This is a genomic window from Sporolactobacillus sp. CQH2019 (genome assembly GCF_028765345.1).
In the GTDB taxonomy this organism is placed as follows: domain Bacteria; phylum Bacillota; class Bacilli; order Bacillales; family Sporolactobacillaceae; genus Sporolactobacillus.
In genome coordinates this window covers 171,855-287,197 of sequence record NZ_JARAJZ010000005.1, presented here as the reverse complement: position 1 = coordinate 287,197, position 115,343 = coordinate 171,855, and the positions used below count along the sequence as shown (strand labels likewise).

Below are 115,343 nucleotides of genomic sequence, written 5' to 3'. Positions count from 1 at the left end.
AAATGATGATGAATCATGACCGAAGCGGCTGAACGACGAATGCTAAAAAACAAAGGGTGCTGACTGCAATAGAAAAAAACAGCTGTATTTATGTGGCAGGGCATACCGGACTGGTCGGCTCTGCCTTAGTTAGAAGTCTGAATCGGAAGGGCTATAAAAATATCATCGGCAGGACCCATGGAGCACTCGATTTAACGAATCAGGCAGCAGTTGAAGACTTCTTCGCAAAAGAAAAAATTGACTATGTGTTTCTGGCGGCGGCCAAGGTCGGAGGAATCGGAGCCAACCGCACTTACCCGGCAGACTTCATTATGGATAATTTACTCATGGAATGCAACGTCATTAAAAGCGCGTTTCGCCATAAAGTCAAGAAGCTTCTTTTTCTAGGCAGCTCCTGTATTTATCCCAAACTGTGCCCTCAGCCGATAAAGGAAGAATACTTGCTGACAGGTCCTCTGGAACCGACAAATGAAGCTTACGCTCTGGCGAAAATATCGGGGCTTAAGATGTGCAGCTACTATAAAGAACAGTACGGCGCGAATTTCATCAGCGCAATGCCCACAAATCTGTACGGCCTGAATGATAAGTTCGGCTCGAACGGTTCTCACGTTATTCCGGCTATTCTATCAAAAATGGAGGCTGCGAAACGACTCGATCAACCGGCCGTGAAATTGTGGGGCACCGGAACGCCTCTCAGAGAATTCTTATTTGCGGATGATATGGCAGACGCGTGCGTCCATCTGATGGAAACTTACAACGGCCGCAGCCATATCAATATCGGCACGGGTCGGGAGTTAAGTATTCGCGATCTGGCGGAATTAATTAAAAAAACAGTGGATTACAAAGGCGACATCGTTTTTGATCCGGGCATGCCGGATGGAACGCCGAGAAAATTGTTGGATTCGTCCAGAATAGAAAAATTAGGATGGAAAGCGAAAATCGGTCTGGAGGAAGGGCTCAGGCTGACTTATGATTCGTATATCCGCAGCCTGAGAGCGTAGGCTTTTTGCAGTTCCGTATGTTTTATTATCAATCAACAGGAGTGCGTTATGTTATATGGAAAATTATGCCGTTATTATGGCCGGAGGTTCCGGAACAAGGCTGTGGCCTCTTTCCAGAGAAAAGAAACCGAAACAGTTTATATCTATTGACGGCGGCAAACCGTTCCTTGTTCAGACGATTGAACGTATATGTGAAGTGATTCCGGCAGAAAGATGCTTTGTGATCACCAACAAAGATTATCTTAATATGACAGAAGAGGCCGTTAAGGACTTCATTCCGCTTTCAAATATCATCACGGATCCCTTAAAAAAAAATACAGCAGCATGCATCGCTTACGCAACTTTATATTTAGAAAAAATGTTCGGCCGAGGCTCGGTATGTTTTATTCCGGCCGATAGCTACGTTAAGAATAAAGCCGGCTATCTGAACGCTGTCCGGAAGGCCTGTCAGGCGGCCGAAGACAGCGGCGACATTATGGTTGTCGGCGTTAAGCCGTCTTATCCGTCCACGGCGTTCGGCTATATACGAATCGGCGCCGAGAGTCGGGAAGGAATATATAAAGTCGTCCAATTTAAAGAGAAGCCTGATCCTGAAACGGCCGAAAAATATATCAAAACAGAAAAATATCTATGGAACAGCGGTATTGTTGCGGGGCAGCTGCAGGCACTGGCAGCCGGAATCCGGCATCACATGCCCGAGCATTATAAGAGACTGTCCGAAGCTTTGAAGTATCAAGGTACTTCCCGTTTTTCCCCGATGATTGAAGCCGCCTACAGCGGCCTGGATGACATCTCCTTCGACTATGCGTTTCTTGAGAAAAGCCGCAGCCTGCATGCGGTGAAAGGCGATTTTGACTGGTACGATATCGGGAGCCTGGAGGCCATTTCCATCCTGATCGGAAAAGACGACCATAATAATTCCGTCGTTGGAAAACATTTAGGCATTGATACCGAGAATTCTACGATTTACAGCCTCGATAGCCTCATAACCACGATCGGACTCAGCGACATGATTGTCATGGAAATCGGCGGTACGATTATTGTTTGTCCGAAGTCCAGGGCGCAGGACGTAAAAGCTTTAGTCGAAATGCTTAAGAAAAACGGGTATGAAAAATATTTATAGGCATGCCGCTTTTCGATTTTTCGCAATAAATACAGACGGCGGCCGTTGAATTAAGATTCAGCATATTTTTATTTTTGCTTTTGAGAGAAAAAATATTTCAGGAGGAGTGTCTGATGCATTCGGCGAATCATGATTTGAGCATTTTTCAAAAACACGAAAATTTCAAAATCAGAATTATCCGGGAAGAACCATTAACTGTCGGCAAGACTGGACAGACGGATCAAAACAGCGGGGCGAGCAAATGCCGTGTGCCGGAGAAAAATGAAAACACAAAGGATATTTTAGTAGCGACTTCCATTAAACCGGATGATATTAAGTTGCAAACAGAAGCGATTGATACATGGCTGAAAACGGGTTTTAAAGTAGTTGCTCTGAACACCCGGGAAGAGGCCGAGCGGTTGAAGCCTTATTTTCCCAATATCCACTTCCATATCATTGAAAGAAGCGCTAAAAAACGATACGGGCGGTCCTATATCTATATCTACGATATCATGCGCTATTTGAGCGGCACGGATTACGATATTGTCGGGATCGTCAATTCCGATATCTATTTTAAAGGCGTCCGCCGCAATTTTGTTGATTTTATCCGGCGGGAGGCGGCCGGCAGTCTTGTATACGGACACAGGCTCGATGTGAGCAATCTTAGTGATAACTATGGGACTCTCAGGAACGGAGTCGACTATTTCTTCTTCGATAAAAACCTGATTCCGATTTACAAGGACGACGGAATGTGCCTGGGACAGCCCGCCTGGGACTGGTGGATGGTCTGCGTTGCCGCTGCGGCTCATAAACCGACCAAACGGTTATTAAGTAAAATTGCCTTCCATCAGATCCACCCCAAGGAGTGGTATGAATCGCTGAACCAGTATCTCATCGAAAGTGTCGTTTTCAGAAATTATCTGCAAAAATTGTATCCCGGCGCAGCAAAACGTGAACTGAACAGTAAAATGTGGGATATTGTGATTTCCAAAAACGGCATTGAATATGAAGCGGAAGATACGGCTTCTCCACTGGAATCTCCTGCTGCAGAAGTGCCGGAGACGGAACCCGAAGAAAAGCAAATTCCGGCCGCTTCACCAAACAGTATCAAATATGAGGCGGAAGATACGGTTTCATCACCGGAGCCCCCTCTCGCAGAAGTGCCGGAGACGAAACCTGAGAAACTGCAAATTCCGGCCGTTTCACCCAACGGTATTAACTATGAGAAGAAAGCCGCGGCTCCTTTGCCTGAGCTTCCTGCTCTCAAGACGCCGAAAAAAAGGCTCGAAGGGACGGAAATTCCGGCCGCTTCACCAAACAGTATCAAATATGAGGCGGAAGATACGGTTTCATCACCGGAGCCCCCTCTCGCAGAAGTGCCGGAGACGAAGCCTGAAAAGCTGCAAATTCCGGCTGTTTCACCCAACGGCATTAACTATGAGAAGAAAGCCGCGGCTCCTTTTCTTGAGCTTCCTGCTTCCAAGACACCGGAAAAAAGGCTTGAAGGGACGGAAATTCCGGCTGTTTCAAATAGAAAAGCGCTCAAGCTCAAGCCCATCTTAGTGGCGACTTCCGTCAGTCCCGACAGAATAGAGGCACAAAAAAGGGCCATAAAATCATGGCTGGATGCGGGTTTTGATGTCGTTTCTCTGAATACGGAAGAAGAAGCAGATACGCTTAAGGCCCATTTTCCGGACATTAAGTTTCACATCGTGAAAAGAAGCGCCAAAGAAAAATACGGCAAACCCTATATTTATATCTATGATTTTATGAGTTATCTCAACAGTACGGATTATAAAGTTGTCGGAATCGTCAATTCTGACGTCCAGTTCAGGAATATAAGGCCCGATTTTATAAACGTTATTTACAGTGAGGCGCTGAACAGCCTGGTTTACGGACACAGAATGGATGTCACCCATATAAGTGATTCCTCGGGTACGCTCAGCAACGGCGTCGACTATTTCTTTTTCGACAGAGACTTGATATCTGTTTATCAGGACGATGGACTCTGCATGGGACAGCCCGCCTGGGACTGGTGGATGGTCTGCGTCCCCGCATCAAAAAATAAAATAACGAAACGGATATTGAATCCGATTGGATACCATGAAATCCATCCGCAGCAGTGGGATCAGGAACTGAATAAACATCTGATTGACACCATTGTTATGGAAAAGTATGTAAAGAAATTATACCCGGATGTTGCCGATTATTATGAATTGGATCGCAAGATGTGGGGTATCGTGATTACGAAAAACGGTATCGCAATTTAGTGAAAGGAAAAACAACAAACGGCAGTCCGCTTCAAACACCCGTCTTGCTCCCTTTCTTCCGCCTTCTTTTCATTCATATCCGGCAGGATAAATGCCTTTCTTGCGGAGGCAAGAGAGTTTTTGCAAAGAGAAAAAAAGTGCTCGATCACTCCTATAGTTTCTTTAGAAACCGATCGGCCGTTCACTTAGGCGGGCGGTTTTTATTTTAATGGGTATCCCCTCAACTCATGTATCAGTCGGGCCCCAGCGTGAAAATGCCATCGATTCTTCCGGAATGCTCATGAGAACGGCGGTTTATTTCGCTGAAAAAGAGGGCTGTCCGGCGCAGACAGGCGCTGCCTGCGGAGATGCCCGATCTTTTTCTTCGGCTGCCGCGATTGATGAAAATGCCGGCTATCAACTTTAAATGGCTGCTTATCAGCGGTTGCTTTCGGTTTAAACTCCTGATGGGCCGATATTTCGCCGGAATAGGGCGAATCGAGGCCCTTTTAGGGCGATCGTCTGCTGCTTTGGGGGCAATTAGCCAATTTTTTCGGGGATGAGGATTCTCGGACCGATACTGGCCGGCGGCCTGGCTGTATGGATCGGATTTTAGTCCATTATTGAGCTGTTTACCGATTATTACCGCGGTTTTATCGGCCGTCGCCGGCGATTAATCGGTCGTCAGCAGGTACACCCGGTTTATCAACCGTGACAGGAGTTTATCGGCTGTTGCAGAAGTCCGTTATTCACGGAAGCGCTCTCCGTCTTTCGAGAGATTGATGTCTCAGGAAAGGCCGGTCATCATCTGAAGGCTCAGCAGGAAAATGAACGAAAGAAATACTCATATTTTTTTCCCCGAAACCTCATACCATTCGTTTTTGCCGTATTCTTAGGGTAAGATAAAGAAGAAGAGCTGATAAAGAAAGAAGGTGGTTCCATGCCGATCAATAAGAAACCCAATCGATTAATCGCTGAAAAGTCTCCGTATCTGCTTCAGCATGCACACAACCCGGTTGACTGGTATCCATGGGGAGCCGATGCATTCGACAAAGCGAAACGCGAAAATAAACTTATTTTCGTATCGATTGGGTATTCCTGAGCTGGCGTGATAAAGCTACATGTCACTGGTGCCATGTGATGGCACGCGAATCATTTGAAGATGAAGAAACGGCAGGGCTGCTGAATCAATATTATGTGTCCATCAAGGTGGACCGTGAGGAACGTCCGGACATTGATGCGGTGTACATGAAAGTATGTCAGGCCCTCAGCGGACAAGGCGGATGGCCTCTGAACGTGTTTCTGACGCCGGACCGGAATCCGTTCTATGCAGGCACCTATTTCCCGAAAACAAGCGTGTACGGCCATCCGTGTTTTAAGGATGTTTTGTTGTCTCTGAAAAAGCAATATGATGACAATCCTTCCGAGATTGAAAGCCTGGCAGACCGGATTGTCAGAACGCTGTCGGAAGAATCGAGACGGAATGTCTCCCTGCCCGAAGACGTTCTCGATGAAGTTTTTAATCACCTTCTGCAAAATTTTGATCCGCAGTACGGCGGGTTCGGAGCGGCTCCGAAATTTCCGGCGCCTCATCAGCTCCTGTTTCTGCTGCGTTACGCGCGCTGGAGAAAAAACGGACGGGCCGTCGGGATGGTCCGAAAAACGCTTGTGTCGATCGCCAGGGGCGGCATTCACGATCATATCGGGGGCGGATTTTCGCGTTATGCAACGGATAGGAAATGGCTGGTTCCGCATTTTGAGAAAATGCTTTACGACCAGGCCATGCTTGCGATCGCCTATACGGAAGCCTACCAGGCAACCGCCGATCCGCTTTTTGAGCGTGTGATCGATGATATTTTTGAATACTGCGGCAGGGAACTCCGCAGTCCGTCCGGCGGTTTTTATTGTGCGGAAGATGCGGACTCGGAAGGGATCGAAGGGAAATACTATGTCTGGTCGCGGGAAGAAGTCTGCGAAATTCTCGGAAAAGAGCAGGCAAGGCTGTTCTGCACCGCGTATCATATCGCCCGCGAAGGAAATTTCAACGGGAAGAACATACCGAACCTGATTGGGACCGATCCGGCCGATCTGGCCCAAAGATTTTCTGTCGGCGCAGCAGAACTTGCGGACCGATTGCATGAAGCCGGAAAGAAGCTGCTTGAAGCACGGAACGGCCGTGTGCATCCGCGCAAAGATGATAAAATTCTGACCTCCTGGAACGGACTGATGATCACGGCTCTGGCTAAGGCAGGCTCTGTTCTACATAAAAAAGATTATGTAAACTTAGCAGAAAGTGCGTGGCAATTCGTCGAAAAGCATCTGATACAAAACGGAAGATTAATGGCCCGCTTTCGCGACGGCGAAACAAGATATGACGCCTATCTGGATGATTACGCATTCTTATCACTCGCTTGTGAAGCTCTGTACGAAGCAACCTTTCATCCGATTTACCTGAAAAAAATGAAGCACCTTGCCGATGAGATGATCGCCCGGTTCTGGGATGAGGCGGGCGGCGGATTCAGGCTCTGTGCCGCTCGTGACAAACAGTTGGTTCTTAAGACGAAAGACGCCTATGACCATGCGATTCCGTCCGGAAACAGTGCGGCAGCTTTTGTTCTGCTGCGCCTTGCGCAGCGGACCGGAGAGAGCGGCTATGCCCGTTATGCGGAAAAAGTATTTTCCGCTTTTGCCGAAGATATTCGTACTTATCCGCCCGGTTACACCTTTATGCTGACGGCTCTGCTCTTTCGGGCATCCATTCCGAAAGAACTCATCGTCCTGAAAGGCGGGAAGGGAGACTCTTTCAATGATGCCATCAGGCGGCTGCAATCACTTTTTCTTCCTGAAGTGACTCTTTTTGCGGGGGACGAAGATACGCTGGGAAAGCTGAATCCGCACTTGAACGTGTATTCGGCCATCGGCGGCCGGACAACCTATTTTCTCTGTGAGGATTTTATCTGCCATCTTCCCGTCGTTCACCTCGGCCAGCTGCTCAGGCAGCTTGGTGAAACAGATTCCTAATTGTGCCTTAACTTCTCTTTTACAAAGCCTTTTGCTCATTATGGTATGATGGAGAAACAGGAGATCAGATGGGGAGGAAGAAAATGAACGTCAATACGGTATTGTTTGATTTCGACGGCACGCTCGCCAATACGTTGCCGCTGGCGATATACGGCATGAAGCAGGTCTTCGAAAAGTTCGACGGACGCTCTTTTGATGAAAATGGAATCGTTTCGATGTTCGGTCCGACGGAAGACAGTATGATCGCCAGGAACTTCCGGCATAAAGAGAAGATTCAGGAAGCTATTGACTCTTATTATCAGATCTATGAAGACCGGCATCACGATTATGTTGAGGACAATTCGGATATTGTAAATCTGCTTCAGGAGCTGAAAGAGCTCCGGATGAAAATCGGTGTGATCACCGGAAAGAGCCGGCGCGCTTACCGCCTGTCTGAAAAAGCGCTCGGTTTTAAAGGCTTTTTTGAAAGTGTGATCACAGGCGACGATGTCAGCAGGCCCAAGCCGGATCCGGAGGGGATCAAAAAGACGCTTAATAAATTTGCGGCCTTGCCGGAAACAGCCATCTACATCGGGGACAGCAATACGGATATTCTGGCAGGAAAAGCCGCGGGTATCAGAACGGCGGCCGTGCAGTGGCTTCCGGTCACCCAGTCGAGCTCTTTTCCCGCACGACCGGACTATCATTGGTCGAAAGTCAGTCAATTGATCGATTGGCTGAAGGGCGAAAGGGCACTTTAAAAAAAATCCGGGCAATCCCGGAAGAACATCTCCGAATAATCGGATCAGCTCAGCGTGTCCGGATCAAAGTGGTTGAAATCTGCCTTGATAAAAGTGTCGATGCTGTCCATCTGCACGGCCGGACGGTCATTGACGAGCAAGGTGGGAATCCCGTTCATGGCCGCATAGACGGGAAGCAGGTTGGCTGGCGTCACGGTCAGCGACGTGCCTAAAATGAGCAGACGGTCGGCGGTTCGAACCGCATTTTCCGCCTGCTCAAAACCACGGACAGCTTCACCGAAAAGCACAATATCCGGTTTCAGGACAGTTCCGCAAATACCGCCTTTAGAATCTTCGGCCGTACAGCGCGGAACTTTTTCATGACGGACAGAATCGGTCGGGTAGACAGCCCCGCATTTCGGGCATACAGTGCGGTCGAAAGCGCCGTGTACCTCGATGACATGACGGCTTCCTGCTTTTGAATGGAGGCCGTCGATATTTTGTGTCATAACGGTCACTTCTCTGTCTTTTTCAAGGCTGCTCAGCCAAAGATGGACCGGATTGGGTTTTGCGCCGAGCAGCAGGTCCGCGTCAAACAGGGACCAGTAGAACGCCCAGAATGATTCGGGCCGGCTCTCGAAATAGTTCATTGAAAGATAACGTCCGACATCGGCATGCTGATAGAGCCCGTTGCTTCCGCGGAAGGGTGGGATTCCGGAGGGGACGCTGACGCCGGCACCTGTCAGAACAGCAATCCGCTTATCCCCGGCAACGATCTGGTTCAAAGTCTTCATAAAAACAACCTCCTCGTTTCATTGATTCGATGCGGTGAATCTCATCTTTATAGTAGAATAAATCATACACTTTATATAGCGAACATTTATTCGTTATGCTATAATTAAAGGCAAAAGTTAGTCAGTAGTTGACCGAGCTTTATAAAAAAGGATAAGGAAGGTGTCCCGGATGAAAGTGCGTCAATCGATGGCGGATCTGCTGGCGATGCTGAAAAAGGATCCGAATATTGTACATTGGCACACCATTCCTGGCAGAAAGGCAATGATGGCTCCTTTTCCGGAAAATCTGGATGGGCGTTTGAAGCGGGCGCTTGTTGCGCGCGGCATCGGATCGCTTTATGTCCATCAGGCGGAAGCCTTTGAGACCGTTCTGGCCGGAAAAGATCTCGTTCTTGTGACGCCGACAGCGTCCGGCAAGACGCTTTGTTATAATCTCCCGGTACTGCAGACCGTTCTTTCCGATCCGTCGTCCCGGGCGCTTTATCTTTTTCCGACCAAAGCGCTCGCGCAGGATCAGAAAAATGAAATGGGAGAACTGATCGACGCGATCGGAGTCCCTCTGAAAAGTTATACATACGACGGCGACACATCGGGAGAAATCAGGCAGAAAATACGGCAGGCGGGGCAGATCGTCATGACGAATCCGGATATGCTTCACTCATCCATTCTGCCTCACCATACAAAATGGGTGTCGCTGTTTGAAAATCTGAAATACATTGTCATTGATGAACTGCATACGTACCGGGGAGTTTTCGGAAGCCATGTGGCCAATGTTCTGCGCCGGCTGGCCCGGATCTGCAGCTATTACGGCAGCCGTCCCCAGTTTATCTGTACGTCGGCGACGATTGCCAACCCGAAAGAGCATGCGGAGGCGCTGACCGGGCGGAAGATGGCTTTGATCGACCGCAACGGCGCGCCGAGCGTACGAAAGCATTTCCTGTTCTATAATCCGCCGGTTGTTAATAAACAATTGAATGTACGTGAGGACGACATGCTTGCCGTAAAGGATCTGGCGGCGCGGTTTATCAAAAACGGCATACAGACGATTGTTTTCGCGAGGAGCCGCCTGAAAGTGGAGCTTCTCGTCAGCCATCTTCAGAAAATGAACAGCGGCCGGGAAGCACGTGCGAAAATCTGTGCGTATCGGGGCGGTTACCTTCCGCTGGAAAGAAGAAAAATTGAGAAGGGGCTGAGAGACGGCGAGATTATGGGCGTGGTCAGCACGAATGCCCTTGAACTCGGCGTGGACATCGGCCGGCTGCAAGTCTGCATTATGACCGGCTATCCCGGCAACATGGCCAGTGTCTGGCAGCAGGCAGGCCGTACCGGCAGACGGAGCGAGGATGCCGTGATTATCATGGTTGCTTCCTCTAATCCGCTTGACCAGTACATGACCGGCAATCCGGATTATTTTTTCTCGAGAAAACCGGAAGAGGCGCGGATCAATCCCGATAACCTGATGATTCTCGTCGATCATGTCAAATGTTCCGCTTATGAGCTGCCGTTTAAAAAGGGCGATACGTTCGGCGGCCAGCAAGCGGACGAACTGTGCGAATTTTTATCGGATGAAGATGTCCTGCATTATCAGGCGGGCAAGTGGTACTGGATGAGCGATGCTTTTCCGGCCAATGAGATCAGTCTTCGTTCCGCTGTTCAGGATTCATTTGCCATCGTAGATATAACAGACCGGGGACACGTGAAGGTGATCGGGGAGATGGACCGCTTCGGAGCGATGACGATGCTCTATGAAGATGCGATCTATATCCATCAGGGCCGGCAGTATCATGTGGACGAACTGGATCTGAAAGAGCGGAAGGCGTATATCCGGCGCGTGGACGTCAACTATTACACGGATTCGGATCTGGCCGTTCAGCTCGATGTCCTGGAAACGGATGAGCGCGGCTTTCTTCCTTCGGCCGATGCCGAAAAGGGCTATGGCGATGTTTCTGTACGCGCGCTGCCGACTGTTTTTAAGAAAATACGATTTGAAACGCTTGAAAATATCGGCTGGGGACGGATTCACCTGCCCGAACTGGAAATGCATACCAATGCGGCATGGATCAGCTTTCCCAGTGACTGGGTAGACCGGTTCGGAAAAGATATCTTCCAGGGGGCACTGGTCGGGCTGAGCCATCTGCTGCGTCACGCCGCTCCGCTGTACGTGATGTGCGATCAGGCGGACCTTTCCGTTGTCCCGAAAATCAAGGCGCCGCACACGGAACGGCCGACCGTCTTTATTTATGACAAGTACCCGGGCGGAATCGGCCTCAGCAGAAAGCTCTATGAAGCGATGCCCGAGTTGCTTGAAAAAGCAAAGGAGATGGCCGAGCGGTGCGGCTGCGAGTCCGGCTGCCCGTCCTGCATCGGTTTCGTCAACGAAGGAAAGGCGGCCAAACAGGCTCTGATTCGCCTTTTAAAGGATCGATCAATGTGTCGCTAAAACGAAAGCTTCAGCTTTATAAAAAACAGCTCCACCAGGCTCAGAAAGCAGAAAATCAGGAACACAAAGAGAAAAAAGTAAGCACCGATTCCGACACCTATGAACGGGAGATCAGGCAGGCGGCACGGGATATGGATGCGGAGATCCGTCATTTTGATAATCAGTACGTTTTGGTCCATACTGAAAGACTGAAGCCGGAGACAGCGATCGGCCCTTATTCGGCAGGCGCTCTTTTTAAGACGGTTTCAGACTGGCAGAAGGGATCTTCCGTGCATCCGCTTTCCGCATACGGATTGGCGGCGGAAGATCTGCTCTTTTTTGATACGGAGACGACCGGACTGGCTTCCGGAACCGGGCAGATGATTTTTCTGATCGGCCTGGCCCGTGTGACTCCGGCCGGTGTGATCATGAGACAGTATTTCCTCCCCGGGCCCGGACATGAGGCGGCCTTTTTCAATGCTTTTCTGAGAGACAGTCATTCTCTGAAGAATCTGGTGACGTTTAACGGCAAAGCATTTGATTGGCCGCGAGTGAAGACGCGCCACCGCTTTGTCCGTGATCAGGTGCCGCGCCTTCCGGCTTTCGGCCATTTCGATCTGCTGCATGCTTCACGCCGCCTGTGGAAGAACCGTCTGGATTCTGTCCGCCTGCAGACGGTGGAAAAGGAAATTCTCGGCCTGGAACGTGAAGAAGACGTTCCGGGTAAGATGGCTCCCTTCCTCTACTTTCAATTTTTAAAGCGGCCGGAAGCGGACCTTGTTAAGGGAATTATTGAACACAATCGGACCGATGTGCTGTCTCTGATCGCTTTATATATCCATCTATCAAACAAAATTCTCGGGAATATGCCGTGCGATGAGCATGAGCGTTATGAGATCGCCAGGTGGTACCGTCAAATCGGCGACAGTGAAAGAGCCCTTCCGCTGTTCAGAAAGCTGGCGGCTCACGATTCGGCGATAGGCGCCCGCTCCAGGGCTCAGGTGGCTGCTCTATACAAACGGGAAGGATATTACGGACAGGCCTTAACAATGCTGCAGTCGGTCATTGGCGACGACAACAGGGCGGATGATCATATTTATATCGAAGCCGCAAAACTGATGGAGCATCAGTTTCAAAACTATGAAGGCGCCATTAGTTATACGGAACGTGCGCTCAGATCGCTGCAGGAGAAGCAGAAAACATTGCCGGATGAGATAATCGAAAGAAAAACGTCGGCCTATATAAAGCGGATCAATCGCCTGGATGAAAAGTGGCTGAGAAAAAAAGAACGAGGATAAAATCGCAGATAATGAAAATAGGGCAGCATTTTTATTGCCCGGGTAAGCGCAAATAGCGCCCGCAATCGGCAATTATCGAACATTTATCAATATTTTTTTCGGCCGATTCGACATCATTCGCCGTTTAAAACCTTGATGTCATGAACCCCGCGCTGTTTAATTCCCTTTGGCGGGAAATAAAGGACGGCGAAACAAGCAGAGGGTGAAAATCATGGATCATTCGGAAGTCGTTCTTGTCACAGGATACAAACCTTACGAACTGGGCATATTTACAGCCGATCATCAGGGAATACCCGTCATCCGTTATTGTCTGAAGAAGCAAATCAGGAGACTTGCCGACGAGGGGACGACGTGGTTTGTGATCAGCGGCCAGGCGGGCGTCGAACTCTGGGCGGGCGACGCCTGTCTTGAAGTGAAAAAAGAAGACGGCCTTGATATTAAACTCGCTGTGCTGGTTCCCTTCCTTAATCAGGAAGTACGCTATAAGGACTGGCTTAAGGAGCAATATTATCGAATTATCGAGGCGGCGGATTTTACGGGAGCGATCAGTCGGCGTCCGTATGAGAGCCCGGTGCAGCTCAGGCAGAAAAACGATTATCTGGTTGCGAAAACCGATGGAGCACTGGTCCTTTATGATGAAGAGACCCCGGGGTCGCCGAAATACTGTCTGGCCGCGGCAAAACGGAAAGCCGGGAATGAGGACTATCCGATCCGGATGATCGACCGTTACGATCTCTCATCTGCGGCGGAAGAGCTTCAGCAGCAAAATCCGGATTATTGGTCGCAGATGTAATTGACATTGCCGGGCAAATTTGAAAAAATATAATGTAATTAGATTCGAACTTTGGGGTGATGGTTCAGAATGGCAGATCAAAAAACGGTCAAACTGACGAAAAATGAAATTCTGCATAAAGAATTCAAAACAGTTTTTCACGGATATCAGGCAGATGAGGTTGATCAATTCCTGGATGCGGTAATCAGTGACTACGATATATTTAATGGGGAAATTTCGCGCCTCCGCGAAGAAAACAAACGACTGAAAAGCGAGCTTCTTTCGCGTGGAGAATCACAGAGAGAGCAGCCGGTTCCTCCGGAAAACCAGGGACAGACGAATTACGATATTCTGAAACGGCTTTCTAATCTTGAAAAGCACGTTTTTGGCAACCGTCTCGATGAATAAAAGAGACGATTGTTGAACAAGGGTTGATTCTTTTATAAAAATGGATTATAATGTACATCTGTGACATTGTTTGTGTTCGGGTGATCGCTGTATTCCTTGAGAATATAGAGGAAAGTCCATGCTCGCACGATCTGTGATGATCGTAGTGTTCGTGCCTGGCGAAGTCATAAGCCAGGGTAGTCCGGAACTGTCCGGGCTAACGGCAGATGAACGGCCTGTGTCCCTTCCGGGGGATATGGTTCAGTAATCTTGAAAGTGCCATAGTGACGATCTCTTTCGGAAACGAAAGAAGTGGAACGCGGTAAACCCCTCGAGCGGGAAACTCAAACTTGGTAGAGGAACCCTTTGGAAGGAATCGAACGGAAAAAGGGACAGATGATTCTGTAGATAGATGATTGCCGCTTTTGTACGAGGAGCGACCGCTCCGTTTGAGTGCGAAAGTACAGAACATGGCTTACAGAACATGAATAATGCATTTTTTAAAAGAAAAGCCCTTTACGGGCTTTTTTTATTGCCGATAAAAAGTTGGGGGCCGGGAAAGGCGCTGAACTTTTTTAGAACGAAGAGGCTGCTTGGGAGGGCGAAGCAATGGCAAAAAGTCTGTCTCTGATCGCCACGGCGGCAATGGGTCTTGAATCCGTCGCTGCCGATGAGCTCAGAAAACTTGGCTATGCGGATCTGACGGTTGAGAACGGCAGGATTACATTTGCTGCAGATCCGGTTGATATTTGCAGGACAAACCTTTGGCTGAGGACGGCCGATCGGGTGAGAGTGAAAGTAGGAGCGTTTGAAGCGCTGACTTTCGATAGTCTCTTTGAACAGACGAAAGCCCTGCCGTGGGCGGATTTTCTTCCGGAAAACGCTGCTTTCCCGGTCACAGGGAAATCGCATAAATCCCGGCTGCACAGTGTCCCCGATTGCCAGGCGATCGTGAAGAAAGCGGTCGCTGAGAACATGAAGACCCGTTATCACAGGGAATGGTTTACGGAAGACGGCCCTCTTTTCAAAATACAGGTTGCCATTGACAAGGATCAGGTCATTCTGTCCATTGACACAAGCGGTGAAGGGCTTCACAAGCGAGGCTATCGCCGGCTGCACAGCGCCGCCCCTTTAAAAGAAACGCTGGCGAGTGCGCTGATTTATTTAAGCCGCTGGACGCCCGACCGCCCGTTTGCCGATCCTTTTTGCGGTTCCGGGACCCTTCCGATCGAGGCGGCGATGATCGGGCAGAACATTGCGCCCGGGTTTAACCGCTCGTTTGCCTCGGAGAACTGGCCGATGTTCCGGAACAACGAGTGGAAGGCTGCCCGTGAAGAGGCCGAAGATCAGGCGAACTACGATCGACAGCTCAATATATTGGGGAGCGATATTGACCATAATATGGTCGAGCTTTCGGAACATAATGCTCTGGAAGCGGGCCTGGGCGGTTTGATCACTTTTAAACAGATGCAGGTGGCCGACTTTACGGCAAAACAGGATTACGGATGCCTGATCGGCAATCCTCCTTACGGGGAACGGATGGGCGAGCGGGAACAGATTGAACAAATCTGCCGCGATCTCGGACAGCTTTTCCGGAAAAATGAGACCTGGTCTTTTTACTTCATTTCATCGTTTGAAGCTTTTGAAACGTTTTTCGGCAGAAAAGCGACAAAGAAACGGAAACTGTATAATGGCCGTATCCGTACGGATTATTATCAGTACTTCGGGCGTAAAAGGCCGAGAGAAGCAGAACCGTCACGATAATGACTGAATTCTGATGGACGCCCCGCTTCCAAAAAAAGCTTTCGATTGTTTTAGAAAGGCCGGCCGATAAAAACGGATATTGCACTATAAAGAACTTTGACGATTTTGTTGCAAGCAGGACATTATCTTTTGAAAAGAGAAATAGACTACAGATTCTTCTTAACAAAAAAGAGAAAGGTCGGGGGTCATGATGCCGATTGAAGAAACAGTGAAAGCTTATTATCGATACGTTAAAAAAATTATGGATTTTAATGAAGCGATTGCCTTGGCAGAATGGGATATGCGCACGGGCGCTCCGAAAAAAGGAATTGCACAGCGTTCGGAGGTTGTCGGAACGCTGGCGGATGAAGTGTTCAAACGGTCTGTTTCTGCGGAAATGAAACAGTACATCGATGCCCTGACGGATCCGGCGGTACAGAATAAGCTGAGTCAGGCAACCCGGAGAATGATTGAAAAATCAAAAAAAACATACGATCATTATGTAAAGATACCGGCGGAAGAAAATCAGGCGTATACCGTTCTGCAGTCGCAGGCACAGAGTGTCTGGGAAGATGCCAAGGCAAAGGGCGATTTTTCGCTGCTTCGTCCTTATCTTGAAAAAATGGTAGATTTTAAGCGGCATTTTATCCAGTATTGGGGCGTCGAGACAAATAAGTATGACGCGCTTCTCGACCTCTATGAACCGGGACTGACCGCCGACACGATCGACCGGATATTTGATCAGCTGCGCCGGGGGATTGTTCCGCTTGTCCAGGCCATTGCTTCCTCAGGCAATCGGCCGGAGAGCGGTTTTCTAGCCGTCCGCTTTCCTGCCGAAAAACAAAAGGCATTCTGCCTGCACATTCTGCGTGAAAACGGCTACGATTTTGCGGCGGGCCGGCTTGACGAGACGGAGCATCCGTTTGAAACAACCCTGAATCCCGGCGATGTGCGCGTCACGACCCATTATCGGGAAAACGATTTTATCGCGGCCGTGCTCGGAACGATTCACGAAGGCGGGCACGCGATCTATGAGCAGCATATTTCCCGCGATCTGGTCGGAACGCCGCTCTGCGAGGGCACGTCGATGGGCATCCATGAATCGCAGTCGCTGTTCTTCGAGAATTTTATCGGCCGCAGCAAGGCTTTCTGGGAATATCATTATGAAGAACTGAAGCGTTATGCAAGCGGACAGTTTGACAATGTTTCGCTTGATAATTTTTACAGGGCCATTAATCAGTCTCATCCTTCTTTTATCCGGACACAGGCGGACGAACTGACCTACCCGCTGCACATCATGGTGCGCTATGATATTGAGAAGGCGCTGTTCGACGGAGATCTGGAAGTCGCGGACCTTCCGGGGGTATGGAATGAGAAAATGAAGGAATATCTCGGCATCGAGCCGAAAAATGACCGTGAAGGCGTGCTTCAGGATATCCACTGGCCAAGCGGAGATTTCGGCTATTTTCCGTCCTACGCGCTTGGGTATGTGTATGCGGCTCAGTTCAAACATGCCATGCTTCGTGAACTTCCGGATTTTGACGAGCACGTCCGCCGCGGAGACATTGCGGCCATTACGAACTGGCTGAGCCTGCACATTCATCGGTTCGGCAGCCTCAAGAAACCGCTTGAGATTCTGAACGATGCGACGGACGAGGGTCCCAATCCCGACTATCTGATCCGTTATCTGACGGAGAAGTACAGCGATATTTACAGACTGAATCATTAATACGGGAAATACGTTTATTAAAGGATATTGCTCTCTTTTTTCATAAAGACAGAATGATGCCGCCTGAAACGGAAAACAGCCGTCAATCAGGCGGCGAAAGGGGTTTTTTATTTGGCAAGACAGGTACCGGCCTATGACGATGACACAATTCAAATTCTGGAAGGCCTCGAAGCGGTCAGAAAACGTCCCGGCATGTATATTGGATCGACGGATTCGCGGGGGCTGCATCATCTCGTCTATGAGATTGTCGATAATGCCGTTGATGAAGCTCTGGCGGGCTTTGGCAACGAGATCCTTGTCAGAATCCATAAGGACGGCAGCATCAGTGTCCGCGATTTCGGACGGGGCATGCCGACGGGAATTCACCGGACGGGCAAGCCGACGGTCGAAGTCATATTTACCGTGCTTCATGCCGGCGGAAAATTCGGACAGAGCGGCGGCTACACAACGAGCGGCGGTCTTCACGGCGTCGGATCGTCTGTTGTCAACGCTCTGTCCGAATGGCTTGAAGTGACGATCTGGCGGGACGGTTCTATTTTCAGGCAGCGTTTTGAAGGCGGCGGCCATCCGGTCTCGACTCTTGAAAAAATCGGAACGTCCAGGGAAAGCGGTTCGTTGGTCCATTTTAAACCGGACCCTTCTATTTTCAGCACGACAGCGTTTCAATTCGATGTTCTGAGCGAGCGGCTGCGCGAATCGGCATTCCTGAAGAAAGGGATGAAGATCGTCCTGACCGATGAACGCGCCGGAAAAGAGGAAACGTATCAGTATGAGGAGGGCCTGAAAGCGTTCGTTGCTTATCTGAATGAAGATAAGGATACCCTGCATCCGGTCGTTTCATTTGAAGGGAAGGCAAACGATATGGAAGTCGACGTTGCCTTTCAGTTTAACGACGGCTATTCGGAAAATCTGATCTCGTTTGTCAACAACGTCCGGACAAAGGACGGCGGAACACATGAGTCCGGATTCCGCACGGCTTTGACACGCGTTTTCAATGATTACGCCAGAAAGTCGGGACTGCTGAAAGAAAAAGATAAGAATCTCGACGGCAGCGATATCCGCGAAGGCTTCATGGGCATCGTCTCGGTCCGGATACCGGAACAGCTGCTTCAGTTTGAGGGCCAGACAAAGGAAAAACTGGGGACGAACGAGGCCCGTTCGGCCGTCGATACTGTCGTTTCCGAGCAGCTGTCCTATTATCTTGAAGAAAATCCGCAAACGAGTGAAATGCTGATCAGAAAGGCCGTCCGGGCCCAGCAGGCGCGTTTTGCTGCCCGCAAAGCGCGCGAGGAAGCGAGAAACGGCAAAAAAACGCGGCGGAAGGAGTCTCTTCTGAGCGGGAAGCTGACACCGGCTTCTTCAAAAAATGCAGACCGCAACGAGCTCTATCTGGTGGAAGGCGATTCGGCCGGCGGTTCCGCCAAACAGGGACGGGACCGTAAGTTCCAGGCTGTCCTTCCTTTGCGCGGAAAAGTGATCAACACACAAAAAGCGCGGCTTGAAGATATTTTGAAAAATGAAGAGATCAGTACGATGATCTATGCAATCGGAGCGGGCGTTGGGGCTGATTTCTCAATCAAAGACAGCAATTACGATAAAATCGTGATCATGACCGATGCGGATAATGACGGAGCCCACATCCAGGTACTGCTGCTGACCTTTTTCTATCGGTATATGCGGCCGCTGTTCGATGCGGGAAAGGTCTATATTGCCCTGCCGCCTCTTTACAAGGTAAGCCGGGGAACAGGGAAAAAGGAAGTGCTTGAGTACGCCTGGGATGATCAGGGCCTCAAAGAAGCGATCCAAAAGATCGGAAAGGGATACACCATCCAACGTTACAAAGGCCTGGGTGAGATGAATGCGGATCAGCTCTGGGAGACGACGATGAATCCGGATTCGCGGACGCTGATCCGTGTGAAGATTGATGATCAGGCCTATGCCGAGCGGAGGGTGACCACTTTGATGGGCGATAAGGTCGAGCCGCGCCGCAAATGGATTGAATCGCATGTTGCGTTCGGCCTTGACGAAGAGACGAACATCCTGGAAAATGAGAACCTGACAGTCGTGAAAGGTGCTGAGTAAAGATGGCAAAACGCGAAAAACTGCTCGATCTGCCGCTGGAAGAAGTCATCGGCGACCGCTTCGGCATATACAGTAAATACATTATTCAGGAACGCGCGCTTCCGGATGTCCGGGATGGTCTGAAGCCGGTACAGCGCCGTATTTTATTTGCGATGCTGCGCGATGGGAATACGAGCGACAAACCGTTCCGCAAATCGGCAAAGACCGTCGGCAATGTCATCGGCAACTATCATCCGCACGGCGACGCGCCGGTCTACGAAGCAATGGTCCGGATGAGCCAGGATTGGAAGGTGCGGATGCCTCTGATCGAAATGCACGGGAACAACGGCAGCCTGGACGGCGATCCGCCGGCAGCGATGCGTTACACAGAGGCCCGGCTGTCCCGCATTTCCGAGGAACTGCTGCGCGATATCGATGCCAAAACGGTCGATTTTGTGCCGAATTTTGATGATACACTGGAGGAACCGATTGTTTTCCCTTCGAAGTTCCCGAACCTGCTCGTTAATGGATCGACTGGGATTTCGGCCGGTTACGCAACAGAGATTCCTCCTCATTCTCTTGCTGAAATTATCGATGCGGCTGTCATGCTGATGGAGAAACCAGACAGCACGGTCGACGATCTGATGACTGTCGTAAAGGGGCCGGATTTCCCGAGCGGCGGCATTGTCCAGGGGATTGAAGGGATTAAAAAGGCCTATCGGACCGGAAAGGGCAAGATCGTGATCCGTGCCCGTACAAAAATCGAAGTTCTGCGTACGGGCAGACAGCAGGTTGTCATTACTGAACTCCCTTATGAAGTCAATAAAGCACAGCTTGTCAAAAAGATGGATGAACTGCGGCTCGACCACAAAGTAGAAGGCGTTGCGGAAGTCCGCGATGAGACGGACCGAAGCGGAATGCGCATCCTGATTGAATTGAAAAAAGATGCCGATGCCCAGGGCATTCTGAATTACTTTTTTAAAAATACCGATCTTCAGATTGCCTATAATTTCAATATGGTCGCTATCGATCATAAGGCTCCGCGCCAGCTCGGCCTTAAGGAGATCCTTGAGGCGTACGTTGAGCATCAGAAAGAAGTGGTCCGGCGCCGGTCGCAGTATGAGCTGGATAAAAGCAAAGAGCGCCAGCATATCGTTCAGGGCCTGATCAAAGCCGTTTCCATCCTTGACGACGTGATCCGCGTGATCCGCGCGTCCAAAGACAAAAAGAATGCCAAATTGAATCTGTCCGAAGCGTTTGGCTTCAGTGAGGCGCAGGCCGAAGCGATTGTCAATCTTCAGCTGTACCGTCTGACCAATACCGATATCGTAACGCTGCAGAAAGAGGAAGCCGAACTCGCAAAGACCATTGAACGGCTGGAAGGCATTCTCGCTTCTGAAAAGAAATTGATCGCCATCATCAAAAAAGAGTTGACTGCGATCAGAAAAAAGTACGCCGATGCGAGGCGGACAACCATTGAAAATGAAATCGAGGAAATAAAAATCGATCTGGAGGTCATGGTCGCCGCCGAGGATGTCGTTGTTTCACTGACCAAACACGGATATATTAAGCGTTCCAGCCTGCGCTCTTATTCTGCCAGCAGTGAAGATGCCGTTGCCATGAAAGAAACGGACCGGGTACTCTTTCAGCATGAGATGAATACGACCGATACGCTGCTCGTCTTTACAAACAGGGGGCACTATCTTTACATCCCGGTCCACGAAATTCCGGACAAACGCTGGAAGGAATTAGGCCAGCATGTGGCCAGCCTGGTAGCCGTCGAGGCGGATGAACAGGTTGTTGCGGCAGTTCCTGTAACGGATTTTCATACGGAAAACTGTTATATGACTTTTATTACGAAGCTTGGTACGGTGAAGCGTACAGAATTGGCTGAGTATAAAGCCCAGCGCTATTCAAAGCCGCTGACCGCACTGAAACTGAAAAAGGATGATGAATGTCTTCAGGCATTTCTGACGAACGGAAAGGCGGAGATCGTTGTCGCCACCCGGCTCGGCTATGGTCTGCGTTTTTCTGAAGATGACGCCGGCACTGTCGGCCTGAGAGCTGCCGGCGTCAAGGCGATCCAACTGAAGGCAGAAGACAGAGTCGCCGGCAGCGCCGTATTTTCAACGAATACGTCTCCCGGTTTGTTTATTGCCACAGATCGGGGAGCCGTTAAGAAAATGCCGCTGGACGGGCAGCTGGAAAAAAGTTCGCGCGCACGGCGCGGCCTCATGCTGCTTCGTGAATTGAAAACGAGGCCGCATCGTATTGCCGGCATTGAACTCGTGTCTTCCGAAGACTCTGTTCAGCTCTTAACTGAAAAGGGCAAAATCGTGGCCGTCGATGTTGCCGGAATGCGCCTGTCCGACCGGTACAATAACGGTTCCTTTGTTGTCGATCAGGATGAGGATGGCGATGTTATTGAAATCTGGAAAAATGTTTCGAATCATAGCCAGGATCGGATCGTTTAACTCCGGTCTGTTTGCAGCTGCTGCCGGGAGCGATCTGGCCGAGGGACGGATCCGGCTTCTGCTTTCTTCACGCTGACGGGTTGATTTTCCGGGCAGGAGCAAATTTTATGTAAGTTTCATCTGTTTACCTCCCTTGTCAGAATGGTTTATTATTATTTAGAGTGGGCTGTATGAGAGAGAACCATCCAATTTTGATAAAAATGCCTTCAGTCTTTCAGATTTTTTTCAGCGAGCAATGATATTTTATTTTTTAAGAGGTGAGGACTTGCAGATGAAGCGGTTTTATGCTGAAGAGCCGGCTCACCGGACGGTCCTGCCGCAAGGTCGGCCATCCGTTCTCTTGAGAGGGCAGATAAGACGGTGCGATCTTTTCTGAATCCGGCGGAAACCGTGTTTTTCTTTTTTTGATTGAGGCGAAATATGGAGCAGTTCATTTCTAAAATAAATTCTGGAGGGGTTATTTTGACTGAAGATCAGGCTCTGTATGATGTAACGATTATCGGCGGAGGTCCGACGGGTCTTTTTACCGCTTTTTATGCCGGACTGCGCCAGATGAAGGTAAAAATAATTGAAAATCTTCCGCAGCTGGGCGGTCAGTTGGGGACGCTTTATCCGGAAAAAGATATTTTTGATGTTGCCGGGTTTCCGAGAGTCAAGGCAAAAGATCTGGTAAAGCGTCTCATCGGTCAGGCCGGACAGTTCCATCCGACGATGATACTTGGCGAGAATGTCAATGCACTGCATAAAATGGATGACGGCACGATCGTTCTTGAGAGCGAATCGGGAGCCAGTCACCGGACAAAAACGGTTATCATTGCTGCGGGCGTCGGAGCCTTTTCACCGAGGCCGCTGAAGGTGGAAGGCGCCGAGAAGTATGAGCAGACGAACCTTCACTACTACGTTAATGACGTTCAGAAATTCAAGAACAAAAAAGTTGTCATATTGGGCGGCGGAGACTCGGCCGTTGACTGGGCCAATACGCTGGAAGCGATAGCGGACGAAGTAACGATCGTTCATCGGCGCAATGCATTCCGCGCTCATGAAACAACCGTTCAGCGGATGAAGGACTCTTCGATTAAGGTATTGACCCCGTTTACGGCGAAAGCCATTGAGGGAGCGGACGGAGTCATTAAACGGCTGATCGTTTCTGAAGTCAAAGGGACCCGCGAAGAAAATCTTCCGCTTGATGATCTAATCGTTAATTACGGCTTTGTTTCCGCACTGGGGCCGATTAAGGACTGGGGCCTGGAATTAGATAAAAATTCGATTGTGGTCAATTCCAAAATGGAGACCAATATTCCAGGCGTATATGCTGCCGGCGATGTAGCTGCCTATCCCGGAAAAGTAAAACTGATTGCGAGCGGGTTTGGCGAAGCCCCGACGGCTGTCAACAACGCGAAGCACTATATTGATCCGGATTCACGGACACAGCCGATGCACAGTTCAAGTGCCGAAGAGCTTTTTTCAAAGTAAAAAATAGCGATCGGATTTTTTACTGCTGATTTGAGGAAAATAGATCAATAATTGGATGGCAAACCAGTCACTCGATGGAGAGCAGTGGCTGGTTTTATGATGCACTTCAGTAACTGAACGTTATCCCGCGCCATCTGACTTATAATCGTAAGGTGTGTGATCGGGGCGGAGAGACGGTGCGAAGCTTGCTGCCCCGAGAAGAATTTTTGATCCGTGACCGGCACCGGCTGAAGCACCAAAGCACGGCTGAACAATAAGATTAGGAGACCTATGAATGAACGAACATACATTACAGGAAGATTGGATAAACGCCGTCACGACTGCAGTCAGTCTGATCGAACAGGCGGGCGTACCCTATACGCTGGAAGGGATCGGAGCACTTGTTGTTCAGGGCGTCATGGCCCGGCCCCGGGAAAAATCGGAGACGCGGCTGTCCGTACAGTGGGATGCAATGACTGAGATTCAGCGGCTTTTTCATAGCTATGGAGCGGGCGCCGTTGAAAAAAGAGGAAGGGAGACTTCATTTCTGTTCAAAATCGACTGTTTTTCTTTCAGAATCGTCTGCAGGCACGGCGAAGTGATCCGGACAGATCCCGAACGTCTCAGGATATTTTTCAGCGGTTTTGCTCTTTTTGTCAAATCTGTCGATTCCTTTTTATATGTTCTGAAGAAAGACGATCCCGTTTATCTTGAAATAAAAAAATATCTTCACAGGCTGCAGGAGTCTGCTGCCGGTCAAAATGGCCGGGCATGGAACGACGAAGCGTACAAAGCGTGGGTCGAGCGCTTTGGCCCGCCGGAGCAGGCCGCTGAAAAAATCAGGCGTGATCCGGAAGGCAGACTGGCGCAGCTGGCTGCCTATATCGGCGATCCAAGAGGGAAAAAAATCATCAATCTGCTTGGCTCACACGGCGGTAAAGCACTGGCGCTCGAAATACTGGGCGCGAGCGTCACGGTGGCGGATATATCGGAGGAAAATGCGGCCTATGCCAGACAAACGGCCGCTGCACTCCATGTCGACCTGAACTATATCGTCTCTGATGTTTTAAATCTCCCGGATAAAATCCAAAAACCGGAGAATGATCTGGTCCTTATGGAACTGGGTGTGCTGCACTATTTCGTCGATCTTGAACCGCTTGCTTCTCTGATCTACCGGCTGTTGAAACCGGGCGGAAAGCTGGTACTCCAGGAATTTCATCCGGTGTCGATGAAGCTGGTGACGACCCGCGGAAAGAAACAGGTCGTCTTTGGCAATTATTTTGACAAGAAGCCCCGGGAACGGGCGGTGGCCTTCAGCAAACATCTGGCGTCGGCGGAGGAACTGCAGAATAAGGTTTATCTCCGGGAATGGACGCTTGGCGAAATTGTCACGGCATTTGCACAGGCCGGTCTGCGTGTCGAACGGCTGGATGAAGCACCCAATATGAAAATCAGCGACATCGGCATTCCTAAAATATTTACCCTTGTCTGTTCCAAATGAACGCCGTGATGAATTTTAAGCAAAAGCCGATCTTCTATTAATCCATTAAGTGAAATAGAAAGATATTTTCTATAAAATAAAGTTGAGCGACGGGGCAGCGCCGGCGGCGAAGCGTTTTGAAAAGGATTTGTTTTTCGGCCTTTTCTTTTGTCCAGCAATGCTGACCATGGAAGCCGGGCAAATGATTTGATCAAATAATAGGTTTACATATAAACTGATGTTAATCAAAGCGTTCGTTAGAAATCGAAATGAGCAGGGCGGAGGAGGGAGCAACCGGTGCAGGAAGAAGAGGAACATTTTTCAGTGAAAGAAAAACGGCTGGGTGTACGGCTTTGGTCTAATCTGTCCAGGTCATACATCAGCCGCTTCCGGCGGTCTAATGAATTTCTAAGAGAGTGGCATCTGAGCAGTGCTCAGTTTGATGTCCTGACTCTGATCGGTTCCCATGCCCGCCTTTCTCAGAAAGAACTGGCTGAGAAACTGATGGTAACAAAAGGGAATATTACACAGATCCTGCGAAAGATGGAAGATGCCGGATATATTATCAGGGAACAGGAATGGAAGACAAAGTATCTGTCGCTTACCGAAAAGGGGACAGTCCTGTTCAATGAAATTCTGCCCATGCAAGAAGCGTTCCAGGCCTCATTGTTTCAGACACTGACAAAAAAGGAACGAAAACAATTATTGAAACTGCTGAAAAAAGTGAATCGTGAATAAGGAATAGGCAGATGGAAAAGCCGATTTGCCCAATAATATCGATTAGAGGATCTGCACTGTTTTAATTAAACGTTTGTTTAATTTGTGTATTCGCTTATTCGGCGATTCAAAACGGGGCCCAGGCATCATTTTGTGTTCGGCCGGCATTGAGGCACACGGGCTCAATCCAAATGCTGTAGAGGCAATGAAAGAAGCAGGTATTGATATCTCGCAGCAAACATCCAAGCTGATCGACAGGAACCTGCTCAATCAGGCTTATCGGGTCGTCACTTTGTGCGGCGATACAGAAGAAAACGGTGACCGATGACCTCTCACAGGTCAGGCGGGAACACTGGGGCTTCGAGGATCCGGCAAAGGCACAGGGCACAGAGGCAGAAAAGCAGGCCGTATTTCAGCGTGTCCGGGATGGCATTGAAAAACGGATCAAACAGTTTGCGGAGGAAGAAAAATCATTAAACCCTTGAACGGAAATAAGCCGGACAAAAATATCCGGAAAGAAGACCGGTCATTGACGGGGCCGGGATCTTCCGGCTGCTGTTAAATACAGGGCAGCAATGCTTTAACTAAGGGTGTGCTTTCCATTTAAAAAACAGCTGCATAGTTTACATAATTATTTTATGATCGACAAATTGCTCCAATCCGATCTTCCCACATCTCCGCTCTTTTTTTTAACGTAACATGCTTCGAATTCAAAATAGAAATTCTGAAGAATGGATCGTAAACGAATCAATGGATTGGAAGATGGATCAGGAGACTTTGTCCGTCATGTCGGCAATCATCCGGCCGGTCTTTGCGTCAATAAATAATCTCGGCATATCGGCTTATACATATAAATTGCGCATACATATGCAGACAATGTACATATGTTCTCCTTCCATTATACGTATATATCGTGTATATTTATAAATATAATCTGAATAGTTTAGATCCAAATCCCAAATGAGAGGAAGTTGCCCATGCCGAATAAAACGATTTATGTTCCGGATGCCGATCTGCAGGTTTTTGATCAAGCTCAGAAAGTTTCGGGAAATAATTTGTCGGCTACCATTGTTCAGGCGCTGCGTTACTTTGTCAAAATTGGCGAGGGAAAGGGATTTGAGCAGGTGGATGTATTAGAAGGAGAAAACGGTTTTTATAAAAGGAAACGATTTATCGGCCGGGAATTGGCATCCGCCAGTGTTTATGACGATGCCGACGAACGGATGACGAATTATATTGTTTATGAAACGGTGCACGGGCGTTACGCCGTTCTAATCACCGAGGAGAAAAAAATTCCTTTGGAGCAATCAATTGAACGGGAGCTTGAGAAAAGGATTATGGAGAGGCTCGCGGGAGAAAATAAAAAGAGCATTCAGATCTCTAAAGAAGAGGATGTTCCGGATATCCGCCGGCTGGAAGTTTATGATTCGATCGACATGCTTGCCGGGCATGTGCCCGGCGATCTTTACCGTGCCCTTCATGAGATCAGGGACGGCGAGTTTCTTGATATATGACAGTCCGCAGCGCGATTCTGTCTGTGGCCGTCTGCCGATATTTTTTATAGGAAAATGCCTGATATACGCTCATTATTCAGACACCGTTTTCGATTAAATGAATGCAGACAAACAATGGCATAAGCTTTTGTAAAAAGACAAAAAAAGGCTTTTCATCGTTTGCGGAAAGGCGTTATTATAAGAATATAAGGCCATGAAAAGTGATCTGTCATTTTTGATTTTGCCTTTCAGAAATAAAAAATGAGATCAACTGAATCGGAGGGTAATTGGATGTCCATTTTTAAGAGATTGCGCGATTTAGCCGTTTCCAATGTGTATGCTTTGATTGAAAAAGCGGAAGATCCGATCAAAATGACGGATCAGTACTTGCGTGATATGCAGGAAGACGTACTGGATGCTGAAAAAAGCGTTGCGGCGCAAATTGCTCTTGAGAAAAAATTCAAGGCTCTTTATGAAGAACAGTCCGAACTGGTCGCAAAACGTGAGAAACAGGCCCATATTGCCGTTGAGGAGGGCAATCTTGATCTTGCGAGAAGAGTCATTGAAGATAAACAGCATGCCGAACAGAAAGTGAATGAATATAAGGAACGTTATGAGCAAAACAAGGCGGCTTCGGAAAATCTCCGCGAGAAGCTTGACGAGATGCGCAAACAAGTCGCTGCACTCAAAGACAAGCGGGAAACGCTTGTTGCCAGGGTCAATGCGGCAAGGGCGCAGAAAAATATTAACGAGACTATGTCAGGCTTTGATTCAAACACAGCAATGGCCGGTCTGAAACGCATGGAAGAGAAGACATTGCAGATGGAAGCCGAGGCGGAAGCAAGCGGCGAAGTCTACAAAAAAGACAAGTCCATAGATGAAGAGTTTGAGAACCTGGGCAAGGATAAAAAAGTGGAAGATGAGCTTGCCCGGCTGATCGAGCAGCACAAAAAGTAAAAGGGCCCAAAGGCAACAAGAAATAAGCGAGCGGAGAGCCGGCATGCCGAACAGATTTTTAATAGACGGCTGCCGGCTTTATTTTTACCATCAAACAAACGGCCAAACGGCAAGCCAGTTTGAGCGGCCGAACATAAGCGCCGCGTCCGGCATGAAACTGTTCCGGCTGTCACGCCGTCACAAGAAGGCTTCGTTATGGGTACGAGGCCAAAATTTTTAAGGCAGTTTAAGGCAGATTGAGAGGAGAAAATAATGTCAGTTTTTCGCCGAATCATCAACTTAGTCAAAAAAACGGAACCGGCAATCGTCGAAAAGACGCCCTACACGTTGTCGGTAGGCGATATTGTCGATATCTCATTTTCAAGTTATACGGTGGCCGGCAGAACGTTTTTCCCGCAGCGCCAGGAGGTTTTTTTAACTTTAAAGGACGGAAGCACGGTCAAATATATGCAGGTAGCCAAGCGGGAAACATTGGATCTGGCACTCTTTGAAGCTATCGATGGCCGCCTCGAAGATATCAGTGAAGTTCCAACGACGATTGAAATGGACGGGACTCTGTATCATATGGGAGATCAGGCAGTCGGCGCGGCTCATGCGTCAGGGGATACCTCTTTTCCGTCTTCGGATGAACGGTATCTCTGGGATTTTGAATCTGACGATCGCAAGCTGCTGCGTATTGAATGGCAGGCAGGCCGGATTATGTTATATGAAGGGGAAACTGTGCTGCCGATGGAAGTCAAAATCATTCAATCATGAAGTCATGAGCAGAAAGAAGCGTTGAGCATGTTCAGACAATTGTCAAACGCCTTAAAAATCGTCCTGGTTCTGGTACTTGGGGCTTCCATACTAGCCGGATGTTCCGGGCAGTCCGCTGTCGGCGGCTATCCGCTGCTCTCCGTCTCTAAAAACGGCAATCAGGAGTCGTACATCTATCAGGCCGATAACCAGACCGTTCCGGAAGTGGCCAAAAAATTAAGCGGTCAAAGGAAACCGGAACAGATGTCTAAGACGGACAGTCAGCAAATGTTCCTGGTTTATTCCAATGAGCTTTATGATATTCAAAAAGACAAGAAGAACCCGAACAATACCGTGATTGAGGTCAGCAACAAAGCATTCGTAGACAATAACTACAGTTCATCTTTTCTGAAGGGATATCTGTCGGCGGTTCTGCTTGATCAGATCTTTCAACTGGGTCAGAACGCTGTAGGAAATTATCGGGGCTATACAAACAGCAAAACCTATCCGTCCGCATCGAAATACCGCCGGCCGACGGTACAGGAGAAAAAGGTGATTCCTCCGATAACGAAGCAGACGACGGGATCGATCATCCGGCGCAGCAATTCCGGCAGCAATTCAAATACCGTTTCAAGTACACTGTCGAAAATAGGAACGAGCGTTTCAAAAGATATGGGGCAGGCTGTCCGTTCTGTTGAAAAGAGTACAGGGAAAATTTTTAAAGCAAACAGCGGCTCCGGTTCCAATAAAGTTGCACCCAAGAGTTCAACTATTTCAATACCGAAAAACAATTCTCCTCCCAAAATAAAAACCGGCGGCTTTGGGAAGATCATAAAACGGAGCAGATAAACAGTTCTGCCGACATAAATAAAAGATATAAAAGATATATAAGAACAAGCCGCTCAATGGAGGAGGGGGTTCATCATGGATTATGTTCAGGAACTGCGGGAGCTGATCGGACATCGTCCGCTAATTATCGCAGGGGCAACCATCCTGGTTTTCAATGATAAGAGAGAAATATTGCTTCAATTACGGTCGGATACAAAAGAGTGGGGGCTGCCGGGAGGTGCCATGGAACTCGGTGAGTCGTTTGAACAGACCGCCAGGCGCGAGTTATTTGAAGAAACCGGATTGACCACAGAAGAGCTGGTATTTGTTGCCGTTTTTTCAGGCCGGGAATTTTATTTTAAATATCCGAATGATGATGAAGTCTTTAATGTAATCGTTGCCTATGAAACGAACAGGGCGACGGGGGAACTGGCGATGAATGACGGTGAGAGCCTGGAGCTGAAATTTTTTGATTTTCGGCATTTACCGGAAGAGCTTGACGAGCGGACGAAGATTATTTTGGCACGCGGCGGCATTCAGAAAACGGTTAATTAAAGAGTACATAAATTATATTATGTAAACTGGACTGAGAAAAAGAGGGAAGGGAATCCGTCTCCCGTTAATCCGATTGCTTTTCTTCGGGAAACGGTTCCTGATTGTCGAAGTGATCGTCCATATGATCCACGGCTTTTTTCAGTTCATCGTTAGACAAATGTGTATAGATCATCGTCGTCTGAACGGACGAATGCCCCAGTTGACGGCGCAGCTTCGGAATATCGTTATTCTCGGCCTGATAGCGTGTCGCAAAAGAATGCCGCAATTTATGTACCGACAGCGACGGTTTGCCGAAAGCCGTTGCGTATTTTTTTACCAGATTTTCAATGGCCCGCGGGCTGAGCCGCCGTGTTGTATCCTTTGGACCCATGGGTGCAGAAACAAATAAGGCTTTATTGGATGACGGCAGATGGTATTTTTTAGCGCGGACATTCAGATAATCCTCAAGATCGAGGCTGGCCTGTTCACTGAAAAAGACGTACTGCTCCTTGTTTCCCTTGCGAATGACACGGACCATTCGTTTTTTGAAGTCAACATCGCTGACATCCAGGCCGACGACTTCGGAAAGGCGGAGTCCCGACCCTAATATGAGGGAAACGATCGCTGTGTCGCGTTCAGCGTTTTGGCTGTGGAAATGAAGCAGCTTCCGGTTATCTTTTACTACATCGCGGTAGTCGCGGGCGACAAAACAGCGAAATTGTTCGTATTCATCATTCCAAAGAATTTTTCCGGCCATTTTCTGGGCGATTGTTTCCTGGTCTTCTTTTATTTTGTTAAAAGCAATTTTAGCCATGACATTGCGCAGCAGATAGGGCTTGAGATCGGGTGTTTCAGCGACGTTCTGCAGATAGTTGAATAGTGATTTCAGTGCGGAAAGCTTGCGGTTGATTGTGAATTTGTCATTATGCAGCCGAAATTGCAAATAGGAAAGAAAATTTTCCACAGACTGCGGGGTCAGCGACTCCAGACAATCCAGCGGAATTTCTGTGCGCTTGCCGGTGAAAAAACCTTCAGCGAGCAGCCAGTCAAAGAAGATTAAATAATCATGGCAGTAATTAAGCAGTGATCTCGGCGACATCGTCCGCATTTTCTTGTCGACGTACTCTCGGACATACCACGGCAATTCAGCCGTTTTTTCATCAATACGGTCGTAAAGTCGGCGGTTGCGTTCATCGGCCATTGAAAACACCTCCATAAAAATAAAAATGCATTAACTAGGGAGAAATCAGTTTTTATTTTAACACGAGGATATTACTTCGTCAAAATTATATTTTACGCAGTAATCTAGGGCAGTGAAAATGCTCCTCTTTCTATCAATGATTCTCGTGTCACAAATCTGCAGATCATATTTTCTTTTGCACTTTCTTCATCCTTTTAAATATCCTTTTAAATATCAGATTCAAACTCATTAAATATCAGATTCAAACTCAAAGATTTTTACATTTTCTATCGATGGTTCCCACGCCGCCGATTCATTTCATTTCATTAAAATCTGAAATGTAGATCTGTCAAAAACAACATAATCTGAAACGATATCGCTAAAATAAATCACTTTAAATTTTAACAGTCTTTCTGACTGACTTTACTTACCCATTATTTCATTCATTTGCTTTATCTCTTTTCCTGACAAGCAGGCAATTATTCCTGGATCCGTACCACCGCATCGACTTGCCTGAGAAAAAATCATGATGTCATGCACTGTCCTCGCTTTTTACCTACCTGCTCGCCGTCCTCCTTCCTTTCGGCTTAGCTTTTAATTTATCTGAATTTTTAATCTACCGCGGTAAATTTGACGGATCAATGAGTACTGCCTATGATAGTTACGCTGCAAAAGATTTTTTGATCCTGCTCCCCTTTTGGACTGGCCAAGATCGGTTGCTTGCAAAATATATAAGCGTATTTTAATATAAAGATATCGAAATATAGTTGATGAACAATATGCCGACGGTGATGATTAATGCCCTCTCGATCGATGCCACTCCGATGACGGGTTTGATGCGCCGGGCACTGGTTTATGCGAACGGGGTCGGTGCCGATCTGGGTCCGAAAATGACGCCGATTGGCTCACTGGCCACCCTGCTGTGGCTGCATGTGCTGTCCGAAAAGGGCGTCAAAATCAGGTGGGGACAGTATTTTAAAATCGGTGTTGTTATTACCCTGCCTGTTCTGTTGCTCACCTTGATCGGTGTTTATCTTTCTGTACTGCTGTTTGCTTGAATCGGATCAAAAACTTTTTAATAAAAACGGCCGGCTCATCGCAAGTCGGCCATTTTTTACTCATTTTGTTTATATCCCGATAATCGGGCTTCTGCGCTCCATCAGAATCACATCGTGCCATGAGCCGTCGGGCATTTGAGCAATTCTTTCCCGAAACCCGATTTCCCTGAACCCACACTTTGCATGCAACGCTAAACTTGTCTTGTTTTCTCGGGTGATGGCAGATTGCAAAGTCCAAAAGCCATTGTCCTCCGCATCATGAATCAAGTATTTTAAAAGCGCTGTTCCCACCCCCTGCCCTTTGCGTGTATCGCTTATATAAATACTGATCTCGCCGATTCCTTTATAGCAGCAACGGCTCGAGGTCGGACTTAATGCAGCCCATCCCAATATTGAGCCTTCTGAACGTGCGACAATCCGGCATGTCTTCACATGGCTTTGATCCCATTCGCTCCATTCCGGGGCCCCGGTTTGAAAGGTTGCTAACCCTGTTTTTATACCGTCGAGATAAATTTGTCGGATCTGATCCCAGTCGGATGGGTTCATGCCATCAATATGGTAGTTCGTCTGATTGATTTCCATTTGGTCTCGCTTCTTCCAGTAGGAAAATAAAGGTTGAATGCATGGAGGACTCTTCCACGCATTCGCTTTATGCTTATTTTACACCTTCTTTTCCATCGGAATAACAGCTAATTTTGTTTAACCAGTATGGAATATAACCGCATCACTTTGGCTTCTACGAATTTACTTTAGCAGTTGGAATTGTGATCTTGGGACCTTATTGTCTTATGTTTTTACATCACCGGTCTCAAATCACTCAGCCCTATGGTGGCTGGCATGCTGGAAACTTTAGATCCTTTCACAGCTTACAGTTTTTAGATATCATTTTAACAATTCTGACTATTATTTTTAATTTACCGGCCAATAAAGTTAGCATCTAAATAGAAAAGAGAGAATAGATCGTGAGTATTACATCCTTAATTGCGATTTTTAAATGACTTTCCAAAAATGAATACCATGATAATGGTTACTGAAAGAGACGGACAAATTGTCAAACTGCGGTTTAATTTAAATAACGATTTATAAACATAAATTCAGTGAGAAATTAATCTCATTTGTTTTTCTCTCAACTCAATTCCATTCCATTCTACTCTACAAGTGCTAACCGTTTAGAGTTTAGAACACAGTGATCCAAGTTCTACAGGGTTCCGCAGCTTGAAATCGATAACAGTTTACTGTGTTCACAGAAGGGATAAAGGCCTCCTAAAAATGAAGAACCGAAGTGGAATTCGCACAGAAATTTCACTCCGGTTCTTTTTGTTAGTGCGTTCGGCTTTTCTCCTTAACGATAGGTTCCATCCTCCACCCTTTTTATGTTACATTATAATTACCGAAAGAGTTACTGACACCATTGGAGATTAAACCAGGAGGAAAATCGGGTACATGCGCATCTTAGAAATTAAGAAAAAAGCCAGAAAATCATTGAAAGATTATTGGGCGGTTGCTGCGCTGCTCACTTTTTTAATGGCACTTATCGTTATCGGCGCCCCCTATTTTTTCGAAATTGCACTTTGCGGCGGAGTGAGCAATTGGATAAATAATTGGGCAATGACGAACCAGACACCCGCATCCGTACAGCTCATTGAATTGGTTTATTCCCTCGTGCTTACGCCCTTCACATTCAGCGTCTGCTGGTTCTACCTCTCGCTTGTCAGGTCTGAGCATCCGCAATTATACGGCGTGTTTTCGGTTTATACCGATACAAATAGATCACTGAGACTCATCTGGGCTTCAGTCGTCATGGAAGTATATGTCATTCTGTGGTCCCTGTTGTTTATTATTCCCGGTATCATCAAAGGTTTATCCTATTCTCAAACCGTTTTCATCCTGAGAGACCATCCTGAATATTCCGTTTCAGAAGCGATTACGGAAAGCAGAAGGATGATGGACGGCCATAAATGGGAGCTTTTTTTATTAAATTTAAGTTTTATCGGCTGGATGATTCTTTCCGTGTTCCTGACGGCGTTTATCGGCTTGTTGTGGGTTATTCCCTATGTTCTCGCTTCCGTTGCCGAATTTTACGATGAACTGAGGTCGGAAGAAAGATAACGTCCCGACTCCTGAACCGGATGTTCGTCATGAGGAGATTGATCGCAAAAAATAACCGCCCGGCCTGCCTTTCTCTGCCGGGCGGTTATTTCTGTCGGCTTACGTTCACCGTTCCGCGAGCTGGGGTTAAAGTGTTTTTCGTCTGACACGCTGGATGACCATTCTGTCCTCAGGCAAAGCAGGAATGCGCGACAGATTGATACTCAGGTCCTGGACAGGCACTTCATAATCGATCTCATTCGTCAGAAAATGCAGACCGGCCTCCATGACGCGAACAGTCAGTGCCTCTCCGGCACACCGATGGCCGAGGCTGTTGTCTCCGCCTCCCTGCGGAATAAAGTCAAAAGGGCTGCCCTGCCAATGGTCAAAGCGCTCGGGGCGGAACTCGTCGGGCTGATTCCAAATACGGGGATCGTGGTTCATTCCATAGACATCAAGCAGTACCAAGGTTCCCTCTTCAAATTGATAGTTTTTCCATGTAAAATTGCGGCGCACCCGTGCTCCGACAAAAGGAGTAAACGGGTAGAAACGCCGGACTTCTTGGACAAATTGCTGAACATATGGCCCTTTCCCGGATTGCATTTTCTTCCGGCATTCGGGATGTTCATAAAGAGCATGGACGCCGAAAGTGATGTACGTCGCGATCGCGACGATAGGCCTCAGGATATTAAGCAGCTCCACCGCAGCGATTTTGCTTTCCAGCGGCTTGTCGTTTAGCCCACGGTGCCGGGCGATGGCATCGGCGGCAGTGCCCTTCGGAGGATTCAGCTCCCCATCCCGGATTTGTTCAATCATTGTTTCGATCCATTGCTCGGATCTTTTGCGGGCTTCCTTCCCCTGCCAGTGTCTCGGCCCTACCGCTCCAAAACCGTCCACCATTTTGCCGAGATCGTCGGCTCTTTTGCCGGCTTCGGCTTCTTTCAATGGGACACCTGCCCATTCGCAGGCAACCCGGCACAGGATTTCCTGAACATCGTCAAAGAGAATGATCCGATCCCTGCTTTCCCATTTTTGAATCGTTTTCCGCCATTGCGTATAGGTCAGATCGACGATGTCGTTAAGCCGCCCAGGGGTCATCAAAGACATGAAAAGGAGTTTGCGGTGCCTGTGCGCCGCTCCGTCAAGGCCTTGAACACCGTTCTCCCCGAACAGTGTTTTTTGAATCCTTTTCGGCGCTGCTCCTTTTCGTATAAACCGTTCTTCATCATAAAAAAGCTGAGCCGCCTCGGCTCCGGTCATGCAGATTACATTTTGGGCGAGCAAACGTGTCTGAAAGACGTCAGTCTGCAGATACCGGCATCGGTTGCGAATAAACAAATAACCTTCGGACAGCAGCTCGAGACTGTTATCCAGGCCTTCAGAACGGGGAATGTGCACGTTCATGTTCATAGAAACCTGCTCCTTTATCGGATTATAAGACACTATCTGTTTTGACCTGCTTCAGAAAATCTATGCATAAAAAGATTTCTAAAAAACAATATTGTCTGGGACAATGCACGGGGACCTATAAGTGAGCAACGGCCGAACATTAAAAAAGATAGGCTGCCAACAGATGGGATGACAAAAACGGATGACGCAGCCGCTCATCCGTTTTTCTATATCGGGGGTCGGCTGCGGACCGACCTGTACCGGAACCCGAAATGATTAACCGCCTATTGCCCCTATTTGTATACAATTATGGCTGTGCCGCATGTATAAACGGCAGGAAAATGTCATCGGCAATTTCCTCAATGGTTTTGCCAGATATCGGTTCCCGTCTCATGATCAGCTCGCGGCGCAGTAAATCCAGCGGCAATGAAATGATCCGGGGTGTTTCCTCAGGTTGGATTTCTCCGCGAAGCGCCCCGTTTTTCAGAATCGTCGTCATGGCTGCCGTCAGCTTACTCTTCGGTCTCGGCTGGTGATCCGGGGCATGGACGCGATTATCGTGCGTTCCATCATCATAAGGCTTCTGATCGTCCGCGCTCCGACTAATTTGAACGGCCTCATATAAGCCTATGCAAGATGTGAGGGATTTTTAACACTTTAGCCTTCCGGAAACCAGCGGTAGAAGTGATGCGTCGGTCCGTGGCCGTGTCCGAGTGACAGGCTGTGCTCAATCGCTCCCTGAATATAGGTCTTGGCCTCGCGGATGGCGTCTGTAAGAGACCGTCCTCCGGCAAGATAAGCCGCAATCGCCGACGATAGGGTGCATCCGGTGCCGTGCGTATTTTTTGTATCTATCCGCTTGCCTGTAAACGGATAAAAGCGGGTGCCGTCATAAAAAATATCGGTCGGATCTTCCGACAGATGGCCGCCTTTGACGAGGACGCTTTCAGGCCCCATCCGGAAGATCTCTTTTGCGGCCTGCTGCATGTCCTCAATCGTTTCCACCTTGTAGCCGACCAGCCGCTCCGTTTCGAAAAGATTCGGAGTCACAACCGTTGCAAGCGGCAAAAGCCTTTGAATCAGCGTTTCTCTCGCCTCCGGTTTCAATAGATCAAATCCGCTTTTAGATACCATGACGGGATCCAGCACACTGTATTTCGGACCGTATTCCTTCAGCTTGTCTGCAATGGTGCATATCGCGGCGCTGTTGGAGACCATGCCGATTTTAACGGCATCGACCGGAATATCACGGAAGACGGCATCTATCTGCCCGCCGATTATTGCGGGCGAAAGATCCTCGACGTCATTTACACCCAGCGTATTCTGCGCCGTTACGCTGACAATAGCGCTCATACCGTACACACCGAGTGCGGAAAAGGTTTTCAGATCGGCCTGAATGCCTGCCCCTCCGCTTGAATCCGATCCGGCAATCGTCAAAGCCGTTTTCATTTTCCGTCACCTCGCATATATCGGGTAAATTCCGGATGAACGGCCATTATTTTCAGCAGGATGTAAGCGATAAGACTGCCGAAAGTTGTTGCGAGCAGAAAAGGTGCAACAAAAAAAGTAGCCGCTACGTTCTGTCCGAGAATAAATCTGGCAATCGGAAACGAGACAAGCGAACCGATCAATCCTGTTCCGATGACTTCGCCAATGGCGGCAAAAACAGGTTTTTTAAGCCAAAGATAGAAAAGTCCTGCCAGGCAGGCGCCGATCATGCTTCCCGGAAAGGCAAAAACAGAGCCTGTTCCAAGCAGGTTGCGCAGCAGTGAGATGGCGAAAGCCGTGCCGACAGCGTAAACGGGGCCGAAAAGAACGGCCGACAGAACATTAATGATATGCTGAACGGGGAAAATTTTGGCCACGCCTATGGGAATATACAGCAAATTGCCGGCAATGACGCCTATCGCGACGAGAAGAGCAGAAAATGTAAGCCTGTACAGCGGTTTCAAAATTCATTCCTCCTTAAAAAAATAAAATAGACCGGAACATCTTTTTTACCTGATCGGGAGGAAACAGAAAAATGCGGGTTATCGGTTTCCGCTGCGCACAGATGTTTGTCTTTTCTTCCCTGTTAAATAAATTAAAAAGCGCGGGCCTTAAAAACGCCCGCGCTTGAAGATAGTCTTCCTTTAGGTGCAACTTCCCTCCGCTGGCATCGTCCAGATCAGGTAAAAGGGGTCAAAGACCGTAAGTCTTACTCTCAGCCGGCCGCTCCGGCTCCCCCAGTGCTTAAATGAAATTGTCCTCTCCTGCTGTCATTATAAACTACCACAAGGATGACCGCAATTCAATCGATTTTGCCTTAGAAAAAACGGCGGAAGGAGACAGACCTTGTTTTGTACCTCCCTTTTACTTCTCTGATCTGTATCATTTATTTTTCAGCCCAAGCACGATACGGATATTTGACGGATCGCTGACCATGACCCGGCCGTTTTCTTCCGTTACTGGCGCTCCCATCGCTTTCAGCCGTTCAATGGCAGCGTCCCTTGCCTCAGAACTTGTAAACGCAAGTGTGAAATCTCTCATGCCTATCTTTTCGCTTTCCGTTGCCGGAATACCTTTGCTTCTCCATGTATTGAGACCAATATGGTGATGGTAGCCCCCTGTAGAAATAAAATCTGCCTGATCGCCAAAGTTTGCGACCAGATCGAAACCCAGCCCCTGACAGTAAAAACGTTCGGATGCCTTCAGATCGGCGACTTGCAGATGAATATGGCCGATGATGGTTTGCTCGGGCATCCCTTCCCACTCTTTGCCGCCCGATTCATTAAGGATCTGTTCATCGAGTGCCTCGGTGGTCATAAAAACTTTGCCGTCGTTCCATTTCCATTGTGCGGCCGGACGATCATGATAAAGTTCGATCCCGTTCCCGTCCGGATCTGCCAGATAAACGGCTTCACTGACCGCGTGATCGGCTCCTCCCTGAAGCGGATAGCCTTCCTTGAGCAGATGGGCCAGAATGAGCGCCAGATCCGCCCGGGAAGGCAGCAAAAGGGCCACATGATAGAGCCCTGCTTTTCTTGGGTTTCCCGGGATCACCGGAATCGGCTGTTCAACGGTGACGAGCGGATCTGTGCCGTTTGCGGTAAAGACAGCCCTTCGCTGTTCCTTTTTGAGTACGCGGAGCCCGAGTATCTTTTGGTAAAATTCAAGTGAACGTCCCAGATTGTTGACGAATAAATAAACTTCGCTTGCGAATGTATTCGGATAATTGTGAAATGCCATCAAAGCGCGCCCCTTTTTCTAAATAAAATTCATCTTATTACATTATGTAAGTAAAGGATCCCGCTGTCTACAAATTGTTCCTCATGACTTGTACAAAGCCGTGCCGCCGGCCCGTTCGCCGGTGCCGGAGCCCGTTCCGTTCATTTTGCTGCCATACCGGCTTTGCATGCACAGATGGTGTATGGCAACGGATATCTGCCGTCCGACGTTCTGGTTATTGATTCAAAAAGGTCCGCCGCGGGGACCTATCAAAAAAGGACATCTCCCGGTCAAAAAGCTGACCTGAAATGTCCTTGCAGATTCGGGGCCGATCTGTCTGTCCGCGCCGGAAGCGGCCGTTTGCCGCCGTTTAAATTTTAAAGCGTTTAATCAGTTTATCGAGCTGCTGTGCGGCCTCGCCCATCGTTTCCGCGTCCTTGCGGAAGCTTGTCATCGTTTCGTTAACCCCGTCCATTGACAGAGAAACTTCGCCGACACTGGCTGCCGATTCCTCGGAAACGGCGGCGATCGCTTCAATGGATTGCCTCATATTCACGCCGATCTCGCTGACCTTCCGCAGGCGTGTAGACATGATCTGCATTTTTTTGCCGATTGTCTGCATCTGCTCGTCAATCCGGGTGAACTGCCGGCCGGTCGTATCGATCTGTTCCGAGCCCCTTTCCACTTTTTCATAACTCATATTAAGGGCCTCATTGACTTCTGAGGAATCCGTCCGAATGCCGTTCATCATACCTGAGATTTCCTTGGCCGACGCGGAAGTCTGATTGGAAAGCCTGCGGATCGATTCGGCAATCACCGAAAAGCCCTTTCCGTCTTTCCCTGCCCTGGCCGATTCAATCGAAGCGTTAAGGGCGAGAAGATTGGTCTGTCCTGCGATCTCTTCAATTAAACCGATCAATTTGGAGATATTTTTCATCCGTTCTTCAAGGTGATTCATTTTGGCTAAACAGTTTTGGACACTGCCGTCTATGCTATTCATATTTTTGATTGATTCGTCGATCGATGTTTTTCCTTTTTTCGTCACTTCTACGGCCGAAAGAGACAGATCATATATGGACACTGCCCGTGATACTTCGGCCGCCAGATCTTTCATAAAATCGCGCGTCATGTCCGAAATCCGGGAAGTGTTCTCAGCCTGGCCCTCTATGCCTGAGGACAGCTCCGACATCGTATGCTTGACATCCTTGCTGCTCTGTGACACTTTATAAGCCGAATGGATCAGTCGATTGCTGTTATTCTTCGTCGTTTCAGAGAGATGGGCTATTGACTCGGTCATCGTCAGCAGATTCGCTTTCATTTTCGCGATGGATCCGGCAATTAAGCCGAGTTCGTCTTTTCCGGAAACGTTTTTATCGGATTCTCTTAAGTCGCCCGCAGCAATCCGATCGGTCATGTTCACCACATGATCGAACGATTGTCTGAGCCTGCGCTCAATAATCAAAGTAACCGCTCCGCCGATCAGGATCGAAAGAGCGAGACTTGAGACAAGAAATCCGATGGCCCATTTGATCTGTGTCTGGGCGTTAGCTACTGCGGACTGCTGCTGCTTGACAAGGGAAGCGCGCAGCTGCTGAAGCAGATTCAATGTATTGTCCTGGATCTTGTTTTGCTCGCTGCGCAACTGCTTCGCTTTATTCATATCCTGCATCAGTACGGCAGGGACAAACTCATTTTGAAAATTGTTGTAGGTCATTGAGTCATTTCTCATGATTTGTGAGAAAATTTTCACTTGCTCCGGTGTCTTCATATAAGGCTCAATCTTTTTTTCCGCCTGCGTCAGCTTCATCTGGTCCTTAGAATAGGCATTGACCGCCGCATCGCCGGGATTCAGAAGATAATCGACCACCCGGGTGTCTTTCGAAAGAAATAACGAGCCGATCTCCGTAATCTGCACGACGCGATTCCCCTCCGCCCCGGCGCTGTCGACCTTGTCAAGCGAAAAGATGAGCAGTGCCGCCGAGAGCACAACCGCAGCAAACGTCAAAATCAAGATAACACCAAGATTCACAAGGTACTTCTGGCCGATCCTTAGATTACTCCATCGCAAGTTTTTCAATCGTTCGTGATCCATGTCGATCCCCCTACAATCCTGACAAATGTACAAAAAAATACATTAACAAGTATCAGACGAAACAGACATTCGATCAAGGGCATTTATGTAAATTTATTGTAAATTATTCTTCATTAACTGTCCCGTGAATGATTTTCACTTCACGGATGCGCTTCTGCCGCGGTTTCCCGTTGATGTTTCAAAGAGCAAAAATAGCAAATGAAGTCTATCTTTCTGCTTCCCGATCATAGAGTGTAAGAGACAGCACACGCACACCTGATGATTGGGAGGGACAAGCTTGAAACAAATCACGCAGCAAAAACATCGATCACTCTTTCACGGACTCTTCTCTCGTTATCTTCTTCTTCTTGTCCTGGTCTATGGGCTGACAGTTTTGATGATCGCCGGGCAGGTAAAAATCGCTTTCATCGATGACGCCCTGCAAAATATTGATTTGCCGGCGGAAATTCTGCTTCCGGAAACATTCGGCAATGAGAACGCTTTATTCAGCCATGCCATCCCGGCCAACGATCGTCCGAGGAGTATTTATCCCCTCATACTGGAAGCGATGACGACGCTTCGTTTCGACGATATTCGCAGCCTGTTCGGTTCGGAGCTTCCGGGATTTACGACTTATAATACAAAGATATTCAGCGCCGGGAAAGGACTCAATTATACGAATCTGCCCCAGGACTCGCCTCCCCCTCCGCAGATGAATCTGCCGGCTCCGAAAACGTCTGTGCCGGCGAAGAAGCAGACGGAACAGCAGCCTAAGGCCAATCAGATAAAAAAAACGGTTTATCTCTACCATTCACACAGCTGGGAATCCTACAAACCGGCGCTTACCGGCCAGAGCAATGCTTCGAGTGCCGTCAGCGCCGATCCGAGTCTGGACGTCATCCATGACGGTACGGTGATCGATCAGGAGTTAGCCGCGAACGGGATCGGCTCTGTCCATGATACGAGCAACAAAAATGTCATGCTCCGGCAGCGGGGCTGGAATTATAATGAGGCTTACCAATACTCGAGAATCATTGCCGAGGCCGCTATGAAGCAGAATCCGGGCATGACCTATCTGATCGATATTCATCGAGATTCATCCGCCGGATCAATCACAACGATGACGCTGAATCACGTTTCCTACGCGCGCATCAGTTTCATAATCGGTGAAGACAATCCGAACTACTCGGCCAATCTTTATCTGGCCAGGCAGATCAAAAATCTGCTGGATCAACATTATCCGGGACTCGTGCTCGGCATCATCGGCAAGACCAAATATTCCGGGGACGGGGTGTACAATCAGGATCTGTCGAAAAACGCTCTGCTCATCGAAGTGGGCGGCGTCGATAATACGCTTGCGGAAGTAGACCGCAGTTCAAAAGCATTTGCCGACGCATTGAGTACCTATATCAAAAAATTAAAAAATTAAATTATAAAAAAGAGTTGCATTTTTTAGCACCTGGTATTAACATTTGGTTGTATAAGTTATATAAAGTGATCTTCGCTCTTCAACCGGATTCATCCGTTTGATAAAATGACCGTTGATTAAAGGAGAGGTGTGCCGTATCTATGGAACTGAATGATTTGATTGCTCCGGAAGTTTATAATCTGACAAGTGAGATTGATCGTTATGATTCGGATAAAATTGCTCTGCGCTGGGAAGGTGAAACAGGCGAGAAAAGATCGGTAACGTATCATGAACTGATTGAAAAAGGGAAACGCTTTGCCAATGTTTTGACCGGCCTGGGGATTAAAAAGGGAGACCGGGTCATGATGATGGTTCCCAAAATTATTGACACCTATGTCATCTATCTGGGTGCGCTCCGCGCCGGAATCGCCGTTATTCCCGGTTCGGAAATGCTGCACGCGGGAGATATTGCCTTCCGCATCAATCAGGGAGGAGCGAAAGCAATCATTGCCTATCGCGACTACATCGATCAGATTGAACAGGTCAAGGAACCCATGCCGTCCCTGCAGTATAAAATTTCCGTCGAAAGCACGGCCGACGGCTGGCTGTCGATGGATAAACTGATGGCCGGTGCCTCCGCAGATTTTACAACGGTCGCCACGCGCAGAGACGACATCGCTTTTCTGACCTATACATCCGGAACGGCGGGCACCCCTAAAGGTGTTGTGCATGATCATGGCTGGGCATATGCCCATTTAAGAATCGCACCACGCCGCTGGCTCAATATTCACGAAGATGATATCGTCTGGGCAACGGCAGGGCCCGGATGGCAGATGTGGATCTGGAGCCCCTTCCTTTCTGTCCTCGGGATGGGCGTTACCGGAATCGTTTATGAAGGACGCTTCCATCCCGCGAAACAGCTTGAACTGCTTCAGGACTATAAAGTCAATGTACTCCTCTGCACGCCGACGGAATACCGCCTGATGGCCAAAGTGGATCATCTCGGCAGCTACGATCTTTCTCATCTGCACACCGCTTGTTCGGCAGGCGAAGCGCTGAACAGCGGAGCCATCGATACGTTTAAAAAGACGTTCGGGCTTGAGTTGAAAGACGGTTACGGACAGACAGAGAGCACGCTTCTGATCGGGACGACGGTCGATACCGAACTTCGCCTCGGCTCCATGGGTCAGCCGCTTTTCGATGATGTTATCACGATTGTCGATGAGGACGGCCATCCGGTTCCCGACGGGGTTATCGGGAACATTGCCGTCCGCCGTGATTTTCCCGCTTTGCTGAAGACTTACTATCATCAGCCGGATCGCTATCAGGCTGCCGTGATCGGCGACTATTTTCTGACCGGCGACCGGGCTTCCAGAGATAAAGACAACTACTTCTGGTTTCACGGCCGGCGCGACGATGTTATTATCAGTTCCGGATTTACGATCGGTCCGGCCGAAGTTGAAGACGCGCTGCTGAAGCATCCTGCAGTTAAGGATTGTGCCGTGGTTGCGAGTCCTCACCCGGTCCGCGGAAATATTGTCAAAGCGTTTGTCGTTTTGAAAGAAAGTTACGCCGGAAGCAACTCTCTGGCAAGAAAGCTGAAAGTATTTGTCAAGAATGAGACGTCTCCGTACAAATATCCGCGGGAAATTGAATTCGTCGCCGATCTGCCGAAAAGTGTATCCGGTAAAATAAAGCGGGCCGATCTCAGAGATCTTGAGATCAGCAGGGCGCGTAAAAAGGGCATCAAAGTCTGAACCTTTGAGCAGACTATGAACTATTAAGCCGCTTCTTCATTCATCGAAGAAGCGGCTTTCCTGTGTCTTAAGGCCGAAAAAGATTTTTAGGCCCCCCTCATTTTTCTCCCATCACATACTTGGCCGCCTTTGCCGTCCAGCTGATCGGCAAAAGTTTGGCCGCGATCGTACCCGCCCGGTTCATTCCTCCGGCAACGACGGCGCGTTTTCCGTTCATCAGGGCCTCGTAACCGAGACGGGCGACGCGCTCCGGTGCCATGGTCCGGCTGAACATTCTTGTCCCCTCTGCCCCGGCAACCGTTCCGAAACGGGTTTGGGTCGGTCCCGGGCAAAGTACCGTAACGGTTGCTTCAGAACTCTTCAGTTCTTCGGCAAGCGCTTCTGAAAAAGAAAGAACATAAGCCTTGGTGGCAAAATAAACAGCCATATACGGACCGGGCTGAAAAGCGGCCGTGCTGGACACATTCAGAATCCGGCCGCCTTTTTCCTTCATTCCCGGAAGCACGTAATAGCTCAGTTCTGTCAGTGCGGCGATGTTTAACTGAACCATCTGCAGCTGCTCCTGGATGTCCAGCCCATCGAATGCACCCAGCAGGCCGAATCCGGCATTATTGACGAGTATATCGATCGGGATGTCTGCCTGCTCGATTTCCTTAAAAATCTCTTTCGCTGCCCCCGGAACACTGAGATCCTTGACAATATAATGCACTTTTGTACTTGTAAACGTTTCTTTTATTTTCTCCAGTTTCTTCGCCGTCCTTGCAACAAGGACAAGGTCGTAGCCGTCTTTTGCGAACAGTTTGACGAACTCATAGCCTAAACCGCTTGTCGCGCCGGTAATCAGTGCCGTTTTTGCCATCTGCAGCCCCGCTTTTCAATGAATGTTTAAACCTATCATAATGAAGGCTTTATCCTCTGTCAATTTTAATCGTCGGTTGTCCCGGGGGCGGCAATGAAAGGATAAGCTGCGTTCCGCTTTATGAAACAGGGCGCCTCATCGTCAGACGTTTGACGGATGGGGCGCCCTCTTGAGGCGGATACGGTTTATCCTGTTCATGCATTTGGAAATAAAGCATTTTAATTATCAATCACATCTGTGAACGGAGTCAGCGGCATCCAGTGAGAAAGCAGAAAACCGAGGGCGACCGTGCAAAGGATGACAACCAGAAAATACAGGTCATAACGGCTCCAGCCGATTTCGTAGTAGTAAGTCCGCGCTTCCGTCATCGAGAAGCGTTTGGCTTCCATGGCTACAGCCGTGCGCTGGGCGCGGCGTATCGACTGGGCAAGCATGGCCAGCGCATAGTGTTTCATCCTCTCATAGGCAGCCCGTGCCCCTTTCTTTTGCATCATGCCGCGGACGATCATTGCCTGGCGGATGTGAACGAACTCTTCGGCCATCATCGGCAGCATCCGGAAAGCCGCCAGACAGCCGTATGCATAACGGACGGGCACCTTAAGCTGCTGCATCAGCGAATAGAAAAACGGCACCGGCATCGTCGTCGAAGCCAGAATCATGCCGATCATTGTGAAGATAAAAGTTCTCAGGCCGATTAAAACGCCGCGGGCCAGACTCTCCTCGGAGATCATGATCAGATACCAGTGAAACAGGACGTGCGTGCCCTTGCCGAACAGAATCATGGCGGCCGTGCCCAAAAAAGAGACAATAAAGGTCAGAATGATCATCCAGAATGAAAATTTTGCCGGGAAGCCGTTAACCAGGAAATAAAGAATAAGAAAAAGGACGGTCGCCCAAATCATCGTGTTCAGATTGCGGACACAAAGATAGACAATAAAGAGAGCGGCGATGATCAGAAATTTAAATGAAGGATTGATCTTGAAAAACGGCTTGTCCGTGTTTGTCCAAAAATCCCCCATCTTCTTCCCCCTCCCTGCTTTCCTCTGCCGTCCGCCGTGAATCCGCGGCGAGATGCCCCTCTTTTATTTTCAGCACTCTCGTCGCAAAATAACGGACGATTTCCATTTCATGGGTGACCATAATCACGGTAGTCCCGCCTTGCTTCAGCCGCTGGAACAACTGCAGCAGCGCGAATGTGTTGCGGGCGTCCTGTCCGAATGTCGGTTCATCAAGGATGACTGCTTTCGGGTGATTAATCAGTGCCGATGCCACACTCAGCCTCCGCTTCTGACCGACTGAAAGCTGGAACGGATGCTGCAGCCGCTGATCTGCCAACGAAAATTGATCAAGCGCCTCGTTGACCCGGGTGTCGATTTCCCGGCTGTCCAGTTTCTTTAAAACGAGGCTGAGTCCCAGTTCGTCATCGACGCGGTCGGTTACAAACTGATATTCCGGATTCTGGAATACAAAAGCGACGTCGTCACGTGTATGATCGAGATGCCAGCGCACTTTTCCCTGATGACGGAGCAGTCCCATGATTCCTTCAATCATCGTGCTCTTACCGGCGCCGTTCTTGCCGATGACGGCGACCCATTCACCTTGGTAAACGGTCAGATGAGACAGAGAAAATCGGATTTTATGCTGACGGGTCACGGAAAAGTTATCGAGTTCGAGCAGGACATCGTTTTCTGAAGCCGCCTCCCGGTGGCCGGGCCCCTCCCTGATCAATCCCTGCCAGACGCCCGGATGCCAGATCCCGTATTCATCCAGTTCTTTCACATGTGTTTGCAGAATCTCGTCCTTTGCTCCGTCGGCAATGATCTGACCTCTCGGATCGAAAAGGACGACTCTGTCGATCAGATCGAGAACGTGACTGATTTTATGCTCGACAATGAGCAGTGTCCGATCCGCGCCGATCCGGCGCACAGTCTGCCACAGCTGTTCGGTGCCCTGCGGATCAAGCAGCGCGGTCGGTTCATCGAGAAAAAGCACGTCCGGTTCAAGGGCGAGAACGCTCGCTATCGCCAATCTCTGCTTCATTCCTCCGGACATCCGGCTGATCAGCCGATGCGGGCGATCCGGCTCAAGTCCGACCATTTTCAGATAATGCCGAATCAAATCCGGCATTTTTTCGCGGCTGATCCGCTGATTTTCAAGAACAAAGGCAATTTCTTCATCGGCATAAGGCATGCAGAACTGGGTGTCGGGGTCTTGAAAAATAAAGCCCCAGTTTTCCGGAAGTACGAGCTCATCCGCTTTCATCGGCAGTTCGATACTGTTCGGCACGAGCCCGGACAGCACCTGAAGCAATGTTGATTTTCCGCATCCCGAAGGGCCGAGCAGCAGCACCTTTTCCCCTCTTTTGTAATGAAAAGTCAGATCTCTGAAAAACATTTCTTTTTTCTTCGGAAAAGCAAGGCGCAGATTGGTGACTCCCCAGCAGCCGGGACTATTTAAGGGCATCGTAGTCTTCCTTAGACACCGGACGGATGAGATTGGTAACACCGGTCTTCTCCAGCGCTTTAACAAGGATATAGGGGAAGACGCCGGCTAAAAGCGCCGCCCCGATAATACGGAACCCGATGTTCAGAGTCAGGTTCCAGCCCGCGAGATCGGTCAGATAACCGTAAACAAGGTCAATCAGAAAAGACCCTATGGACGCGGCAATGCCGGAAAGAACGGCAACGGAGACTGTGAATTTTCGATAGCGCCACGCGGCGAAAATCAGCTCGGAAAAAATTCCCTGAACCACACCGTAATAAACGTTGATAATGCCGCCGCTTCCTGCGAACAGCATTTCGGCGATCGCGGCGGCAGTTTCCGCAAGAAAGGCGACACCCGGCTTGCGGATCAGCAAAGCGGCGAAAGGTCCGGCAATAAACCAGATGCCGTAGATCAGCGCATCGAGCTGCAGCCCGAGCGACTGCAGCATATCGTACACAGGCCCGAGCAAACGAAAAACAAGGCCGAAAACCAAAGAAACAACAATCGTGACCAGAATATCGGTCAGATTCAACTTGCGACTTTTACTTTTGCTCATCTATTCTTCCTCCTGTCTGCGTTCATCCTGATTTCTTTTCTTTCGGAAGCATCCGCTGCACAGTCAGGGTCGGAGAATGATTGAAAAACACGAAAAACCGCTTTCCTCTGTACGAAAAGAAAGCGGCAGCTGCCTGAATGATTTCAAAACCACTTTCCCACGCTGGTATTATCCAGATCAGGTCCAAGGGTCAGGGCCGTGCCCTTCTCAGCGGAATGCTCCCCTAGTGGACAAACGCATATTCATTTAACACTTTTAACGATACTCCCCCGCCCAATAATGGTCAAGATAAAACATTTATTTAATCATCCGAAAATGCAGTTTCCAAGCCCGATCGAAAATATTTTCATGATTTTTTAATAAAGGTTTCGTATCCTGAAAAAAAGGGAATAAAAAATCATACCCCCTCACCGGATTTTAACTATTTCAGAAACGAAAGGAGGAAATAATTTTCTTGATGCCCCGCTTTGTTTGTGATATTAAAGACAGGAAGAACTGGAAACGGGATCAAAAAATCGAAAAACCTGAGGTGATGTGAGTGAAAACGCTCCGCTTAAATGAATCGATCCGTTTTGGAAAAAACGATCCGTTTGTCCTGATTGCCGGTCCGTGCGTGATTGAAAGTGAAGATCTGGTCCTTAAAACGGCGGACACCATCCGGGAAGTGACCGACCGTCTCGGGATTCCCTTCGTATTTAAATCCTCTTATGATAAAGCCAATCGTTCGTCGATCTATTCCAAACGCGGTCCGGGTCTGGAAAAGGGACTCGAAATTCTGAATAAAGTCAAAGAAAAAATCGGCGTGCCTCTGACGTCGGACATCCATGAGGCCGATCAGGCAGCTCCTGCGGCCGATGTGCTTGATATATTGCAGATTCCCGCTTTTCTCTGCCGTCAGACCGATTTGCTGGTCGCTGCGGCGCGGACCGGGAAAATCATCAATATTAAAAAAGGCCAGTTTCTCGCACCGTGGGACATGAAAAATGTGATCACAAAGCTCGAGGAAGCGGGAAATACAAACATTTTGCTGACGGAACGCGGTGCCTCATTCGGCTACAATAATCTGGTCGTCGACATGCGGTCGCTTCCGACAATGCGCTCGTACGGCTATCCGGTCGTTTTTGATGCGACGCACAGCGTTCAGATTCCCGGCGGAAACGGCATATCGACAGGAGGAAAGCGTGAATTTGTCCCCTACCTTTCACGTGCCGCCGTCGCGGCGGGCGTGGACGCCGTTTTTATGGAAGTACATCCTGATCCGGATCGGGCATGGTCCGACGGGCCGAATATGGTGCCGCTTGAAAGTCTGGAAGAACTATTGAAACCGCTCCTGGAAATCGACGCTGTCGTCCGCAATCTGGATGCAGTGAAATACTATTAAAAGATAAGGAGGCCTGTCCATGAACCTGAACACCGAGAAAAGCAGAATCAACTACGTCATTGAAACGCGTTTGAAAAATACAGAAGCATACATGGATTCGTTCAGCCGGACATTCGATACGGAGATCCGGGAAGTGCTGAAGCTGAAAAAAAGGCTTGATCCGGAGATGATTCAGCAAGTGATTCGCCTGATTTTAAATTGCAGAGGCCGCGTTGTGATTACCGGTATGGGCAAGTCGGGAATCATCGGCAGAAAAATCTCATCGACACTTGCGAGTACAGGCACGCCTTCGTTCTTCCTTCATCCGGCGGAAGGGCTTCATGGAGATCTGGGCAGGATCACAAGAAACGATATCGTTTTGGCGATTTCCAACAGCGGCGAAACGCAAGAGGTGCTGCGGATTCTCCCATCGGTTCGGCGCATCGGCGCAAAGGTCGTCTCGATTACCGGAAATGCCCGTTCCACGCTGGCCGGGCTTTCCAATCTATCGATTGATACCGGAACGATTGCGGAGGCCTGCCCGCTCGGCCTTGCACCGACGTCGACAACGACGGCGACGCTTATACTGGGCGATGCGCTGGCTGTTGCCCTGCTGGACGTGCGTGATTTCAAGCCGGAAGATTTCGCTGTTTTCCATCCCGGCGGCTCTCTCGGCCGGAAGCTGCTGCTGACGGTCAAGGGCGTCATTCGCTCCATCAACAGGGCAAACCCGGCTGCTTATCAAAACGCCAAAGTCAAAGAAGTACTGTTTAAAATGACGGAAAGCGGCATCGGTGCAGTCTCCATCGTCAATGAAGAAAATCGGCTGATCGGCATCCTGACCGACGGCGACATCCGGAAAGCCTTATCAAACGGCAATATTTCATGGGATCAGCCGATTCGTCAGATTTACACGGCCGATCCGTATTTTGTGACGACGGACCAATTGGCCGCCGAAGCCCTGCACTTAATGGAAGAAAAGGACATCCATGTCCTCCCTGTTGTGAAATCGGGGGAAAATGAACCGATTGCCATCATCCGTATCCAGGATCTGACACGGATCGGACTTTAATCCTCCTCTGTCTCCGTCGCTCCTTTCGCAGAATGAATCACCGGCCGGGTTCAGTCCGCGAGATCATCGACGCAGGCACGTACAGCCGCTCTGTTCTTTGAAACCTACAAATTTACGGCTCCGGACAAAATTCCGGGGCTATTTTGCATCCGGAATGACGGATAATATTCGCGGCTTGCGCTCATTCTAAGAAAAGCTACTTCATGGAAACGGAGCGTTGCCAATGACTGTTTCATCGCGCCTGCTGCAAGTTTTTATTCTCGCCGGATTGATTCCGGCCTTCTGTTTCTTGTTTTCAGACGGGGCCGCGGCCCAGTCCCCTTTTCCGAAACAAATCATCGTGACGCAGCGGAATCCGGATTTGCGTTCACTTATAAAAACTTCGGATCTGATTGTTTATGCCCGTCTCAATGCCGGAATAAATAAATGGGAAACAGGAAGAACTGCGGCTCCGGGCCGGAAGCTCGTCAACTCGAGACAGATTCTTCATATCCGGGACGCTTACAAAGGAACGGCCTCCTCCCCTGCCTATCTTCTTTCAACGGGCGTCGAACCGCTTCCCAGGCCTGAAGATCCGCTAAATGCCGTCTATCCGGGACCGCTTGCGGACGGAGACTACGTCCTTTTTCTGAAACAATACAGCGATCGTTATTACTATATATTGAATGGCGGATTCAGCGCTGTCTATCCCGTCTATGGAGGAGAAATCATTGCCCTTTATGAAGGATTCAAGGAGCTGAACGGTAAATCGCCTGCGGAACTCAAAAATATTGCCGGTCGCTAACGGCGGCGCCGGCCGTTCTTTTGTTCTTTATTTTTTGGGGGAAAAACAGAAAGGAATAAAAAAGAGAGACAAGCCATAAGCTGAAATAAAAAATGCAGGGAGGCAGATTATGGCGAGGACGGCTGCGGCATCGCTTCACGAAAAACGCAGGGAATGGTACGGACGCTTGAAACAGCTTGCCGGACGGATGGAGCGGCTTCCGGCAGAAAGATCGTTTGAAACGATTGCTTCTATTATGTACTGGATGATCCTACTGTTCGGTGTTCCCTATTTCTTGTTCACACTTTGGTCTTTCGTTCGCTTAAACGGCTGACCAGGATCCGAAAACCTTGCTCTAGTCAATCTGTCTGAGCATGTTTTCTAAAACGTAATCAACGGCTTTGATCGTTTCAAAAAAACGGCGTTTGCGTGTATCCGTTTGAAATGCGGTGACGCAGACGATTGCCAGGTTGTCGTACGTATCCTTAATCTGTATCGGATAGACATATTTCGGCCTCCTGCTTTTCACCCAGTGATCGGCAAGAGGCCGCCATGCATCGATCAATAGCTGGACACGGTCGGCGAACGGCTTCACTTCGCCGTAAAAATCGGTTTTGTAGTCCGGTCTGTTGGTCCGATTCACAAATTGATCATAGGCTTCCCGGTTTTTTTCTTTCAACTCTGCGGTCAGCCGTCTCAGCCGGCTGTCCTCTTCTTCTTCCATTTCGGCCACCTCTTAAACAAATCCCCTTGTTAGTGTACCATGCGTACTGAAAAAAAACACTTACCGGGAATCAAAGAGATCGTCTGCCCCTCTTTTTCATTGCGGAACTTCTATTGACGATTCGGGCAGAGCCGTTCCTGCCGCCGTTTTACTGAAAGTATCCAGATTCTTTTCAAGACGATTGACAGAACGATTGATGTGTGCGATTTCGCTGCCGATCCGGAACAGTTCCCGGCGGCAGCTGCCGAACTGTTCGCCGATCATTTCCTCGGTTTTTCGGACCAGCTTGTTGTCCAGATGCTCCAGTTCCATTAACAGGTAGTCCATTTTATAATCCAATGCCTGTGCCGACAATCCTTTGCATGCCTCAACCGTTCTCAATCCGCTCATGAATCAACCTTCTTTCAGCTGTTTGTTTAAATTTTCTAGAGCAGATGGAGGAAACCCTGCCTGTCCGACAGAACTCGAACGACTCCGGCAAAACTAGTGAAAATTTGTACGACTTTAATCAATTCGTCATAATTTTAACGGAATGTATGTTCGTTTATACGTAAACTAGCACACGATTGGCGTTCGTTTTGGTATACTGTGGTAAAGATATTCCGATTCTTATCGAAAATTATAAGAAGTGATTTTTTGCGATTTTTTGGAAAGGAGCCTTTATCATTTGACATTCTTTTATCCGAATGGACAGCCGTATAAGGAATCGGGAAACCGCAGACAGCAAACGGCGGCGGATTCGGTTGTCTACGGCCATCGCGGCATGACGCTTGAAGAGGACCTGAATGCGGCCAATCAATACTACAGAGATGCGGACCGGGCGGTTATCTATAAAAAACCGACGCCTGTTCAGATCGTTCATGTCGACTACCCCAAACGCAGCGCCGCTAAAATAACCGAGGCCTATTTTCGCAAGGCCTCGACAACGGACTACAACGGTGTCTACAAAGGAAAATACATCGATTTTGAAGCAAAAGAAACGACGCACGCCAATTATATTCCTTTAAAAAATTTTCACAGCCATCAGATCGAGCATATGGAAAGGATCAAACGTCACGGAGGCATCGGTTTTATTATCGTCAGATTTACTCAGGCCGATGAAGTATATTTGCTGGACGCAGGAATTTTAGCTGAGTGCTGGAAAGTCTCGCAGCGTAAGGGCGGGCGTAAATCGGTGCCGAAAGCGCTGTTTCAGAAAAAAGGATTCCTCGTGCCGCAAAATTATGCGCCGCGAATTGATTACCTTCGCGTCGTGAATGATGTATACTTTTAAGTTGGTCATAATCTCCCGGGCCGCTCGAATAATATGAAGCGTAATACCCATGGGACTGGCTTTCCGGAAAGGTAGGATTTTTAGCATGGTTGAATATCACTCGCGTATGGAGAGACGGCGGTCAGCTGAAATGGAAAAGCTGAAAGCAAATAAGTCTCAGAAAAAAAATGGGAAGAAATCTTCGAAGGGAGGAGGCAAAAAAGGGCGATGGTTTAAGCGCATCCTACTCATTTTGTCTCTTATTTTCTTGTTTTTACTTTTGGCCGGCACGGTGACCGTGCTTGCGATCATTAAGAGCGCTCCGCCGCTGAACGCAGATGCGCTGCGCAATCAGGTATCATCCGTTATCTATGATCAGAACGGCAATAAGGCGACCAATGTGGATACCGGCCAGGACAGAATGTATACAAGTATCAACTCGATTCCGCTTGTGGTGCAGGACGCTTTTATCTCTACAGAAGATGTCCGTTTCTACCAGCATTTCGGGATCGACCCGATCCGTATTCTCGGAGCGACCGTCGCCCAATTTACGAACGGCTATAAATCGGAAGGCGGGAGCACGATCACTCAGCAGGTCGTGCGCAATGCGCTGCTGACACAGAATAAAACGTTTACAAGAAAGATTCAGGAAGCCTATCTCGCGATTCAGCTGGAAAAAAAGTACACGAAAAAACAGATTCTTGAAATGTATTTGAACGATATTTATTTGGGCGAAGGGCCGACTTACGGCGTGGCGGCCGCATCGGAAAAATTTTTCGGGCGCCCCATTCAGAATGTGACGCTGGAACAGGCTGCGATGCTTGCGGGAATGACACAGAATCCGGGTTACTACGACCCGATTCTCCACCCGGTTCAGGCAAAAGAGCGGCGTGATCTGGTCCTCGATCTGATGGCCAAATATAAGGCGATTACGCCGGCCCAGGCTGCCAAAGCCAAAAGTGTCCCCATGAAAGAAATGACCAAGGATCATCGGGACATTCCGGTCAGCAACAGAAAATACAGCTCATTCGTCGATTATGTCCGTAAAGTGCTGGTTAACGATCAAAAGCTGGTCACCGATAAACAATTTGATTCAGGCGGCCTGAAAATTTACACGACGCTGAATCCGTCCGTCCAGCAGCGGACGGAAGATGTGCTGAATAACAGCAATAACTTCTCCAATGTCCAGAAAAACTTTCAGGCCGGCGTGGCGGTGATCGATACCCAGACCGGAGCGATCCGTGCTCTCGGCGGCGGGCGAAACTATCAATATCTCAATACAAACTGGTCGTATATCAATACCGGCAGTGTCGGTTCGACGGCTAAACCCATTATGGATTACGGCCCCGCCATCGAGTATCTGAACTGGTCGACCAACCATCAGGTGGACGATACGAAAACGTATTATACACAGTCGGGTTCCCAGGGAGTGTCTGTTTCCGACTGGGACAACCAATACATGGGCAAAATGACGATGCGCCGGGCGCTGGCCCTGTCCCGGAACGCGCCTGCCGTCCGGACGATGCAGACCCTGCTCAGCACGCCGAACGGCGCTGCGGACGTTCGCTCGTTTGCAAACAATCTGGGATTCAATTTTAACAGCATCTATCAATCTTATGCGATCGGTCCCTTCTTTTCTTCGCCTCTGCAGATGTCGGGAGCTTACGCGGCATTCGGAAACAGCGGCGTTTACAATCAGCCGTATGCTGTGACGAAAGTCGTTTTCCCGGATGGCGAAGTGATTAATCTGAATCATACACGGCATGTGGCGATGCACGATTATACGGCGTATATGATTACCGACATGCTGAAAAGCGTCATGACTTCCGGAACCGGTGTCACTGCGGATATTCCCGGCGTGCCGCTTGCAGGCAAAACCGGAACACAGAACATCGACGACAAATACGCGCAGCAATACCAGATTTCACCGTACGATCAAAGCCACGGCGCGCTTGACGCCTGGTTTGTCGGCTATACAAGCAGGCTGACGGCGGCCGTCTGGACCGGTTACGATGTGAATCAGAACAAACCGAGCGACAGTAATTACGGAACCTTCCTGGGCCAAAATGAACAAAAATATTCGCAGATCATCTTCCGCGACATCATGAGTGAATTCATGCAGGGAGCACCCGATTTTACGCGGCCGGGCTCCGTGATCAATATCGGCGGCGAACTGGCCGTCAAAAATTCAAGCGAGGCTCTGAATTATCAGACCCAGCAGCAGAATCAGGCGGCAGATAAAAATAACAGCAGCTCGAGCAGTTCAAGCAGTTCGAGCAGCAGTGCGGCAAGTTCAAGCGTGCCGATCAGTTCAAGCAGCTCAAGCACGCCGATCAGTTCGAGCAGTCCAAGCAGCTCGAGCACGACTCCCGCTTCTAGCAGCGCTGGCTCTTCTTCAACCCCGCCTGCTGCGTCGTCAAAGCCGACGCAGCAAAATCAGCAGAACACGACTCAACAAAAGCCGTCGAGCGGACAGTAAAACAGACAGAAGCCGGCTCAGTTTTATTTACAAGTACTTATGAATGTGCATTGAAAGAGGACGTCCCATCGTCGGAAATTCGACGGCGGGACGTCCTCTCTTTTCATCCTTTTTTCTTGTAGACGGCAAGTTTTTTCTTCAGCTCTTCATCCAGCTGGTTCAGCTGGATGAATGAAAGATAGTGATCGGGCTGTTTGATGATATAGGAGAGCCTTCCCTCAATATTAAGCGGGGCATAGGGCAGACTGGCCACTGTTTTCATCAGATGCTGCGGCGACAGGCTGTCGACCGCCCTTCCCGATGACCAGACGGCCTGATCGATAAAAAGCGCCAGCGCCTGAATCATCGGCTTCTCTGCCCGTTTCCGGTCGCGGCTGCGGAACGCCTCGGCGATTCCGGCGCGTCTGTCGGGCCAGCTGCGATTAAAATCCCGCAACGGATCTTCCCACGGCCATGAAGAAAGCGACGAAGGCTTTTCAATAAACAGAATGTCGTAAAAGAAAGGCTGTTCCCTTCCGGCCGTACCGGCATCGGAAAATGTAACATGCGCTTCTCTTTCATAAAACGGAGGAAAGCAGAAAGATGCCGGTACATTAAGCGTCGTTTCGCTCTTCTGCAACAGCAAGGCCTCCTCCCCTCATCCGTATCCGTTTCCGTCCCTCCCTGCAGAGATCGAGCAGCGGGCACTCCGGGCACTTCGGGGCCTGCGCTTTGCAATGATAGCGGCCAAAAAAGATCAGGCGATGATGCGTTTCCGACCACTTTTCTCTGGGAACCCGCCGCATCAGCGTTTTTTCCACATCAAGGACACTGTCTTTCCAGCGGCAGATGCCGAGCCGCTTGGTCACACGTTCAACGTGCGTATCGACGGCAAGCGCCGGTTCTCCAAAGGCAACGGACACAATCACATTGGCCGACTTGCGGCCGATTCCCGGCAGCTTGATCAGTTCCTCACGATTCCGGGGCAGTTCCCCGCCATAATCTTCAATGATCCGCTCGCACATTTGCCGGATGTGCTTCGCCTTATTGCGGTAAAGCCCGATCGACCGGATGTCACTTTGCAATTCTTCCAGCGGAACGGAAAGATAGTCTTCAGGGACACGGTATTTTTCAAAAAGGCTCGCCGTCACACGGTTGACCAGGGCATCGGTGCACTGGGCGGAAAGCATGACGGCGATTGCCAGTTCAAAGGGATTGCGGTGATTCAGCTCGCAATGTGCGTCCGGGAACATCGCGGCGATCGTCTCAAGCACCGAGTCAATCTGGCTCTGATTCAGAATGGACTCCACCCCCCTCAGCCATTATCCAGCCAGTCATAGGCGGGCATTTTCGGATTTTTTTTCGTTTCGTTTTCCTTCCTTTGCCGCGGCAGCTGCTGGTGGCGTCTGATATTTTCGCCGTGCTCTTTTGCCTGGGCCAGCGTTTTGATTCCGTTCTTTTTCCAATCGAAAAGGATTCGGTCGATGTAGCGGAAATTCAGTTTGCCCGAAACAACCGCTTCACGAAGTGCGGCTTTAATCAGCTGGGGCGAATGATGATCCTCATCCGTCCACATCGCCAGAGACTCGCACTCGATCGGCGAGAGCGGACGGCCGAACTCACGTTCAAAAATCGTGTAAAGCGCTTTTTCGCCCTCTTCTTCCGCAGCCTTGCTTTCTTTGCCGTAGGCATAGCTCAGCAGCCTGTCCCAGAGCGGCAGAAGCGAATAGGCCTCGGAGTATATCTGGTTTTCCTTTTTCTGAACAATCGACAGGAATCCGTGCTGGATCAGGCGGCGAAGCATATCGGCGCACGCCGTCTCATCGAGAGTCATCCTTTGAGCCAGGTCGTCAAAGGTAGGAAAGTCATCACCTTTTATAATAAAAGAATGAACCTGAATCAGCATCATACATTCCTGTTCATTCAGTCCGATCGCATGATAATGTTCAATAAGCAATGCCGGAATATTGACATCGCCCTTCATCAGAAGATTCAACATGAACTTTTTATCCATATTTGACACCTCACGGACCATTATATCATGATTAAATTGAAAAAAAATAAATTCGGCACGGTTTCAGCGCTGCCTGCCGAGGCCCGGCCGCCGTTAAAGCCCTGTACATATAAAAAAAGCCGGTGAAAAAATCGATTGTGATTTTTTCACCGGTCCGTCTGTGATTGTTCCGTCCGCTCACGGATAAATGCGGTTCAGCAGTCTCGGGAACGGAATGGCTTCGCGGATGTGTTCCAGTCCGCAGATCCAGGCAATCGCCCGTTCCAGGCCTAATCCGAACCCCGAATGCGGTACGGAGCCGTATTGGCGAAGTTCCAAATACCATTTGTACGACGGATCGGTCAGATGGTATTGCCGGTAACGCTCCTCCATCAGCTTGAGGTCATCGATCCGCTGGCTTCCGCCGATGATTTCTCCGTAGCCTTCGGGAGCCAGGAGATCAGCGCAGAGAACGACCTCCTCGCGGCCGGGGACGGGCTTCATATAGAATGCTTTTGCCTTGGCGGGATATTCAGTCACGAAAACAGGGACATCAAAATGTTCGGCGATGGCCGTTTCATGCGGGGAACCGAAATCGTCGCCCCATTCAATGTCGTCAAACCCTTGCTCTTTCAAAAATTCAACTGCCTGATCATAGGTTATGCGCGGGAACGGTGCCTGGATCTTTTCGAGCTTTGCCGTGTCGCGGCCGATTGCCTTTAATTCAGGCCGGCAGTTTTTCAGCACTTCCTGCACGATGTATGCGACGTATTCTTCCTGAAGCTTCAGACTTTCTTCGTGATCCGTAAAAGCCATTTCCGGTTCAATCATCCAGAATTCGATCAGATGGCGGCGTGTCTTCGATTTTTCCGCCCGGAAGGCCGGTCCGAAAGAAAATACCTTTCCGAAGGCCATCGCCGCGGCCTCCATATAAAGCTGGCCGCTCTGCGACAGATAGGCGTCACGATCAAAGTATTTAGTACGGAACAGATCGGTCGTTCCTTCAGCCGAGCTGCCGGTCAGTATCGGCGGATCCACTTTAATGAAACCGTGATCATTAAAAAAATCGTACGTTGCCTTAATCACCTGATTGCGGATTCTCAATATCGCATGCTGCCGGCTTGATCTCAGCCAAAGGTGGCGATGGTCCATCAGAAATTCGACGCCATGTTCCTTCGGCGTAATCGGGTAATCGCTTGTAATCTGGATCGGCTCAAGCGACGAGACCGTCAGCTCAAATCCTGAGGGAGCCCGTTTGTCCTCACGCACGGTTCCTGTGATGTACAGCGAACTTTCCTGAGTCAGTTCCCCTGCCTCTTCCCAATCTTTTTCATTGACCTCATTTTTCAGAACGACACCTTGAATAAAACCGGTTCCGTCCCGAAGCTCAAGAAATTGAATTTTCCCGCTCGACCGTTTGTTCGCAAGCCAGGCTCCGATCGTGACTTCCCGGCCGATATATTGATTGACTTCAGCAATCGTTGCTTTCATTTTCGTAAAGACCCCCATGGTTCAACCCTGACAGATAAAAATATGAAAGGATTAGCGGAATTTAAGTATAAGAAAACCGGGACCCGGCCGCTGTCTGAGCCCTGACTCTGTCCCGTTTTCCTTTACCTGATTTATTTCCGATGCGTTTTAATAAAATGCTCCATTCTGTCCAGCGCTTTTTCGAATTTCTCGAGCGAGGTTGCGTAGGACAGGCGGATATGTTCCGGAGCCCCGAATCCCGCGCCCGGTACGACGGCTACCTTTTCCTCGTTGAGAAGAGCAGAAACCCAGTCCGAAACCTGATCGAAGCCGCAGGAACGGCTTGCCTCTTCAATATTGGGAAACAGATAAAAAGCTCCCTGCGGTTTCGCACAGACAACGCCCGGCAGCGCAATCAGCTGATCATAAACCGTATTCAGCCGTTTTTCGAAAGCCCGGCGCATCTTCTCGACACTTTCCTGAGGGCCGGTATAGGCGGCGATCGCCGCGTACTGGGACACCGATGCAGGGTTGGATGTGCTGTGGCTGGCAATATTGGTCATTGCCCGGATGAGTTCTGAATTCCCTGCGGCATAGCCGATCCGCCAGCCGGTCATCGCATGCGATTTGGAGACTCCGTTAATGACGACCGTCTGCGCCTTGACCCGATCGGAAATCTGGGCGATTGAACGGAAGGAATTTCCGTTATAGATCAACTTTTCATAGATTTCGTCTGAAATGATCAAAATGTTGTGCTCCAGACAATATTCGGCGATCGGCTTCAGTTCGTCATCGGTATAAATCATCCCTGTCGGGTTGCTCGGTGAGTTAATGATGATCGCTTTCGTTTTGTCCGTGACGGCTTTTTCAAGATCGCCGGCCGTTATTTTGAATTGCTGTTCCTGGGTTGTGGCAATAGGCACCGGCACGCCGCCGGCCAGTTTTACCTGTTCCGGATAGCTTACCCAGTAAGGAGCAGGGATAATCACTTCATCGCCCGGATTAAGAAGTGCCTGAAACAAGAGATACAGCACATGCTTCGCCCCGTTTCCGACGATGATCTCCGACGGCCTGTAGTCGAATCCCTGATCGCGTTTCAGTTTGCCGATGATCGCTTCTTTAAGTGCGGGCAGTCCCGCTGTCGGTGTGTACTTTGTATGCCCGGCTTTCACTGCGTCCATGGCTGCGTCGATGATAAAATCCGGTGTGTTGAAATCAGGCTGGCCGGCTCCGAGGCCGATCACATCATAGCCCTGGGCGGCGAGTTCGCCCGCTTTCGCCGTAATAGCCAGCGTACTGGAAGGCGTGATCGTTTCCACTCTTTTTGCTAACTGCATTGTTTTTCCTCCCTTTTTCCTGTTGCCAATTCTTCTTATTTTTAAATGAATATCGGAATTAAATATTCAGGATGCGCTGTGCTTCTTTGCCATTGTCAAAATTAATCGAGATATAGTTGTAATTGCCGCGGCTGTTCAGAAAAGTAATTTCCCAGATCGGCGTGGCCTGAATCGCGCCCAGACGGACAGAGAGAATCGTTTTCACATCCAGATGCATCCCTGCCAGAATCTGAAGGGCCTGCCGGCTCGTAATGCCGTTTTTCGCGATCCGCGTAAAGTAAGCGCCCTTGCCGTCCGGAACCCAGAAATACATCTGCACGCCATTTCTTGTTCCCCTGACAACTTGATAGGATTCCGAGCCGTTATAGTAGGCAACCGATTCAATCTTATCCGGATGGAACTGCCGTTCCGCTTTAGCCGCGGCCGTTCGGGCAAGTCCGTTTTCATAGTTCATATTGCTGTTGTACAGCTGCAGCGAACCCCAGCCGGCGACCAGCACCAGGGCAGGCAGGCCGATGATTATCCAATTTTTCATCTGATCACCCTTATTTTATGTATCTGCGGAACCGTTCTGCCTGTACAAAAAGAACGGAATGCCGCAGATTGAAGAAAATAGAAATTCTGAACGTTGACTCAGCGGTTTACCCAGTGCGTCATACTAAATCACACTAATCGTAAACATGATGAGCGGGAAATGCAAGACAGACAAAGAATTTTCTGTTACGGGATGATCTAATGTTTATTTTAAAGGAACTGCATCGGTTTCTCGCTGAGAAACTGCTTCACCTGATTGTGCTCATCCAGGAGGACAACGACCGGATTGTTTTCCGACAGTTCTTTTTCACTCATCAGAGCATAGGCCATAATAATTACAATATCGCCCTTTTGTGCCAGCCTTGCCGCCGCGCCGTTCAGGCAGATGACTCCGGATCCCGGCTTTCCGGGTATGATATAAGTTTCCAGCCGGGCACCGTTATTATTGTTGACGACCTGAACCTTCTCATTGGGAAGGAGGCCGGCGGCTTTCAGGATCGTTTGATCGATCGTAATGCTGCCGACATAATTCAGATCCGCGTCGGTAACCGTTGCGCGGTGAATCTTGCATCTCAGAAAGGGTCTCAGCATCTTTCAGACCTCCTCTTTCAATGCCGCAGTATTGCCGGTGACGTTGTCAATCAGGCGCGCCCGGGAGTAACGGACGGCACTGGCAATGATAAACGGTCCGGACAGCACGACCCCGTTTCTCTTCAGATCCGGGTAATTCAGGACATCGACGTAATCGATTTCAGCGAGCTTCAGATGGTCGCGGTAGTACAATCGCACGGCCTCCGCAATTTTTTCAAAATCCCGTTCTCCCTGCTTCAAAGCTTTCATGCCTTGCTGAAGCCCTCTTGAAAGTTCGACGGCTTCCTTTCTTTCATCGGCATTGAGCCGGACGTTGCGCGAACTGCGGGCGAGGCCGTCCGCTTCGCGAATGATCGGGCATGGGATCAATTTTATCGGAAAATGAAATGCCCGGATCAGGCTGCCGACGACCGCCACCTGCTGGGCATCCTTCATTCCGAAATAAACAGTATCCGGCTGCACGATATTGAATAGCTTGGTCAAAACGGTGGCCACGCCGTCGAAATGTCCCGGCCGGCTCTTGCCGCAAAGCACATCGGTTTTCTCATGGACGGTGACGGTCACCGCCGTTCCGTTCGGATAAACCGCGGACACATCAGGCAGGAAAAGTGCCTCCACGCCGGCCTCTTCGGCGAGCCGGGCATCACGCTCCGTATCCTGCGGATAATTGATATAATCCTCGCGGTCGCCGAATTGTGTCGGGTTGACAAAGACACTGGCGACGACACAATCCGATGTTTCCGCCGCTTTCCGAAAAAGCGACAAGTGCCCCTCATGCAGAAAGCCCATCGTCGGGACAAACCCGACGGTTTTTCCGGCCTTCTTCCGATCGCTGACAAACCGTGCCATATCCTCCGGCGATTTGATGCAAACGATTCCTCTTTTACGTACTGATTCCGACATCCTGTTTTCCTCCCCTTGTCCGGAGGAGGTCCGGTCCGGCGCACAGCCTGAAAATCAGGCAAGAAAGTCTTTATCCGGCGTCGCCGGCCCTCCGTCCATGTCCGTCAGCGGATCATGGCAGACTTTATTGTTTTTTTGCATCGCATCCCTTTCCTGTGTACCGCTATCCTGCCGGGACATGCAGCCCAAAAAGAGGAACGGGACGTAAATGCATCCCTATTATATCAAAACCGCCGCTTTTTTTCGCCACCGTCCGAATCTTTTACCTATAAATTGCCGAGATCGGACGGATTCATGGCCATTCAATATCCGCGGAATATACGCGAATGATCGCTTTGTCTGCGTTTTCCAGAAGCAGCACGCCGTCGTCGTTGATTCCGAGGGCGACGCCTTCAATCGTTGTTCCGCCGGGCTGCCTGACTTTGATCTTCTTTCCGAGGCTTACGGCCCGTTTTTCCCACATCGGCTTGATCGCCGGAAACCCTTCCCGAAGAAAAAGCTGATAAAGCTGCTCGAATTTCTGTAAGAAGGCCTGGACAAGGACGACCAGATTATAGTTTTTGCCAGTGATCGCTTTGAGCGATGACGCCTGCTGCCTGACGTCATCCGTCAAAGCACCGGGATCCGTATTGACATTGATGCCGATGCCGATCACAACAGCTTTGACAAACGTTGCTTCCGCCTGCAGTTCGGTCAGTATGCCGACCAGTTTTCTGCCCTCATAAATGATGTCGTTCGGCCACTTGATTCCGCATGAAATACCGGTCTGCTCTTCGATTGTCTCTGCAGCTGCAACGGCGGTTACGAGAGTCAGCTGAGGCGTGCGGGCGATCGGAAGGTTCGGCCTCAGAATCAGGCTCATGGCGATGTTGGTTCCCCGTGAAGACTGCCACGTATGCCCGAGGCGTCCGCGCCCCGCCGATTGTTCGTTGGTGATCACGACGGTGCCGTCTGCCGCCCCTTCATCGGCCAGCGCCAGGGCCTCTTTCTGCGTTGAACCGATTGTGTCAAAGAAACAAAGCGAACGGCCGATTGTCTCCGTCTTCAGTCCGGCCGACACGGCCGCCTCGTTTAATCCTTCCGGGGCGGCCACCAGTTTATAGCCGCTTTTCTGGATCGCCTGAATCTGATATCCGTCATTTTCAAGTTCTTTAATATGTTTCCAGACCGCCGTGCGCGAACAGCCGATCGATTCGGATATCTTTTGTCCCGAAAGAAAGCGGTTCTGATTTTCATAGAGCAGTTTCAGGACGGCTTTCTTTGTCTTTGCCATTCTTTGAACCATGATTCGATCTCCTCCGTTTCATTGGCCACGGATCCGGTAACCACCTGTTTTTCAAGCGCAGCCAGTGCTTCGGACAGCCACGGTCCGGGACGTTCGGAAGACCATTTTAAAAGATCGTTTCCGGTCACTGCCAGTTCCCCGCGCCGGTGTATCCTGCATCCCTGCCATAGACGGTCGATATTCCGCTCCATTGCTTCGAGCGCGCTGCGGTCCGTCCTGCCGAAAGCGGCCTGGAGCCGTTCCACCGCCCGGGCCAGTTCTCTGCCGGCATAATAGACGCGGACCGGATTCCAGCCGTCCCTTTTGCGGACCGCATCATATTTCTGCAATGCGGATACGCCTTTTTCTCTTGACCGCGACCAGTTCCATGCCCGGGCGAAGGCGTGCACATCATAAATCCGCAGGGCCGTCAGAAAGGCCGCCCAGCGCTCGGCATCCGTCTTCAGAAGCGAAAAGTGCACCTTTTCGAGAATCGTCCGGTCCGCGGCCTGTTCGAGAAAAGGCAGAGCGCCGATGCACCCGGTTTCAAAAAGCAGCCCGATCGCCTCATTCACTGCCTGCCCGGCCAGCAGTTTTGTCATCTCCTGATCTATTCGTTCCACGGAAATCTTTCTCAGAAGCGCTGCCCGATTCTTGAAGGCTTCCCGCTCCGCCTGTCCGAGTGCGAAACCGAGTTCGGAAGCGAATCGGATCCCGCGCATCATTCGGAGCGGATCCTCGGAGATCCGTTCCCCGGGACTGCCCACCGTGCGGATCATCCTGCCTGCCAGATCAGCTCGGCCGCCGAAGAGATCGATGACCCTTCCCGCCCGGTCCATCGCTAAAGCATTGATCGTAAAATCACGCCGCATCAGATCTTTTTTCAGTGACGTTTCAAAAACAACCTGATTCGGATGACGGTAATCATCGTATCCGCTCTCCGAACGATAGGTCGTCACTTCAAAGCTGGCGCCGCCGCTGAGAACGGCCACTGTTCCGTGTTCAATGCCTATGGGAACGGTCCGCTTAAATAAAGCGACAACGTCAGCGGGGTGCGCCGACGTTGCAATATCAATATCATGGACCGGGCGGCCGAGCAGATAATCGCGGACTGCACCGCCGACAACGTAGGCTTCGAACCCATGCGTCATCAGTGTATCCAAAACAGCGGTCGCCTTTGTAAAGGGAAACGACAAAAAAGACACCCCATTTTTCTTATTTACTGTGAGCCGGGAAATGCCGCCGGGACCCGTCATTTCTGTTTCTTTTTTTGATGTTCCAGTTCGCGCCAGTGAAATTCACCGCGCTTCAGGGCGTGCATCAGAATTTCCGCCGAAGCCATATTGGTTGCGAGCGGAATCTTGTATACGTCGCTCAGCCGCAACAGAGCATTGACATCCGGCTCGTGGGGCTGGGCTGTCAGAGGATCCCGCATGAAGATGACCATATCCATCTCGTTCGAAGCGATCATGGCACCGATCTGCTGATCGCCGCCGAGCGGTCCGGATTGAAAACGATGCACCTTCAGTCCGGTCGCCTCCATGACTTTCTGGCCGGTTGTGCCGGTCGCATAAAGTTCATGATTTTCCAGAATATACTTATAAGCAATCGCAAATTCAATCATTTCGGGTTTTTTCTTATCATGAGCAATAAGAGCTATTTTCATCGCGCGATCCATCTCCCTCGCCGAGACTGTTTGATAAGGGCGTTTCCGGACGCCGGCGAATCATGGTCCTTGTTTCCCTTTCGAACAGACTCTCTCGTATAGATTTGTCTTGACCTGCTGCTGTCTCGTCTTATAGTTATTTCGCAGCAGCAGGTTAATTCAAGATGTTTTCCAACCCGTAAACCAGTGAATCCAGAGACATGACCGTTTTAATGGCAAGCCCGACGCCGGTCATGAAAGATGCCCGGTCCGTCGAGTCGTGGCGCAGCGTCAGCAGCTCGCCCTTCCCGCCGAACAGCACTTCCTGATGCGCGATCAATCCCGGAAGGCGGACGCTGTGAATCCGCATGCCGTCAACATCGGCACCGCGCGCCCCCTTTAATGTTTCTCTTTCATCCGCCGCCCCCTGCTTCTTTGGATGCCGCGTTTTTTTAATCAATTCGGCCGTCTTCACAGCGGTACCGGAAGGAGCATCTTTCTTCTTATCGTGATGCAGCTCGATAATCTCGACATCGGGAAAATATCTTGCGGCCATCTGGCTGAACTTCATCACCAGCACGGCTCCGATGGCAAAATTGGGTGCAATGATCCCCCCCAGCTTTTTCCCGGCCATCTGTTTTTGATAGTCAGCCACTTCCTCATTGGAAAATCCCGATGTCCCGATTACCGGTCGCACGCCGTACTCAATAGCTGCCCGAAGATTCGCTTTACCGGCCTCGGGAGTTGTAAAATCAACCAGAACATCCGGTTCTATTTCTGAAAAGCAGGTGCCGATATCGCTGTATACCCGTGCATCAAGCTCCGGCAGTCCGGGCAGACTGCCCACTTTTTCTCCGTCATGACCGTGATCGACTGCCGCTGCTAAGGCAAATGCCGGTGCCGAGGCAATCATCCGGATCGTCTCCGAACCCATTCTTCCCCTTGGGCCGGCAACGGCTACACGAATCGGTCTTTCGTCCGTCATCCTTACTTCGCCCCTTCGTCTCTTTTCTTTGTCCAACGATCCTTGTCGCGTGTCCGGAACTTGTCCAGATCCCTTTCGAGTGCGGCGTCAAGATCGATATGTAAACGGTTCGCCATGCAGATAACGACGAACAGCAGATCGCCCAGCTCTTCTTCAACTGTTTTTTCAGCCTCTGTCGGCTTCTTTTTTTTCTCTCCATAGTAATGATTGACTTCGCGGGCCAGCTCGCCCAGTTCTTCCGTCAGACGGGCCATCAGTGCCAGCGGAGAAAAATAGCCTTCTTTAAACTGGCTGATGTAGCCGTCCACTTCTTTTTGAAGCGCCTCAATCGTTTTTTCCTCCACGTCTGACCCCCCGTTTTTTTCTCTTCCTTAATTGTCATTGCCGTGAAAAAAGAAAGATGCCCCTGAATGCTGCGGTTTATTCATTCCGCCGATGCCTTCTCTCTGCGTCCCGCCGCTCTTGCAAAAGAATCAAGCAAAATTATCATACCACTGTTTTCAGTCGATGAAAACGTTGCTTTTGCCTTCTGTTAAAGATGTTTGTTGAACGTTTCAGTCTGAACGCTTATGATTAGAATTGCAAACTTGTCTTGAAGGGTTGTGCACGCATGAAACTGAACCTGAAAATGAAAGATATTCTTTTTATTTTGCTGGGCGCCGCAATCTATGCTTTCGGACTTATCAATTTCAATCTGAAAAATCAGCTGGGCGAAGGAGGAGTCACCGGACTGGCTTTGATCTTTTATAATCTGTTCTCCATTGATCCCGCCTGGACCAATATTATATTGAACATTCCGCTGTTTTTTGCCGGCTGGAAGTTTTTCAGAAGGAATGAATTCATTTATACGCTGATCGGCACCTTTTCCTTATCTTTTTTCCTTTTTATTTTTCAGCATGTGATGACATTCAGCTTTGTGTTGAACCACGATCTGCTGCTTGCTGCTCTGTTCGCGGGTGTTTTTATTGGCGGCGGCCTCGGGATTATTTTCCGTTACGGCGGAACGACGGGCGGTTCGGATATTGTTGCCCGCATTACGCACAAAAAATTCGGCTGGGCCATGAGCAAGACAATGCTGGTTACCGATGCATCTGTCATTATTCTCTCGCTCGTTTATCTTGATTACCGGCAGATGATGTATACGCTCGTCGGCGTTTTCGTCGGATCGAGAATGATCGATGTGATTCAGAAAGGCGCGTACGCAGGGAAGGCCGTGATGATCTTTTCTAAAAAAAGCGATGAGATCGCCCGGAGCATCATCGCGTCGCTTGACCGAAGCGTAACGTTGATCGACGGCAAGGGGGGCTACACGCATCGCGAAATGAATGTACTCTATTGTGTCGTCAGCAGAAACGAAGTTTTCCGGCTGAAGAATCTGATCCAGGAAATCGATCCCGATGCGTTTGTCACGGTCAACGATGTCCATGAAGTCTTCGGTGAAGGGTTCACTTATGACAGGGCAAAAACAGAAGAGTAAAGTGGATGACGATTTTTATGTAGAGATCCAGGCGTCCGTTTTCTCCCGATCCCGATACACGTCTCCGAAATTCATCCTTTCCATTTTTAACCGGATCATCTACAATACTCCTATCATTCATTTTTTGCAGAGAAGAGGAACCACGTAAAAAGAAAGGATGCGATGATTTGGCAGACAAGGCGCATGTGACAGACAGAGGAGTTTCAAGGGCTGAAAAAAGGCAAAGGGCCGGAGCCGTTTATGCCGTTCTCGCCTATTCGCTGTGGGGCCTCTTGCCGATGTACTGGAAGCTGATCGATCAGGTTTCCGCTTTTGAGATTCTTGCACACCGTATTTTCTGGGCCTTTATATTTATGATCATTCTTTTAATTTTTTTAGGAAGACTCGGCGATTTTTTTCGCCGTTTCCGGTTTTTTCTTTCTCACCCGGCAAACCTGGTGCTGATTGTCGCTGCCTCGATTTTGATCAGTATAAACTGGCTCGTTTACATCTGGGCCGTGAATAACGGACATATTGTCGAGTCCAGCATGGGCTATTACATCAATCCGCTGGTCAGCATTTTGCTCGGCATCCTGTTTTTAAAAGAGAAACTGACTCCCTGGCAGATCGTCGCTTTCTTGCTGGCGACGGCCGGGGTCTTCATCCAGACGATCGAGTTCGGACAAGTTCCGTGGATTGCGATTTCTCTTGCCCTGACGTTCGGGTTTTACGGCCTGACGAAAAAGTTCATCCGGCTGGACGCGGTACTCGGATTGACTTTTGAAACGCTGATCGTCACACCGATTGCGTTCGTCTATTTGATCTATGCGCAGATGCAGGGAACGGCCGCCTTTGGCCACAGCCCGACTTTAACCACGGTTCTTTTGATCGGCACCGGCGTGGTAACGGCGCTGCCGCTGCTCTTTTTTGCCGAGGGCGCGCGGAACATATCACTGACGATGATCGGCTTTTTTCAGTATATCTCGCCGACGCTGACATTGATTCTCGGCGTGACGCTTTATAAGGAGTCGTTCTCGCAGGCTCAGCTGATTTCATTTTCCTTCATCTGGCTCGGACTCCTTGTTTTTTCCGTGTCGCCGTTCATGAAGCGTCGGTTATCGCCTGGGCGCCGTCCTTTGGGAACTCATCAGCATGAATGACAAAAAAACAGCAGGAGTGCAATAAAGGGACATGCTCGCCATGAGCAATGTCCCTTTATTCTTGATCCTAAATCCGGCTGACGGTCAGAACTTATTCAGTGTGTAAAAGTAAAGGAACCAGACGGCATGCTGCTGCTCGTCTTTCGCAATCCGGTAATAAATCGATCGTACTTGCGGATTCTGCGCTTTGTCCCCTGACTCAAGATAAAAGTCCACCGTGTTTTGTTCGTCTTCAATCGCATGGCGCAGCCCCTCGGGATACGTGTTCGGGCACATTTCCGTCTGATGCACCGTATACGCCTGCCCGGTCAGCTGAAGATACAGAGATGAGAAAATCCGGTAATGGCGGATCTCATCGTTCCGGATTTCCGCTATCTGCCTTTTTTCCCGCTCGCTTTTCGCTTCATTCATCAAGATTTCGTAACAATGAACGGCCTGATACTCACCGCTGATTGAGCGGGCGATCCGTTCAATCTGCGTTCCGTCCGCACCTTGTTCCGCCGTCTGCCTGAATTCCCCTTGATCGAAATTCATCATATTCTGAGCCTCCCAAGACTTTCTGGCTTTAGCAGTCTATTCTGGCTCGCCGAGAATCGTGTCTCGTCAGGCAGATGATGCAGAGAGATATCGGAGCATGCAGGCTCAGGATAAATCCGGTGCCTTGCGGTTTCTGGTCGCCTGTTCATAGCTGTAGGCCAGCTCGATCAGTTTTGGTTCATCGAAAGCCATCCCCGTAAAGGTGATTCCGACCGGTTCGCCTGCATCGGTATAACCGGCCGGAACGGTTATGGACGGATAACCTGCTTTAGCTGCGATATCGCTGCCTGTCGCATTAGCGAAAATCAAGGCATCGAGATGATAATTCTTCATGACCGCATCAATGCCCTCTTTTCGCGACAGCCGAATGTCGTCCGCCCGATCGATCAGATAGCGCTGTTCGCCAAGATCGCCGCTCGTGCGCTCGGACTTTTCCAGCACGGTTTGTCCGTATTTTAAGGCGGCATCGGCGTGCGCCTCGTTATAGGCAATGACGTCTTGGAGGCTGTGGACCGGGACATCGGCAGGCAGCTGTTCAAGGTAGCGGTTAAGATCCCATTTGAATTCCTGGTACATGACACAGGACTGCCTGTTCTCCAGTGCATCGGAAGAAGGAATGGCCACGGGATCGATCACGGCGGCACCCCTGGTTTTCATTGTCTCAAGTGCCCGGTTGATTATTTTCACCTTTTCGTCACTCAGCGATGCCGTATAGTGCCGGTCAATGCCGATGCGCGCGCCTTTAAGGCCGCCGCGCTTCAGAAAAACCGAGTAATCCTGCGGGATGTCGCCCCGGCTCCAGACCGTTTCTTCATCCTCTTCATCGACGCCGGTCATCGCATTCAGCAGCAGAACCGCGTCGCGGACCGTCCTGGCCATCGGCCCCGCTGTATCCTGGCTGTGAGCGATCGGAATGATCCCGCCGCGGCTGACGACGCCGATCGTCGGCTTGATCCCGACAAGCGAATTGGAAGAAGCCGGGCTGAGAATGGAACCCGAAGTCTCCGTCCCGACTGCCGCTGCCGCGAAGTTTGCGGCAATCGCCGCGCCCGGACCGGAGCTTGAACCGCCGACATCGAACGAAGCGCCGTAAGGATTCAGGACTTGTCCGCCGAGCGAGCTGTAACCGTTCGGCATGTTTTCCGCCATAAAATTAGCAAACTCCGTTAGATTGGCCTTTCCAAGAATAATCGCCCCTGCTTCCCGCAGCCGTTTCACGACAAAAGCATCTTCTTCGGCGATATAGTCGGCCAGGGCGACCGAACCGGCAGTTGTGTGCATCTTGCCCGCCGTACTCAGATTATCTTTTACAATTACAGGGATGCCGAAAAGGGGGCCGACGTTCGGCGTGACCGTTCGTTTCACATCGCACGCCTCGGCGTCGTGCAGCGCATCCGGATTCAATTCAAGCATCGCATTCAGCTTCGGCCCTTTCCTGTCAAAATGTTCAATCCGGTCCAGATAGATCTGGACCAGATCTGTGGAAGTTATTTGCCCGAGTTTCAGTGCTCTCTGCATGGCACTGATCGTGGCTTCTTCGATCGCAAACGGTCTCCGTTTAACCACCTCTCTGCGGACGAACATGCCTGCGGTCAGTACGGCCGCCGTCGCGCCCGTCAAAGCAGCGGCGAGTGCAAATTGTTTCTTTTTGGACATCGTGTTTCACTCCATTAATCAAAAAGTCTCAACTCTTATACTGATAAATTTACAATCAGTCCATAAAATTTACTACAATCTTACAATTATCCCTGGAAACATGCAAATATCATTTTTGATCCGGGGATTTTTTGAAAACTGATCATATACACGATCAGAAAAAAGAACTCAAGGAAATCCCCCTCGAGCTTCTGAAAAGTATATTTTGGCAACGGTACGTCATAGGTATCGGTTCTGAATTTAAGTGAAAACCTTGATTTTACAAAGGCTTTATAATCTGATTTCAGCCGACCCGGATCTGCGCGATCCCGGCACTGCCTATCTTCCGTCCTGATCGGGCAGATCACCGTCAAAGACAGGTCTGTCAAAAAGATTGAAAGAAAAATACTCCAAAGAAAAATACTCCGGCGATTTCAATTATTCAACAGTGTACCGCATCATCCTTTTCCACTTTGAACGCCGGACGGTTTCCTTGAACCCCGCCGTTTCAAATGACGAGGGAATGCCGGTCCAGAGGAAGGCGGCGGGCACCTCCCGACTGTAGGGCACGGCGGGATAGGCTTCGATGCACGTCGCACCGTTCAGTTTGCAAAAACTTACGGCGGCCCGGATCAGTTCGACGGCCAATCCTTTTCGCCGGTTCGCCTTTGCTAGAAAAAGGCAGCTGACGGACCACACCGGCTCCTGATCGATTCTTTTAAAAACGCGGGAGTATTTGAGCCTTAGATAATTTTCTCTCGGTGCAGCGGCACACCATCCGATCGGCGCGGCGCCGAGGTACATCAGCACGCCGAGAGGAGCATGCTGTTCAGCCAGCCGCCTCATCGCCGCTTTATTGCTTTCTCCTTTTCCTGCTTCGAAATCTGCTTTCTTTAATCTCCAGGACATACACCAGCAACCGCCGCATGCCCCGTTACGGCCGAAGAGAGCCGTAAAATCATCCCAGCGATCTTTATCAAGCGAAAAAGCCGTCAGTTCCTTTTCCGTGTTTTCGTAAACGAGCAACCTTTCTCTTCCCTTCCTTGTTAGCGGTTTTTCCTAATTACTATGATAATCGCAATGACCGGCCGTTTAAAAGCGAACGGGACACAGAATGAAAAAACGGAGACCGGAAGCCGGTTCCCGGCAGGAATAGCGCCCTGCTTCGAATATATACCGTTTGAAATAAATACATAAAGAACAGGGGTCCCTTTTCCGGGAATGGGACCGATCATTTATAATTTTGAAGAAATAAACATTCCCGTTACAGATTCCGATCTTTCATGTAGAATGAAGATGGATACGTTTTTCAGGGCACTGGAATCGGCGAAGGACGGCTCCCTGCATGTATAAAAAGATAGCGGCGGGCGCAGTCTGAACCTTGAAAAGGTCCGCAGGCGGCCTGTGCAGGCTGTTCTTCATCATGCTCGGACGATTATCCAGAAGGGATGATGAAAATATGGAAATCAAAGAAGGTAAAAACAGATTTTATGTAACGGATGCGGCGGGACATGAGATCGGCGAAGTCACTTACTCTGCTGTCAGGGATTCGGTGCTGAGTATTGATCATACTGTTGTCGATCCGCAATATCGCGGCCGGCAAATTGCCCAGCAGCTCATTAAAGCGGTTGTCGACAAGGCCGTCGGCGATCACAAACAAATCATTCCGGCCTGTTCATATGCCAAAGCCCAGTTCGCCAGGGTCAAGGATTATCAGCAGATTGAATTTAAAGGCTGAGGATCTGTCCGTCATCCGGAAACAACAGGCAGGGCGGATTTACATCCGGAGTGTTCGCCGGCCGAACTGGAGCATAGAGGCCCGAATTGAATGCCTGCATTTTATCCTGCCGAAATCAGGATACGGACCGGATGGCGGCGCACTCTGCCTTTTTTAATCTGTGAGAATAGGCCCTCCCCTCGCGTATTCTAGTGTGTTGACGAACCGGGCGGAGGAGATGTTTTATCCAATAAAAAAACCGGCTGCTTCGTCGGTTTTTTAACTGCGTTTTCACATGAAAAACGGTGTCTTAACGCCAGCCAAAGAGCCGCGACACCAACCCCTTTTTATTTCTTCCCCCGGCATTTTCCCGCACTTCTCTCAGGCGGCTGACTAATTCTTTATCTCTCAGTTCAATTCTGCGTTCCATACTTCTGTCGTATTTCTCAACGACCTTGCTGGCCGTTTTTTCCGCCGTTGTCGCGGCAACCTGTTCCACCATCAGGCGCAGCTGGTCGGCCGTGATCTGCATCCTGACGTCCCGGCTCACCTGAACACTTGTACTTGTCGGCTGCTTCCGGACACTGTCCGTGCCGGCAGATTCCTCTGCTGTGCGGAGACTGAGTTCTCCGCACACCTCCCCCGCTGCATCCTCAATCTTCCGTCCGTCTCTCATTTTTTTCAATAATCGATCAATAGCTTCAATGTCTTTGTCAAAATAGATGCGCTGCTCTCTGTCGTTTCGCGTCATCACGTAGCCGTGCTTCTCCAGGGCTGTTGTCAATCGTCTGAGTTTGCTCCGGGTCACATCCAGTTTTTCCGAGACGCTCTGCGTAAAAAAGCCGATTTCTCCGTTTTCCGGCGCCATGCGATCACGCTCCGTTCAGATAGTGTACTATTAATATTAGACACTAAGTGTCTCAAATCCTACCTGACTGAGCTTGAAGAATATTAAATTGTACCGACAGATCCTGCTTCTTTTAAATGAAACCTTGTCCCGAAAGTGCCGATTGAAAAATTTTTATCGGCAGCCTGACGTCCGCTAAGGAAGACAACGCGTGTCTCCGCCGGATTTTTAACCGCGTATGCCGGCTTTTTTATTCTGCCTTCACCCTCCCCTTTTTTCCGTTTCTTCTTTTTCTTTAAGCAGCTTTTTAATTACCGCCACTTCCCTTTCGAGACGATGCAGGTGTCCCTGCATGTCGTCAATTTCCTGACCGGATTTATAATTGATCGCAAAATCAATGATCGATTCATGTTTGTCTCTCGCCGCAGACCGGTTCTGGCTCATCATGATGAACGGTGCCTGAAAAGCGGCGATGAACGACAGACACAGGTTGAGCAGGATGAACGGCGGCTTATCAAATCGCAGGCCGCTTGTCAGAAGCACGGTATTCCAGACAATCCATACCGTCAAAAAGGAGGCGAACATAATGATAAAGCTCCAGCTTCCGCCGAACCGGGCGATAAAATCGGCAATGCGGTCGCTGCGCTTCGTCTTTTTCACATATTCTGAATTCAGCTGTTTGACGATTTCCGATTCATAGCGGTCTACAAGGCGGTCGATCCGTTTTAAATTTTCATTATCCAGATCGATGTCAAACCCTTGAATCATTTTCTCCTGATCGTCATTCTTCATTTTATCGTTATCCTTAGGTTTCCAAATCATGACGCCGCCTCCTGAACGTTCTCAAAGTCAAATATTTAGTGAACGATTCTATTTTAACGTAATCGGACGCAGAAAACCCGACAGATCATTGAAAAAAATCGTCGCGGCGAATTCTGCGTCATTATTATTTGATAACCAAGCGGCTTTCTTTAGGGAAGGATCTCCTGAAGGAGGCGGACACCGTGCAGAAAAATTCCGCAATCCCCGGATCTGGAAAAATCATTTCAATGGGAATCATTCTTTACATATCCTTTGATTGGATTTTACATTGGCTAAAACAAAATTGAAAATTTCTTATATAAAATAAAAGTGTCGAAAAAAATATTTTCAATACAGGGGCGGCGGATAGTGTTGACAAGATTACTGACTGAGCTGGGCCGGACACTGCTTCAAAGGATTGACCGGTTTGATGACTCATTGTGAACGGGCGCCATTTTAATAATCGGAGGGACTTCCATGAGAATTGCTATTTTTACAGACACCTTTACACCCCAGGTTAATGGCGTAGCGAAAACCCTGGAACGTCTGACCCGGTACCTGAACAAAACAGGAATCGGGTATACTTTATTCGCCCCGCAGAATGTAAGAGAAGAACACAAACGTACCAATATTCAAAAAGTTAAAAGCATTCCTTTCGCGGTTTATCCGGAATGCCGCTTTGCCGTACCGAATCCCTATTTTGTACGGAGAAAGCTGCTTCAATTTCAACCCGATCTGATCCACGTGGCCACACCTTTCAATATGGGACTGTTGGGAAGATATTATGCCAGGAAATTGGATATCCCTTTGGTCGGATCGTATCATACGGATTTCGACGCTTATCTGGCCTATTATAAAATGGAACTGATCTCCCCTATCCTCTGGAATTACCTGCGATGGTTTCACAATTCCCTGCAGAAGACATTCGTCCCGTCACCGGCTACATTTGTACAACTGAAAGATAAAGGATTTCACAGTCTGGCGATCTGGGGCCGGGGCGTCGACTGCGGGCTGTTTCATCCCGACAATGCGGAAAACGCAATCCGGCGGGAATACGGCATCGCGGCCGAACACATTCTCTCCTTCGCCGGCCGTCTCGCGCCGGAGAAAGACATCGCGACATTGCAGAAAGTGATGAAAAACATAAATGGAAAAATGAAAAACCATGTGCATTGGCTGATCGCCGGCGACGGACCGCTTTATTCGGAATTCAAGGCAAAATTCAGCGAACATGTCACATTTACCGGTTATTTACCCGCACAAAAACTGGCACAGGTGTTTGCCGCTTCGGATCTCATGGTGTTTCCTTCTGCAACGGAAACCTTCGGCAATGTCGTCCTCGAATCGCTGGCATGCGGAACGCCGGTGATCGGCGCAAATGCAGGAGGCGTCAAAAACATTCTTGTCAATCATAAAACGGGGATACTCTGTACGCCGCAGCGCGTGAATGAATTTACTTCGGCTGTTTCTTTGCTGCTCAGGGATCATTTGAAACGGCGGGAAATGAGCCAAGCCGCCCGCCGCTATGCACTGACGCAAAGCTGGGATCAGATATTTGAAAAATTGCTTGACGATTACGCGGATGTAGTGGGCCATTCGGCCGGAAGTTTCATGAGCGACGGCTTGACCTCATAAACAGCGATGGAAAAATTGTTAATGATCAACAGACCGGTGCGGCCAATTTCTGATGTTTTGGGGCTTTTTATGGTAAAATACTGTCATGCAGGCATTTATCATGAGAAAAGCAAAGAAACGGACGGATTTTTTACGGCAAAACAAGGCGTGCAGCGGTTTCTGCGCAGGCAGCAAATCCATACAATATGTTGTCCGGCATGCTTGGTCCCGTACGGAATATCCGTCGGCCGAAGCTGCTCCGTCCGTCTTCTTCGAAGATTTCCCAGAGGATTTCCCGATGGATTTGAAGAAATTTCATTATATAATATAATGGTTGTGCCGGTTATAATTTGATCATTGAGGTGCAAGTATGTTATCTAAATCATTAGATGAACTCTATGAGATTGAATGCCGTATTTTCAAACGAATTAATAATAGTTATGAAAAAAGAATGCTGAACTGGTATTTCCGCTGGATCACCAATGTAGGGGGGGCAGTCGCTGAAATTTTAGCGGTGCTCATCCTTCTCCTTCGCGCTCACGGCCGCCTGCATCAGACAGCGGTTGCCAGTGCGATCTCGCTGACCATCAGCCACGTCATTGTTCAGCTGCTTAAGCGATATATTCCGAGACAGCGGCCCTATCTGACCCTGGAAGGGACTAAATTTCCGGAAAACCCGATTGCTGACCAATCTTTCCCGTCCGGTCATTCGACGGCCGTCTTTTCAGTGATTGTTCCGTTCATTTTATATCGGCCATCCCTCGCTATTCTGCTGATTCCGATTGGATTGAGTGTCGCGGTGTCCCGAATTTTTCTCGGGCTTCATTATCCAAGCGATGTACTCGCGGGGATCTGTCTGGGTTCATTGACCGGGTTGATTGTCTACGTTCAGCTGCTGTCTCCGTTCTGATGCCGGACTGTTCCCGTCGAAAGAGGCCGTTCCCTTTATCAAAACGGCGGGGAACGGTTATCTCAGAGGCGAACGGCGCAGTGAGAGAAAATTTCAGCCGTCTATAAGGCTCGGCCCGGGCCGTCAATTTTTCAGAGCCCTGCTAAATCGTTGAAAAGCTGTGGTCCGGCGGTTTGGCGGGGCTGCTTTATTTATCCTGCATGTTCGGTTCGATCAGTGCTGACGCAAAATACGGATTGTCCCCAACGCTTCGGGACAATCCGAATCAAGCTGGAACCGTGCCGCATTTTAGCAGTTGCACCGAATGAGGCATGACTCGCACCAAATCGGGTCAAACTCGCACCGAATCAAGCTGAGGTCGCACCGAAATTTTGCAGTCGCACCGAATGAGGCATGACTCGCACCAAATCGGGCCAAAGTCGCACCGAATCAAGCTGAGGTCGCACCGAAATTTTGCAGTCGCACCGAATGAGGCATGACTTGCACCAAATCGGGCCAAAGTCGCACCAAATCAGGCTGAGGTCGCACCGAAATTTTGCAGTCGCACCGAATGAGGCATGACTTGCACCGAATCGGGCCAAAGTCGCACCAAATCAGGCTGAGGTCGCACCGAAATTTTGCAGTCGCACCGAATGAGGCATGACTTGCACCGAATCGGGCCAAAGTCGCACCGAAATTTTGCAGTCGCGCCGAATGAGGCATGACTCGCGCCAAATCGGGCCAAAGTCGCACCGAATCAAGCTGAGGTCGCACCGAAATTTTGCAGTTGCGCCGAATGAGGATGACTTGCACCAAATCGGGCCAAAGTCGCACCGTATTTTTGCCGGCAGGAGATTGTGCAGAATCAAAGCAGCTCCCCTTTGCGACCGATATCTATCTCAGCGGGCACCGCCGTACAATTTTTCCGCGACACGTCCGTCGATCGTAAGCCCTGTGATTGAACGGCGGCGTATCGCCGAATTGCATCAAGCTGCGCCGCATTTTGCCGGCTTCCTGCATGCCGTTCCGGTCGGGCAATACGCGCTATCAGCTAAAATGGCTGCTCGCGGAGCCGTTGGATCTCTTTCCTGGTATCCTCGGGCAATACGTGCAATCGGATAAAATGACAGCGCAGTGATTTGCCGTGTATATTATTTTTTTGTACTGTCCGTGTCGTTATCGGTGAATGATCGTTTAAAGAACAGGTTATTCAGGAAAAAATTGCTTTGCTCTATCGGCACCTTATACATTTTTTCCCATCTCTTAGCTACTTCTTCAGGGCTGCTGTCCATCAGGCTCTTTTTCTCATGTTCGCTCAGCCGGTCGATGATTTCTCTGAATTCATTTTTCCTATCCATTCTTTATCATCATCCTTATTGAGAATTCGCAAGGCAATGGGAAGTGAATGCCGTAACATCAGGCCTTCAGTAAAACAGAATTCTCTGTTTCATCTGATCCGGACTTTTCGGCCAGGCCTGTCATGCTTCTGTTCTAATGTAACTATATCACGTAACCGCCTTCAATTGTAGCTTGCCGCCGCTTAATCGCCCAGCGATAAAATGACGGTTCGCCGTTCTTCAATTTTGAATCCGGGCCCTTAAATGAGTTCATTCCCTGATCCGAACCTGCCCGCCCCTTTCAGATTTCAAACCGCCTAGTGAAAATGCACATTCTTTGCAGATTCCGTCTTCGTCCGCTAGACTTAGAATCAATCAGAATCCGAAAGAAGGGTGAACGATGTCCATCTATAATTTTTCTTTTCCGAAGTTAACAGGCAGTGGCAGTCTTTCTCTTGCCGATTATCATAATCAGGTGCTGCTGATTGTCAATACCGCCAGCAAATGCGGATTCACGCCTCAATATGAAGGATTGGAGAAGCTCTATGAAAGTTATCGGGATCGGGGTTTCTCAGTGCTCGGCTTTCCAAGCGACAGTTTTCTGAACCAGGAATTTGCCGACGCCGAAAAAACGGCTGAATTCTGCAAGTTGAATTACGGCGTCACTTTCCCGCTCTTCAGGAAATCGAAGATGAAGGGAAACGACATCAACCCGCTCTTCCGATACTTGCTGAATGAGACAGGCGCCAAAAAGATTACCTGGAATTTCAACAAATTCCTGATCAATCGCGACGGGAAAGCAATCCGTTACTACGGATCGCGAACAAAACCCGAGGAAATCGAAAGCGACATTCAGACACTGCTAAAGGATGAAACAAACGCGTGACGTTCCGGCGCAGCTTCCGTGTCGGCGGATCGCTCGATTATTTTTTTGAAAATTGATCCGTGATCCGTCTATTCATATAAAAAATTGATCCGTTCGGCCAATAAAAACGCTTATCTTTCTTTCGTCGATAAGCGTTTTTATTTTCTATAAACCTGTGATCCGGGCCAATCATCTGTCTCGCCGTATCCGGTTTAACACTCTATGCTTGTTAGCCGATGATGTGAACAGTCATAAGCTGTGCCGTCAGCCGGTCTTTGCTGTTCATATTAAGATATGGGATGTCTGTTCTTTTTTCCTGCGGAGAAGAACATGTTTATCTTACCTTTAATTTTTTGGAATCGGTGTGCGCTGCTTGAACATTTCATGTGAATACTTAATTTTTTTCCCACAGATCGGGGCTCATCTGTTTATCCAGCTGAATCAGCCGGTTCCAATAATCCTTCTGCAGTTCGTCCAGCTTCTTGAAATAATCTCTTCTCACCCGTTCGTAATATCTCCCGATCGCATCCGCCTGGGCGATCAGGTCTTCGGGCACCGGCAGCCGTCCGAGATTCTTTGCGGTCAGAACCGGCAGGACGGTTCCGGACAGGCTGTCCGCCAGATAGTGTTCGCCCAGCGGACTTTCGAGATAGGCCTTGATGAAATAGGGATGAATCGTTTTCGGCCGGAGTGCCATCAGGTTGATTGAAAGATAAACGGGCTCGTCACTTTCAAAGACGGCAATTTTTTGTTTAGTGCCCTTGGCGACGAGGATGACATCGCCCTTTTGCAGCTTATGGCGGCTCAGGTTTCCGTCTACGGAAAATCCGGCGATTGACGGCAAATGGATGCGCCCTTCCGAATCAATGTCGTTCAGCCGCAGGATTTTTATGCCATCCTCCGCCTCCGCATTCTTCGCTGAAAGATTGTAGCCTTTAATTAACGTGCATAGATCCTGTACGGGTACGGTTTTAATCAATCGAAGCTTCTCAGGGTTCCAGCGGATGGCCCCGAAATGTTTCGATTGGAAAATGGGTTCTGTGATGTATTTTTCGACATTCCAGGAATCGCCGTTTTCTTTCATTTCCTCATGCGTGACGATCCGGCTGAAGCCATCTTCGTTTTTTGGCGACCGCAGCACCGACAGGATTTTCTGAATGCCGTTCTCGGACAGTTTCTTGTCGCGCAGCCGGCCCTCACTGAACCGGCCGGCGTCGATCATCAGAACCCGGTCGTTCTTCTTTTGCCGGTCGAACAGCAGCAGATGGGTTCTGGCTGACGACGCCGCGTAAAGTCCGGCCGGGAGCCGGATGACTGCCGTCAGCTGTGAGAGGAGATAACGGCGCACTTTCTGCTCTGAAGCAACCGACCGGATCAGCGGTCCGCTTCCGGACACGATCGCCGTTTTCCCCCGGCTTCGTTCTACGGCACTGAGCATGAAATAAAAATCGAGCCGGCCCATTTTTCTGTCCAGCGGCGAAAAGCGGCCGTGTGCCGCTTCTTTCGGATCCCGGGCCGTTTTCAGGCCGATCGGCGGATCGATGACGACGCAGTCGAATTTTTTCAGCGCCGTCCCTTCAAAGAAAGCCGGCTCGAGCAAAGCGTCGCCCAATGCCATCCGGTGACGGACACGGCGCAGCGTCAGGAACAGATCGGCCAGTGCAACCGATTCCGGATTGATGTCCTGACCGTAAAAAACGGCATCGGTATTCTTTCCGGCCAGGCCGAGCAGCGATCCGCCGAACCCGCACGTCCCGTCATAGACGGCCGCGGCATGTTCCAGATCCAGCGCGGCAGCGATTAACCGATTGATTTCGGGAGGTGTGATCGAGAGATGCTTCATCCTGCCGGCCTGTCTGTAAAAAGCGCCGGTCAGTTCGTCGGCGGTCAGCGCGGCAAGATCCAGTTTCCGGATCAGCGGAGCCAGCTTTTCGAACGGATCGGCCTGCCCTTTTCTTTCAAAAAAAGCGGCCCATTTGTCCGTATCCGGAGTCATCTTCCCAAAACCTTTTTGGGGAGAAATATCGTGTATATCGATTCCGTGCTGCTGAACGGCGATGGCACAGACTCCCAGGTAAAGGGTCACTGTAAACAGTCCTTTTTCCGGTGCAAATAGGCCGCTTAAAACGTCGATGCCCCTCTCAAGCGTCTCATCGAGTTTCATTTAAGCGATCACCTCTTGAATAGTTTCTTTTAACTATTCATGTTATACCTCTTCGCCGGCCGATTGTAAATAGTTTTATATAACTATTTAATCAGCCCTGCTTAATCTATACGTATATATGTTCCTTTTGATTTCAAATGTACGGCCGGCCCCAATGCGTTCAGAATGAGCGGGGCAATCTGCCCATAATATCTCCATGTCCCGGTGCAGGAGATCCCGCGTTACCGTTCAAGTGCCCGGTCCACCGCAGCCCCGTAACCTTCTCCAAACATGTTTAAATGACAGAGCAGATAGTAAAGCTGATACCAGGGAACGCGTTCTTCCCATCCGGGATCGAGCGGATAGGCGGCGTTATAGGCGCGGTAAAAGCTGTCGCCGAAACCGCCGAACAGCCTGGTCATCGCGAGGTCCATTTCCCGGTTGCCGTAAAAGACACTGGGATCGATCAGCACCGGCTCACCGTTTTCGGCGTACATGACGTTGCCTCCCCAAAGATCGCCGTGCAGCAGACCGGGTACGACATCGAGCTCCCGGTAAGTCCGGGCGAAGCGCTCCGCCAGTTTTTCATAGTTTTCCTGTCTGCGCGAATTCCAGCAGCCGCGTTTTTTGGCTATCTCAATTTGCGGGGCGAGCCGCCATTTCAGGTAAAACGTCGTCCAATCCTGTTCGCGATGATTATATTGCGGCAGCTGGCCGGCATAATTATTGAAATCGAATCTGAACGAAGAAGACGTTTGTCTGTGCACATGAGCCAGATCTTCTCCCAGTTTTCGTTCATTATGAAAATGCCCGGCCGGAATCCATTCAAGAAGCAGAAAATCATCGGCAGCGATTTCCCCGAAATCGATCACATGAGGCGTACGGGCGGATCGGGCGATTAATTTCAGTCCTGCTGCCTCGGGAACGAAAAAATTGTCCGGCACGTGCGTATGAACTTTTAAAAAATAGTGCCGCTTTCCGGATTCAATGGCGTAGGCGTCATTGATATCTCCTCCGGAAAGCGGCACAATCCTGTCGATCGGCGAAAGAGGCAGCGATTGGAGCCATGTTTCAGAGAGCATGCCGAACCTTCCTTTCCGTGGATCAATCAGCCGCACAGGCTTTATCTACTATTATAATCTTTCTGCGGGCCGATGCCCGATCCAAGTCCGGCGGATCTGCTGCTGTCTTCATTGGTTTTTTGTTGATTGATCACCCTTCTCTACCCTGTGCCGGACTTTCCTTTTGCTTGTTTGTGCAGATCCGCAATTGGCAAAAACCGGAAAATACAAAAGTTCCGGGACGGCTGAATAACCGTCCCGGAATTTTAATGGGCGTCCGTCTTAAATGGGAACAACTCCGTCGTTTTGTATGAACTGGACGGTGTCCATTCCACGGCCTGAATGCTGTTCAAATATGGATATTAGAGCGATTCAAAAAACAGCACGTATTAAAAAATAAATGATTTCTGATTTCTGAAAAATATCCATCTGCGCTTGTTTTCACTGAGTCCCTTACAAACTGGCTTTGGGATAAGGGCCGTATACATTCTCTTTGTCCTGGCTGTCCGTGCAATCATAAACAAGCAGGACAATCCATCCAAGAATCGGAATCACTCCGATAAGTATCCACCATCCCGTCCGGCCGATATCGTGAAGCCGCCGTATGGATACCGCGAGAGAAGGCAGAAAAACGGCTAACGAGTACAAATAGTAGATTAACCTGCGGCTGCCAAGCAAATAATCGAGCAGCGTCGCAATCAATAACACAATGGCATTGATCAGTGCAAACACCCAGAATTCCGTCCGGGTCGCCCTGCCGCTAAAACCGACATAATTCTTGATCACATCAAGATACCAGTGCATAGAAGAATGGCCTCCTTTAAAAAATTATGGCGCGATACACTATTCAGTCTATTATTCTCACAAAATTAATCAATCAATATTTAACAATTTTGTTAAAAAATAAATCGACATAATAACCTAAATTTCGCCGGTCACCGCCCCATAAAGGAATGGACGGAATTCTTCACAAGAGCAGGGCCTTCCGTAAAAAAAATGACGGCTGCTCTGCCGCTCCGCCGTCATTCATACCCTGTCTTTCAAATCAGAAAAGCCTGTTTTTCAGTTCAGCAATGTGCTCGATGGAAACGGCCACTTCATCGCCGGATTTTAACCATTCCTGTTTGGCTTCAGGGTAGCCGAGAATGACTCCGTCAGGCGTTCCGGTAAAAATGATGTCGCCTGGTTTCAGCGTTATCGTCTGCGAGATGTAGCTGATCAAGGCCGCACAGTCAAAGATCATATCCCGGGTATTCGCCTGCTGGCGAAGGTCCCCGTTCACTCTGCATTCGATCGTCAGATTTTGCGGATCAAGTTCATCACCTGTTGCAATATACGGACCCACAGGTGCAAAACCGTCCGGACTCTTTCCCAATAACCATTGCCCTGTCTTGAATTGCAGATCGCGGGCCGACAGATCATTGCCCGCAGTATAGCCGAAGACATAGGACAGCGCCTGTTCTTTGGACACTTTTTCCGCTGTTTTTCCGATAACGATGACGAGCTCCGCTTCATAATCGATCTTTTTTGCCATATCGGGAATTGGAATCCTACCATCATGCGCCGCCAGTGTATTATTGAATTTACTGAAAAGGATCGGAGATGTCGGAATATCCATGTTCGCTTCTTTAGCATGATTCAGATAATTCAAACCGACGCAGATAATTTTTTCAGGATGAGCGACGGCGGGCGCGAATTCAATGCTTTCTTCCGGGATAAAAAAATCGTTTGTCTCTTTCCGATTGATACGGCTTACGAAATCACGAAGTTTTTCTATTCCGTTTTCACCCTGTGAGAAGAGTTGATCAAGACTGACAGGCACATCACTTCCGAGATGGTCCGCGGCTTTTCTCACATTCAGAATTCCCGGTTCTGTTTTTACCCCTAACAGGATCTGATTTTGTTCGACAAATTGGAGAAGTTTCATGATGGCAGCACTTCTTTCAGAATGATTTTTTAAAACGATCCGCATTGTACTTTTTCCGGTGACAGCGATGCGGCAGCGGCGGCCTTCTAAGGCAGAATGACAAGGTTGAGCGTTCCTATAAAATTCGATCCAATTCATCAAGCTGCTGGATTTGATAAGTCGGAACAAAGGCCGTGAGATTGGATTTCATTTCCGGGTTGAACCAACAGGTGTCCAGTCCGGCAAGCTGCCCGCCTTTAATGTCCGAGCTGATCGAATCCCCGATCATCAGCCCCTGATCGGCCGAGAAACCGGGGATGCGCGCAAAAACGTAATCGAAGTACTGCCTCATCGGCTTTTGAAAGCCTGCGGCCTCTGAAGAAAAAATCTTCTTAAACAGCGGCAGTAAACCTGAATCGCGCAGACGTTTATTCTGAGTTTTGGAAACGCCGTTTGTGACGATATATAGATCGTAACGATTCCGCAGATGTGAAATCAGCTCCAGGGCTCCGGGTATACGCTGATGCCCTTCCTCCAGACAGCGGCGGTAATTCTTTTCCATCAAGGTCCCGTCAACCTTTTGGCCGTATGTACTCAGCAAACGCGAAAAGCGTGTGTTGACCACCTCGTCCCGGTCTATTTTCCCCTCTTCATAGGCCTTCCAGAGATTCCGATTTAGTTTTTGATAGTCGGCTTGGACTTGTGATGTAAATGGAATCTTTTGTTCTCTGAAAAACTTTTTCAGCGCCTGGTTTTCTGCTGCACGGAAATCCAGCAGGGTATCGTCGACATCGAAAAATAAAGTCCGGTATTTTTTCAAAAGTTATCTCCCCGTTTGATTGTTCTGCCTATGACACTGATCAGTGCCTCATCTTTATAGCAAAAGACCCCGCCGTTTTGTAAAAGGCAGGGTCCTCCGTCTGCTTGACTGATTCACGCCATCAGTTTGCAGATGTCATTTGTGAAAGCGACCGGGTCCTGAACCGGAAGCCCTTCGACAAGCAGCGCCTGATTATACAGCAGATTGGTGTACAGATTGAATTTTTCCTTGTCATCAAGCGTATATGCCGCTTTGAGCGCTTTGAAAACGTCGTGGTGCGTGTTGATTTCAAGAATCTTGTCCGCTTTGATATTTTCGTTGTTCGGCATCGCATTGAGCACTTTTTCCATCTCGATAGAGACCTCGCCTTCCGTGGCGAAGCAGACCGGATGAGTTTTCAGACGCTTCGATGCACGGACCTCTTTGACCTGGCTGGCCAGAACATCTTTCATTTTATCAAACAGCGCCTTGTCTTCCTTCTCCTCTGTCTGATCCTGCTTTTTGTCCGTGTCGTCTTCAATGCCGAGATCGCTGCTGGATACCGATTTGAACGATTTTTCTTTATATGCATTCAGCATTTTAATCGAGAATTCATCGACATCGTCGGTAAAGTAGAGAATCTCATAGCCCTTATCGGCAACGAGTTCCGTCTGCGGCAGTTTTCCGATTTTTTCATTCGATTCGCCGACGGCGTAGTAAATATACTTTTGTTCTTCGGGCATGCGCGATACGTATTCATCGAGCGTGACCATTTTCTTTTCCTTCGACGAATAGAACAGCAGCAGATCCTGGAGTTCGTCTTTATGGCTGCCGTAATCCATATAGACGCCGTATTTCAACTGGCGGCCGAATGATTTGTAGAAGGTCTCGTATTTTTCCCGATCTTCTTTCAGCAGCTTTTCCAGCTCTTTCTGAATTTTATGCTTAATATTTTTGGCAATCAGCTGAAGCTGTTTGTCCTGCTGAAGGATTTCTCTTGAAATGTTCAGCGACAGATCTTCCGAATCCACCAGCCCTTTGACGAAGCTGAAATAATCGGGCAGGAGATCGGCACACTTCTCCATGATCAGTACGCCGTTGGAATACAGCTCGAGCCCTTTCTCGTATTCTTTTGAGTAGTAGTCGAACGGAATATTTTCCGGAATATAGAGAATCGCATGATAACGGACGATGCCGTCAGCCTGGATGTTGATATACTTAAGCGGTTTGTCATAGCCATAATGCTTTTCATTGTAGAAGTTCTCGTAATCTTCATCTTTTAACTCATTCTTGTTTTTGCGCCAGATCGGCACCATGCTGTTGATCGTCTGTACTTCTTTGACCTCTTCGGATTCCTTGTCGTTATCTTTTTTCGGCTTGCTTTCCGTGACTTCCATTTTGATCGGGTAACGGATAAAATCGGAATATTTCTTGATAATGGACTTCAGACGGTATTCTTCAAGAAACTCGTCATAGTTTTCATCTTCACTGTTTTCTTTCAGCTTTAAAATGATATCCGTTCCCACCGTCTCTTTTTCACAAGGTTCGATCGAATAGCCGTCCGCCCCCTTGGATTCCCATTTGTACGCCTGATCGCTGCCGAGCGCTTTGCTGACGACGGTGACGACATCGGCGACCATAAAGGCCGAATAGAATCCGACACCGAACTGGCCGATGATATCGTGTCCGTCCTTCGCCTTGTTATCGTTTTTAAAATTTAACGAACCGCTCTGCGCAATCGTTCCCAGGTTGTTCTCCAATTCTTCCTCTGTCATGCCGATCCCTGTATCGGAAATCGTCAGTATCCGCTTGTCCTTGTCCGGCGTGATCCGGATGTAATAATTGTCCTTCTCAAAGTTCAGCGAGTCATCGGTCAAAGCCTTGTAATAGATTTTGTCGATCGCATCGCTGGCGTTCGAAATGATTTCTCTTAAAAAGATTTCCTTCTGCGAGTAGATTGAATGGATCATCATATCAAGCAGTTTTTTTGATTCTGCTTTAAATTCCTTCGTTGCCAAGAAAATTTCCCCTTTCAGCCCTATCTTTTCTTTATGTAGCCCTTTCACAAATTCCAGACTAAGATTAGCACTCAGGTTGTACGAGTGCTAACAATATTTTTATAGCTCATTACGGCGGATTTGTCAAATCCATGAAGGCATCGCTTATTCATAACATGCTGCGTGCAGCCTCTCTTTGAAACGGTTACAGTTAAGAGGCACTGCTTTATTGAGCGGATTCTAAGTGCGGTTCGCTTCGCCGGTCTGTTTGTTCATGACCCGTGCACACCATGAAAAAGGCCCGGGTAAAAGCGTCATTTTTACTCGGGCCGATTTAATGTGTCTCTTGCGTTTAGTTGTCCGACAGATTTTCTACAAATCGGCGCATCCGCGTCATTGCTTCCTGAAGCTGTGCCATAGATGTGGCATAGGAACATCGAACATAGCCTTCACCGCCCGAACCGAAGGCATTCCCCGGAACAACGACGACTTTTTCAGCCTGCAGCAGTTTTTTCGCAAACTGTTCGGAGCTGAATCCGGTTGATTCGATGGAAGGAAAAGTATAAAAGGCCCCTTCCGGATTGTGGCAGGCAAGACCCATTTCGTTCAGGGAACGAACGATGAAATTACGGCGCTGCCTGTAGCTTTTCCTCATCTCGGCAACGTCTTTTCTGCCGTTTTTCAGCCCTTCGATGCCGGCATACTGCGCCATCGTCGAAGCACACATGATCGCGTACTGATGGATTTTCAGCATGCCTTCCATGATCTCCGCCGGCGCGCAGACAAAGCCGAGCCGCCATCCGGTCATCGCCAGGTCTTTGGAGAAACCGCTGACCAAGATCGTCTGTTCGCGCATGCCCTCGATGGCCGCAAAACTGGTATAAAGTTCGTCGTAAACCAGTTCGGCATAAATTTCGTCGGAAAGAATCAGTAAATCGTGTTTTTTAGCGACATCGGCAATCTGTTCCATTTCCGCTTTGCTCAGCATCGCTCCGGTCGGATTGTTCGGAGAGCAGATCATAATCGCTTTCGTTCGCTCCGTGACGGCTTTCTCCAGCTGCCAGGCGCGGACTTTAAAGTCATTCTCCTTCAGAGCCGGTACAATAACCGGGACGCCTCCGGCAAGCGTCACGAGCGGAGCATAGGAGACAAAGCACGGCTCGACAACCAGCACTTCGTCGCCGGGATCGAGAATCGCCCTGAGCGCTATGTCAATCGCTTCGCTTGCGCCGACGGTAACGGTAATCTCAGACTCCGGATTATAAGCCACACAGAAGTCTCTTTCCATATACTTCGCGATTTCTTCTCTCAATTCCGGCAGACCGGCGTTGGCCGTGTAAGACGTGTAACCGTCTTCAAGCGAAAGAATGGCTGCTTCTCTGACATTCCAGGGCGTTACAAAATCAGGCTCGCCAACGCCGAGTGAAATGACGCCGCTCATCCCTGCCGTGGCATCAAAAAATTTGCGGATACCGGAAGGCTTCAGCTCTCTTACATGCTGCGCAAGGTAAGTGGTCTTCAGTTCCATTACGGCGACACCACAATTCTTTTATCGTTATCGCTCTGATCATAGATTGTTCCGTCATGTTTGTATTTCTTCAGGACAAAATGTGTCGTGGTCGAAATGACACCGTCGATGGTCGAAAGCTTCTGAGTGACGAAATGAGCGACCTCATTAACCGATTGTCCTTCGACAACGACAGAAAGATCATAAGTTCCCGACATGAGATAGACCGATTTGACCTCTCTGTAGCGATAGATCCTTTCCGCAACATTGCTGAATCCGACATCCCGCTTGGGCGTCACCTTGACATCGATCATGGCGGTGACTCCCTGGTGCCCGTCGATTTTTGTCCAGTCTACAAGCGATACATAACGGACAATGACGTTTTCTTCCTCCAGTTTTTTTACGATGGCGCTGGTTTGATCTATACTCAGATTTGTCATTTTAGCCAGATCTTCATTGGTCAGACGAGCATCTTTTTCCAGAATTTCCGCAATCTCGACCTCGGTCGCAGTCAGTTTCATCGAATCTCCCCTCTCTCGCTTCACATCTTCAATTAACAGAAACGTTACAGCTATTATATAACTTCGGGCCTGCAGTGAAAACTGTCATCGGCGAAAATTAACCATTCGGATCACGTCCCAGGGGAATGGGAAAAATACGGTTTTCTCGTCTCGTTTTCTGCGGGGCGAATTCTTATCGGGCGTGACACCGATCATTGGAAATATTTTTTCAATAAAGTATACTAATTAAAGTAAAGTTTTTTTATTGATGAATGCGGCATTGCCGACATGCCGGCAGACATGTGCATGCGGAGGGATCACATGATGAAACTTGTCGTCGTCAGACATGGCGAAAGCGAATATAATGAATCCAATCTTTTCTCCGGCTGGGAAGACATCGCTTTGACGGAGAAAGGCATTGATGAAGCCAGGACGGCCGGACGGATCATTAAAAAAATGAATATTTCCTTTGATGTGGCCTATACGTCGGTTCTCAGGCGTTCAATTAAGACGCTTCAGTATATTCTGGACGAGATCGGCCGGGAATGGCTTCCTGTTCATAAAACATGGCGTCTTAATGAGCGCAGCTACGGAGCGCTGCAGCGGCTGAACAAGGCGGAGACGGCGGTCAAATACGGCAAAGAACGGGTGGACGGCTGGCGTAAAAGTTTCGCCATTCTTCCTCCTCTGCTCGATGCCGGCGATCCACGCCATCCGTGTCACGACCCGCGATACCGCCATGTCGATCCGCATCTTCTTCCCGCGGGCGAGAGCCTGAAAACGACCCTTGAACGCGTGCTTCCCTGCTGGGCGGACCAGATTGCCCCGCATCTGATTGACGGTGAAAACGTCCTGATTGTCAGTCACAGAAACACTTTGCGTGCACTCTTCAAGTATCTTGATCATCTGTCCGATGAAGCGATCGTTCATGTGGACGTTCCGACCGGGGTTCCGATTATCTATGAATTCGACCGTGAACTGACTGTTCTTTCCAAGCGGGAAGCGACTTTGGAACCGTCGGTCGATGATTGATCGAATCACTGCAACTCGTTTTTAGCAGAATTATTTTTTATGACCGAACGATGCCGATTTGAAAAAGCCGGATTCAAGTCCCGGCTTTTTTCCCTGTTCCTGCGGCGCGCTTTCTTATCGGCCCGCCGGAAGATTTCGCTGATTTTAATAGCCTTTTTTCGCTAGAATGAGTCCGCTGAGACCGCCGATCAACGCGAAAATGATCAAATAAGAAAAGCCGACGGTGAAGGAAATGCCGAGGATAAACGTTCCGACGGCCGAAATGATATTTTCCAGTCCGTTCAGCACGCCTGCGCCCGCTCCGACGCTTTTGCTTGGAAACATGCGCTGCAGCGCGCTCCAAACCGTCGGCAGAATGACACCGTTCATCGCGCTTGATATTGAAATCAGCGTCATTGCCAGCACAATGTTGCTGACGTGTGTCCCGATCAGAAGGCCCAGCCCGGCGATCAATGTTCCGATTCCCGCAAAAACGGCACGTTTCATGATCTTATCGCTTAAAAATGACGTAGCAATAATACAAACGGTCATCAGGATATAAGGCATCATATACCAGAATCCGGTCATGCTCACCGATACATGACGCACATTGATCAGATAGGAAGGCAGCCAGAACAGAATGCCGTAAAAAATGGTTGCCATGCCGGACCAGTTGATCAGCAGGAGCCAGAAATCCGACTTGCGGAACACCTGAGACATCTTCACCGTCTCAGCCGCTTCTTCCGCTTTATCCGACTGGATATAGATCAGTTCATTCTTGGATACAAACCTGCTTTGTTCCGGACGGTCTTTGGCAACGATCAGAATCAGCGGAATCATAACGATGAATCCGAGAAGCGCAAAAACAATAAAAGGTGTTCTCCACGTTCCCGAAGCGAGAATCATCCAGGTGACGAGCGGCCCTGTAATAATCGGCCCCATCGACAGCCCGAAATTCCAGAACATGTTGGCACGGGCATGTTCATGGGCCGGGAACCACGATTTGACCCATTTTGAATTGAGCGGCCAGTGCATCCCTTCACCCAGTCCGAGAAGAACGCGGGAAAATACAAGGGACAGCGAGCTCCAGACAAATCCGCAGAACAAAGTCATCAAAGACCACCAGGTCAATGCGACAATGGCAATTTTCTGCGGTCCGTATTTGTCGCCCAGATAGCCGCCGAAAATGTTGGACAGACCGTACATGAACAGAAACAGACTGTTTCCCAGCGCCAGTGCGGCTGCCGTCACGACCCCGTTGCTGACCATGAACGGACCGGCAATCGAAATATTCGTCCGGTCAATATAGGAGATCAGCAGCAGGATCCAGAGCGCAACCGCGAACCACCAACGAAAATTTGTTGAAGAAGCGATTGTTTTCGTGCGGCTGTCATAGACGGAGCCCGCTTTTTCAATCTTTGACACTCTTCATTCCCTCTTTCCATACAAAAGTAAGCGTTTGCATCAAAATACACAAAATGTTCACAAATAGTACTTCTTCATCTTAGAATAATTAAATTTAATGATCAATTTTTATGCAATGTTTTTTTGTTGATTTTTTCTTTTGCCAATTTTATAATTTATCGTACAAATCATGATGCAATCGCTTACTAAGCAAAAAGAGAGATGAAGGGCTATGTTGGATTATCTGATTGTCGGCGGCGGCATCGTCGGTCTTTCCACCGCCTATGCGCTCGGTACAAGCAATCCTCATGCCAGGATTGCAGTCCTTGAAAAAGAAAAGACGGTCGCTTACCATCAGACCGGCCACAACAGCGGGGTCATCCATTCGGGCATTTATTACCGGCCGGGCAGCCTGAAAGCCCGGTTTGCCCGAGAAGGCGGGGCGAAGCTTCGTGCCCTTTGCGACGCCCGGGACATTCCCTATGAAAACTGCGGTAAAGTCATTGTCGCGGTCGCACCGGAAGAATTGCCGCTTTTGGACGGTTTGTATCGCCGCGGTCTGGAAAACCGGCTCGATCTCGCTTGGCTGAATCCGGAACAGCTGCACGAGATTGAACCGCACGCTCGGGGTTTAAAAGCGATTCATGTGAAATCGACGGGCATCGTCGATTACAAGCAAGTCGCGAACGGCCTGGCGGATATCATCAGTCAACGCGGGGGTGAAATCCATCTGAACCATGAAGTACTCGGGATTCACGAGAATAAAGACGGCGTCACCGTCGAGTGTGCCCGGGACAGTTTCTCTTCTCGTTTTCTCGTAAACTGTGCGGGATTGTATTGTGATCGGTTGGCGATTAAAGAAGGCGCCCGGCCGGAAATGCGCATTGTTCCGTTCCGCGGAGAATACTACGAACTAAAGCCTGAAAAACGCTATCTCGTAAAAAATCTGATCTATCCTGTTCCCAATCCGAAATTTCCGTTTCTAGGCGTTCATTTTACAAGAATGATCGACGGGCGTGTGCTGGCCGGGCCCAATGCCGTTCTGGGCTTTAGAAGAGAAGGCTACCGCAAGCGCGATTTCAAACTCGGAGAATTCCTGAATGCCGTCTCTTACCCTGCCCTCTGGAAAATTGCGGCTAAAAATATGAGCTACGGAATCGGAGAAATGGCGCGTTCACTTAGTAAAAAAAGGTTTGTTGCCGGCATGAAATTGATGATTCCGCAGATCGGCGAAGAGGACGTTTTCCGTGCTCAGGCGGGCGTCCGTGCCCAGGCTTTAACCCGTGACGGGGTGCTGGCCGACGATTTTATGATGATCCGCCACCGCCATGCCCTGCATGTTCTGAATGCCCCTTCTCCGGCCGCAACCGCTTCTCTGTCGATCGGAGAAGCCATCTGCAGGAAAGTAACGGAATCGGCACAATTTGTCTGAATCTGCAAACTCCGGATCGGGCTGCCCTTGCAATCGACCAGAGATAACCAGCAAATAAAGCCGCCGGACTGTCGGAATTGAGCAGTCCGGCGGCTTTCTGAGCCGTATGCGTTGCGCGAAAGATAATGGTGCCGGACCGATTCATGTGCTGCCGGCCGGAGCAAGGAAAATGATCAAAGACGTATGAGAAAATTTTTTTCAAAACGTAAAACACTCGTTCCCTGTCCGATCTGCCTTCCGGTTTTATTTTGGGAAATAACCGATCATCCTTTTAACGAAGCGGTCAAGCCATTCGCGGTCTGCTTCCGTTCCGTGAAAATTGGTGCTGAACGTCATTGCTTTTCTGAATGTCGTGACTGCGATCTGAAAATAGGGAGCATATTTAATCGAGCCGGAGATAAATGCGTCTCTGACATGAAGGCCCTTAAAAGATAAAATTCTGTCGTCAATGATACCGATGTTGGTCATGCCATTGAATGGGATGCTGTAGATTTTCGGAAAGCGCTTCTTGGCTTCCGGCAGGGGCAGCGTCCGATAGACTTCTTCCAGATCCCAGTAGACTTTAAACGGTTCCAGGCTGCCCTTCTGCCGATCCATTACTTTTTTGACACTTGCTAAGGCTTCATCGAATGATTCACCGGCATGGCTCGGAACGGCACAGATGATATTTGAGGTTAGATTGCAGATGCCCGGCCGATAATCTTTTGGAAGATAGGCGCGGCTGTTGACCGGGCAATCAAGGACAATCAAATCGGTGCTCAGAGCTTCGGACAGCGCACAGACATAAGCGGCGAACAGTGCGTCGTTGACCGTGGCTCCTCTCCTTTTCGCATAATCTTTGATTGAGTCGAATTGCTCTGCCGGGACCTGATGTGTGATCACAAAAGGATGATGCTCGTCTCCTGTCAGCGGCAGATGGTCCCTTTCAGACTGGACATAAGGCGAGAGCTGCGCTTGGCGGATTCGGTCCTTCTGCTCCCGGCTCATGCCGCTGAAAACCTGATTAATGCTGCGCAATGCCGGATCCGGCATATCCGGCATCGGATGATCCGGGCCGGCTGCCAATACGGAGTAGCATTGGCTGAGCAGATACAGATAGTCTTTCATTCCCCCGCCGTCACAAATCATATGATTCATGATGAACGCAAGTGTATCCGCATTTTTTTCCCTGACGACTGTGATACGCAGCTGCGGACCCGCCTTTTCGTCCGGTTTGATTACAAGGTGTGCCTGAACATCCTTTTCACGGTCCGTCGATTCAATCAGAGAGACCATCTCGCGGGCGGTCCAGCCGGCCTCTTCCCAGAAAGCCTTCTCACCGCTTTCAACAAACCGGCATGTCAGCAGAGGAACGGCTCTAAATGTTGCCTGAACTGCGTTTCTCAGCAGATCGACGTCAACGGTTCGATCGAATCGGATGACGGCGTGCAGATAATGATCGTTCCGTTTCTTTTCTCCTGAAATAAAATGTTTGATATCCGCACTTTCAGTCGGATAGCGATGCTTTTGACGTGTCGCCATTCCATCCATCTCCCTTATTTGGTCTGCCATATTCGCAGTCTGTTGCTTTAAGTTTACATAATGTATTTACCGTTTCTTTTTACAATTTTCGAAAAGCTCTTCGCTCGGCGTAATCCACACACTGAAGACAAACGTAGATGACTTCGCCTTTATCATTTTCGTATCTCCGCATGCCTGATTTCTTTTTATGGCAGAAATAACATCTTTTTGAAAACGGCCAATGAAATCTGCCGCCTGCCTTTTTTCCGGACCCACTCATTATGTGTCGCCGCCCTTGCCGGTAAGATTGTTTTTTATGTGTTCATTATAAGTGTTTCGAAAGCCTGCCGGCAAATGATTCATCCGCAGGACAGGCCCTGTCTGGAAAATTTGAGTCAGCCGCCTAAAATGATCGACCGATGATTCCGTTTGCCCGCAGGCAGTGACCGCGATCCGTACTGCCATACACGGATAAGCCGGGCACGGAAAGGTGCCTCATCCTTTTAAAATTGAGAGAGATGTCCGAAGTGAGGGAAAACTGCCTTAAGACAGATAATAGCCATCGCCCTGCTGCTCTTTAGTGGGGAGATCGCTTCGGTTCGAAAAAATATTTTCCCGGATAATATCATTTTTTAGAAAATGGGTATTTCCTCAAGTCATGTATCCAGGAGATTCTTGCGAAAAGCGGTTGCTTGGCACGGCAGTCTGTCCTTTTGAATGTTCATGCGCACGGCGGTTGATATTCCGCTGGAAAAAGAGGACTGTCCTGTGCGGCCGGGCGTTGCATGGCGGAAACGCCCGGCCTTTTTCTTCGGCCCGCCGCGGATTCCCGTGAATCGTGGTTAAAATCACCGGGAGACGCCGGCGTATCAACAGTAAAAAGCAAAATATCGGCAGTAAACGGACTGGAATCAATAGGTGAGAATAATCAGAACAGAAAAATTATTCCTGATTGATGGCTCAACCGCGGCCGGGGTTTTCTCGGTTGTTATGCCTGTTTTATCGGCCGGCATGCTTGTTTTATCGGTCGTCGCAGCGAGTTTATCGATCGTTACGTCAGGGTTATCGACCGTTAGAAGCCGTTTATCGATCTGGCCCGAAACAGCCGGCCGCGCCGTGCTGCCGTGCTTGCCTCACTCGAGCTGCTGCCCGCGGACGCCTTTTAGAAATAAGCTCTTCTTTCATGACCCGGAATCCGGATGCGCTGCAGGAATCATGGGCTGCAAAAAAGCGGCAGGATGTCTTAAAAAAGACTTTCTGCCGCTCACAGGTCCGATGATTCTGAATGATCGCTTCCGGACTTTCACCGGGAATCATAGCTGCATTGCCGACACGGGCGCGGCCAGCTTCGCTTGCCCGCCCGCCGCCCATTCAATCACGCCCTGCTTCCGATGATGTTAAGTGTAATGGGGCAGGACATTTTTAAGGGACTCTCTGATCCGTTTTTTCATTAAGCGGATCAGAACGGGGTGATAGCCGAGGGGGCTGCACAGCACAAATGAGGTATCTGTTTTATTTCTGAGATCAATGGCCTTTTTAAGGGTTTTCATTAAAACGCCTGTAAACAGCAGGTAGGGGACGACAAATGTCTGCTCCCATCCTTTTTTTAATGCAAGGTCCAGCCCTTCCTCAAACGAGGGGCGGGCAGCTGCCATGTAACAGGATAAAACACGGTTTAGTCCCCTTTCATTCAGCAGGCGTCTGATCGAAGCGAAATCGTGTTTTGTTTCCGGGTCGCTCGAACCTCTGCCGACTAACACGATACCGGAGTTTTCGGGAATTATTTTCCGCTTTTCAAAGATTCTCTCGATTAAAATGTCAACAATCTTCGGGTCGACGCCCAGAGGACGGCCCACGATGAAAATAATGTCAGGATAAAGTGATCTTGCTTCATCGACTACTGCGGGAATATCGCGTTTGGCATGGCCGGCGGACAGCAGCAGCAGCGGCTGGATGAGGACGATCTGCGCTCCTTTTTCAATGCAGCGGCGGATTCCTTCCCGGATGTCCGGCTGTACACGCTCGAGGTAACAGATTTCTTGAATCGGCGCCGAAATGCCTTTCATGCATGAATAAAGAAATTGGTTTGCCTGCCTGACGCCGTCAATCAGCCGCGTTCCGTGGCCGATGTAAAGGACTGCGAGCATATCAGAATGCCTCCCGAACAATGTCGAACGGCTTTTCATCGCTTTCGAACCATTTCAGTTCTTTTCTCAGCCTTACGACCTCACCGACGATAATCATACACGGATTCTCAATGCGGTACTTTTCGGCTTCCCTGACAATGCCGCTGAGAACGGATGTGACCGTTCGCTGGCGGGCCGTTGTTCCCCATTCAATGAGCGCGACGGGCGTTGACGGAATACGGCCATGGCTGACGAGTTCGGATACAATGTGCGGCAGAGCGGCCACGCCCATATAGATAGCCAGAGTGTCGGCTCCCGTAGCCAGTTTATCCCAGTTGATTCTCTCACTGCCTTCCGATTTCGAATGTCCGGCGACCAATGCGATCGAGCTTGCATATTCACGATGCGTTGCCGGGATGCCCGCGTACGCCGGAGCGGCTATGCCCGCCGTGATGCCCGGAACAATTTCGAAAGCGATGCCTTCTTTGGCCAAAAAGGCAGCCTCTTCTCCTCCGCGTCCGAAGATAAAGGGATCTCCTCCCTTAAGACGGACGACGATCCGGCCTTTGCGTGCATGGGCCGCGAGCAGATGGTTGATGTTCTCCTGCTTCAGAGGATGTGCATGGGGCCATTTTCCGCAATAGATCAGATCGGCTGAATGTTTGGCCTCGTTCAGCAATGTCTCATTGACAAGACGATCATAGAGGATTGTATCGGCGGCGCGGATCAGACGGAGCCCTTTGACTGTAATCAGGTCGGGATCCCCGGGCCCCGCCCCTACAAGGTACACTTTTCCCATCGTACATCACCCTCATTCATACGTTTCACGCGGCCGGATTACAAAACCCGCTCCGCTTTTGCCTATTTTTTTCTTTTCCAGCAAAACGATGCTGTCAACTTTCAAACGTTTTAAAAAGGTGCGCTGCAGCTCCGAATCAACGACCCGGAAAGCTGCCTCCTCATTTTCTGCAACGGCTACAGCGACCGTTTCATTCTCGTTTGATGTGACGATAAAACGGAACAGCTCCATAATTCCACCTCATCCAACACTTTCAACGCGATGTTTCATGATATCATCCAGCACGTCCTGCAGCACATCGATTCCGACACGGCTCCTGAACGCAAAAAATGTCTCGCCTTTTTTCTTGTTCTCCTTAAAATACAATAAAAAAAATTTCAAAACTTCCGGTAAAATAAAGTCTGCAATTCTTCCTTTTAAGCGTTCATTAAAGTGGCCGCCGTCTGACAATGTTCCGCCGACGAAGATTTCGTAGGCATCGATCAATTGCTTGTCCCTGGTACGCAGTTTCAGTCCCTGAATGCCGATGTCGGCAATGTGGCGCTGCCCGCATGAATTGGTGCAGCCGACCATATTGATCCTCACAGGTACATCAATATCGACTTCTCGATCAAGGTAGGCGGCGATTTCTCTCATGCGGTCTTTTGTATTGGTGAGTGCGAGATTGCAAAATTCATTTCCCGTGCAGGCCATCGCATATCCCGTGAAATGAGACGGGCGGACCGGGTACTTTTTAAATAGGTCGTGCTCGAGCAGTTCCCCGATCCGATCCGTCGGAATATGCGGAATGATCAGATTCTGAGAATTGACCGTCCTCAGCTCGCCCGTTCCGTATCTTTTCGCGAGCCGTGCGAACGTCAGAAAATCGGAGGCATGAATCCGCCCGACGGGGACGCTGACCCCGACATAGCTCAAGCCGCGCTGTTTCTGCGGGTGAACTCCGTAGAAATAGCCGCCGTTCCAGCCGGACGTTTCATCGCGCCCTGCTGCCGGCAGCGGGCCGGTCAGCTCCAGCACCTTTTCCCGGAATTTTTCGATGCCCCAGTCCGCAACCAAGTATTTGAGCCGGGCTCTCGCACGGCTCTTCCGATAGCCGAAATCCCGGTACAGGGACGTCACGGCGGCGGCAACCGCTTTTGTCTGCTCCGGACGGATGAACAGGCCGAGCGGTTCCGCGAGATACGGTTTCGCCGCCAGACCGCCGCCCACCTTAACATGGAATCCCTTCACCCTTTCTCCATTGATGACCTTCGTCGCCGGGGTAAAAGCGAGGTCATTGATTTCGGCGTGGCCGGCATTACGAATATTGGCGTTGATTGAAATCTTGAATTTGCGCGGAAGGTTCGAAAAATCGGGATTATCCTGAAAGAAACGAAAGACTTCATCCACGATCGGACGCGTGTCGAACAATTCGTCCGGATCAATGCCGGCCAGCGGATTGCCCATGATATTTCTCGGTGCATCGCCTTCCGCTTCGCTCGTCGTCAGGCCCACCTGCTTCAGCCGCTCAAAAATTTCCGGCAGTTTCTCGAGCGGTATCCAGTGGTACTGGATCGCCTGCCGCGTTGTGATGTCGATGACATTCCGCGCATAAATTCTGCCGATGCCGGCCAGCGTCTCTGCCTGCTCGTTCGACATGATTCCGGACGGCACTTTCACCCGCATCATAAAAAGCCCTTTATCCTGCGGCTGCTGAACCGTCAATCCCGCATATTTAAAGTACATATACTGATCTTTCGGGATGGATTCAAATCCGCTTTCTGCATAGTTCGGAATGTCGGCAAAAATGGACAAGCCGTCTTTTGCCAGTTTATTAATTTCATTTTTATTAAGCCTTTCATTCTTTGCCCAGACTTTTTCATAAGCCATTTCCGCTCCATCCTCCCTTTTCTGAATCGTTGCGCTCGTTTTTTTATTTTAGAATAAAATCGTTCCCCTTTTTTCAAAAGCCGGGAAAAAGCCTGATAACGACGTCTTCGAAAGCGCCACTGAAATCCGCTGACCTGAACTTGAGTTTAAAGACCATTTTTTTGCCGGATTTCTGCGTTTAATCGGACCCGGTTTTCAATCACTCTGAATATTTTTTAATTTTGTAAAGTTCATTCTAGACTCATCTCAAAATATTGTCAATAATTCATATATGTATGATCGGATTTATGAGGGTGGCTTATCTTTTTCGGATTTCCGGATTAAGAAGAGCCGGCTCATGAATGCCGGCCATAGAAATCTTCTCATATGATTGGAAAAACAGTCGCAGTTCGATGTTGTTGGATACCCGTTCCGCTCTGAATCTATCGGGCTGTTTAGCAAGCAGTAAACCGGATATTAATTTTATCATTTTGTCTTGCTTAAAGCATACTAATATGGTAGGATTAACGCAACTTAATTGACTCTTATCAAGAGAGACGGAGGGAATTGGCCCGATGAAGTCCGGCAACCACTTTTTATAAAGTAAAGGTGCCAAGTCCAACAGGTTTTTCCTGAAAGATAAGGTTGACGGAGACATTCTTAATGTCGGTAGTCCCCATTCTTTAGGAATGGGGACTTTTTTGAGTAAAGGGGGTGATGCCGTGAGACAGAAAAAAATCTGCTGCACGATTTAAGCTGGTTCATTGTCTGATCGTCCGTTTCCGATAAGAGTCATTTACTTTTACTATCAAACCGGCACCGATTTCACAGTGAGAAGCAGCATGTTTTTATGAAGAGGAGGGATCACATTATGTCCGTTGATTTAACATCATCATCCGGTAATTCAGGATCGATACCAAAAACCGGCTGGCATGAGCTCATTCGAAAGGAAGATTGGTGGTCGGTCTGGATCGGCCTTTTTATCGTCTTACTGAGCATTTTATTCTGGCTATCCGGAAGTTCAATTAAGCTGCTGACCGCACAAATTCCTAAATGGAATCATTTTTCTTCTCTGGCAGGCGCGCTCTCGTCGCATGCGGGCTCAATCATTCTTTTATTCCTGACTTTTTTAATATTATTTTCATTAACAGCCTTCTTTCTGCACGAGAAAATCGGCCGGTTTGCCGCCGGCTTCACCCTGCTGTTCATCCTCAGCGTCCTGATCAATATTTTCAGTTCATGGAATTGGGCGCAGCAATACAATCTTGAAGCGCCGATCGTCGCACTTGTGCTCGGCCTGATCATCAGCAATTTGATCCCTGTGTCGGGATGGTTCTCGGCGGCGTTCAGAACCGAACTTTATGTCAAGGTCGGAATCGTCCTGCTTGGTGCGACGCTTCCCTTCACATTGATTTTCCAGGCAGGGCCTGTCGCCTTTATTCAGGCAACGATCATCGCTCTGGTCACTTTTTTCGTCATCTATTTTGTCGGGACAAAATGGCTCGGTCTGGATAAATATTTTGCCGCAACACTCGGCGTCGGGGGATCCGTGTGCGGCGTTTCCGCGGCCATCGCGGTCGGCGGAGCCATTAAGGCTAAAAAAGAACATGTGTCGATTTCCATCTCGCTTGTCGTGATCTGGGCCGTTGCGACTATTTTTCTGCTGACTCTGCTGGTTAAATGGCTGGGGATAGCTGCAGGGCCCGCAGGCGCCTGGATCGGCACATCGGAATTCGCCGATGCGGCCGGGATCACGGCTGCCAGTACATTCGGCGATCAGGCACTGACCTCGTTTACATTGATGAAAGTTATCGGTCGTGATATTTTTATCGGTATCTGGTGCTTCGTGCTTGCCTTCATTTCCGTCACTTACTGGGAACGAAAAAATTCCGGGACAAAAACCGACGCTTCGGAGATCTGGCGCCGTTTCCCGAAATTTGTGATCGGATTTTTTGCCGCTTCGGCCATTCTGACACTGATTATTGCGGGCGCCTCGCTTTCGGGGCGCAATGTGATCAATACGGATATCATCGCTCCGATTAAAGAATTCCGGACATGGGCCTTTACATTTACTTTCTTATCCATCGGCCTGACAACGCGCTTCAGAGAGCTGACCTCGTTCGGCTGGAAACCGTTTGCGGCCTTCAGTTCGGGCGCCGTTGTCAATATTGTGCTCGGCTACGTCCTCTCTGTTCTGATTCTCAATTCGTATTGGTCGGCGTTATAATCTGTTCGAACGCGGACATAGGTAGGCAATTTTTATCATGATCTTATTAATATTACGGCACAACCATTCGGGGAGATGTCTCCAATGAAGAAAAATCTGACATGCAAAGAAAGAGTCACCGTTATTTTCTATTATTTCCGGCGGCCGGAACCGAAAAATGTTGTCTCGCTGAATGGAAGGCGACATTTTTCCGGCGTAACCAGCGCCCGGCAAATAAGAGAACTGGCTGTCTTTCTGTCTCATCGCCTTGAAAAAATTGCCTGCATGACTGAACTTTTGCAGTCGGCGCATGATCAATGGCTCATTACCGCTAAAAAAGACAGAGTAATCATGGAGACGGAGTCATTTGAATCTCATCGGATTTCGGAATTATTGTCCGGACAGGGGTACAATGAGTCGGATTATGTTCTGAGGGTGGATTACGAAAGAAAATGGGGATTGCTGTGAAGTTTTCTTCTGCAGGCAGTCAATTGAAATAATTTTTTTACATGGAATCATAGTTAATTTTCAGCTCCCGGCCGAGCCGCCGGGAGCTGTTTTGCGAGCTGAAAACTTTACTTATCAGGCAATTTTTTGATTCACCTCATTCAAATTTCCGTTTTTAACTGCTCAGAGTTATTACTGGCTGCCGGGAAAAAACTGAGCTATACTTGAACTAATCTATCCGGACTGCACGGATGAAAGGGTTGCCGTTTTAAAGATCAGCGTTTTATAAAGGCTGTTAAACCAAGTTAACCGTGAGGAGAACTGATATTATGCCGATTAAAATACCTGAATTGCTTCCTGCCAGAGAAATTCTTGAAAAAGAAAATATTTTTGTCATGAATGAAGACCGGGCGGCACGTCAGGACATCCGTCCGCTAAACATATTGATTCTCAATCTGATGCCCGAGAAACAGAGAGAAGAGGCCCAGCTGCTTCGTCTGCTCGGCAATACACCGCTTCAAGTTAATATTTCTTTCATGCGGACGGCCACTCATGAATCGACGCACGCCAGTCATCTGCACATGGAACAATTTTATACGGTTTTCAGCAAAATCCGGAACAAAAAATACGACGGCTTGATTGTTACCGGAGCGCCGGTCGAGAAACTGCCCTTTGAAGCGGTTGATTATTGGCATGAGCTGGAGGAAATTATGGAATGGTCCAAGGCCTCCGTTACCTCAACTCTGTATATATGCTGGGGCGCCCAGGCGGCGCTTTATTACCATTTCGGTATCAATAAAGTACTTCTTCCGCATAAACTGTCCGGTGTATTCAGCCATACGCTGGCCGACCGGACGGAAAAACTGCTGCGCGGATTTGACGATGTTTATTTTGCGCCCCATTCCCGCTACACGGATATCGATCGCGCGGCACTTGCACGTCACCCGCAAGTTAAACTTCTTTCTTCTTCCGAAGAGGCCGGTCCCTTTATCATGCTGGCAAACGGCGGAAAACAGATTATGGTCACAGGCCATCTGGAGTATGACACAGGAACGCTGGCTTTGGAATATGAACGCGACACGAAGAAGAACATAAATCCGGATCTGCCTGAACATTACTTCCCCGGGGACGACCCTGCGCGACGGCCAGTGAACCGCTGGCGTTCACATGCCCATCTCCTCTTCTCAAACTGGCTGAATTATTATGTGTATCAGGAAACGCCCTATCGCTGGGAATGAAACCGGCGGGAATCTGCCCGGACATATTTCTTCGCAGACAGTTGTCCCAGCCGCCGGGAAAGTTCCTCTGAAAATATGATGGAGCAAGAAGCCGGGGCAAAGTCCGGATTGATCTCCACCGTTGAAATGAACAGAGCGCCCCCATCACCGGAAAACCCGGCCAGTGAGACGCCCTTTTTCATGTATACTTTCATTCGATATAGACTTTTTATTCAGGCCTTGCTGTTCAGCCATGCATGCCGGCTGTCGTTGATTGTTTCTCCGATGATCCTGACCACATGCTCCTCGACAACCGTTTTGGCCTGCTTGATCGCAGTGAACACCGCGTCGCTTTTGGCTGCGCCGTGTGCCTTGATAATCGGGGCGGCCAGGCCCATGAGCAGAGCACCTCCATAGGCGGAATAATCCATCCGCTTCTTAAGACCTTTCAGTTTTCCGTACATAAGCCCTGTCAGAATCTTTGAATAAAGCGAGCTTCCGAGTGTTTCTTTAAGAAGGGTCATGATCGACATGGCCGTTCCCTCAAGACTTTTCAGGACCAGGTTCCCGGAGAACCCGTCGGCAACGATCACATCGGCCGGCCCCTGAAGCAATTCGCGCGGTTCAACGTTGCCGATGAAGTTGATCGGCGCCTCACTCAGAAGCTGATAGGCTTTTTTTGTCAGTTCATTCCCTTTTCCCGGTTCTTCGCCGATATTCAGCAGACCGATACTCGGGTTAGAACGATGCAATACTTTTTCGGCATAGATTGAACCCATTGTGGCGTACTGAAGCATATTTTCAGGTTTTGTCTCTGCGTTTGCACCGACGTCGAGAAAGAGAAAGCCTTTATTTTCATGAATGGTAGGCAAAGTCGGAGCCAGTGCCGGACGATCAATGCCTTTAATTCGGCCGACACCGAAAAGGCCGGATGCCATCAGGGCACCTGTATTCCCCGCAGAGATAGCCGCTTCACAGCGTCCTTCCCGGACTTCCTGTACGGCAAGAACCATGGATGCCTGCTTCTTGCGGCGTACGGCCTGCACCGGCGCGTCCGTTCCTTCGATTTTTTCGGTCGTGTGCAGGATTTCTATCTGGCCTTGTTCACCGACAAGCGGTTCAAGCTTCTCTCTGTCACCAATGAGAACAAAATGCAAATCCGGGAATGCGTGCGCCGCTCTGATCACTCCTTCAACAATTGCTTCCGGTGCGTGATCTCCGCCCATTGCATCAATTGCTAATCTCATTTCTGTAGTCTCCTTTTCTAATGACGGACCAGCCGGTTGTGTCATCGAACCGTCCGGCCCCTTTTTACCGCGTGTCTTTCATACTCCTTGCAAGACATACCCGACAATTTGTGCAGGCAAAGACATGACCGCCTTGCCTCAATACTTTAACACTAAATACGTTGACTGTCCAAGGAAGGTTTCAGAACTTTTTCAGATTGATCGTGCTTTCGGTCTGCTTTGCTCGGCGATCATGAAATATCGGACGGGCCGGCAGCGTGAAAAGCCGAGGCGGCCGTTCCTGTTTTGGGCCCGTCTTTTGATAAACAGTCATATTCTTACTGTGCCGGTCAAATTTTATTTGGACAGCGAGAACGCCTGCTTTATTTTTTTTACAATCGAACCGGACGTATAGGTAAGCACCGATCCTCTATAAAAGCGCAGGCTGAAAAGAAACAGGCAGATAATCGAAAAAGCGAGGATCAGAAGCGAAAGAAACGCTTGCCAGAGCCCCATATCCGTCGCGCCGATTCGCATCGGCATCAACATCGAAGACGTAAACGGTATATAGGAAAAAATCTGAACCAGCAGTGTATCCGGATTGTTCATTCCGCTGATCGCGACGAAGAAGCCGATCATCAGGATAAAGGTTACGGGCATCACCGACTGGCCGACATCCTGTACTTTGCTTACAAGAGATCCAAGGACTGCGCCGACCAGCGTGTACAGGATGCAGGCCAGTATAAAGAAAAGAAGCGAGAGAACAAGATAATAGGGAGAAATGGCTGAAAAGATATGAGTCATCATGTCCCAATATTTTCCACTATTTGAATAATAGGCTAAAATCAAGGCTGCCCCAATCAGAACCACAGTCTGGGTAAAGGCAAGGGCCAGGACTGCGGCAACCCTGGACAAGAGATGGATGGCCGGAGAAGCACTCGAAATGATGATTTCCATAATCCGCGAATCTTTCTCTGCTGCGATTTCTGAAGAAATAATTGACAGATACGATACGGCAAACAAATAAACAAGCAGGGCGATGCCGTAAGAAATAAATGAAGCCGTCGTTTTTTCCGAGCTTGTTTTTCCGCTGCTCCGGCTGTCAATAAGCTGTTGATTCAGGGTGACCTTTGCGGAAAGGATGCGCTGCGCCTGAGCCGTCGTCAGATGCATTTGCTGAATAATCAGTAGTTGATTGGCAGTCTGCACGTATTGTTCGAGCGTCTGCTGATCGTTCAGTTTCAGCGTGCTTTCCGAGCGGATCTGGGCGGCAAGCCGATCGTCTCCGCTTAAATTCAGCAGAAGAACGCCGTCCGCTTTCTGCTGCATCACTTCCTGATCGGCCTGTTTTACGCTGCCGGAAAAATGATTAAATTTAATGGTGCTTCCGCTTTGAAAAAGCGCTCCCGCATTCGCTCCGGTCTGATCGACGACGGTGATCTTCATCGGTTGACTGCCCGGAGAGAACCAGCTGCTGACGGTCGGCCACATGAAAATGGCGGCAAGTGCCAGAAGCATAATGATTGTCGTAATCAGAAAGGATTTAGCTTTCAGCTTGCTGGAATAGGACTGAAAAAAAAGGACGGAAAATTTAGACACGGACGCTGCCTACCTTTCGCTTAAAGATCTCTTCCAGGGACAGATAATCAAGGCTGAACCGTTCGATGAATCCGTTCTTTGTCACAAGCCGGAAGATCTCTTTCGCATTTTCTTCGTCTGACAGCAGCAGCCGGAAACAGTCTTTTTCCCGGATTACTGAGACGACGCCCGGCATCCCGGACAGTAATTGTTCGGAAAATGGGCCGCGCAAAGTCAGGTTAATTTTTCCAAACTGCGCCTTCAAGTCGCGGATTGCTCCGGTAAAAAGCGATTCTCCGCGTTTCAGAAGGCAGAGATGATCACAAAGCTCTTCCACATGATCCATACGATGGCTGGAAAAAATGATCGTTGCGCCCCGCTCCTTCAAGTCGATAATCGCTTCTTTCAGCAGGCCGGCATTGACCGGATCGAGACCGCTGAACGGCTCGTCCAGGATCAGGAGGGACGGCTTATGAATCAGGCTGGCAATCAGCTGTACCTTCTGCTGATTGCCCTTTGATAATGTTTCGGTCAGTACATTCCGCTTGTCGGCAAGCCCGAAACGTTCCAGCCAGGCCTCGGTTTCTTTCTTAAGTTCTGCCTTCCCTTTCCCGCGCAGTCTTCCGAAAAAAATTAACTGCTCTTCAACGGGCATTTTCGGATACATGCCGCGCTCTTCAGGAAGATAACCAATCATGTCTCTGTTCAGCGCATGGACCGGTTCTCCGTTCCACTTGATTTTTCCGCTTGTCGGGGCCAGCAGGTTCAGAATCATCCTGAAGGTCGTTGTTTTTCCGGCCCCATTCTGACCGATCAGCCCGAAAATTTCGCCGCTGTCCGCTACAAAACTGAGATCTTTTACTGCAGTGAAGTTCTGAAATTTCTTGGTCAGGCAATCCGCCTCAAGTGTCATCCTCTTCCCCCTTTTTTGATAATCTTATGTTTTTTGCTAAAGCAGGCGATTCCGGCTGTTAAAGTTTTCAATTGATCACTATTTAAATTTTAACACGAGTCTTTTCATGATTAAGTGAACGTTTGGTAAATAGACGATTTAAACGTAAAAAAAACCGGAGTGAAGAGCCGATCTCTCTTCACTCCGGCCTGCTTCCGTCCGGAAAAAATTATTTTGGGTATACCGGTGTGCAGGATTCCGCATACTTCGGATTCCGGCCCGTTGTAAGCCCGAAGAAAAGATCCTTGATCTGTTTACAAACTTCGCCTTCGTGCCCGGTTCCGATCGTTCTGTGATCGACTTCGACGATCGGAGTCACTTCCATCGCAGTGCCGCTGAAGAATACTTCGTCGGCGACATAGAGTTCGGATCTTGATATACTCCGCTCGACAACATCCAGGCCCAGATCTTCCCCGGCCAGCTTCATGACCAGTTCGCGGGTGATACCTTCAAGGATGTTATCTGACGGCGGCGGCGTGATCAGCTTGCCCTTCTTAAAGATAAAGATATTTTCACCGGATCCTTCACAGACCTTGTCGCCGTCCGTCAGGAAAACAGCTTCGTCAAATCCGGCACGCTTCGTTTCGAGTGCGGCGAGTGCGGAGTTCATATAAGCGGCAGTTGCTTTCGTGCGCGGCGGCAGCTGATTGTTCGACAGGCGTCTCCAGGAAGTGACGCCGACGCTCAGTTCGGGCCTGCCGGCATATTTATTGAGCGGCTGCGTGTAAATAACAACCTTGACGTCACTGCTGTCCAGCGTCGGCCCGATGTCCTGAGCATCATTGTAGACAATCGGCCGGATATAGGTCGTCTGGCGGCAGTTGTTCTTCTTCAGCAGTTCCACTGTTCCGCGACAGAGATCATCGACTGTCAAATCGAAGTTCAGATTAACGGTCTTTGCCGATTGTTTGAGCCTTTCATAATGTTCTTTAAGCTTAAAACCGTAAAGCTGTTCTTTCTCTTCGTCCCAATAGGCCCGGATGCCTTCGAAAACGCCGAGGCCGTAATTGAACGCCTTGCTGCGGACGCTGATTTTCACATCGTCCTCTTTACTCAACTGACCCTGAAAATAAACATAGTTTTCTGACATGCAAACTCCTCCTCGTTTTCTGTTTATTGCAAAGAAGCCGGGCCGGCCTGAAAAAGAAAATGCCTTCGAGATAGTCACAGCCAATCCATCGTTTTGCGGTTATCATCCGTTTTTATGTAATTGACGAACCCGGCAACATCTGCTTCTTTTTTTTGTAATTTCTATAATAGCACAAAATTACAGTTAATTTACATGAATTCATAAATTATAGAATGTTTTGATCGGCATACCGCGGCCGAGCCTCGTCAGAAGTCTTTTACGGGACCCTCTCTGCCGCCGTTTACTCGATCAGGCCGCCGGCTTTCATCGTCCCTCTGATACTCTGTACCGTGGCTTTCAGTTTAGCCAGTTCGTCTTCATCCAGCGGGACGGCCAGCCGTTTTTCGACGCCTTGACGTCCGACGACGCATGGCAGGCTCAGTGCCACGTCTTTCAATCCGTATTCTCCGTTCAAAGTTGTCGACACCGGAAAAATGCGGTGTTCATCAAGCATAACGGCCTTCGCAAGCGTGCATGCCGCCATGGCTACGCCTGAATTGGTCCACCCTTTCAGATGAAGAATGTCGAAACCGGTTTCAACAACCTTCTGCGCAATCTGCTCTTTCTCAAGCGGTGTATCGGGTGCAAAATAATCGTCCAGCCGGCCGGTGCCGATTCCTTCGATATTCAGCAGGCTCCAGGCGGGGAAAGCCGTGCTTCCGTGCTCGCCGAGCATATAGCCGTGAACGCTTTTCGGATCGACACCGTATTTATTGGCGATAATTTTTCTGAAACGTGCGGAATCCAGGCAGGTCCCGGTGCCGAAAATACGGTTTTTCGGATAGTCAAAAAAGTTCTGTGCCAGGTAAACCATTGAATCCAGCGGATTCGTGATAAAAATAATGATTGCATCTTTGGTATGGGCGCTGATCCCTGTCATAACTTCGCGAATGACGGCAACGTTTTTTCCGATCAGCGTGCCGCGGTCCTGATAGTTTGCATCCTTCTGCACGCTCGGCCCGGCCGCGACAATAATCACATCGGCATCTGTGCACGTGTCATAGTCCGCTGCATACAATTCCGTATTCGGACAGTACGTGAATGGCGTAATATGGCTTCCGTCCAGCGCCTCCCCCTTCGCTTTTTCTTTGTCCTGATCAATAACGGCAATCTCAGCGAAGAGATTAAGCGCCAGCGCATCGGTGAGAACTTGTGAACCGACATGTCCGACACCGACAATGACTAATTTGTTATTCTTCATCCTTTTTCGCCTCTAATCTTTATTTTATTTTATAATAACACAAAAAATGGCATTTTTTCACACTAGTTCAGCAATTTGTTATTATCAAATATCCGGGACGGGCCCTTCTTAAGATCCTGCTCCCGCCGTTTTTCTTGTTTCCAATTTGTGATAAAATGATGAAATGATAGAACAGTTGAGTGAATCAAAGTTTGCATGGAAAGGATTTAACAACGATGCCAATTGATTATCGAACGGATTCCGGCACCCTTCCGACAGAAGAAATGAGACAGGCCATGTACAATGCCCGGCTGGGGGACGACTATTACGGAGAAGATCCGAGTGTCAATCTGCTTGAAAAGGCAGCTGCGGAAATGCTGGGGAAAGAAGCGGCCATTCTGACTACGACAGCGACGCTGGGCAATCAGCTGGCCCTTCTGAGCCAGAGTCGCGAAGGGTCCGATATTTGGGTTGAAAAAATGTCGCATATTGCGACGCATGACTACACTGCGTTTCTGCTGCCGGACAGACGATTCCATACTTATGAAGCCCATAACGGCCGTTCGGTCAGGGATGACGATCTGGCTGCGGCAAAGAAGGGGACGCAGCCTTTATTTTGTATTGAAAATACGCACAATCGGCATGGCGGTACTATTCTGCCCCTTTCCGAAATGAAAAGGATCCATGATCAGATTGGACAGGCTGCGGGCTGCGTCCATCTTGACGGTTCACGGCTGTTCAATGCCTCCGTCGCAACCGGTGTTCCCATAAATGATTTTGCTGCCTGCGCCGATACGGTCGTCCTCTGTCTCTGCAAGGGACTCAGTGCTCCTGCAGGAGCAGTCCTGGCGGGTTCGCGTGAGACGATACGCCGGGCACGGAGATGGCGGGCTAAAATGGGGGCTGCCATGCCGCAGGCCGGGATCATTGCCGCACCTGCCTATGTCGCCCTGAAAAAAATGATTCCGCGGCTCGCCCAGGACCATCTGCTGGCAAAACAACTGGCTGCAGGGCTTGCCGAACTTCCGGGTTTGTTTGTCGATCTTTCCCTGGTTGAAACGAATATTGTTCTCGTCCATCCGGCGCACTCCTTAAAAACGGCCGGACAAATCCGTGATGAGCTCGGGCAGGCCGGGATTCTTGTCCTGCTGCTTGACGGCGAAACCATTCGTTTTGTGATCGACAGGAATATCGCTCCGCAGGATCTGCCGATCACGCTGGAAGTCATGCAGTCGATCTTGAAGTCCAACTAACCCTTTGTCACCCCGAACAGCAGAAGGGCCGTTTTGTTGCGTTCGGCTCCGTTTTGCGCAGGGAGCCGGTCAGCGATCTTTCCTTCCTGACAGGAAGCTGTAAGGCGGGAGCGCCGTGCCGCTTGCCAGCAAACTACCGACGAGCGGCTTTATTTTGCCCTCGCCGGTCTGATCGTCGAGCGCCTCCAGGTCGATCGTCTGCCGGGTCGGAGTTGCGTTGAAAATCATCACGGTGTAGGCCTCTTCCGAGCGGAAACGAATGAAGCCGAACAGCCCTCTGATTGAAAAAGGGAAATAGTCGCCCGCTCGAAGATTCTCGTCACTCCTGCGGCACTGTATCGCTGAACGGAAGATATCCTGAATGTTTACGTTTTCTCTTCCCCATGGAAAAAAGCGCCGGTTTTCCGGATCCTTTCTCCCATAAAGGCCTGCTTCGTCTCCATAGTAAACACAGGGGACCCCGGGAAGGGTCATGAGCAGCTGGACCGCCAGCCGCAATTTGTTTTCATCGCCGCCCAGCACGGTGAGAATGCGTTCCGTATCATGGGTTCCGATATTGTTCATGTTGGCGTGAAAAGCCTCAGGCGGGTAATTCGACTTCAACGTCAGGCTGGCCCGGACCGCCTGCCCAGCCGTTGTCGATTGATTGAGGAGGCCGATAATGAGCAGACGGAACGGATAGTTCATGACTCCCTGCAGCATGCCTCCTTCCAGATAATGGCGCCTTTTTCCGTAAGCGATCTTATTCGAAGCATCTTCCCATACTTCGCCGATCAGAACTTTGCGCTCCGTTTTATTGGAGTGGCTGTCAAGCGCTTTGCGGATTCCGGCAATGAAATCGTCCGGCAGCTCATCGGCAACATCCAGCCGCCAGCCGCCGATGCCCGTTTGGGTCCAGCGATGAATGACACTCTGGTCGGATTGATAGATAAAGTTGCGGTACGACGTATTATTTTTATCCACGGCCGGCAGGTCTTTAATATTCCACCAGCAGTCATAGTCATCCGGGAAGTGGTAAAAAGTGAACCAGTCGAAGTAAGGCGAGCCGGTGTCATTATAGGCTCCCCCTTCTTCGTAGGTTTTGAAACGATTGAAGTAGATGCTGTCGGCACCGACGTGATTGAAAACGCCGTCGAGAATAATATGCATGCCCAGGCCTTGTGCCTTTGCAATCAATTTCTGAAATGCTTCTTTGCTTCCGAACATCGGATCGATTTTCCCGTAGTCGGCCGTATCATATTTATGGTTGCTTCTCGCTTCAAAGATCGGGCTCAGATAAAGCACAGTGACCCCAAGCGCATGCAGATACGGGAGTTTATCCGTAATCCCTTTCAGATTCCCGCCGAAAAAATCCCACCGTGTAATGTTTCCTTCTTTGTCACGGATATAGTAAGGATCATCCTCCTCCGTTGCGTAAAGAAATGAATTCTTTTTGGGAGAGTAGACGGCATGATGACGGTTGCCGTTGTTGAAGCGGTCGACAAAAATCTGATAAACAACCCCGTGCAGATACCAGCAGGGGGCCGGATCCGGATGGTCGTAGCAAGTGATCTGGTATTGCTCGACTGCGGCCGGATCATAAACGATCCGGCCCCGGCCGCCGAAATTATCGCCGGCCTTGCCGTAAAAAACCGTTTTTCTGCCGGAGCGGCCGTCATCACCGTCAATTTTAAAATGGTAGAAATAAAGGCCGCTTTTCTTTTCCGTCACAAATTTCAATTTATAAAGGCGGGCATCCTCGCCGCTTGGAAACATTTCAAGTTCCTGAAAAGAGTCGCCGTCCTTCTGAATGACCAGATCGACACGCCATATTTTTGCCAGATCGACGGCTATCGAAAAATAGACGCTTTTCCCAGCCTGAACGGCGCCAAAGGGTCGTCGGTACTTCTCAGACCAGGAATTGAAATAAATTGACGGCAGACTCATATCCACGTTCCTTCTTCCTCATCAGAAAGTGACTCAATTTCTCCCGGCAGGTCTTTTTTCTGCAGAGAGGCCCCTCTTCATCCGGAAAGCGGTGATCTGTCAGACCCGCCTTGCCTTCGCCGTGACATCCCAAATATCGTTTGCATATTGCAGCACCGTATAATCCGATGAAAAGACGCCGGCATCCGCGATATTAATCAGGGCCATTCTCTGCCATCTGAGCGGATCGCGGTAGAGACGGTCTATTTTCTCCTGTGCCAGAACATACGCGTCAAAATCTTTCAGAACGAAATATTCATCCCCATAGCGGACAAGAGAATCAAAGATGTCTTTTCCTTCTGCATCAATGCCGGGAATGGTTCCGTCAATCAGTGCATCGAGCACGCGATGAAGGACAGGATTGTGATCATAATAGCTCTTTGAATGATAAGAGCCATTATGATAATATTCGTAAACTTCCTCTTCCTTCAGCCCGAAAATAATGATGTTATCCTCCCCTACGCGGTCGCGGATCTCCACATTGGCTCCGTCCAGAGTCGCCAGCGTGACGGCACCGTTCAGCATCAGTTTCATGTTGCTCGTTCCCGATGCTTCTTTGGAGGCCAGGGAAATCTGCTCGCTGACGTCCGCCGCCGGAATGATCCGCTCGGCAAGGGAAACCCCGTAGTTTTCTACGAAAACAATTTTCAGTTTATCCCGGACGTCGGGATCCTTGTTAATCAGAGAAGCGACGGAGTTGATTAATTTAATGATCTCTTTGGCATAGGTATAGCTCGGCGCCGCCTTCGCACCGAAGATGAACACCCGCGGATAAAAGTCTGCCGCCGGATTATCTTTCAGCTTAACGTAGAGGCTCAATATATGAAGCAGATTAAGCAGCTGTCTTTTATAAGCATGGAGCCGCTTGATCTGTACATCGAAAATGGCTTTCGGATTGACGGTCAGGCCCATGTTCTGCTCTACATAGGCCGCGAACCGTTCTTTATTGATTTGTTTGATGCTCGCCAGATCACGCAGCGTCGCCTCGTCATTGCGGAAAGCCTTGAGCATTTTCAGTTCGGTCGGCATCGTTTCCCAATCGCTGCCGATCTTGCTGTCGATCATCCGGCGCAGCGGCTCATTGGCAAGCATCAGCCAGCGGCGTTGTGTGATGCCGTTCGTTTTATTATTGAAACGCGACGGATACATCAGGAAAAAATCATGCAGCACCTTTTCTTTAAGAATGGCTGTATGCAGTTTGGCAACGCCGTTGATACTATGGCTCCCGATAATGGCAAGATGAGCCATTTTCACGTGTCCGCCTTCAATGATCCGCGTCCGCTCAATGATTTCTTTCTCATACAGCGCACTCATTTTCATGACATAACGGCGGTCGATTTCACAGATGATCTGATAAATTCTCGGGAGCAGCGTGCTGATCATGTCGATCGGCCATTTTTCCAGAGCCTCCGACATGATTGTATGATTGGTATAACTCATGACATTGACGGTCACATTCCACGCGTGTTCCCAGTCCATATGCTCTTCGTCCAGCAGAATCCGCATCAGTTCGGGAACGCACAGTGCCGGATGTGTGTCGTTGATATGAATGGAGACCTTCTCTGCCAGGCGGTTCATGTGCACATTCATTTTCCGGAAATAGCGGACAATACTCTGTACGCCGGCGGATACGAAAAAATACTCCTGTTTCAGACGAAGCAGACGTCCTTCAAAGTTGGAATCATCCGGATAAAGGACTTCCGATATGCTTTCGATCCGGTTTCTCTGCTGGATGTAAGACCAGTAATCGCCGCTTTCGTCCTGGGGAGGCATCTCGGCCGACCAAAGCCTTAATGTATTGACCGTTTCATTTTTATAACCGATGACAGGAGAATCGTATGGCACCGCCAGCACTTTACTTTCATTTTCATAGTGAGGGATAAGGTAGCCTTCCGGGCATTTTTCGAGCCAGACACGGCCGTAAAAATTGACCGTTACCGCCATATTCGTTCGGCGGATTTCCCATACATTCCCATTCTGAAGCCAATTTTCCGGCAGCTCGACTTGATAGCCGTTGACGAATTTTTGCTTGAAGAGACCGTACTTAAAACGGATGCCGTTGCCGTGGCCCGGTATTTCACAGGTCGCCATCGAATCAATAAAGCAGGCGGCGAGCCGGCCCAGACCGCCGTTGCCGAGTCCCGGATCCGATTCGAGTCCGGCGATCGTTTCCAGATCGATTCCCAGTTCTTTCAAGCCTGAACGCACCGTATCCAGAATGCCGAGATTCAGTAAATTGCTCTTCAGCATCCGGCCGAGCAGAAACTCCATCGAAAAATAATAGACCTGTTTTTGTTTTCGATTCAGATAATGCTGATTGGTCCGGCTCCAGTTTTTCGCCGAATAGGAGCGAACCAGATTTCCTAATGTGAAATATTGTTCGGCCGGATCCGAATGCGGAATATCCATCGAATAAAGTTCTGTAAGCATCCGCTTGAAATCTTCTTTGAATCTTCTTTTTGACAGTTCCATTCGTCTACCATCCTTAATTCTCAATTCCTTCCGATCAGGTAAAGTTTGTTGTGGGGAAACGGTGAATCGCCGGTACCGGCTCAGTCAGCCAGTTTCATAGAATCCAGTATGTCCGGAACTGTGAGGGATTATAAGCATTATTCACGGACAGGAATTAAACTTCCAGTTCGTTCCCGTGAAAATGGGAAACGCCCTTTAAAACCTGCTCACCTTCTTCAGAAATACGGCTGATCACCGAATTTTTCTCGATGACGATCGGCTTATCCTTCGTTCCGATCAGTTTCGTGTTCGGTTCGATTCTCACTTGCTTATCCAGAACCACATAGCGCAGTTCCGCATTGCTTCCGATGTAACTGCCTTGAAGGATGATCGAACTGTCCACCACCGCTTTTTGTTCGATCGTCACGTTTCGAAAAATAACAGAATGGGCTACTTCCCCCTTCATCATGCATCC

101 protein-coding genes, 1 other RNA gene, 2 pseudogenes and 3 riboswitches (2 of these 107 cut by a window edge) are annotated in these 115,343 nt (G+C 49.4%); of the genes and pseudogenes, 48 read left to right on the top strand and 56 right to left on the bottom strand.

Annotation, left to right across the window (positions count from 1 at the left end; genetic code table 11):
• The 8 genes from gmd to OYT88_RS09460 all read left to right on the top strand — a co-directional run.
• Positions 1-32, top strand: the 3' end of a protein-coding gene (gene gmd / locus OYT88_RS09495) for a GDP-mannose 4,6-dehydratase (protein WP_274399564.1). Its footprint begins 991 nt before the window's first position; the window shows 32 of its 1,023 coding nt (coding positions 992-1,023); its start codon lies off the left edge, out of view; its stop codon occupies positions 30-32.
• A 36-nt stretch (positions 33-68) separates the two neighbouring features.
• Positions 69-1,001 (top strand): GDP-L-fucose synthase family protein, encoded by a 933-nt coding sequence (locus OYT88_RS09490; protein WP_274399650.1) that lies wholly within the window; start codon positions 69-71, stop codon positions 999-1,001.
• 55 nt (positions 1,002-1,056) lie between these two features.
• On the top strand, positions 1,057-2,124 hold the full coding sequence (locus OYT88_RS09485; protein WP_274399563.1) for a mannose-1-phosphate guanylyltransferase: 1,068 nt from the start codon (positions 1,057-1,059) through the stop codon (positions 2,122-2,124).
• Positions 2,125-2,237: 113 nt separating this feature from the next.
• Complete coding sequence (locus OYT88_RS09480) at positions 2,238-4,373, top strand: hypothetical protein (RefSeq protein WP_274399562.1); 2,136 nt, start codon at positions 2,238-2,240, stop codon at positions 4,371-4,373.
• A gap of 208 nt (positions 4,374-4,581) precedes the next feature.
• Positions 4,582-4,779, top strand: a complete 198-nt coding sequence (locus tag OYT88_RS09475; protein ID WP_274399560.1) for a hypothetical protein — start codon at positions 4,582-4,584, stop codon at positions 4,777-4,779.
• A gap of 513 nt (positions 4,780-5,292) precedes the next feature.
• Positions 5,293-5,454 carry a DUF255 domain-containing protein gene (locus OYT88_RS09470; protein WP_274399558.1) on the top strand — a complete coding sequence of 54 codons (162 nt, stop codon included), beginning with the start codon at positions 5,293-5,295 and terminating at the stop codon, positions 5,452-5,454.
• A gap of 38 nt (positions 5,455-5,492) precedes the next feature.
• A complete protein-coding gene (locus tag OYT88_RS09465; RefSeq protein ID WP_274399556.1) occupies positions 5,493-7,373 on the top strand; it encodes a thioredoxin domain-containing protein in 1,881 nt (626 codons plus the stop codon).
• An 83-nt stretch (positions 7,374-7,456) separates the two neighbouring features.
• Entirely contained in the window at positions 7,457-8,113 is a 657-nt protein-coding gene (locus tag OYT88_RS09460; protein ID WP_274399555.1) for an HAD family hydrolase, read from the top strand.
• 44 nt (positions 8,114-8,157) lie between these two features.
• Here the strand turns inward: OYT88_RS09460 and OYT88_RS09455 are convergent, their stop codons facing one another.
• The gene (locus OYT88_RS09455; protein WP_274399554.1) at positions 8,158-8,886 is read right to left on the bottom strand and encodes an SIR2 family NAD-dependent protein deacylase; all 729 of its coding nucleotides are present in this window, start codon (positions 8,884-8,886) and stop codon (positions 8,158-8,160) included.
• Positions 8,887-9,055: 169 nt separating this feature from the next.
• Here OYT88_RS09455 and OYT88_RS09450 point away from each other — a divergent pair, with 169 nt between their 5' ends.
• The 18 genes and pseudogenes from OYT88_RS09450 to OYT88_RS09365 all read left to right on the top strand — a co-directional run bounded on the left by OYT88_RS09450 (position 9,056) and on the right by OYT88_RS09365 (position 29,986).
• Entirely contained in the window at positions 9,056-11,326 is a 2,271-nt protein-coding gene (locus OYT88_RS09450) for a DEAD/DEAH box helicase (protein ID WP_274399553.1), read from the top strand.
• Positions 11,317-12,603, top strand: a complete 1,287-nt coding sequence (locus OYT88_RS09445) for a ribonuclease H-like domain-containing protein (RefSeq protein WP_274399551.1) — start codon at positions 11,317-11,319, stop codon at positions 12,601-12,603. The genes OYT88_RS09450 and OYT88_RS09445 overlap by 10 nt, the downstream gene beginning before the upstream one ends.
• 211 nt (positions 12,604-12,814) lie before the next feature.
• Positions 12,815-13,396 carry an SLOG family protein gene (locus OYT88_RS09440; protein ID WP_274399549.1) on the top strand — a complete coding sequence of 194 codons (582 nt, stop codon included), beginning with the start codon at positions 12,815-12,817 and terminating at the stop codon, positions 13,394-13,396.
• 69 nt (positions 13,397-13,465) lie between these two features.
• Positions 13,466-13,783: a cell division regulator GpsB gene (gene gpsB / locus OYT88_RS09435; RefSeq protein ID WP_274399547.1), complete on the top strand. Its 318-nt coding sequence runs from the start codon at positions 13,466-13,468 to the stop codon at positions 13,781-13,783.
• 72 nt (positions 13,784-13,855) lie between these two features.
• Positions 13,856-14,245: RNase P RNA component class B (gene rnpB / locus OYT88_RS09430), an RNA gene on the top strand.
• Positions 14,246-14,371: 126 nt separating this feature from the next.
• Positions 14,372-15,526, top strand: coding sequence for a THUMP domain-containing class I SAM-dependent RNA methyltransferase (locus tag OYT88_RS09425; protein WP_274399546.1), 1,155 nt, complete (start codon positions 14,372-14,374; stop codon positions 15,524-15,526).
• A gap of 190 nt (positions 15,527-15,716) precedes the next feature.
• Positions 15,717-17,234, top strand: a complete 1,518-nt coding sequence (locus OYT88_RS09420) for a carboxypeptidase M32 (protein WP_274399544.1) — start codon at positions 15,717-15,719, stop codon at positions 17,232-17,234.
• 111 nt (positions 17,235-17,345) lie between these two features.
• Positions 17,346-19,316 carry a DNA topoisomerase IV subunit B gene (parE, locus tag OYT88_RS09415; protein ID WP_274399542.1) on the top strand — a complete coding sequence of 657 codons (1,971 nt, stop codon included), beginning with the start codon at positions 17,346-17,348 and terminating at the stop codon, positions 19,314-19,316.
• Positions 19,317-19,318: 2 nt separating this feature from the next.
• Positions 19,319-21,769: a DNA topoisomerase IV subunit A gene (gene parC / locus OYT88_RS09410; RefSeq protein WP_274399540.1), complete on the top strand. Its 2,451-nt coding sequence runs from the start codon at positions 19,319-19,321 to the stop codon at positions 21,767-21,769.
• 462 nt (positions 21,770-22,231) lie between these two features.
• Complete coding sequence (locus OYT88_RS09405) at positions 22,232-23,242, top strand: NAD(P)/FAD-dependent oxidoreductase (protein ID WP_274399538.1); 1,011 nt, start codon at positions 22,232-22,234, stop codon at positions 23,240-23,242.
• A gap of 274 nt (positions 23,243-23,516) precedes the next feature.
• Positions 23,517-24,722 (top strand): class I SAM-dependent methyltransferase, encoded by a 1,206-nt coding sequence (locus OYT88_RS09400; RefSeq protein WP_274399536.1) that lies wholly within the window; start codon positions 23,517-23,519, stop codon positions 24,720-24,722.
• 276 nt (positions 24,723-24,998) lie between these two features.
• On the top strand, positions 24,999-25,439 hold the full coding sequence (locus tag OYT88_RS09395) for a MarR family winged helix-turn-helix transcriptional regulator (RefSeq protein ID WP_274399535.1): 441 nt from the start codon (positions 24,999-25,001) through the stop codon (positions 25,437-25,439).
• Positions 25,440-25,575: 136 nt separating this feature from the next.
• Positions 25,576-25,903: pseudogene (locus OYT88_RS09390) on the top strand (arsenate reductase/protein-tyrosine-phosphatase family protein); the annotation flags it as partial.
• 492 nt (positions 25,904-26,395) lie between these two features.
• Positions 26,396-26,932 carry an EXLDI protein gene (locus OYT88_RS09385; protein WP_274399533.1) on the top strand — a complete coding sequence of 179 codons (537 nt, stop codon included), beginning with the start codon at positions 26,396-26,398 and terminating at the stop codon, positions 26,930-26,932.
• Positions 26,933-27,202: 270 nt separating this feature from the next.
• The gene (locus OYT88_RS09380; RefSeq protein ID WP_274399531.1) at positions 27,203-27,868 is read left to right on the top strand and encodes a PspA/IM30 family protein; all 666 of its coding nucleotides are present in this window, start codon (positions 27,203-27,205) and stop codon (positions 27,866-27,868) included.
• Between the two features lie 252 nt (positions 27,869-28,120).
• Positions 28,121-28,624, top strand: coding sequence for a DUF4178 domain-containing protein (locus OYT88_RS09375; RefSeq protein WP_274399530.1), 504 nt, complete (start codon positions 28,121-28,123; stop codon positions 28,622-28,624).
• A gap of 27 nt (positions 28,625-28,651) precedes the next feature.
• Positions 28,652-29,452, top strand: coding sequence for a DUF4247 domain-containing protein (locus OYT88_RS09370; protein WP_274399529.1), 801 nt, complete (start codon positions 28,652-28,654; stop codon positions 29,450-29,452).
• 75 nt (positions 29,453-29,527) lie between these two features.
• Positions 29,528-29,986 carry an NUDIX hydrolase gene (locus tag OYT88_RS09365; RefSeq protein ID WP_274399528.1) on the top strand — a complete coding sequence of 153 codons (459 nt, stop codon included), beginning with the start codon at positions 29,528-29,530 and terminating at the stop codon, positions 29,984-29,986.
• Between the two features lie 64 nt (positions 29,987-30,050).
• Here the strand turns inward: OYT88_RS09365 and xerS are convergent, their stop codons facing one another.
• On the bottom strand, positions 30,051-31,166 hold the full coding sequence (gene xerS, locus OYT88_RS09360) for a tyrosine recombinase XerS (protein WP_274399527.1): 1,116 nt from the start codon (positions 31,164-31,166) through the stop codon (positions 30,051-30,053).
• Between the two features lie 746 nt (positions 31,167-31,912).
• Here xerS and OYT88_RS09355 point away from each other — a divergent pair.
• A pseudogene (locus OYT88_RS09355) lies at positions 31,913-32,203 on the top strand (ArsB/NhaD family transporter); the annotation flags it as partial.
• Between the two features lie 69 nt (positions 32,204-32,272).
• On the opposite strand, the gene OYT88_RS09350 reads toward OYT88_RS09355, so the two are convergent.
• A complete protein-coding gene (locus tag OYT88_RS09350) occupies positions 32,273-32,785 on the bottom strand; it encodes a GNAT family N-acetyltransferase (RefSeq protein WP_274399526.1) in 513 nt (170 codons plus the stop codon).
• 861 nt (positions 32,786-33,646) lie between these two features.
• Here OYT88_RS09350 and OYT88_RS09345 point away from each other — a divergent pair.
• Positions 33,647-34,312 (top strand): DUF975 family protein, encoded by a 666-nt coding sequence (locus OYT88_RS09345; protein WP_274399525.1) that lies wholly within the window; start codon positions 33,647-33,649, stop codon positions 34,310-34,312.
• Positions 34,313-34,438: 126 nt separating this feature from the next.
• Here the strand turns inward: OYT88_RS09345 and cypC are convergent, their stop codons facing one another.
• The 6 genes from cypC to OYT88_RS09315 all read right to left on the bottom strand — a co-directional run bounded on the left by cypC (position 34,439) and on the right by OYT88_RS09315 (position 40,979).
• On the bottom strand, positions 34,439-35,695 hold the full coding sequence (cypC, locus tag OYT88_RS09340) for a CYP152 family fatty-acid peroxygenase CypC (RefSeq protein WP_274399648.1): 1,257 nt from the start codon (positions 35,693-35,695) through the stop codon (positions 34,439-34,441).
• A 292-nt stretch (positions 35,696-35,987) separates the two neighbouring features.
• A complete protein-coding gene (locus tag OYT88_RS09335; RefSeq protein WP_274399524.1) occupies positions 35,988-36,179 on the bottom strand; it encodes a hypothetical protein in 192 nt (63 codons plus the stop codon).
• A 158-nt stretch (positions 36,180-36,337) separates the two neighbouring features.
• Positions 36,338-37,129, bottom strand: coding sequence for a bifunctional hydroxymethylpyrimidine kinase/phosphomethylpyrimidine kinase (thiD, locus tag OYT88_RS09330; protein ID WP_274399523.1), 792 nt, complete (start codon positions 37,127-37,129; stop codon positions 36,338-36,340).
• On the bottom strand, positions 37,126-37,632 hold the full coding sequence (gene thiW, locus OYT88_RS09325) for an energy coupling factor transporter S component ThiW (protein WP_274399522.1): 507 nt from the start codon (positions 37,630-37,632) through the stop codon (positions 37,126-37,128). The genes thiD and thiW overlap by 4 nt, the downstream gene beginning before the upstream one ends.
• Positions 37,633-37,806: 174 nt before the next feature.
• Positions 37,807-37,917: riboswitch (TPP riboswitch) on the bottom strand.
• A 133-nt stretch (positions 37,918-38,050) separates the two neighbouring features.
• Positions 38,051-38,908: a VOC family protein gene (locus tag OYT88_RS09320; RefSeq protein ID WP_274399520.1), complete on the bottom strand. Its 858-nt coding sequence runs from the start codon at positions 38,906-38,908 to the stop codon at positions 38,051-38,053.
• A gap of 349 nt (positions 38,909-39,257) precedes the next feature.
• Positions 39,258-40,979, bottom strand: a complete 1,722-nt coding sequence (locus tag OYT88_RS09315) for a methyl-accepting chemotaxis protein (protein WP_274399518.1) — start codon at positions 40,977-40,979, stop codon at positions 39,258-39,260.
• A gap of 277 nt (positions 40,980-41,256) precedes the next feature.
• On the opposite strand from OYT88_RS09315, the gene OYT88_RS09310 reads away from it, so the two are divergent.
• A complete protein-coding gene (locus OYT88_RS09310; protein ID WP_274399517.1) occupies positions 41,257-42,387 on the top strand; it encodes a stage II sporulation protein P in 1,131 nt (376 codons plus the stop codon).
• 140 nt (positions 42,388-42,527) lie between these two features.
• Entirely contained in the window at positions 42,528-44,123 is a 1,596-nt protein-coding gene (gene mbcS, locus OYT88_RS09305; RefSeq protein ID WP_274399515.1) for an acyl-CoA synthetase MbcS, read from the top strand.
• A 97-nt stretch (positions 44,124-44,220) separates the two neighbouring features.
• On the opposite strand, the gene OYT88_RS09300 is transcribed toward mbcS, so the two are convergent.
• The 4 genes from OYT88_RS09300 to OYT88_RS09285 form a co-directional block, all read right to left on the bottom strand.
• Positions 44,221-44,982, bottom strand: a complete 762-nt coding sequence (locus OYT88_RS09300; protein WP_274399514.1) for an SDR family NAD(P)-dependent oxidoreductase — start codon at positions 44,980-44,982, stop codon at positions 44,221-44,223.
• A gap of 218 nt (positions 44,983-45,200) precedes the next feature.
• Positions 45,201-46,001, bottom strand: a complete 801-nt coding sequence (locus OYT88_RS09295) for an energy-coupling factor transporter transmembrane component T family protein (protein WP_274399513.1) — start codon at positions 45,999-46,001, stop codon at positions 45,201-45,203.
• Positions 45,943-47,445, bottom strand: coding sequence for an ABC transporter ATP-binding protein (locus OYT88_RS09290; protein WP_274399511.1), 1,503 nt, complete (start codon positions 47,443-47,445; stop codon positions 45,943-45,945). The genes OYT88_RS09295 and OYT88_RS09290 overlap by 59 nt, the downstream gene beginning before the upstream one ends.
• Positions 47,432-48,022, bottom strand: a complete 591-nt coding sequence (locus tag OYT88_RS09285; RefSeq protein WP_274399510.1) for an ECF transporter S component — start codon at positions 48,020-48,022, stop codon at positions 47,432-47,434. The genes OYT88_RS09290 and OYT88_RS09285 overlap by 14 nt, the downstream gene beginning before the upstream one ends.
• Positions 48,023-48,159: 137 nt before the next feature.
• A riboswitch (TPP riboswitch) is annotated at positions 48,160-48,257 on the bottom strand.
• 303 nt (positions 48,258-48,560) lie between these two features.
• Between OYT88_RS09285 and kdsA the strand changes: the two genes are divergently transcribed.
• The 4 genes from kdsA (at position 48,561) to OYT88_RS09265 (ending at position 51,551) form a co-directional block, all read left to right on the top strand.
• The gene (gene kdsA, locus OYT88_RS09280) at positions 48,561-49,403 is read left to right on the top strand and encodes a 3-deoxy-8-phosphooctulonate synthase (protein WP_274399508.1); all 843 of its coding nucleotides are present in this window, start codon (positions 48,561-48,563) and stop codon (positions 49,401-49,403) included.
• Positions 49,404-49,422: 19 nt separating this feature from the next.
• The gene (locus tag OYT88_RS09275; RefSeq protein WP_274399506.1) at positions 49,423-50,454 is read left to right on the top strand and encodes a KpsF/GutQ family sugar-phosphate isomerase; all 1,032 of its coding nucleotides are present in this window, start codon (positions 49,423-49,425) and stop codon (positions 50,452-50,454) included.
• Between the two features lie 223 nt (positions 50,455-50,677).
• Complete coding sequence (locus OYT88_RS09270; protein ID WP_274399505.1) at positions 50,678-51,238, top strand: hypothetical protein; 561 nt, start codon at positions 50,678-50,680, stop codon at positions 51,236-51,238.
• A 109-nt stretch (positions 51,239-51,347) separates the two neighbouring features.
• Positions 51,348-51,551 (top strand): hypothetical protein, encoded by a 204-nt coding sequence (locus tag OYT88_RS09265; protein WP_274399504.1) that lies wholly within the window; start codon positions 51,348-51,350, stop codon positions 51,549-51,551.
• Between the two features lie 21 nt (positions 51,552-51,572).
• Here OYT88_RS09265 and OYT88_RS09260 read toward each other — a convergent pair whose 3' ends face one another.
• A complete protein-coding gene (locus OYT88_RS09260; protein ID WP_274399503.1) occupies positions 51,573-51,941 on the bottom strand; it encodes a YppE family protein in 369 nt (122 codons plus the stop codon).
• Between the two features lie 96 nt (positions 51,942-52,037).
• A complete protein-coding gene (locus tag OYT88_RS09255; protein WP_274399501.1) occupies positions 52,038-52,331 on the bottom strand; it encodes a hypothetical protein in 294 nt (97 codons plus the stop codon).
• Between the two features lie 277 nt (positions 52,332-52,608).
• Here OYT88_RS09255 and recU point away from each other — a divergent pair, with 277 nt between their 5' ends.
• Entirely contained in the window at positions 52,609-53,214 is a 606-nt protein-coding gene (gene recU / locus OYT88_RS09250; protein ID WP_274399499.1) for a Holliday junction resolvase RecU, read from the top strand.
• Between the two features lie 130 nt (positions 53,215-53,344).
• On the top strand, positions 53,345-55,672 hold the full coding sequence (locus OYT88_RS09245; protein WP_274399497.1) for a transglycosylase domain-containing protein: 2,328 nt from the start codon (positions 53,345-53,347) through the stop codon (positions 55,670-55,672).
• A 103-nt stretch (positions 55,673-55,775) separates the two neighbouring features.
• On the opposite strand, the gene OYT88_RS09240 is transcribed toward OYT88_RS09245, so the two are convergent.
• From OYT88_RS09240 to OYT88_RS09180, 13 genes are all read right to left on the bottom strand, one after another.
• Entirely contained in the window at positions 55,776-56,291 is a 516-nt protein-coding gene (locus OYT88_RS09240; RefSeq protein ID WP_274399496.1) for a YpoC family protein, read from the bottom strand.
• Entirely contained in the window at positions 56,266-56,952 is a 687-nt protein-coding gene (nth, locus tag OYT88_RS09235) for an endonuclease III (RefSeq protein WP_274399646.1), read from the bottom strand. Before nth ends, OYT88_RS09240 begins: the two co-directional genes overlap by 26 nt.
• Positions 56,953-56,966: 14 nt before the next feature.
• Positions 56,967-57,665, bottom strand: coding sequence for a DnaD domain-containing protein (locus OYT88_RS09230; protein ID WP_274399495.1), 699 nt, complete (start codon positions 57,663-57,665; stop codon positions 56,967-56,969).
• A gap of 177 nt (positions 57,666-57,842) precedes the next feature.
• A complete protein-coding gene (asnS, locus tag OYT88_RS09225; protein WP_274399494.1) occupies positions 57,843-59,135 on the bottom strand; it encodes an asparagine--tRNA ligase in 1,293 nt (430 codons plus the stop codon).
• 131 nt (positions 59,136-59,266) lie between these two features.
• A complete protein-coding gene (locus tag OYT88_RS09220) occupies positions 59,267-60,451 on the bottom strand; it encodes a pyridoxal phosphate-dependent aminotransferase (RefSeq protein WP_274399493.1) in 1,185 nt (394 codons plus the stop codon).
• Between the two features lie 58 nt (positions 60,452-60,509).
• Positions 60,510-60,986, bottom strand: coding sequence for a cell wall elongation regulator TseB-like domain-containing protein (locus OYT88_RS09215; RefSeq protein ID WP_274399492.1), 477 nt, complete (start codon positions 60,984-60,986; stop codon positions 60,510-60,512).
• Between the two features lie 209 nt (positions 60,987-61,195).
• The gene (gene panD, locus OYT88_RS09210; RefSeq protein WP_274399491.1) at positions 61,196-61,576 is read right to left on the bottom strand and encodes an aspartate 1-decarboxylase; all 381 of its coding nucleotides are present in this window, start codon (positions 61,574-61,576) and stop codon (positions 61,196-61,198) included.
• Positions 61,577-61,579: 3 nt separating this feature from the next.
• Entirely contained in the window at positions 61,580-62,452 is an 873-nt protein-coding gene (gene panC / locus OYT88_RS09205; RefSeq protein ID WP_443029707.1) for a pantoate--beta-alanine ligase, read from the bottom strand.
• Positions 62,453-62,771: 319 nt separating this feature from the next.
• Positions 62,772-63,764 (bottom strand): biotin--[acetyl-CoA-carboxylase] ligase, encoded by a 993-nt coding sequence (locus tag OYT88_RS09200; RefSeq protein ID WP_274399487.1) that lies wholly within the window; start codon positions 63,762-63,764, stop codon positions 62,772-62,774.
• Complete coding sequence (locus OYT88_RS09195) at positions 63,725-64,906, bottom strand: CCA tRNA nucleotidyltransferase (RefSeq protein WP_274399485.1); 1,182 nt, start codon at positions 64,904-64,906, stop codon at positions 63,725-63,727. The genes OYT88_RS09200 and OYT88_RS09195 overlap by 40 nt, the downstream gene beginning before the upstream one ends.
• Before the next feature lie 89 nt (positions 64,907-64,995).
• Positions 64,996-65,409, bottom strand: coding sequence for a methylglyoxal synthase (locus OYT88_RS09190; RefSeq protein ID WP_274399483.1), 414 nt, complete (start codon positions 65,407-65,409; stop codon positions 64,996-64,998).
• Between the two features lie 154 nt (positions 65,410-65,563).
• On the bottom strand, positions 65,564-66,373 hold the full coding sequence (dapB, locus tag OYT88_RS09185; RefSeq protein WP_274399481.1) for a 4-hydroxy-tetrahydrodipicolinate reductase: 810 nt from the start codon (positions 66,371-66,373) through the stop codon (positions 65,564-65,566).
• A gap of 2 nt (positions 66,374-66,375) precedes the next feature.
• Complete coding sequence (locus tag OYT88_RS09180; RefSeq protein WP_274399479.1) at positions 66,376-66,717, bottom strand: nucleotide pyrophosphohydrolase; 342 nt, start codon at positions 66,715-66,717, stop codon at positions 66,376-66,378.
• Between the two features lie 266 nt (positions 66,718-66,983).
• On the opposite strand from OYT88_RS09180, the gene OYT88_RS09175 reads away from it, so the two are divergent.
• Both OYT88_RS09175 and rarD read left to right on the top strand, forming a co-directional pair.
• Positions 66,984-67,850 (top strand): YitT family protein, encoded by an 867-nt coding sequence (locus OYT88_RS09175; protein ID WP_274399478.1) that lies wholly within the window; start codon positions 66,984-66,986, stop codon positions 67,848-67,850.
• Between the two features lie 167 nt (positions 67,851-68,017).
• Positions 68,018-68,989, top strand: a complete 972-nt coding sequence (rarD, locus tag OYT88_RS09170; RefSeq protein ID WP_274399476.1) for an EamA family transporter RarD — start codon at positions 68,018-68,020, stop codon at positions 68,987-68,989.
• Positions 68,990-69,073: 84 nt separating this feature from the next.
• Here the strand turns inward: rarD and OYT88_RS09165 are convergent, their stop codons facing one another.
• The 3 genes from OYT88_RS09165 to OYT88_RS09155 form a co-directional block, all read right to left on the bottom strand.
• On the bottom strand, positions 69,074-69,526 hold the full coding sequence (locus OYT88_RS09165; RefSeq protein ID WP_274399475.1) for a ferritin-like domain-containing protein: 453 nt from the start codon (positions 69,524-69,526) through the stop codon (positions 69,074-69,076).
• 105 nt (positions 69,527-69,631) lie between these two features.
• On the bottom strand, positions 69,632-71,182 hold the full coding sequence (locus OYT88_RS09160; RefSeq protein ID WP_274399474.1) for an amidase family protein: 1,551 nt from the start codon (positions 71,180-71,182) through the stop codon (positions 69,632-69,634).
• A gap of 417 nt (positions 71,183-71,599) precedes the next feature.
• A complete protein-coding gene (locus OYT88_RS09155; protein ID WP_274399473.1) occupies positions 71,600-72,187 on the bottom strand; it encodes a GNAT family N-acetyltransferase in 588 nt (195 codons plus the stop codon).
• A 433-nt stretch (positions 72,188-72,620) separates the two neighbouring features.
• On the opposite strand from OYT88_RS09155, the gene OYT88_RS09150 reads away from it, so the two are divergent.
• Positions 72,621-72,899, top strand: a complete 279-nt coding sequence (locus tag OYT88_RS09150) for a GNAT family N-acetyltransferase (RefSeq protein WP_338000545.1) — start codon at positions 72,621-72,623, stop codon at positions 72,897-72,899.
• Positions 72,900-73,188: 289 nt separating this feature from the next.
• On the opposite strand, the gene OYT88_RS09145 is transcribed toward OYT88_RS09150, so the two are convergent.
• On the bottom strand, positions 73,189-73,746 hold the full coding sequence (locus OYT88_RS09145) for a hypothetical protein (RefSeq protein WP_274399471.1): 558 nt from the start codon (positions 73,744-73,746) through the stop codon (positions 73,189-73,191).
• Between the two features lie 240 nt (positions 73,747-73,986).
• Entirely contained in the window at positions 73,987-74,547 is a 561-nt protein-coding gene (locus OYT88_RS09140) for a DUF1003 domain-containing protein (RefSeq protein WP_274399470.1), read from the bottom strand.
• 456 nt (positions 74,548-75,003) lie between these two features.
• Between OYT88_RS09140 and OYT88_RS09135 the strand changes: the two genes are divergently transcribed.
• Together OYT88_RS09135 and OYT88_RS09130 are read left to right on the top strand one after the other, a co-directional pair.
• Positions 75,004-76,161, top strand: coding sequence for a glycosyltransferase family 4 protein (locus tag OYT88_RS09135; protein WP_274399469.1), 1,158 nt, complete (start codon positions 75,004-75,006; stop codon positions 76,159-76,161).
• A 349-nt stretch (positions 76,162-76,510) separates the two neighbouring features.
• Positions 76,511-77,050 (top strand): phosphatase PAP2 family protein, encoded by a 540-nt coding sequence (locus tag OYT88_RS09130; RefSeq protein ID WP_274399467.1) that lies wholly within the window; start codon positions 76,511-76,513, stop codon positions 77,048-77,050.
• A gap of 1,130 nt (positions 77,051-78,180) precedes the next feature.
• Here OYT88_RS09130 and OYT88_RS09125 read toward each other — a convergent pair.
• Positions 78,181-78,387, bottom strand: coding sequence for a hypothetical protein (locus tag OYT88_RS09125; RefSeq protein ID WP_274399466.1), 207 nt, complete (start codon positions 78,385-78,387; stop codon positions 78,181-78,183).
• 379 nt (positions 78,388-78,766) lie between these two features.
• Between OYT88_RS09125 and OYT88_RS09120 the strand changes: the two genes are divergently transcribed.
• Positions 78,767-79,252: a glutathione peroxidase gene (locus OYT88_RS09120; RefSeq protein WP_274399465.1), complete on the top strand. Its 486-nt coding sequence runs from the start codon at positions 78,767-78,769 to the stop codon at positions 79,250-79,252.
• Positions 79,253-79,625: 373 nt separating this feature from the next.
• Here the strand turns inward: OYT88_RS09120 and OYT88_RS09115 are convergent, their stop codons facing one another.
• From OYT88_RS09115 to OYT88_RS09080, 8 genes are all read right to left on the bottom strand, one after another.
• A complete protein-coding gene (locus OYT88_RS09115; RefSeq protein WP_274399463.1) occupies positions 79,626-81,395 on the bottom strand; it encodes a type I restriction-modification system subunit M/S in 1,770 nt (589 codons plus the stop codon).
• 221 nt (positions 81,396-81,616) lie between these two features.
• Positions 81,617-82,456, bottom strand: a complete 840-nt coding sequence (locus OYT88_RS09110; RefSeq protein WP_274399461.1) for a fructosamine kinase family protein — start codon at positions 82,454-82,456, stop codon at positions 81,617-81,619.
• Between the two features lie 432 nt (positions 82,457-82,888).
• A complete protein-coding gene (locus tag OYT88_RS09105; protein WP_274399459.1) occupies positions 82,889-83,239 on the bottom strand; it encodes a DUF805 domain-containing protein in 351 nt (116 codons plus the stop codon).
• A 241-nt stretch (positions 83,240-83,480) separates the two neighbouring features.
• Entirely contained in the window at positions 83,481-84,362 is an 882-nt protein-coding gene (locus OYT88_RS09100; RefSeq protein ID WP_274399457.1) for a fumarylacetoacetate hydrolase family protein, read from the bottom strand.
• A gap of 115 nt (positions 84,363-84,477) precedes the next feature.
• Complete coding sequence (locus tag OYT88_RS09095; RefSeq protein WP_274399456.1) at positions 84,478-85,161, bottom strand: YjjG family noncanonical pyrimidine nucleotidase; 684 nt, start codon at positions 85,159-85,161, stop codon at positions 84,478-84,480.
• A gap of 113 nt (positions 85,162-85,274) precedes the next feature.
• The gene (htpG, locus tag OYT88_RS09090; RefSeq protein ID WP_274399454.1) at positions 85,275-87,158 is read right to left on the bottom strand and encodes a molecular chaperone HtpG; all 1,884 of its coding nucleotides are present in this window, start codon (positions 87,156-87,158) and stop codon (positions 85,275-85,277) included.
• Positions 87,159-87,489: 331 nt separating this feature from the next.
• Positions 87,490-88,665, bottom strand: a complete 1,176-nt coding sequence (locus OYT88_RS09085; protein WP_274399452.1) for an aminotransferase — start codon at positions 88,663-88,665, stop codon at positions 87,490-87,492.
• Entirely contained in the window at positions 88,665-89,165 is a 501-nt protein-coding gene (locus OYT88_RS09080; RefSeq protein ID WP_274399450.1) for an Lrp/AsnC family transcriptional regulator, read from the bottom strand. Before OYT88_RS09080 ends, OYT88_RS09085 begins: the two co-directional genes overlap by 1 nt.
• 303 nt (positions 89,166-89,468) lie before the next feature.
• Between OYT88_RS09080 and gpmA the strand changes: the two genes are divergently transcribed.
• A complete protein-coding gene (gpmA, locus tag OYT88_RS09075; protein WP_274399641.1) occupies positions 89,469-90,176 on the top strand; it encodes a 2,3-diphosphoglycerate-dependent phosphoglycerate mutase in 708 nt (235 codons plus the stop codon).
• Between the two features lie 144 nt (positions 90,177-90,320).
• Here the strand turns inward: gpmA and OYT88_RS09070 are convergent, their stop codons facing one another.
• Positions 90,321-91,580: an MFS transporter gene (locus tag OYT88_RS09070; RefSeq protein ID WP_274399448.1), complete on the bottom strand. Its 1,260-nt coding sequence runs from the start codon at positions 91,578-91,580 to the stop codon at positions 90,321-90,323.
• Positions 91,581-91,791: 211 nt separating this feature from the next.
• Here OYT88_RS09070 and lhgD point away from each other — a divergent pair, with 211 nt between their 5' ends.
• On the top strand, positions 91,792-92,991 hold the full coding sequence (gene lhgD / locus OYT88_RS09065) for an L-2-hydroxyglutarate dehydrogenase (RefSeq protein ID WP_274399446.1): 1,200 nt from the start codon (positions 91,792-91,794) through the stop codon (positions 92,989-92,991).
• Positions 92,992-93,234: 243 nt separating this feature from the next.
• On the opposite strand, the gene OYT88_RS09060 is transcribed toward lhgD, so the two are convergent.
• The 5 genes from OYT88_RS09060 to OYT88_RS09040 all read right to left on the bottom strand — a co-directional run bounded on the left by OYT88_RS09060 (position 93,235) and on the right by OYT88_RS09040 (position 99,285).
• Positions 93,235-94,512 (bottom strand): condensation domain-containing protein, encoded by a 1,278-nt coding sequence (locus tag OYT88_RS09060; RefSeq protein ID WP_274399445.1) that lies wholly within the window; start codon positions 94,510-94,512, stop codon positions 93,235-93,237.
• Positions 94,513-95,888: 1,376 nt separating this feature from the next.
• Positions 95,889-96,638 carry a sirohydrochlorin chelatase gene (locus tag OYT88_RS09055; RefSeq protein WP_274399443.1) on the bottom strand — a complete coding sequence of 250 codons (750 nt, stop codon included), beginning with the start codon at positions 96,636-96,638 and terminating at the stop codon, positions 95,889-95,891.
• A 1-nt stretch (position 96,639) separates the two neighbouring features.
• Complete coding sequence (cobA, locus tag OYT88_RS09050) at positions 96,640-97,416, bottom strand: uroporphyrinogen-III C-methyltransferase (protein ID WP_274399441.1); 777 nt, start codon at positions 97,414-97,416, stop codon at positions 96,640-96,642.
• A 12-nt stretch (positions 97,417-97,428) separates the two neighbouring features.
• Entirely contained in the window at positions 97,429-97,647 is a 219-nt protein-coding gene (locus tag OYT88_RS09045) for a DUF3906 family protein (protein WP_274399440.1), read from the bottom strand.
• Between the two features lie 9 nt (positions 97,648-97,656).
• The gene (locus OYT88_RS09040) at positions 97,657-99,285 is read right to left on the bottom strand and encodes a nitrite/sulfite reductase (protein WP_274399438.1); all 1,629 of its coding nucleotides are present in this window, start codon (positions 99,283-99,285) and stop codon (positions 97,657-97,659) included.
• A 521-nt stretch (positions 99,286-99,806) separates the two neighbouring features.
• Positions 99,807-99,910: riboswitch (SAM riboswitch) on the top strand.
• Between the two features lie 225 nt (positions 99,911-100,135).
• Between OYT88_RS09040 and OYT88_RS09035 the strand changes: the two genes are divergently transcribed.
• The 3 genes from OYT88_RS09035 to metA all read left to right on the top strand — a co-directional run bounded on the left by OYT88_RS09035 (position 100,136) and on the right by metA (position 103,155).
• Complete coding sequence (locus OYT88_RS09035) at positions 100,136-101,491, top strand: YeiH family protein (protein WP_274399437.1); 1,356 nt, start codon at positions 100,136-100,138, stop codon at positions 101,489-101,491.
• An 84-nt stretch (positions 101,492-101,575) separates the two neighbouring features.
• Positions 101,576-101,938 carry a hypothetical protein gene (locus tag OYT88_RS09030; protein WP_274399436.1) on the top strand — a complete coding sequence of 121 codons (363 nt, stop codon included), beginning with the start codon at positions 101,576-101,578 and terminating at the stop codon, positions 101,936-101,938.
• Between the two features lie 308 nt (positions 101,939-102,246).
• A complete protein-coding gene (metA, locus tag OYT88_RS09025; RefSeq protein WP_274399434.1) occupies positions 102,247-103,155 on the top strand; it encodes a homoserine O-acetyltransferase MetA in 909 nt (302 codons plus the stop codon).
• Positions 103,156-103,367: 212 nt separating this feature from the next.
• Here the strand turns inward: metA and plsX are convergent, their stop codons facing one another.
• The 5 genes from plsX to OYT88_RS09000 all read right to left on the bottom strand — a co-directional run bounded on the left by plsX (position 103,368) and on the right by OYT88_RS09000 (position 109,220).
• Positions 103,368-104,381, bottom strand: a complete 1,014-nt coding sequence (plsX, locus tag OYT88_RS09020; protein WP_274399433.1) for a phosphate acyltransferase PlsX — start codon at positions 104,379-104,381, stop codon at positions 103,368-103,370.
• A gap of 336 nt (positions 104,382-104,717) precedes the next feature.
• The gene (locus OYT88_RS09015; RefSeq protein ID WP_274399432.1) at positions 104,718-105,959 is read right to left on the bottom strand and encodes an ABC transporter permease; all 1,242 of its coding nucleotides are present in this window, start codon (positions 105,957-105,959) and stop codon (positions 104,718-104,720) included.
• Positions 105,952-106,851, bottom strand: coding sequence for an ABC transporter ATP-binding protein (locus tag OYT88_RS09010; RefSeq protein WP_274399431.1), 900 nt, complete (start codon positions 106,849-106,851; stop codon positions 105,952-105,954). The genes OYT88_RS09015 and OYT88_RS09010 overlap by 8 nt, the downstream gene beginning before the upstream one ends.
• Before the next feature lie 208 nt (positions 106,852-107,059).
• Entirely contained in the window at positions 107,060-107,980 is a 921-nt protein-coding gene (locus tag OYT88_RS09005; RefSeq protein ID WP_274399429.1) for a branched-chain amino acid transaminase, read from the bottom strand.
• A 280-nt stretch (positions 107,981-108,260) separates the two neighbouring features.
• A complete protein-coding gene (locus tag OYT88_RS09000; protein WP_274399427.1) occupies positions 108,261-109,220 on the bottom strand; it encodes an L-lactate dehydrogenase in 960 nt (319 codons plus the stop codon).
• A 215-nt stretch (positions 109,221-109,435) separates the two neighbouring features.
• Between OYT88_RS09000 and OYT88_RS08995 the strand changes: the two genes are divergently transcribed.
• The gene (locus OYT88_RS08995) at positions 109,436-110,452 is read left to right on the top strand and encodes a GntG family PLP-dependent aldolase (protein ID WP_274399425.1); all 1,017 of its coding nucleotides are present in this window, start codon (positions 109,436-109,438) and stop codon (positions 110,450-110,452) included.
• A 69-nt stretch (positions 110,453-110,521) separates the two neighbouring features.
• Here the strand turns inward: OYT88_RS08995 and OYT88_RS08990 are convergent, their stop codons facing one another.
• The 3 genes from OYT88_RS08990 to glgD all read right to left on the bottom strand — a co-directional run.
• A complete protein-coding gene (locus tag OYT88_RS08990) occupies positions 110,522-112,378 on the bottom strand; it encodes a glycoside hydrolase family 13 protein (RefSeq protein ID WP_274399423.1) in 1,857 nt (618 codons plus the stop codon).
• 99 nt (positions 112,379-112,477) lie between these two features.
• Positions 112,478-114,889 (bottom strand): glycogen/starch/alpha-glucan phosphorylase, encoded by a 2,412-nt coding sequence (locus OYT88_RS08985; RefSeq protein ID WP_274399422.1) that lies wholly within the window; start codon positions 114,887-114,889, stop codon positions 112,478-112,480.
• 154 nt (positions 114,890-115,043) lie between these two features.
• Positions 115,044-115,343: the end of a glucose-1-phosphate adenylyltransferase subunit GlgD gene (gene glgD, locus OYT88_RS08980; protein ID WP_274399420.1), read on the bottom strand. 912 nt of this gene lie beyond the right edge of the window; the window shows 300 of its 1,212 coding nt (coding positions 913-1,212); its start codon lies beyond the right edge, outside the window; the stop codon is at positions 115,044-115,046.

Excerpts from the sequence above, each read along its gene's own strand:
- OYT88_RS09485 (WP_274399563.1), top strand. The coding sequence starts at position 1,057 with ATGGAAAATTATGCCGTTATTATGGCCGGAGGTTCCGGAACAAGGCTG.
- OYT88_RS09480 (WP_274399562.1), top strand. The coding sequence starts at position 2,238 with ATGCATTCGGCGAATCATGATTTGAGCATTTTTCAAAAACACGAAAAT.
- OYT88_RS09475 (WP_274399560.1), top strand. The coding sequence starts at position 4,582 with ATGGGTATCCCCTCAACTCATGTATCAGTCGGGCCCCAGCGTGAAAAT.
- OYT88_RS09470 (WP_274399558.1), top strand. The coding sequence starts at position 5,293 with ATGCCGATCAATAAGAAACCCAATCGATTAATCGCTGAAAAGTCTCCG.
- OYT88_RS09465 (WP_274399556.1), top strand. The coding sequence starts at position 5,493 with ATGGCACGCGAATCATTTGAAGATGAAGAAACGGCAGGGCTGCTGAAT.
- OYT88_RS09460 (WP_274399555.1), top strand. The coding sequence starts at position 7,457 with ATGAACGTCAATACGGTATTGTTTGATTTCGACGGCACGCTCGCCAAT.
- OYT88_RS09455 (WP_274399554.1), bottom strand. The coding sequence starts at position 8,886 with ATGAAGACTTTGAACCAGATCGTTGCCGGGGATAAGCGGATTGCTGTT.
- OYT88_RS09450 (WP_274399553.1), top strand. The coding sequence starts at position 9,056 with ATGAAAGTGCGTCAATCGATGGCGGATCTGCTGGCGATGCTGAAAAAG.
- OYT88_RS09440 (WP_274399549.1), top strand. The coding sequence starts at position 12,815 with ATGGATCATTCGGAAGTCGTTCTTGTCACAGGATACAAACCTTACGAA.
- gpsB (WP_274399547.1), top strand. The coding sequence starts at position 13,466 with ATGGCAGATCAAAAAACGGTCAAACTGACGAAAAATGAAATTCTGCAT.
- OYT88_RS09425 (WP_274399546.1), top strand. The coding sequence starts at position 14,372 with ATGGCAAAAAGTCTGTCTCTGATCGCCACGGCGGCAATGGGTCTTGAA.
- OYT88_RS09420 (WP_274399544.1), top strand. The coding sequence starts at position 15,717 with ATGCCGATTGAAGAAACAGTGAAAGCTTATTATCGATACGTTAAAAAA.
- parC (WP_274399540.1), top strand. The coding sequence starts at position 19,319 with ATGGCAAAACGCGAAAAACTGCTCGATCTGCCGCTGGAAGAAGTCATC.
- OYT88_RS09400 (WP_274399536.1), top strand. The coding sequence starts at position 23,517 with ATGAACGAACATACATTACAGGAAGATTGGATAAACGCCGTCACGACT.
- OYT88_RS09385 (WP_274399533.1), top strand. The coding sequence starts at position 26,396 with ATGCCGAATAAAACGATTTATGTTCCGGATGCCGATCTGCAGGTTTTT.
- OYT88_RS09380 (WP_274399531.1), top strand. The coding sequence starts at position 27,203 with ATGTCCATTTTTAAGAGATTGCGCGATTTAGCCGTTTCCAATGTGTAT.
- OYT88_RS09375 (WP_274399530.1), top strand. The coding sequence starts at position 28,121 with ATGTCAGTTTTTCGCCGAATCATCAACTTAGTCAAAAAAACGGAACCG.
- OYT88_RS09370 (WP_274399529.1), top strand. The coding sequence starts at position 28,652 with ATGTTCAGACAATTGTCAAACGCCTTAAAAATCGTCCTGGTTCTGGTA.
- OYT88_RS09365 (WP_274399528.1), top strand. The coding sequence starts at position 29,528 with ATGGATTATGTTCAGGAACTGCGGGAGCTGATCGGACATCGTCCGCTA.
- xerS (WP_274399527.1), bottom strand. The coding sequence starts at position 31,166 with ATGGCCGATGAACGCAACCGCCGACTTTACGACCGTATTGATGAAAAA.
- OYT88_RS09350 (WP_274399526.1), bottom strand. The coding sequence starts at position 32,785 with ATGGAAATCAATCAGACGAACTACCATATTGATGGCATGAACCCATCC.
- OYT88_RS09345 (WP_274399525.1), top strand. The coding sequence starts at position 33,647 with ATGCGCATCTTAGAAATTAAGAAAAAAGCCAGAAAATCATTGAAAGAT.
- cypC (WP_274399648.1), bottom strand. The coding sequence starts at position 35,695 with ATGAACGTGCACATTCCCCGTTCTGAAGGCCTGGATAACAGTCTCGAG.
- OYT88_RS09335 (WP_274399524.1), bottom strand. The coding sequence starts at position 36,179 with ATGACGACGATTCTGAAAAACGGGGCGCTTCGCGGAGAAATCCAACCT.
- thiD (WP_274399523.1), bottom strand. The coding sequence starts at position 37,129 with ATGAAAACGGCTTTGACGATTGCCGGATCGGATTCAAGCGGAGGGGCA.
- OYT88_RS09320 (WP_274399520.1), bottom strand. The coding sequence starts at position 38,908 with ATGGCATTTCACAATTATCCGAATACATTCGCAAGCGAAGTTTATTTA.
- OYT88_RS09315 (WP_274399518.1), bottom strand. The coding sequence starts at position 40,979 with ATGGATCACGAACGATTGAAAAACTTGCGATGGAGTAATCTAAGGATC.
- mbcS (WP_274399515.1), top strand. The coding sequence starts at position 42,528 with ATGGAACTGAATGATTTGATTGCTCCGGAAGTTTATAATCTGACAAGT.
- OYT88_RS09300 (WP_274399514.1), bottom strand. The coding sequence starts at position 44,982 with ATGGCAAAAACGGCACTGATTACCGGCGCGACAAGCGGTTTAGGCTAT.
- OYT88_RS09295 (WP_274399513.1), bottom strand. The coding sequence starts at position 46,001 with ATGGGGGATTTTTGGACAAACACGGACAAGCCGTTTTTCAAGATCAAT.
- OYT88_RS09290 (WP_274399511.1), bottom strand. The coding sequence starts at position 47,445 with ATGCCCTTAAATAGTCCCGGCTGCTGGGGAGTCACCAATCTGCGCCTT.
- OYT88_RS09285 (WP_274399510.1), bottom strand. The coding sequence starts at position 48,022 with ATGAGCAAAAGTAAAAGTCGCAAGTTGAATCTGACCGATATTCTGGTC.
- OYT88_RS09275 (WP_274399506.1), top strand. The coding sequence starts at position 49,423 with ATGAACCTGAACACCGAGAAAAGCAGAATCAACTACGTCATTGAAACG.
- OYT88_RS09270 (WP_274399505.1), top strand. The coding sequence starts at position 50,678 with ATGACTGTTTCATCGCGCCTGCTGCAAGTTTTTATTCTCGCCGGATTG.
- OYT88_RS09265 (WP_274399504.1), top strand. The coding sequence starts at position 51,348 with ATGGCGAGGACGGCTGCGGCATCGCTTCACGAAAAACGCAGGGAATGG.
- OYT88_RS09260 (WP_274399503.1), bottom strand. The coding sequence starts at position 51,941 with ATGGAAGAAGAAGAGGACAGCCGGCTGAGACGGCTGACCGCAGAGTTG.
- OYT88_RS09255 (WP_274399501.1), bottom strand. The coding sequence starts at position 52,331 with ATGAGCGGATTGAGAACGGTTGAGGCATGCAAAGGATTGTCGGCACAG.
- OYT88_RS09245 (WP_274399497.1), top strand. The coding sequence starts at position 53,345 with ATGGAAAAGCTGAAAGCAAATAAGTCTCAGAAAAAAAATGGGAAGAAA.
- OYT88_RS09230 (WP_274399495.1), bottom strand. The coding sequence starts at position 57,665 with ATGGATAAAAAGTTCATGTTGAATCTTCTGATGAAGGGCGATGTCAAT.
- asnS (WP_274399494.1), bottom strand. The coding sequence starts at position 59,135 with ATGAAAGCAACGATTGCTGAAGTCAATCAATATATCGGCCGGGAAGTC.
- OYT88_RS09220 (WP_274399493.1), bottom strand. The coding sequence starts at position 60,451 with ATGCAGTTAGCAAAAAGAGTGGAAACGATCACGCCTTCCAGTACGCTG.
- OYT88_RS09215 (WP_274399492.1), bottom strand. The coding sequence starts at position 60,986 with ATGAAAAATTGGATAATCATCGGCCTGCCTGCCCTGGTGCTGGTCGCC.
- panD (WP_274399491.1), bottom strand. The coding sequence starts at position 61,576 with ATGCTGAGACCCTTTCTGAGATGCAAGATTCACCGCGCAACGGTTACC.
- OYT88_RS09200 (WP_274399487.1), bottom strand. The coding sequence starts at position 63,764 with ATGGTTCAAAGAATGGCAAAGACAAAGAAAGCCGTCCTGAAACTGCTC.
- OYT88_RS09190 (WP_274399483.1), bottom strand. The coding sequence starts at position 65,409 with ATGAAAATAGCTCTTATTGCTCATGATAAGAAAAAACCCGAAATGATT.
- dapB (WP_274399481.1), bottom strand. The coding sequence starts at position 66,373 with ATGACGGACGAAAGACCGATTCGTGTAGCCGTTGCCGGCCCAAGGGGA.
- OYT88_RS09175 (WP_274399478.1), top strand. The coding sequence starts at position 66,984 with ATGAAACTGAACCTGAAAATGAAAGATATTCTTTTTATTTTGCTGGGC.
- OYT88_RS09165 (WP_274399475.1), bottom strand. The coding sequence starts at position 69,526 with ATGATGAATTTCGATCAAGGGGAATTCAGGCAGACGGCGGAACAAGGT.
- OYT88_RS09160 (WP_274399474.1), bottom strand. The coding sequence starts at position 71,182 with ATGTCCAAAAAGAAACAATTTGCACTCGCCGCTGCTTTGACGGGCGCG.
- OYT88_RS09150 (WP_338000545.1), top strand. The coding sequence starts at position 72,621 with ATGGAAATCAAAGAAGGTAAAAACAGATTTTATGTAACGGATGCGGCG.
- OYT88_RS09145 (WP_274399471.1), bottom strand. The coding sequence starts at position 73,746 with ATGGCGCCGGAAAACGGAGAAATCGGCTTTTTTACGCAGAGCGTCTCG.
- OYT88_RS09140 (WP_274399470.1), bottom strand. The coding sequence starts at position 74,547 with ATGATTTGGAAACCTAAGGATAACGATAAAATGAAGAATGACGATCAG.
- OYT88_RS09135 (WP_274399469.1), top strand. The coding sequence starts at position 75,004 with ATGAGAATTGCTATTTTTACAGACACCTTTACACCCCAGGTTAATGGC.
- OYT88_RS09130 (WP_274399467.1), top strand. The coding sequence starts at position 76,511 with ATGTTATCTAAATCATTAGATGAACTCTATGAGATTGAATGCCGTATT.
- OYT88_RS09125 (WP_274399466.1), bottom strand. The coding sequence starts at position 78,387 with ATGGATAGGAAAAATGAATTCAGAGAAATCATCGACCGGCTGAGCGAA.
- OYT88_RS09120 (WP_274399465.1), top strand. The coding sequence starts at position 78,767 with ATGTCCATCTATAATTTTTCTTTTCCGAAGTTAACAGGCAGTGGCAGT.
- OYT88_RS09115 (WP_274399463.1), bottom strand. The coding sequence starts at position 81,395 with ATGAAACTCGATGAGACGCTTGAGAGGGGCATCGACGTTTTAAGCGGC.
- OYT88_RS09110 (WP_274399461.1), bottom strand. The coding sequence starts at position 82,456 with ATGCTCTCTGAAACATGGCTCCAATCGCTGCCTCTTTCGCCGATCGAC.
- OYT88_RS09105 (WP_274399459.1), bottom strand. The coding sequence starts at position 83,239 with ATGCACTGGTATCTTGATGTGATCAAGAATTATGTCGGTTTTAGCGGC.
- OYT88_RS09100 (WP_274399457.1), bottom strand. The coding sequence starts at position 84,362 with ATGAAACTTCTCCAATTTGTCGAACAAAATCAGATCCTGTTAGGGGTA.
- OYT88_RS09085 (WP_274399452.1), bottom strand. The coding sequence starts at position 88,665 with ATGGAACTGAAGACCACTTACCTTGCGCAGCATGTAAGAGAGCTGAAG.
- OYT88_RS09080 (WP_274399450.1), bottom strand. The coding sequence starts at position 89,165 with ATGAAACTGACTGCGACCGAGGTCGAGATTGCGGAAATTCTGGAAAAA.
- gpmA (WP_274399641.1), top strand. The coding sequence starts at position 89,469 with ATGAAACTTGTCGTCGTCAGACATGGCGAAAGCGAATATAATGAATCC.
- lhgD (WP_274399446.1), top strand. The coding sequence starts at position 91,792 with ATGTTGGATTATCTGATTGTCGGCGGCGGCATCGTCGGTCTTTCCACC.
- OYT88_RS09060 (WP_274399445.1), bottom strand. The coding sequence starts at position 94,512 with ATGGCGACACGTCAAAAGCATCGCTATCCGACTGAAAGTGCGGATATC.
- OYT88_RS09055 (WP_274399443.1), bottom strand. The coding sequence starts at position 96,638 with ATGCTCGCAGTCCTTTACATCGGCCACGGAACGCGGCTGATTGACGGC.
- cobA (WP_274399441.1), bottom strand. The coding sequence starts at position 97,416 with ATGGGAAAAGTGTACCTTGTAGGGGCGGGGCCCGGGGATCCCGACCTG.
- OYT88_RS09045 (WP_274399440.1), bottom strand. The coding sequence starts at position 97,647 with ATGGAGCTGTTCCGTTTTATCGTCACATCAAACGAGAATGAAACGGTC.
- OYT88_RS09040 (WP_274399438.1), bottom strand. The coding sequence starts at position 99,285 with ATGGCTTATGAAAAAGTCTGGGCAAAGAATGAAAGGCTTAATAAAAAT.
- OYT88_RS09035 (WP_274399437.1), top strand. The coding sequence starts at position 100,136 with ATGTCCGTTGATTTAACATCATCATCCGGTAATTCAGGATCGATACCA.
- OYT88_RS09030 (WP_274399436.1), top strand. The coding sequence starts at position 101,576 with ATGAAGAAAAATCTGACATGCAAAGAAAGAGTCACCGTTATTTTCTAT.
- metA (WP_274399434.1), top strand. The coding sequence starts at position 102,247 with ATGCCGATTAAAATACCTGAATTGCTTCCTGCCAGAGAAATTCTTGAA.
- plsX (WP_274399433.1), bottom strand. The coding sequence starts at position 104,381 with ATGAGATTAGCAATTGATGCAATGGGCGGAGATCACGCACCGGAAGCA.
- OYT88_RS09010 (WP_274399431.1), bottom strand. The coding sequence starts at position 106,851 with ATGACACTTGAGGCGGATTGCCTGACCAAGAAATTTCAGAACTTCACT.
- OYT88_RS09005 (WP_274399429.1), bottom strand. The coding sequence starts at position 107,980 with ATGTCAGAAAACTATGTTTATTTTCAGGGTCAGTTGAGTAAAGAGGAC.
- OYT88_RS09000 (WP_274399427.1), bottom strand. The coding sequence starts at position 109,220 with ATGAAGAATAACAAATTAGTCATTGTCGGTGTCGGACATGTCGGTTCA.
- OYT88_RS08995 (WP_274399425.1), top strand. The coding sequence starts at position 109,436 with ATGCCAATTGATTATCGAACGGATTCCGGCACCCTTCCGACAGAAGAA.
- OYT88_RS08990 (WP_274399423.1), bottom strand. The coding sequence starts at position 112,378 with ATGAGTCTGCCGTCAATTTATTTCAATTCCTGGTCTGAGAAGTACCGA.
- OYT88_RS08985 (WP_274399422.1), bottom strand. The coding sequence starts at position 114,889 with ATGGAACTGTCAAAAAGAAGATTCAAAGAAGATTTCAAGCGGATGCTT.